The following is a 113,782-nucleotide window of genomic DNA, read 5'->3' as shown; positions in this document are numbered from 1 at the left end:
GAGGCGAGCAGCGGACGCTCGTACCGCTTGAGGGCGGAGGCGTCGAAGAGGCCGGCGAATCCGCCGAGGCCGCCGAGGACCTCGGGGCGCCGCGTCTTCTTCACCCACTCCTTCATCAGCTCTACGGCGCGGTCGCCCGCCTCGATGTCGACGCCGGCAGCCGCGTAGGAAGCACCGGATGTGCCCGTCGACGCAGCCGACTGATCAGATACAGCAGACATTGCCTGGGATCTTTCGGGTTGGTGTTACGGGGCTCTGCGGCGCTTACGGGCGACGGATGGCGTCAGCCGCGGCCGTGGCTGCGGGACCCGCGGCCAGCTCGGTCTCCAGGAGCTGCTTGCCGAGCAGCTCGGGGTCCGGAAGCTCCATCGGGTACTCGCCGTCGAAGCAGGCGCGGCACAGGTTCGGCTTGTCGATGGTCGTGGCCTCGATCATGCCGTCGATGGAGATGTACGAGAGGGAGTCGGCGCCGAGAGAGGTGCCGATCTCGTCGATGGTCATGCCGTTGGCGATCAGCTCGGCGCGGGTCGCGAAGTCGATGCCGAAGAAGCAGGGCCACTTCACGGGCGGCGAGGAGATCCGGATGTGGACCTCGGCGGCGCCCGCCTCGCGGAGCATGCGTACCAGGGCGCGCTGGGTGTTGCCGCGCACGATCGAGTCGTCGACGACGACCAGGCGCTTGCCCTTGATGACTTCCTTCAAGGGGTTGAGCTTCAGACGGATGCCGAGCTGGCGGATCGTCTGCGAGGGCTGGATGAAGGTCCGGCCGACGTACGCGTTCTTGACCAGGCCGGCGCCGAAGGGGATGCCGGAGGCCTCCGCGTAACCGATCGCGGCGGGCGTGCCGGATTCCGGGGTCGCTATGACCAGATCGGCCTCGACGGGGGCTTCCTTGGCGAGTTTGCGGCCCATCTCGACACGCGAGAGGTACACGTTCCGGCCGGCGATGTCCGTGTCGGGGCGGGCCAGATAGACGTACTCGAAGACGCAGCCCTTGGGCTTCGCTTCCGCGAATCGCGACGTACGAAGACCGTTCTCGTCGATGGCGACGAACTCGCCCGGCTCGATCTCGCGCACATAGGCGGCGCCGCAGATGTCGAGGGCGGCGGACTCGGAGGCGATGACCCAGCCGCGCTCCAGACGGCCGAGGACCAGCGGGCGGATGCCCTGCGGGTCGCGGGCCGCGTAGAGGGTGTGCTCGTCCATGAAGACGAGGGAGAAGGCACCCTTGACCTGCGGGAGGATCCTGGCGGAGGCCTCTTCTATGGTCAGCGGCTTGCCGTCGTCGTCGACCTGGGCCGCGAGGAGCGCGGTGAGCAGGTCGGTGTCGTTGGTGGCGGCCACGCGGGTGGTGCGGCCGTCCTGCTTGGGCAGGTCGGCGACCATCTCGGCGAGCTGCGCCGTGTTGACGAGGTTGCCGTTGTGGCCGAGCGCGATGGAACCGTGCGCGGTGGCGCGGAACGTCGGCTGGGCGTTCTCCCACACGGAGGCACCGGTGGTCGAGTAGCGGGCGTGACCGACCGCGATATGACCTTGGAGCGAACCGAGGGAGGTCTCGTCGAAGACCTGGGACACGAGGCCCATGTCCTTGAAGACGAGGATCTGGGAGCCGTTGCTGACCGCGATTCCCGCGGATTCCTGACCCCGATGCTGGAGGGCGTAGAGCCCGAAGTAAGTGAGCTTGGCGACCTCTTCGCCCGGAGCCCAGACACCGAAGACGCCGCAAGCGTCCTGGGGGCCTTTCTCACCGGGGAGCAGATCATGATTGAGTCGACCGTCACCACGTGGCACGGCTCCGAGTGTAGGCGAGATCGACCACTGGTCCGAATTGGGGATACGCGGCCTTAATGGATCACTCCCCCGCCACAGCACTGACGACATCGCCGTTTGCGCTGGTCAGCGTGAGGGAGCGGTGATCCAGCTCGTATACGACCGTGCCGTCGAAAAGGCCCAGCAAGGTCTTCTCGGTGTCCATGAGTGAGCCGTCGCACATCATCCGGGTGGTCTTGGCGGCGCCGAGGGTGATATGTCCATCGCGGACGGTGGCCCTGGCGGAGGCGTGGTTGCAGCCGAGGCTGCCGGAGAGGGTGCCGTGCTCCTTGTCGAACACGAAGTACGCCTTGCCCTCGACGCCCTTCGGGAGGGACCGGGACACGTTCTCGTCGCCGAGCGCCGTGACGGTCCACTTCGTGCCGTAGAGGGACGCGTCGTTCTCCTTGGTCAGGCTCACCCGATCGCCTGCGTCGGTGGTGAGCGTCAGCCCGTCGCCCTTGACCTCGGTGGTCATCGCGCCGCCGCCGAAGGTGCGGCCCAGGCTCTCCTCGAAGCTCATCGGCCCCTTCTGGCATCCCATGTCGGTCATCGCGATCTCCCCGAAGTCGACCCGGTCGCCCTTGACGGTGGCGGTCGAGCCGAATCCGTTGCAGCCGAGGTTGCCGCTGACGCGGCCGTCCTCGGTGATCCGCAGATACGCGCTGCCGGGTGCCTTCCGGGTCTTGCCGTCCACGGTGAGGCTGTCGACGGTCCAGTGGACGCCGGTGACGGGGGACGCGTGGACGCCGTTGGTGGGGGTCGAGCCCGCTCCCACGGAGCTGCTGCCGCTGCCCGGCTGTGTGCCACAGGCCACCGCGAGCGGAAGCAGGGTCAGGGCGGTGAGCGTCAGTCGCTGCTTGTCCATGCCGATGTGACGGGAGGGGTGGGGTGGTCGGTTCCCTCGTGGATTGCGCAGCTCTCCGTGCCCCTGAACAGGGGCGCGGGAACTGCGCGAACGGGGTCTGGGGCGGAGCCCCAGGTGCGATGGGGGTCCCCCCTGCTCTAGCGAAGCCGAGAGCTTGGGGGAGGGCAGGGGCGGCGGGGGCGGCGGGGGCGGCGGGGGCGAAAGAAGCCTTGCGCGGGCGGGCGGCAATGCCGGGGGCTCAGCCCATCAAGGGAAGGAGCCCCCCGAGGTCCGCGCGCTCCCCGCTCGCGCTGACGTCGGCATCCTCCAGCGCCGCCGACCAGGCCACACGCCCCGTCGCCAGCCGGATCCACGTCAGCGGATCGGTCTCGACGACATTCGGCGGTGTGCCACGGGTATGCCGCGGCCCCGCCACGCACTGCACCACGGCATACGGCGGAATCCGCACCTCCGTCGACGCCCCCGGTGCCTTCACGGCCAGCGCGTCGGCAAGCAGCCGGGTGCACGCGGCAAGGGCCTGCCGGTCGAAGGGGATCTCAGTGCCCGCGGCGCGGTTCAGGTCGTCGGTGTGCACGACGAGCTCGACGGTCCGGGTGACGAGGTAGTCGGCGAGGGTCATGGCACCGGTGCGGGCACCGAGCAGCCGGCCGTCGGGGGCATCGGCCAGGCGTTCAGTGAAGCGCCGCTCGGTGCGGGCGTAGAGCGCGTCGAGGTCGGGGTTCCGCCCGGCGAGCTCGCGGGTGCCGTCGGCGATGTCCCCGGCCCGCGCGGCGGTGGCGAACGGCCATTCCAGCAGGCCGAGCTCGGGCTTCGGCGGTTCGTCCCGGTCGAGGTTGCGGCTCACACTCTCGACGGCCGTCGTGATGTGCGCGGCCAGCTCCCGCACGCTCCAGTCCCCGAGCCGGGAAGGCCGCGCCAACTGCTCTTCGCTCAGGGTGCGCACACCGTCCCGTACATGCCCGAACTGCGTGAGCACCGCCGCGCGGATCTTGGCGGAGTCGTAGCTACGGGTGCGCTTCTTGGCGGGGGGCATGGTCGCCAGCCTAGAGCTTGACGGCGTACCCGCTGAGGCCCTTTTCGACCAGGTCGAAGGCGCGCCGGGCGCGCTCGGCGGCGCCTGCGGCCACCGCGTCCGGGCTCTCGCCCGCCTCGATACGACTGTGGTGCTCCTCTACGAGGGCATTGCGGGCGGCGCTCAGCGTGGCCGCGGCGACCGTGGCGAGCATCGTGTCGCCGGTCTCCTCGGCAAGGACGGCGGCCAGATCGCGGGTCCCCTTCTGGGAGGCGAGGAAGGCGCGCTCCATCAGGGCCGGGGTCTCCATCACGAGTCGGCGCACCGTGCGGGCGAGGGGCTCACTGTGCAGGCCGATCGAGGGGTCGCGGGCCTCGACCATGTCCAGGAACTGCCGGCGCGCGGCGTCCACCGCGGAGTCCCCCGGCTCGCGCTCGCGCACGGCGCGGGCCACGTCACCGAAGTGGTCCTCCATCGGCCGGAAGACCAAGTCCTCCTTGGTGCCGAAGTAGTTGAACACGGTCATCTTCGAGACCTCGGCCGCGTCGGCGATCTCCTGCACCGAGACGTTGCCGAAGCCCCGCTCGGTGAAGAGGGCGATCGCGGTCCGGTAGATCCGCATCGCCGTCTGGTGCTTCTTGCGCTCGCGCAGCCCCATCGCTTCAGCCATGGGACCACTGTACTCGCGCCCAATATACCTGGATGAAATTTGAGCCGAGATAAAACATTGACTGGGTACACACTTCTCGGGCAGGGTGAGGCCCATGACCGAGACCCAGCGCAAAATCGGCTTCCTCATCTGTCTCGTCACGATCGTGCTGGCCGTCCTGGACCTGCAGATCGTGTCGGCGGCGACCGTCCCGATCGTCCGGGACCTCGATCCGGTCCACGGCGTCGACAAGATCCCCTGGCTGGTCAGCGCGTTCGCACTGGCGTCGGCCGCGATGCTGCCCCTGTACGGCAAGCTCTGCGACACCCTCGGCGCCCAGCGCGTCTTCACCGGCGCGATCGCCACCTTCCTCGTCGGCTCCGCTCTCTGCGGCGCCGCCCAGTCGATGGACCAGCTCATCGCGGCCCGCGCGGTACAAGGTCTGGGCGGCGGCGGACTGATGAGCGTCACGATGGTGGTGATCGCCCACCTCAAGGGCCCGGACGAAGAGGGCACCGGCAAGGGCGGCAGCGCCGGCGGACTCGTCGCGGGCGCCGGCATGGCGATCGGCCCATGGATCGGCGGTCTGCTCGCCGATCACGCGAGCTGGCGCTGGATCTTCTACGTCAACCTGCCGGTCGGCGTCGCGGTCCTGGCCGCCTCCGCCTTCGTCCTCAAACTCCCCGACCACCCGGTGCGCCGCCCGCTCGACTATCCGGGCGCCGCGCTCGCGGCCGCGTTCTCCAGCGCCCTGCTCCTGGTCACCGACTGGGGCGGCCACCGGTACGCCTGGTCGTCCCCGGTCGTCGTCGGTCTGATCGCCACGGCCGCCGCGGCCCTCGCCCTGTTCCTGTGGCGGCAGACGCGCACGGCCGAACCGATCCTCCCGCTCTCCCTGTTCCGGGTCCGCGAACTGCGCCTCGGCTTCGCGATCCAGGCCATCCTGGGCGCAGCCATGATGTGCGCCATCTACTACGTGCTCATCTACCTGCAGATCGCCCGCGGTCTCACCAGCTCCTCCGCCGGCCTCTACCTGCTCCCGATGGCGGTCGGCATGGCGACAGCCGGCCTGCTCACCGGCAGGCTCACGGCCCGCGGCTGGTCGGCGCGGACCTTCACCCTCAGCGGCACGGCCACCACCGCGCTCGCCTTCGCCTTCCTGGCCGCCACGACCGGCCCGGCCACCTCCCTGTGGCTGGTCCGCTCCGCCCTGCTGCTGATGGGCCTCGGGCTGGGGCAACTCATGGGCCAGCTGATCCTGCTCGTGCAGTTCGCCGCCCCACGCCACCAGCTCGGCGTCGCCACCACCGGAATCCGGTTCTTCCAGACCCTCGGCGGCGCCCTCGGCGCCTCCGTGTTCGGCAGCGTCCTGGCCCGTCTCTACGCCGCCGACGGCCCCGGCGGCGACGTCGACGCGCTCGCCCGGCTGACCGGAACGGCCCACGCCGAGGGCGTGCGCGCCTTCGTCTCCGCGACGGACGTGGTGTTCTGGAGCGGCGCCGCGCTGATGACGCTGGCCGCCGTGCTGGCGCTGTGGCTGCCCAGGCCCGGGCGGCCGGAGGACACCGATCAGCCCGCGCACCGGCCCGAGCCCGTCCCGGCCTGAGGGTCGGATCCCGGTCCGGCGGTCCCCGCCTGACGGTCACACGATGATGGCCCCGCCCGTTTCCCGGGCGGGGCCATCATCGTCGTACGACTGCCGAGTGCTACGCGAGCAGCGCCGGGATCGTGCCCTCGTGGGCCGTCCGGAGCTCGTCCAGCGAGAGCGCGAACTCGCCCTGGACGTCGACCGTGTCACCGTCGACGACACCGATACGCGTGACGGGCAGGCCGCGCGCACCGCACATGTCGTTGAAACGGAGCTCCTCCGAGCGCGGGACGGCGACGACCGCGCGGCCCGCCGACTCCGAGAAGAGGAAGGTGAAGGCGTCCAGGCCGTCGGGGACGATCAGGCGCGCGCCCTTGCCGCCGAGCAGCGCCGACTCGACCACGGCCTGGACGAGACCGCCGTCGGACAGGTCGTGCGCCGCGTCGATCATGCCGTCGCGGGAGGCCGAGATGAGGATCTCGGCGAGCAGCCGCTCGCGTTCCAGGTCGACCTGCGGCGGCAGACCGCCGAGGTGGTCGTGGACGACCTGCGACCAGGCCGAACCGCCGAACTCCTCACGGGTGTCGCCGAGGAGATAGAGCAGCTGCCCCTCCTCCTGGAAGGCGACGGGCGTGCGCCGGGCGACGTCGTCGATGACGCCCAGCACGGCCACGACCGGAGTCGGGTGGATGGCGGCCTCGCCGGTCTGGTTGTAGAGCGAGACGTTGCCGCCGGTCACCGGGGTGCCCAGCTGCTGGCAGGCGTCGGCGAGACCACGGATGGCCTCGGCGAACTGCCACATGACGGCCGGGTCCTCGGGCGAGCCGAAGTTCAGGCAGTCGGAGACGGCCAGCGGCTTGGCGCCGGTCGTCGCGACATTGCGGTAGGCCTCGGCGAGCGCGAGCTGCGCACCCGTGTACGGGTCGAGCTTGGCGTAGCGGCCGTTGCCGTCCGTGGCGATGGCGACGCCGAGTCCGGTCTCCTCGTCGATGCGGATCATGCCCGAGTCCTCGGGCTGCGCCAGCACCGTGTTGCCCTGCACGAAGTGGTCGTACTGGGAGGTGATCCAGGACTTGGAGGCCTGGTTGGGGGAGCTCACCAGCTTGAGGACCTGGTCCTTGAGCTCCTCGCCGGTCGCCGGCCGCGGCAGCTTGTTCGCGTCGTCCGCCTGGAGCGCGTCCTGCCATTCCGGACGGGCGTACGGGCGCTCGTAGACCGGGCCGTCGTGCGCGACCGTGCGCGGGTCGACGTCGACGATCTTGCCGCCGTGCCAGTAGATCTCCAGGCGGTCGCCGTCGGTGACCTCACCGATGACCGTGGCGATGACATCCCACTTGTCGCAGATCTCGAGGAACCGGTCGACCTTCGCCGGCTCCACGACCGCGCACATGCGCTCCTGCGACTCGCTCATGAGGATTTCCTCGGGCGAGAGGGTCGAGTCGCGCAGGGGTACGTCGTCGAGGGTGACGCGCATGCCGCCGGAGCCGTTCGAGGCGAGCTCGGACGTCGCGCACGACAGACCGGCCGCGCCCAGGTCCTGGATGCCGACGACCAGCTTCTCGGCGAACGCCTCCAGGGTGCACTCGATGAGGAGCTTCTCCTGGAAGGGGTCACCGACCTGGACCGCGGGACGCTTCGACGGCTTGGCGTCGTCGAAGGTCTCGGAGGCCAGGATGGAGGCGCCGCCGATGCCGTCGCCGCCCGTGCGGGCCCCGTACAGGATGACCTTGTTGCCCGCGCCGGACGCCTTCGCGAGGTGGATGTCCTCGTGCCGCATGACGCCGATGGCACCGGCGTTGACGAGCGGGTTGCCCTGGTAGCAGGCGTCGAAGACGACCTCGCCGCCGATGTTGGGCAGGCCCAGGCAGTTGCCGTAGCCGCCGATGCCGGCGACGACACCCGGCAGGACCCGCTTGGTGTCCGGGTGGTCGGCCGCACCGAAGCGGAGCGGGTCGACGACCGCGACCGGGCGGGCGCCCATCGCGATGATGTCGCGCACGATGCCGCCGACGCCGGTGGCCGCGCCCTGGTAGGGCTCGACGTACGACGGGTGGTTGTGCGACTCGACCTTGAAGGTGACGGCGTAGCCCTGGCCGACGTCGACGACACCGGCGTTCTCACCGATGCCGACGAGGAGCGCGTCGGACTGCGGGGCCTTCTCGCCGAACTGGCGCAGATGGACCTTCGAGGACTTGTACGAGCAGTGCTCGGACCACATGACCGAGTACATGGCGAGTTCGGCACCCGTCGGGCGGCGGCCGAGGATCTCCACGACCCGCTCGTACTCGTCCTTCTTCAGGCCCAGCTCGGCCCAGGGCAGCTCGACGTCGGGGGTCGCGGCCGCGTTCTCGACCGTGTCCAGAGGCGTGCGGCTCATGCGTTGACCAGCTTCTTGAGGATCGAGGTGAAGAAGGGGAGGCCGTCGGTGCGGCCGGAGCCGACGAGGGGCTCGACGGCGTGCTCGGGGTGCGGCATGAGACCGACCACGTTCCCGGCCTCGTTCGTGATCCCGGCGATGTCCCGAAGGCTGCCGTTGGGATTGAAGTCCACGTACCGGAAGGCGACCCGGCCCTCCGCCTCCAGCATGTCGAGGGTGTGCTCGTCGGCGACGTACCGCCCGTCCATGTTCTTCAGCGGAATGTGGATCTCCTGGCCGGACTCGTAGTCCGTCGTCCAGGAGGTCTCCGCGTTCTCCACCCGCAGCTTCTGGTCGCGGCAGATGAAGTGGAGGTGGTTGTTGCCGAGCATCGCGCCGGGGAGGAGGTGCGCCTCGGTGAGGATCTGGAAGCCGTTGCAGATACCGAGGACCGGCATTCCGGACTTCGCCTGCCCGATGACGGACTCCATCACGGGCGAGAAGCGCGAGATGGCACCGGCCCGGAGATAGTCGCCGTACGAGAAACCGCCGGGGAGCACCACGGCGTCGACCTGCTTGAGGTCCTTGTCCTTGTGCCAGAGAGCGACGGGTTCGGCGCCGGCGAGCTTGATCGCGCGCTGCGTGTCACGGTCGTCGAGGCTGCCGGGAAAGGTGACGACTCCAATACGAGCAGTCACTTTCCTGCCTCCACCTTCTCGTCCTCCACCTTCACGGTGAAGTCTTCGATCACGGTGTTGGCGAGGAAGGATTCCGCCAGTTCATGGATGCGGGCGAGCGCGGCGTCGTCCACCGGTCCGTCCACTTCCAGTTCGAATCGCTTTCCCTGACGTACGTCGGAGACGCCTTCGAAACCGAGGCGCGGCAGTGCACGCTGCACCGCCTGGCCCTGGGGGTCGAGGATCTCCGGCTTGAGCATGACGTCGACTACGACGCGTGCCACTGGCACTCCCGGTGTGTGGTGCTGAGCAGGTCCCTTCAGACTACCCGCACAAAATTTCTACTCGCGTAGATTCGTAGAATCCTACGTGAGCCCGATCACGATCCCGCATCGACGCGGGGGCCGGCACGGAAAATCCTGGGAAAAACCGCAGAAGAGCGACGGGACCCCATTGCCTCCGGACACGCGGAAGGATTTAGTCGGGCTTCACAATGCAATGCCGGGCACTGTACAAAGGAATTGGCATTAGCCGATACTTTGCCCAATAACAGCCGGACAGTCGACATCTCCCCGACAACTCCGTGACGTCCGAGCACGTCATGACGTGATCGCAGAGGTGTCGCACGAAGGGACCGATATTCGTGGCGCAGCGTGTCGTGGTCACTCTCTTTGACGACATCGACGGCTCAGAAGCGGCGGAGACGATCGCCTTCGGACTCGACGGCAAGTCGTACGAGATCGACCTCAATCCCTCCAATGCCAAGAAACTGCGTAAGGCGCTCGCTCCCTACGTAGAGGCCGGCCGCAAGCAGTCGAAGTCCGGGAAGGCGTACACCCACACCGCGCTGACCCCCGACCCGGCCGCCGTCCGCGCCTGGGCCCGCTCCAACAAGATGGACGTGCCGCCGCGCGGGCGTATCCCCAAGAAGGTCTACGAGGCGTTCGCCGAGGCGCACTGACCCCGGGCTCCGGGCCCTCCGGTCCGCCCGGGTCCCGCCGGGTCGCCCGCGAGGGCCCGTCACCGGGCCCTGGGAACAGCCGACTTGCGCTGACCCCCAGCTGATCAGCTAGAGTCTGGAGCACGCCGAGGGGCAAGGCCGAAAGGACGAACCCCCAAGGAGTCACGCGGGTGTAGTTCAGTAGCAGAACATCCCCCTTCCAGGGGGAAGGCGCAGTGTGCAATTCCTGTCACCCGCTCTGCAACCCTTACCGACCACTCTTGTGGATCAGGTAAGGTGGTGCTCGCACCGATCGGTGAAAGCCGGTCGGCGGCAATGCGGACGTAGCTCAGTTGGTAGAGCGCAACCTTGCCAAGGTTGAGGTCGCGAGTTCGAGCCTCGTCGTCCGCTCCAGCACGGAGGCCCCGGTCATCGACCGGGGCTTTTTGTTGTTCCCCTCCCCTCCCCTCCGTACGGCTACCGCCCTGCTGACATTTGTCATGCGGAGTGATGACACCGCGCACTGCTGCCGGGTCCCGTCCGCGGGGACGCTGTTTCCATGAACGAGAACAGGCACGATGAGCACGATGACGTGATCGAGGTCACGGATCTGCGCCGTGTTTACGGGGGAGATCGCCGTGCGCACGGGGGAGACCGCGGAGCCGGGAAAGGCTTCGAGGCGGTGTGCGGGGTCACGTTCTCCGTGGGCCGCGGAGAACTCTTCGCGCTACTGGGGACGAACGGCGCGGGCAAGACGTCCACGGTCGAGCTGCTGGAGGGCCTCGCGCCTCCGGCCGGCGGACGCGTGCGGGTCCTCGGCCACGATCCGTACGAGGAGCGGGCGGCCGTCCGCCCCCGGGTCGGCGTGATGCTTCAGGAAGGCGGCTTCCCCTCCGAGCTGACGGTCGCGGAGACCATACGGATGTGGGCGGGCTGCACCAGCGGAGCGCGGCCCACGGCGGAGGCGCTGGACCTGGTGGGCCTGACGCGCCGGTCCGATGTACGGGTCAAGCAGTTGTCCGGGGGCGAGAAGCGGCGCCTGGACCTGGCACTCGCGCTCCTCGGCCGTCCCGAGGTCCTCTTCCTGGACGAGCCGACGACCGGACTCGACGCCGAAGGACGCCGCAGCACCTGGGAGTTGGTGCGCGCGCTGCGCGACGACGGTACGACGGTGCTGCTGACCACCCATTACCTGGAAGAGGCCGAGGAACTGGCCGACCGGCTCGCGATACTCCACGAGGGGCGCATCGCGGCCTCGGGCACTCCGGCCGAGGTGACCGCCTCCCAGCCGTCCCGGATCTCCTTCGAGCTGCCCGACGGCTTCTTCCTCGGAGATCTGCCCCCGCTCGCCGAACTCGGCGTGAGCGACCACCAGACGGCGGGCCGCGTCATCAAGCTGCGCACCAACGCGTTGCAGCGCACCGCCACCGCCCTCCTGCTGTGGGCCGCGAGGGAGCGGGTCGAGCTGCGGGGGCTCGATGTGCGGTCGGCCTCGCTGGAAGAGGCGTTCCTGCGGATCGCGCGGGACGCGGCGGCGGGGAACGCCGGCGGTGCGGGTGGCTCGCAGCAGAGGGAGGCGGCGGCATGAGCGGCGCGACAGCCCCGACCGACGTGCACGGGCATCCGGGTTCGGGTGCCGGTACGACCACCGCCGCGCGGCGGATGGGCGCGCTGGCCCGCGCCGAGCTGACCCTGCTGGGCCGGACCAAGGCGACGCTCGCCGCCGCGGTGTTCGTGCCGCTGACCCTGCCGTTCAGCCTGCGCGGGACGGTCGATCAGATGGACCTGAAGGGCACCGGGCTCTCGGTCGGCTCGGTCGTCCTGCCGTCCTCCGTCGGCTTCTCGCTCCTCTTCGCGGTCTACACCTCACTGGTGAGTGTGTACGCGGCCCGCCGCGAGGAGCTCGTCCTCAAGCGGCTGCGCACCGGGGAGCTGCGGGACGCCGAGATCCTCGCCGGCGCGGCGCTGCCGTCGGTCGCCATAGGGCTGGTGCAGTGCCTCGTCCTCACGGTCGCGTGCGCCGCGCTCCTGGACGTCGGAGCACCCCAGGCGCCCCATTTCGCCGTCCTGGGACTGCTGTTGGGCCTGGTGATGTGGCCCCCTCTCGCGGCGGTCACGGCGAACTTCAGCAAGAGCGTGGAGGGCGCCCAGGTCGCCGCCATGCCCCTGATGCTGCTGTCACTGCTCGGCTCGGGCACCTTCATCCCCCTTCAGACGATGCCCGACGGACTCGCCTCCGCCTGCGAACTGCTGCCGCTGACCCCGGTGATCACCCTGATACGCGGCGGCTGGACCGGCGACCTCTCCGCACACGACGCCTTGGGCGCCCTCGCTACGGCGGTGGCCTGGATCGTGCTCGCGGTGTTTGCTGTACGACGGCGGTTCCGCTGGGAGCCGCGGCGGTGACCACGGGCCCGGGGGTGGGTGTGAGCAGGCCGGCGGGATGGTGGCGGGGGAAGAGCACACCGGCGAAGGTCGAGACGTACACACGGTGGTCGTTCCACTTCTTCGCCGTGATCGAGGTCGTCTCGATGGGACTGCCCGTCTTCGGGAGCGTCTCGCGGACTATGGCCTGGTGCCTCTTCCTGCTGGTCTGTGGACACGCGGGGCTCTGCGCCGTGACCGCTTCGAGGGCGCTGGACTGGGCGCGCGGAACCCGGGAGCAGCCCGGGCGCATGCTGATGGCGCTGGCGGTGGGCACGTCCGTGATCGCCATCGTGGCAGTCATGCTGTCGGGCACCGAGTGGCGCCCGGCCAGTGAGGACGAGGTCCGCGTGGCGTCCACCCTGTTCATCGGCGTCATAACGTTCGGCACCGGCACGATCGCGCTGGGAACGCGCAACCGACGTCGGATGACGCACGTGGTGATCGGCGCGACCCTGGGCGCTGGAGCGGTGTCGTTCCCTCTGGGCTTTCCCGGCCCCGCCGCGGTGATCACCGCCGGTTTGGTCATGCTCGCCGCCGGGTTCCTCACCTTCACCGCCGCCTTCTCCGTCTGGCTGCTCAACGCCGTCTATGAACTGGACGAGGCCCGCGAGACCCGCGCCCGCCTCGCCGTCGCCGAGGAGCGGCTGCGCTTCGGGCGCGATCTGCACGACGTGATGGGCCGGAATCTGGCGGTGATCGCGCTGAAGAGCGAGCTCGCCGTGCAGCTGGCCCGACGCGGACGGCCGGAGGCCGTGGACCAGATGACCGAGGTGCAGCGGATAGCGCGGGAGTCGCAGCGGGAGGTGCGCGAGGTCGTACGCGGCTATCGGGAGGCCGACCTGGGCGTCGAACTCGCGGGTGCGCAAGGTGTGTTGACGGCCGCCGGCATCGACTGCGAGGTCAGCGGCTCGGCGACCGGGCTGCCCCCACAGGTGCAGTCGGCGCTCGGCTGGGTCGTACGGGAAGCGACGACGAACGTGCTGCGGCACGGGGACGCGGAGTGGTGTGCGGTGTCGTTGCGGGTCGCACGGGGGCGGGTGACTCTCACCGTCGAGAACGACGGGGTGCCGGACACGGGGGAGCCGGCGCCCGAGCCGGGCGGAGGCTCCGAACCGAGGAGGGGCTCCGGGCTCGCGGGACTGCGGGAGCGGCTGACGGAGGTGGACGGCGTGCTGCGGGCCGGGCCCACAGGGGACGGGGTGTTCCGTCTGACGGCAGAGGTACCGCTGCCGGCGGCAGGGGATGCGGCCGGGGTGCCGGTGCAGTCGGCAGAGTCGGCCGGAGTGCCGGTGCAGTCGGCTGGGGATGCGGCCGGGGTGCCGGTGCAGTCGGCAGGGGATGCGGCTGGAGTATCGGTGCCGGCGGCAGAGGCGTCGGCCGGGAGTTCCGTGCCGGAGGCAGAAGCGTCGGCCGGGACTTCCGTGCCGGCGGCAGAAGCGTCGGCCGGGAGTTTCGTGCCGGAGGCGGGGGCGGTTCCTTCCATCGTCCCGCAGCAAGTGAGTGAGGTCACGCCATGACGTCCGTACCGCCCGTGCGTCTGTTGCTCGCCGACGACGAGCATCTGATCCGGGGAGCGCTCGCCGCGCTGCTGGCCTTGGAGGACGACCTGGTCGTGGTGGCCGAGGCGGCGACCGGGCCCGAGGCGCTGGCGATGGCGCGGGCGCATGAGCCCGATGTCGCCGTCCTGGATCTCCAGATGCCGGGGGCGGACGGTGTGAGCGTGGCCACAGCACTGCGGGCCGAACTGCCCGGCTGTCAGGTGTTGATCGTGACGAGTCATGGGCGGCCGGGGCATCTGAAGCGGGCGCTTGCGGCGGGTGTACGCGGGTTCGTTCCGAAGACGGTCAGTGCGCAACGGCTCGCGGAGATCATTCGTACGGTGCATGCGGGAAACCGTTACGTGGATCCGGAGTTGGCCGCCGACGCGATCTCCGCCGGGAACTCGCCGCTGACCGCGCGCGAGGCCGAGCTGCTCGAATTCGCCGCCGACGGGGCGCCCGTCGCGGAGATCGCCGAGCGGGCGGCGCTGTCCCAGGGGACCGTACGGAACTATCTGTCGTCGGCCGCGTCGAAGCTCGGGGCGGAGAACCGTCATGCGGCGGTGCGGCTCGCGCGGGAGCGAGGTTGGGTATAGTTGCTTTCGCGCCACGGCGCAGTGCGGACGTAGCTCAGTTGGTAGAGCGCAACCTTGCCAAGGTTGAGGTCGCGAGTTCGAGCCTCGTCGTCCGCTCCACAGAAGAAGCCCCCGGCCTCAGGCCGGGGGCTTCTTCGTGTGCTCTTGGTCGCCTCAGCTCCAGCTGGTGCCGGTCAGGCGCTCGTACGCCTCGATGTACTTGGCGCGGGTGGCGTCCACGATGTGCTGCGGCAGGGCGGGCGGCGGCTGCTCGCTCTTGCGGTCCCAGCCGGACTCGGGGGAGGTCAGCCAGTCGCGGACGTACTGCTTGTCGAAGGAGGGCTGCGGGTGGCCCGGCTCCCATACGTCGGCGGGCCAGAAGCGGGAGGAGTCCGGGGTCAGCACCTCGTCGGCGAGAACCAGGGTCTCGCCCTCGTAGCCGAACTCGAACTTGGTGTCCGCGAGGATGATGCCCCGGTCGCGGGCGATGTCGCGGGCGCGGCTGTAGACGGCGAGGGTCGTCTGGCGCAGCTGGGCGGCGGTCTCGGCACCGACCTGGCGGGCGATCTCCTCGTACGAGACGTTCTCGTCGTGCTCGCCGACGGCGGCCTTGGTGGCGGGGGTGAAGATCGGCGCGGGGAGTTCCGAGCCGTCGACGAGACCCTCCGGGAGGGCGAGGCCGCAGACGGTGCGGGACTCGTTGTACTCGACGAGGCCGGAGCCGGCGAGGTAGCCGCGCGCGACGCACTCCACCGGGACCATCCGCAGGGACTTGCAGATCAGGGTGCGGCCCGCCCAGTCGTCGGGGGCTCCGGGCGGGAGTTCGGTGCTCAGGACGTGGTGGGGCACCAGGTCGGCGAGCTTGTCGAACCACCACAGGGAGAGCTGGGTGAGGGTGCGGCCCTTGTCGGGGATCTCGGTGGGGAGCACCCAGTCGAAGGCGGAGATACGGTCGCTGGCGACCATCACGAGGTCGCCCGCCTCGTTCTGGTACAGGTCGCGCACCTTGCCGGTGTGCAGATGCACCAAACCCGGCACCTCGCGGGGCTCGGGCTTTTCGACGAATCCGGACACGGTTCCTCCCCGTGGTTCTGTCCAATTGGCTCGATTCTCTCGTATGCGGAGAGCGGCTTTGGCCAGGGGGTGTGTGGGGCCGTCCTGCGGGGGATTTCTCAGTCGCGTTTGCAGATGCGGTCGAGGAGGTTGGCCGTGGCCCGCTGGATACGGGTGTCGACGTGGCCAGGACGATCGAGGGCCGGGGACCACGCGAACGTTCCGGATGCGAAGACCAGGGCACCGGACGGCGCTCGGTAGAGGGAGGTCTCCTGGTGGCGGACGGCGCCCTCGCTGTCCCGATAAGGGGAGTGGGCGAGCAGGATCCGGCCTTGGTGCTCCGGGAGCGGGGTGCGCGGGAAGTAGCGATCGGCCTCGCCCGCGACCATGCCCTCCAGCTCGTCGCCCTCGTGCGCGCCGGTCGCCTCCCACAGCCAGTGATCGGCGTTGCGGACGACCAGCGGGTGTGGTTCGGGGACTCGTCCCGCGTACTGAATGCCGATGAGCTGCTGCTCGGGGCGGTCGATTTCACGCCAAAGGGCCGGTTTCCCGGGGCCTTTGCGCTTGCGGCAGGTGAGCAGCCGGTCCGCGACACCGGACGGGGACGGCCCCAACTCCACCTGCCAGTACATGGTGTTGGCCGAGAGGAAGACGAGCGAGGTGCCGTGCTCGCGGGCGAGTTCCGTGGTGCGGCGCATCTGCGTCGACCAGTACTCGTCGTGGCCGGGGAAGACGAGGCCGCGGTAACGGGTGGGGTCGACGCGGCCGGCGTGCAGGTCGCGGGCGTCGGCATAGGCGATGTCGTAGCCGTAGCGCTCGGCCCAGCGGATGAAGTCGTAGGCGTGTCCCACGTGGAGAGGGAGCCCCGCGCCGGCGTACGGGCGGTCGAAGGAGACCGTCGTCGCGGCGTCAGCCTCGCCGAGCAGCCGGCCTTCCGCGTCCCACGCGTGGTAGAGGCTGGCACCGGTGTGGCCGTCCTCCGGGTACAGGTTGTACGCCTGCCACGTGATGTCCGGGAGCAGGAGGAGCAGGTCGGCGGGGTGGTTGTCCCGGATGGTGAACGGGACGTGGGAGCGGTACCCGTCGGCGGTGGTGAGGACGGCGACGTACGCGCCGATGCTCCAGAAGGCCGGGATCTGGAGCCGCCAGGAGAGCCACCAGTGGTGGCAGGAGACCGTGCGGTCGGCGGTGAGGGGCGGGGGCTGGACAATGCCGGAGAGGCGCGGACTGGTGGTGATCTTGCTGGCGCCGTCGCCGCCGTAGTGCCCGATCCGGTAGATGTCGACGCTGAATTCCTGTGGCGGGTCGACGGTGATGTGGAAGTCGATGGCTTCGCCCGGGGCGGCCGCACCGGTGGAGGTGAAGCCCTTGATCTGACGGTGGACGTCGTCGGCGGAGCGGGGTCCACCGGCCCGGGGGTGCGGGATGGCGCGCCTGGGCGGGGCCTTGGGGTCGCGGCCCTCGCGATCGTTCCGTACGAGGGTGGCGCCGCCCGGAGCCGGATCGAGGTGGTCGAGGTGGTCGATGTACCAGGGGACGACGTGGCCGGTGTCGTCGAAATAGTGCTCGTCGCCGCGGAGCCACGGGACGGGACCCTGCCCGAAGGGGTCCGACACGGCGTGCGCGAGTGCTCCCGACTCCCAGCGGCGGATCTGCTCCGACCCCATGCCTGCTCCCCTCCCTCTCGCCCCCGTCGTCCTAGTGAACCCTTGCCCTGTGCGCGATCGGTCCCAGCACATCACATTACGCACGCACTCCGTCACCGTTCGTCGCGAATTGACGTGAGTGGAACGCCGGATTCCGTCTGAACCGGAGCACACCGGCGTTCGACCCCGCGGCCAGGGTGACGGCCCCCTTCAGACCCAGACCCTTCAACTCCAGCCCTTTCAGACCCTTCAGACCCTTCAGACCAGGCGAACCGGCTTCTCCGGGCGGACGCCGAGGTGGCGAAGCCAGTCGCGGAGGGGCGCGGGGTCCCCCGTTTCGACGAGGGCGAGTACACGGGGCCCGAGATCGGCGGCACGCTCGCCGGCGACAAGGAGCGACGGCCCATCGAGCCAGTCGAGGCCCGGCACCGCCCCCGCGGTGTCCATCGCCGCGCAGCACACCATCGCCGTCACATGGTCGGCGAGCAGCTCACGACCGGTCCGGGGCGGCTGAAGGGGGAAGAGCGGCAGCATTCCGTCGTCCCAGAGGGCTCGGTCGGGCCCCTGCGGCTCCGTGCCCCCCGCCGGGGCGGACGTCACGGCCGGCGCCGCCGCCTCCTCGCGGGCCAGCTCCGCGGTGAGCCCGGCCGCGAGCGCGGCCGTCCGCTCGTTCCCCCGGGCGAGGTCCGCGTCGTCCTCGTCCTCGGCCATCGCCATCTTCTCGTACGCGCCTCTACTGGGGGCAGCGAGCGCGGCCGGCTCCGGGCCCGGGTGCGGGTGCGGCTGCGGATGCGGGTCCGGATGCGGGCCTGGAACTGGGCCTGGGTCGGGAGCCATCTGGTCCTCGTCCGGTCCCTGGCCGGGTGCCACCGGGGTCTCGTCCGGGCCCTCGCCGAGTGCCACCGCGTTCTCGTCCGGGCCCTCGCCGAGTGCCACCGGGGTCTCGTCCGGGCCCTCGCCGAGTGCCACCGCGTTCTCGTCCGGGCCCTCGCCGAGTGCCACCGCGTTCTCGTCCGGGCCCTCGCCGAGTGCCACCGCGTTCTCGTCCGGGCCCTCGCCGAGAGCCACCGGGCCCTGCTCCCCCTCCCCCTCCTCGCACTTCTCCGGGGGAGCGGAGAGGTGGTCTATCACCCGAGCCAGCGTAGGGCCGTCCGCTTCGGGCACCGCCGGGTTGGCGGGGAGCCGCACGCCCAGCGTGTCCAGCACCCGGTGGAGGCGGGCCGCGTCCGTACGCCATTTGCGGTCGACGACCTCGTCCGGGTAGTCCTGCCAGTCGACCGGGGCCCAGTGGGGCCCGGGCTCGGCGGGGCCCCCGTGGAAGAGCCGGGCGGCGAGGAGCGAGGCCGCCTCGTCCACCGTGCCGGGCTCTTCGAGCAGGTCACAGGCGGGGCGCTCGCCGAGGCGTGAGGCGAATCCCTCGGCCAGCCGGTCGCGGCGGGACAGCTCGGTCAGGGCCGCGACGACGCCCACGTCCAGCCGGGACGGCCAGCGGCCCATCCGCCAGGCGGGCAGCGCGACCCGGGTGAGCAGGCGGTCCCATCCGGCGTACGCCAGACCGACCTGCTCCTGGGCGACGATCCGCAGCCCGTAATCCACAGCCTGTGCACGCTCGGCCGCGGCGGTCGCCACGCCGCGCTCCATCTCCGCCGCGTGGCCCCGGCAGCTGCGCAGCAGGAGGCGGGTCACCCAGCCGACACCGCCCAGGACGGTGCGGGACAGCGGTCCGCGCGTCGGCTCCGAGGCTACGGCCACGGCCGCGTCCAGGCCCCGTACGAAACGGCGGGCCGCGGCTATGTCGGGGTGGGCCGACGGGCCCGTACCGGCGACGACCGGGGCGAGGACCGCGCGCAGTTCCCCGACGCGCATCCACCACAGGAAGGGCGAGCCGATGACGAGGACGGGGGCCGAGGGGGCCCGGCGGGGCCGCGACGACAGCCCTCGTATGCCCCGGGTTCCGGCTCCACCTATGCCTCGGACTCCCTCCAGGGCCTCCCTCGCGTCCCGGGCCTCTCGCTCGGGCGGGCCGTGCGCCGGGTGGGTGCGGTCCTCGAGCCAGCTGTCGCAGTCCGGAGTGAGCGCTATCGCCGAGGGGGCCGGGACGTCGAGGCGGTCGGCCAGGTCGCGGACCATGCGATAGAGATCGGGGGCCGATTCCTCGGCGATCGGGACCGTCGGACTCACGGCTGGCCGCGCGCGGGCTACGACGAGCGCGATGCCCGCGGCCACGAGCAGAACGAGGACGGCGAGGACCGACATGATCCAGCGCACGGCCCCCCAGCTGCCCCCTGCGATATGGCCGGTGGAGCCGCCGACGAGCAGCACGACGGCGACGGCCGCGGGCAGCAGGGCGACGGCCAGCGCCCTGCTGCGGATGCGCAGCACGGCGAGAGCCCGGGAGCGCGCGGCCTGCGCGCCCACCTCCACACCCATACCGGTCACGACCGGACGTCACCCCCTACGGTCCGCCCGGCACCGGCTGTCCCACAGCCGGTGTCGACGGATGTCCTGGCGTTGCTCACTCCCCCACTGTGGCACCCGCCACTGACATCGCAATGCCGGTGGGCCAAGTGCCGGAACGCTTTCGCCGCACCCTAGTTGGGGCCTCGGCCCCCGTCAGCCGGTTGGGGCATCGGTCACTCGATGGAATGGCTTTGGGGAAAGGTGGATGACGGTGGGCAATGATCAGGCCCCGGATTCCGTACGAAATCCGGGGCCTGATCATTGCCGTCGAAAGGGGTGCGCCGCCCCCTGTCGATGAATAGGAGGCCTACGCCTCCGCCGCGGCCTTCGCCGCGATGTCCGTACGGTGCTGCGAACCGTCGAGACCGAGACGGGCGAGTGCGGTGTACGCCCGTTCGCGGGCCTCGGTGAGGTCGGTGCCGGTCGCCGTGACCGAGAGCACCCGGCCGCCCGCGCTCACCACCGCGTCGCCGGCGCGCTTCGTCCCGGCGTGCAGGACGTAGGCGTACGGGGCGTCCTGGGCCGCCACCTCCTCGAGCCCGGTGATCGGGTCGCCGGTGCGCGGGGTGTCCGGGTAGTTGTGCGAGGCCACGACCACCGTGACGGCCGCGTCATCGCTCCAGCGCAGCGGCTCCAGGTGGGCGAGGGTGCCCTTCGCCGAGGCCAGCAGCACGCCCGCGAGCGGGGTCTTCAGGCGGGCGAGCACCACCTGGGTCTCCGGGTCGCCGAAGCGGGCGTTGAACTCGATGACCCGTACGCCACGGCTGGTGATCGCCAGACCCGCGTAAAGAAGGCCGGAAAACGGTGTGCCGCGGCGGCGCAGTTCGTCGACGGTCGGCTGGAGGACGGTCTCCATGACCTCCTCGACGAGCTTCGGGTCCGCCCAGGGCAGCGGTGAGTACGCGCCCATGCCGCCGGTGTTCGGGCCCTCGTCGCCGTCCAGCGCACGCTTGAAGTCCTGGGCGGGCTGGAGTGGGACGACGGTCTCGCCGTCGGTGATCGCGAAGAGCGAGACCTCGGGGCCGTCGAGGAACTCCTCGATGACGACACGGTCGCAGGCGTTGGCGTGCGCGCGGGCCTTGTCGAGGTCGTCGGTCACGACGACGCCCTTGCCGGCCGCGAGGCCGTCGTCCTTCACGACGTACGGGGCGCCGAAGGCGTCGAGCGCCTCGTCGACCTCCTCGGGTGTCGCGCAGACGTACGAGCGGGCCGTCGGGACCGCCGCACCCGCCATCACGTCCTTGGCGAAGGCCTTGGAGCCCTCCAGCTGCGCGGCCTCCTTCGAGGGGCCGAAGCAGGGGATGCCCGCCTCGCGCACCGCGTCGGCGACCCCGGCGACGAGCGGGGCCTCCGGGCCCACGATCACCAGCTCGGCGCCGAGCTCGACAGCCAGCGCGGCCACGGCGGCGCCGTCGAGGGCGTCGACCGCGTGCAGCTCGGCCACCTCCGCGATGCCTGCGTTCCCGGGGGCGCAGTGCAGGGCGGTGACGTCGGGGTCGAGGGACAGGGAACGGCACAGGGCGTGTTCGCGGGCGCCGCTACCGATGACAAGGACCTTCACGGGGTCAGCCTAACCGCCGGGGGCGGGTGCCTTTGTGGGGGCTACCGAAGCGGGGGGTGTGGCGGGTTGGTGGGATCCTCTAAGGGGCGTGGGGTTGAGGGGGCTGCTGCGGGTGCCCCGGCGGCCGCGTGGGCTTGCGCGCGGCTGCGGGTGCCCCGGCGACCGCGTGGGGGGCCGCCGCTGCGGGTGCCCCGGCGGCACCCTCTGTCCGCTGTTGGCCATCCGGTCCGCCACCGCTGCTGATGATCCGGTCCGCTACTGGCCACCCGCTACCGGCTACCCGCTATTCGACTCGGTGCGGCCGTCATTCGACTCGGTGCCGCCGTCATTCGACTCGGTGCCGCCGTCATTCGTCTCGGTGCCGCCGCCCGGACTCCTCACTCGTTGGAGAACTCCTCCACGACCGTCGCCCCCAGTTCGCGGACGATCAGGTCGTGGCCCGAGAGTGCGGACTCGTCGAGGTCCGGGTCGTCGTCCTCGGGGATGTCGTCCTCGGGGGCCACCGGGGGCGGTTCGGGAGCGGGAGGCTGGGTCGGGGGCGCGGGCCGAATGTGGCTCGCGGACGGGCCGCCCTGGGGTGCCGCGGGGCCCGAGGCCGAAGCCGGAGGCTGTTGGGGCGTGGGACGCGGGGCGGCCGGAGCCCCGCCGTATCCACCGCCCCCGCCACCGCCGCCGTAGCCGCCGCCACTGCCGTAACCACCAGCGCCACCGCCACCGCCACCGAACGCGGAGCCGCCGGGAGCCATCGGTGCCGCGCCACCCGGGCCGCCTGCGCCCGAGCCGCCCGGTGCGCCCAAGCCGCCCGAGCCGCCCGAGGTGTCGACGATCGCCTCGATCTTCCACTGGACGTTGAACTGCTCGGACAGCGCCTGCCGCAGCACCTCTTCGCTGCCGCTGCCGGCGAAGTTGTCCCGCGCGCCCGCGTTGACGAAGCCGATCTGCAGGGTCGTGCCGTCGAAACCCGTCACCTGCGCGTTCTGGCTGAGCAGGATCCAGGTGAACCGGCGGCGGTTCTTCACCGCCTCCAGGATGTTCGGCCACAGGGTGCGGGGGTCGATGCCGCCGCCGCTCGCGGGAGCCGGCGCGCCGGGCGTGGGAGTGACCGCCTGAGGAGCCGGGGCCTGAGCAGGCGCGGGTGCAGATGCGGGAGCGGCCGTACCAGGGGTCGTACGAGAAGCCTGCCCGCCGCCTGTGGGGGTGGTGGCCGTCGGCCACCCCCCGGGGCGTCGGCCACTGCCCGCGGCCGTCGCCGTGGGCCAGGCACCGGGCGCGCCCCCGGCCGGGGGCGCGGCTACAGGAGGCGCCGCGGGAGCCGCCGGAGGCGCACTCGCCGGAGGAGCCGCAGGGGCCGCGGACGCCGCAGGTGCATCAGGCGCAACAGGCGAGGCCGACTCGGGAGCCGCTCCCGAGCCCTGCACGGGAGCACCCGCCGAACCACCTGTCCCAGCGCCGGGTCCTCGAACAGCGGCCCGAGCCGCGGCCGCCGCCCCGCTCCCGGGCGAACCAGCCGGACCCCCCGGAACCGGCGCACCCGGCGCACCCGGCGCACCCGGCGGAACAGACGCACCCGACGCGACCGGCACCGCACCGTGCACCTCAGGCCCAGGCACGTACCCCATGGCGGGCGCGGCCCCGCCACCGGAGAAGTTCACCCCGCGCTCGATACGGTCCAGCCGGGCCATGACGGACCGCTCGTCCCCGTACGCGGCGGGCAGCATGACGCGCGCGCAGATGAGTTCGAGCTGGAGCCGCGGCGAGGTGGCGCCGCGCATCTCCGTCAGTCCCTCGTTGACGAGGTCGGCGGCGCGGCTCAGCTCGGCGGCGCCGAAGACGCCAGCCTGGGCCTGCATCCGCTCGACCACATCGGCGGGAGCGTCGATGAGCCCCTTCTCGGCGGCCTCGGGCACGGCGGCCAGGATCACCAGGTCCCGCAAGCGCTCCAGCAGGTCGGCGACGAACCGCCGAGGGTCGTTGCCCCCTTCGATGACCCGGTCCACGACCTCGAAGGCTGCGGCGCCGTCTCCCGCGGCGAACGCCTCGACCACCGAGTCCAGCAGCGACCCGTCCGTGTACCCGAGCAGCGAGGTCGCCATGGCATACGTCACACCGGCGTCGCCCGCCCCCGCGAGCAGCTGGTCCATGACGGACATGGAGTCACGCACGGACCCCGCGCCGGACCGCACGACCAGCGGCAGCACCCCCTCCTCGACGGGAATGCCCTCGTGTCCGCAGACCTCGCCCAGGTACCCGCGCAGGGTTCCGGGAGGCACGAGCCGGAAGGGGTAGTGGTGTGTCCGCGACCGAATCGTCCCGATGACCTTCTCGGGCTCGGTGGTGGCGAAGATGAACTTCAGATGCTCCGGCGGTTCCTCGACGACCTTCAGCAGCGCGTTGAAACCGGCCGACGTGACCATGTGGGCCTCGTCGATGATGTAGATCTTGTACCGACTGCTCGCCGGTCCGAAGAAGGCCTTTTCTCGCAGGTCACGGGCGTCGTCCACACCACCGTGGGAGGCGGCGTCGATCTCGATGACGTCGATGGACCCCGGTCCGTTCCGAGCGAGGTCCCGGCAGGACTGGCACTCCCCGCACGGCGTGGGCGTGGGTCCCTGCTCGCAGTTCAGACACCTGGCGAGGATCCGCGCGCTGGTGGTCTTGCCGCACCCGCGCGGACCGCTGAACAGGTACGCGTGATTGACCCGGTTGTTCCGCAGCGCCTGCTGCAACGGGTCGGTGACATGCTCCTGCCCGATGACCTCGGCGAACGACTCCGGGCGATAGCGGCGGTACAGCGCGAGAGACGACACGCATACGAGGTTATAGGCGCCCACTGACAACAAGGACCGCCCACGGAGGCCGACCTGCCCACCGGGCCCGTACCCCCTCGGCCCGCGACCGCCCGCGCCCCGGACATCCCGCAAACGCAAGCGCCCCCCACGCACCCGCCAGAGCCGACCTACCCTTGCTGCCTTCCGGCCCTGGGGGAGTTCAGTCAGATAGCGCCACGTGAGGGGCTCCGCACAGGGTACAGGATCTGAGCGGGGGGAACGAGTTCGCGAGCACTCCTCAACGTCTTGTATTGTTTGCGGCGGAGGATTCGCCTAGAGGCCTAGGGCGCACGCTTGGAAAGCGTGTTGGGGGCAACCCCTCACGAGTTCGAATCTCGTATCCTCCGCCAGTGCCTCACCGGGCACGATGTCGAAGGGCCCCACCGTTCGCGGTGGGGCCCTTCGACGTTGGCGGGCTCGGTTGCCGTCCGAGTCGGCCGGGCGCGCTCAGGTTCCTGCGTGGACGTAGGCCGCCCAGATGTGGGGACGGTCCGGCTTCCGGCGCCGTAGCTCTCGGACGGTGTGGTGCAGGGCGTGGGGAGAGGTGTCGGTGCCGTCGCCCACCAGGCGGCGGTAGAAATCCCGGGTGACGTGGTCCGCGTGGGTGCTGCGGGGACCGCGCCGCACCCGTATCAGCCGATCTTCACGTTCCCCGAAACCGTGACCTGGTCGATGTCAGTGGTGCGCACCGTGACCTTCATCGTCCACGTACCGGCCAGCGGAAGCGTCAGGCCGTCCGTCCCCCAGTAGCCGCCCTTGTCGGTGAGCTCCGCGTCGATCGGGCCGACCTTCTGCGCGGCCAGGGTGAAGGTGAGGCGCAGCTCGGGGACGGTCGCGATGCCCCCGTCCGGGCCCAGGATCACGGCCTGCACGGAGTTCTCGCCGACCCGGCCCGGCGTCAGCTCGATCTGCACCTTGCCGTGCCCGCCCGGCGTACCGACGTCGAACGGGACCAGCGACGTCGACGAGGTGGGCTGCCCGGGGGATGCCGCCGCGGCCGTCTCCGCGGCCGCCCGGCCCGGCTGCGTCCCGGTCAGCACGGTGGTGATCACCAGGACGACGATGCCCACGGTGACCTCGGCGAGCACCGAGCGCCGCAGAGCGGCCTGCCGACGCCGGACGGGGTCGACTGAGACGGCAGTGTCGATGGGGGCGGCAGTGTCGCTGGGGCCGGCGGGGCCGGCGGAAGGATCTGACGAATCTGACGGATCTGACGGATCGGAAGCCGGGGCGGAGGTCGTGCCATCAGGTCGTACGTCCCCGGAGGCCGCCGCATCGGAGACAGCCACGCCGGATGCCGCCGCATCGGAGACAGCCACGCCGGATGCCGCCGCGTCGGAGACAGCCCCGACGGTTATCGCCACCTCGGCGGCGACCGGACCCCCGACCGGGACCGCCACCCGTTCCGCGGGTGCGGTCGCCGGAACAGCGGCCTCGGCCGACACGAGCCGCCCCGCCCTCCCCGCCCACCGCCGCGAATACCCCGCCCCCAGCAGCAGAAGCGCCACCGCGCAGAGCTTGGCGAGCAGGATCCTGCCGTACGACGTCGAGGTCAGGGCGTCCCAGGAACCCAGGCCGCGCCAGGACTGGTAGGCGCCGGTGGCGGCGAGGGCGGCCACCGCGGTGAGGGCGAGCCGGGAGAAGCGGGTGACGACGGCTGCGGGGAGGTGTTCGGCCGGGCGGTAGAGCGCCGCGAGCAGAGCGGTCAGGCCGCCGAGCCAGACCGCCATGGCGAGCAGATGCAGTACGGCGGAGACCATCGCCAGCGGGACCTGGATCCCGGCGGACGCGTGCTCGGCGGCGGCCCAGGTGACCGCGAGCCCGAGGGCGAGCAGACCGCCGAGGACGAGAACGCCCCGCGCCCGTCCCTGTCCCCGTACCTGCACACGTACGCGTTCGAGGAGGAAGACGGCAGCCGCGAGCAGCACTAGCCTGGCGACCAGCGCCATCCCCGGCCTGCTCGTCAGCGTCTCGCGCAGGACGGTCGAATCGAGGGCCGCGGTCACGGCGGTGCCGCGTTCGTAGGGGCCGCGCAGGAGCAGCAGCGCGAGTGTGGACACCAGCAGGGTCCACCAGCCGGTCAGCAGCAGGCGCCGCACGCTGCCCGGGTATCCGCAGGCCAGGACGAACCCGGCCGCGCCGATGAGCAGGGCCAGGCCGCCGTAGGCGAGGTACCGGGCGATGTCGTAGAGGGTGGCCGAGACGGTATCGCCGGCGGGCGCGGAGGGCAGGGCGACGGTGGTCGCGGAGGGTTTGCCGATGGAGAAGGTGAAGGCGCCGGAAACGGGGTGGCTGTCCGCCGAGACGACCCGCCAGACCACCGTGAACGTGCCGGTGCCCAGCCCGCGCGGCAGGGTCACGCGGGCGGTGGAGGACCGGTCGCCCGCGTGGCCGGGCGCGCCCGTGTGGACGCGCCGGTTGTCCGGGGTGAGCACCCGGAAGGAGTCGTCGAGAAGGCCGACGGACTCACTGAACGTCAGCGTGACCTGTCGCGGCGCCGACTTCAGAATGCTGCCGTCCTGCGGATCGGTGCCCGTCAGCGCGGCATGCGCGGACGCGCCGCCCACCCCGCCGAAGAGGACGAGCGCCAGGACGCTTCCCAACAGCACCAGGCCCCGGACGACGCGCCGTCGGTCTCGCTGTCCGCTCACGCTCTGTCTCCGCATGTCCAGGGGTCGGCATTTGTCCGTATTTCCAGGTGCAGCAGTTCCGGGTGCAGCAGTTCCGGGTGCAGCAGTTCCGGGCCGCATTTTTCAGGTGCCACATTTCAGGTGCCACATTTTCAGAGTCCTGGATACGTACGGACGCGGGCGGCGCCCTGCTCATCCCCCCGACGCGGAACCCGCCTCGAAGGCCGTCCTGGTGAGGAAGGCGAGCCGGGCGCGCTTCTCGGGCAAGTAGACGTCGGGAAGGTCGATCTCGGGCAGGACGACCGCGGGTCCCGCCGCGAAGCCCTGCCGCTCGAAGCGAGCGATCGCCTTCTCGTTGCGCTCGTCGGGATCGACCACGACCCGCTGCCGGTCCAGACCGGTCAGCACGTACGAGGTGAACGCGCGCAACAGCGCGGAGGAGTGGCCCGGTCGCGCGCCGCCGGGTCCGGCCGGCCCGATCAGCACGTGGACGCCGATGTCGCCCGGCCGGACGTCGTAGCACTCGCCGACGCGGTCGGCCTCGGGCTCGTACGTCTGGAAGAGCGCGGCGGGTCGGCCGTCCGTGACGGCGAGGTAGGCGTGATGGGTGTCGAGCGAGTCCAGATGGACGTACGTCTGAAGGACCTGCTCCTTCGTGAGCCCGTTCATCCCCCAGAAGGCGGCCCGCTCCTGTGTGACCCACCCGTGGACGACGTCGAGGTCGGCGTGCGGGTCGAGGGGCAGGATGCGGACGGTGCCGAAGCCGTCGAGCAGCTGCTCGTGCACGGCCGCGCGGCCAGAGGCGTGCGCCTCACTCATCATGGGTCTCCTTGGTCAGCTGGTTCCAGTCGGTGGTCACCGGGGCGAGATCTCCCTTGAGCCACAAGGGGAGTTGATCGTGGTGGGGCGCGCCCGGGACACCGTCGGCGCCGAACGGAACCACCCAGAGGCTGTTCTCGCGGTCGGCGAGGTCCCAGACGTAACGGGCGGCCGGGCCGCGCGTGCTGAGGTCGGTGAGGCCGGGTACGGCCGAGGTGCACAGCACGCAGTCGTGGTCGCCGGAGAGCCCCGGTTCGTCGTACGACGAACCGGTGAGCGCGCGCCAGGGCGCGAGCCGGTGGGTGTCGCCCCACGTGCGGGGCGTCCACCCCTCGGCCACCTCCTCGACGGCGGCGCGCACGACGGCGTCACGGTCGATTCCGTACAACTCCTCGGCGTTCAGCAGGTTTTCGAGAGCGAAAGCGACGCGCGGGGTGAGGGCGAGCCAGGGGAGAAAGACCTCCGGGTACGCGGGCGGGTCGGCCAGGACGGCCAGCGCGGGGTGCACCACCAGCCGTCGTACGACCGCGCCGCGCACCGCCGCGTACGCCGCCGCCTCGGCGCTCTCGGCCTCCATTCGCCGGTCCCAGCCGAGGAGTTGTTCCCGGAGCGCGACCGCCTCGGGACGGAGCCCCTCGTCGAGAGCGGCCACGCGGTCGAGCAGGGCCTCGGCGGAGGCGAGATGGGTGTCCATGTGAAGGGCGGCCATGTCCTGTGCGGACCAGGTTCGCTTCCCGGCCGCCGGGCCGGGGGGCTGCCCCTCCAGCAACTGCCGGATGCGGGTGGCGCGGTGTGGTGGGGCGAACTCGATGCCGAGCGGGGCCGCCGGGCCGCGACGCTGGTTCGCCATGACGGCGATGCCGTCGTCGAGACCGGAGCGCGGCATCTCGTGCCACCCTTGCCACGCGTGCCCGGGCTCCCAGGCGGGCACGAGCCGCGTCCGGTTGTGGTGGCTCCGGACCGGGACCTTTCCGGCGACCCGGTGCAGCACCCCGCCCTCGGTGTCGGCGGCCTGTACGACGTTCACGGGCTCGGCCCAGCGGTCGAACGCCCGGTCCACGTCGGCGACTCGGCGGGCCCGGAGGAGGGGAAGCAGCGCGCTGAAGCCGAGATCCCCGGTCACGCGGGGCGGGTAGCGAAGACTGAGGGACTCCTCCGTGCCGGTTCCGCCGATGACGAGGGGCCCCCGCGCGGTCTCGATCACCTCGACCTCGACGGAGTCGGCCCCGGCCACCTCCACCTGCTCCACGTGGTGTGCCGCGGGTCGCCAGGCGCCGTCCGGGTCGAGCGCCTCGATGCCACCGGACCGCCGCAGGCGCTCCCGGTACAGGTCCTGGTAGTCGGCCATCGCGTTCGTGATCGCCCAGGCGACGGTTCCGGTGTGGCCGAAGTGGGCGATGCCCGGGACGCCGGGGACGGCGAGGCCGACCACGTCGAACTCCGGGCAGGCGAGGCGGATCTGCTGGTAGACGCCGGGGTCTTCGATGAAGCGATGAGGGTCACCGGCGATGACGGGCCGCCCGGTGACGGTACGTTCGCCGCTCACCAGCCACCCGTTGCTCCCGGACGTACCGGGCCCGTCCATGGCGAACAGCTGGACCGCCTCCGCGCCCAGCAGCCGTACGACCTCCTCGCGCCACAGCTTGGCGGGGAACCCGGCGAAGAGGATGTGCGTGCCGAGCCAGACACCGAGGGGACTCCAGGGCTCCCAGCGGCCCGGGGTGAGCCCGGTCGCCGCGAACTCCGGTGCGCGACGGGCGCCTTCGGCCAGCCCGGCGTTGACCCCGTCCACATACGCGACGACCCACTCGGCGGTCTCCGGGTCCCGTCTCTCCAGGGCCGCGAAACAGCGTCTCGCCGTGTCGTCGAGGCGGGCCTGCCGGGCGAACCGGTCCCAGGCGACGGCCTCGGCGCCGAGGAAGGCGGCCGAGGTGCCCTGCGAGCGGTGCCGTTCGGCCTCGAGTTGCCAGGCGCGGTCGATCGCGGTGGTACGGCCCTGGGCGCGGGCGAGTTCCTCCGCGCTGTCCGCGCGCAGGTGGGGAATGCCCCAGGCGTCACGGTAGATCTCGACGGTCACAAGCCATCCCCACTCTTATCAGGTTAGGCTAACCTAACTCTCCCGATTCGGGATCGTACGTGCGGGGTGCCCCGGTAGGCGCGATCATCGGTTTCATGGACGTCACTCTTCACCTCGCCCAGCAGCCCGAGGCCGATGAACTGCTGAGCCGAAGCCCGCTGGCCGCGCTGATCGGCATGCTGCTGGACCAGCAGGTACCGATGGAGTGGGCCTTCGCGGGGCCGTACACGATCGCCCAGCGGATGGGGACGGACGATCTCGACGCCCACGAGATCGCGGCGTACGACCCGGAGAAGTTCGCCGCGCTGCTGTCCGCCAAGCCGGCCGTTCATCGCTACCCCGGGTCGATGGCCAAGCGGATCCAGCAGCTGTGCCAGTACCTCGTGGAGCACTACGGGGGAGACGCGAGCGCCATCTGGAAGGACGTCTCCACCGGCGCCGAGCTCCTGCGGCGCCTCAAGGAACTCCCCGGTTTCGGCACCCAGAAGGCGCAGATCTTCCTCGCCCTCCTCGGCAAGCAGTTCGGGGTGCGGCCCAAGGGGTGGCGGGAGGCCGCGGGGGCGTACGGCGAACCGAAGTCCTTCCGCTCGGTGGCGGACATCACCGGGCCGGAGTCGCTGGCGAAGGTGCGGGCGCACAAGCAGGAGATGAAGGCCGCGGCGAAGGCCTCCGGCAAGTAGGGGGGCTTGTACCCGGGGTTCCGTGCGGCGCGCGGCCCGTACGTCCCCTGTCCCCCCTGCGTTGGCCCTGCACCCGGCGTGGGTGCACAAGCGCGAGTTTTTCGCCCCCTCCGCCCCTACCCGTCCCTTGTTCCTGGGGGCTGCCGCCCCCAGACCCCCGCGTCGGCCTGGACGGCCTCGTCCTCAAACGCCGGACGGGCTAAAGACCTCCAGCCCGGCCGGGCTGAAAGATTGCCGGCCGGGATGAGAGGTGCAGGTGCCCACCGGCGGGAGGGGGTGGGCCGGTACATCACAGCCCGTCGCGTACGTGGTCACGGGCAAGGGCCACCGTGACAGCAGGCAGAGGTGTCCATCAGGCGACGGGCTTGATGTACCGGCCCGCCCCCGACCCACGACGCACCGCCACCCGGGCGCGTCCACCGCTCGGGTCACCCCGGTGGCGAGACGCCCGCAGCCGTTCACAGCATGGGGCATGACCGAGCCACCGAACGGCTCTCCCCGGAGCCCGGAATACGACGACCGTCACGTGCATGCCGCGAGAGACCCACGCGCACCCTCGCAGGAGCCCCCCGCCGAGGGCCCCTTGCACGCCCTGTCCCGCGCGGCCTGGCAGGTCGTCCTGCTCACCGGCGTGGCGTCCCTGATCCTGGGCGTCCTGGTTCTGGTCTGGCCGGGCGCCTCCCTGCTCGCGGCCGGAATCCTGTTCGGTGTCTACCTCCTGATCAGCGGCGTGTTCCAGCTGGTCTCCGCCTTCGGCACGCACAAGGCGACCTCGCTGCGCGTCCTGGCCTTCATCAGCGGCGCCCTGTCGATCCTGCTCGGCCTGTTCTGCTTCCGTGGCCCGATGCAGTCGATCCTGCTGCTCGCCCTGTGGATCGGCATCGGCTGGCTGATCCGCGGGATCACACAGACACTGGCCGCCGTCTCCGACAAGAACGTGCCCGCGCGCGGCTGGCAGATCTTTCTCGGGATCGTCACCTTCATCGCCGGGATCGTGCTGATCGACTCGCCGTTCGAATCGGTCGCCGTCCTCACCCTGGTCGGCGGCATCTGGCTGATCGCGGTGGGGATCGTCGAGATCATCACGGCCTTCCGCATCCGCTCCGGTGCCCAGCTCGTCCCTCGGATCCTGTAACCCCCACCTTCACCACCGCCCCCACCGCCGCCCCACCCCCCCCCTCAGACGTCAACTTAGCGCCCGTCAGGTACGCCATGAGGGCGGATCTCGCGGCCATCCCGATGACCACCCACCTCCGGTGGGGACAGGACGTCATATGAGCCCCGCCCCGCGTCGCCCCCCGCACCCACTGCGCCGGTGCCCGCGACCGCGGGGAGGGGCTCCTTCGCGCGCCAGGACCAAGCCCAGAAAAACCACCTGGCTACGGATCCTCATCCTCATGGTCGTCGCGATGCTCGTCACGGGCCCGCACCCCGAGGTACTCACCGCCCCCCTCACCACCACGGCCGCCGAAACGGGCATCGCCGAACACGACGTACTCGACACGGCCCTGCGCCTGCCGTCCCGCCAGGGACACCCCGTCACCCCACTGCGGCCCGCCACGGGCCGCCCGGAGAGCGAGCCCGAGCAACCCCGCCCCCACCCCGTACCGGCACTCGCCCCGCCCGCGCCCTCCCCCGCCCTGCACGCCCTCCGCTGCGTGGTCCTGCGCTGCTGACGGACCCGGCTTCGTACCGGCCGCCCCGTCCCTCTTCAGCGAACACAAGGACACCCTCATGCCCAGTGACCCCTACGCGGTCCTGCGCGCCCTGCTGCGCGCGGAAGCCCTACGCAACGCACCGAAGCCGGATCCCCGCCCCCAGCGGGACGCCCCACAACAGAAAACACCCCCCAAGGAACCCGGCCGCGACTGATCACAGACGACCGCCCCTCCCCAGGACGGGAAGGGGCGGTCGCCCTACAAGCACAGGCCCAGCGCAAGCACGGCCACGAGCACAGGCACAGGCACCCGTACAAGCGCAGGCGCAGGCACCGGCACAGACACCGTCACCGTCGACGCCGAGCCGTCCCGAAGAGCGACCGGGTGATCTCCCGTCCGATCTGCGTACCGACCGAACGGGCCAGGGACTTGAAGAGCCCGCTGCCGACCACCTGTTCGACGACGGAGGCCTCTTCCTTGGGCCGCCCCCTCGACGGCGCCTCTTTCGGGGGTGCCTCCCTCGGGGGCGCTCCCTTCCTGGGCATGGGCGCCGCAGCCGCCACCGCCTCCGCCGCCGCCAGCTTCTCGTACGCCGACTCCCGGTCCACCGCCTCCGCGTACCGCCCGTACAACGGCGAGCTCCGCACCGCCTGGTCCAGCGAGTCCGCGTCGACCGGACCCATGAGGGACTGCGGCGCCCGCAGCCGTGTCAGCGCGACCGGCGTCGGCGCGCCCTTCTCGCTCAGCACGGTGACGACGGCCTCGCCGGTGCCGAGGCCGGTGAGGACCTCCTCCAGGTCGTACGGGGAGTTCGGGAACGTCTTCACGGTGGCCTTCAGCGCCTTCTGGTCGTCCGGGGTGAAGGCGCGCAGCGCGTGCTGGACGCGGTTGCCGAGCTGGGCGAGGACATCGCCGGGTACGTCCTTCGGGGTCTGGGTCACGAAGAAGACGCCGACCCCTTTCGAGCGAATGAGCCGGACGGTCTGCGTGAGGGAGTCGAGAAAGGCCCTGGAGGCGCCGTTGAAGAGCAGATGGGCCTCGTCGAAGAAGAAGACGAGCTTCGGTTTGTCGGCGTCGCCGACTTCCGGGAGGTCGTGGAAGAGGTCGGCGAGCAGCCACATCAGGAAGGTGGAGAAGAGCTGCGGCTTGTCCTGGACTCCGGGGAGTTCGAGGACCGACACCATGCCCCGGCCGTCCGAGGCCGTCCGCATCAGCTCGCTCGTGTCGAACTCCGGCTCTCCGAAGAAGGGGCTCATGCCCTGCGCCTCGAAGGCGGTGAGGGAACGGAGGATGACGCCCGCCGTGGCGGTGGAGAGGCCGCCGATCCCCTTCAGTTCCTGTTTGCCCTCCTCCGAGGTCAGGAAGGCGACGACCGCGCGCAGGTCCTTGAGGTCGACCAGCTCCAGGCCCTTCTGGTCGGCGTAGTGGAAGATCAGGCCGAGCGACTGCTCCTGGGTCTGGTTGAGCTGGAGCACCTTGGACAGCAGCACCGGGCCGAAGCTGGTGACCGTCGCGCGGACGGGGATGCCGTGGCCCATGCCGCCGAGCGCGTAGAACTCGGCGGGGCAGCCGCCCGGCGTCCACTCCTGGTGCACGTCGCGGGCTCGCTCCTGGACCCTCTCGTTGGGCACTCCCGGCACCGAAACGCCCGACACGTCGCCCTTGATGTCGGCGAGGAAGACGGGCACCCCCTGGGCCGACAGCTGCTCGGCGATCAGCTGGAGGGTCTTGGTCTTGCCGGTACCGGTGGCGCCCGCGACCAGCCCGTGCCGGTTGAGCATCGGCAGCGGGATGCGGATCTGTACGTCGGGCAGGCACCGCGTGTCCCAGAGCAGGGCGCCCAGATCCAGGGCCGGGCCCGTGAAGGCATACCCGGAGGCGATCTCCAGGGCCTCCTGGGGGAGGGCGGGAGCGCTCCTGGCCGTCTCCGGTGGCATCGCTGGAGCGCTCCCGGCGCTCTCGGGGACGGCGCCGGCAGCCGTTTCGGGAGCGGGGCCGGTGGTCGGCGGGGGATCGGCGGCCGGTGGCACGGTCTCGCTGTCGCTCATATCAGGCCCTAGTTTCCGATTTGCACGGCTTTACGGCGTCTTTTCCAGCGTCGCACTCCGCCGCCGCGGCTGCGCCCGGAAGGTCTTGACCGGTAGGCTTTCCGTGTGATCTTCAAGCGCATCGGAAACAGCCGGCCGTACCCCGACCACGGCCGGGAAAGCACCCGGCAGTGGGCGGACGTCGCGCCGCGCCCGGTCCGCCTCGATCAGCTCGTGACGACCAAGGGCCAGCTCGACCTGGAAACGCTGCTCGCCGAGGACTCGACGTTCTACGGCGACCTCTTCGCGCATGTCGTGAAGTGGCAGGGCGATCTGTACCTGGAGGACGGCCTGCACCGCGCCGTCCGCGCCGCGCTGCAGCAGCGCCAGGTGCTCCACGCACGCGTGCTCGAGATGGACTGACAGCCCGCGCCGGCTGCACGACGAGCCGCGTCGGCTTCACGACGAGCCACGCCGGCTGCACGACAAGCCGGGTCGGGTGCACGACGAGCCACGTCCGCCTCACGACGAGCCACGCCGGCTGCACGACGAGCCACGTCGGTCTCACGGCGAGCCCGCTGCAGTGTCGCCGTGAGCGCGCTGCGGCCTCGCCGTGAGCGTGCTTCCGCCTCGCCGCGAGCCCGCTTCGGCCTAGTTCTGAGCCCGCGTCGGCCCCGGGTCGAGTGCGCGTTGACCCTTTTGGGTTGGACTGCGCGACCGGCAATGATCATTTAGTAGTTATCGTCGCCACGGCGCACTACGCTGCGCCCATGAGCATGCTCACTCCCCCTGGCATGGGCGGCCAGTACCGGATCACGGGGGACAAGTACCCGCGGATGCGCCGACCCCGGGGGCGCCGCAGGCTCGTGTTCCTGGTCGTCGCCTCCGTCACCGCACTCGGGCTGATCGGGTGGGGGACCCTGCAGCTCATCGATGTCTTCACGGGCGGCGGCGGCAAGGCCACGGCGGCGGGCCCCAAGGCGGACTGCGCCTCGGAGGCGAGCCCCTCGGCCTCGACGGCCAGTGTCACCCTCGCCGGGACGCTGCCCAAGCCCGGCCAGATCACCGTGAACATCCTGAACGCCACGACCCGCAGTGGGCTGGCCAAGGAGACCGCGGACGAGCTGGCGAAGCGCGGCTTCAAGATCGGCGACGTGGGCAACGCGACGGCCGCGTACGACAAGAAGGTCGAGGGCGCCGGGATACTGCTCGGCGCCAAGGCCGCCGCCTCGGCCGCGCTCCCCGTCCTCAACACGCAGCTCTCCGGAGCGGAGTTGAAGACCGACGGGCGCCGGCAGGCCACCGACGTCGACCTCATCATCGGCAACGGCTTCGCGTCGCTCACGAAGAAGGAGGACGCCGACAAGGCTCTGGCCGTCCTGGCCAAGCCCCAGCCGACGCCCTCCACCGCGAAGAAGAGCTGCTGACAGCCTCGTAGAAGAGGTACTTACTCAGCGGCCCCGTACATCCGGTCCCCCGCGTCCCCGAGCCCCGGCACGATGTAGCCGTGCTCGTTGAGACGCTCGTCGACCGAGGCCGTGACGACGGTGACCGGCGTGCCCGCGAGCTCGCGCTCCATGAGCTCGACGCCCTCAGGGGCGGCGAGCAGGACCACGGCGGTGACGTCGTCGGCGCCGCGCTTGATCAGCTCCTGGATCGCCGCGACGAGCGTGCCGCCGGTGGCCAGCATCGGGTCGAGGACGTACACCTGGCGACCGGAGAGGTCGTCCGGCATGCGGGTGGCGTACGTGGAGGCCTGCAGCGTCTCCTCGTTGCGCACCATGCCGAGGAAGCCCACCTCGGCGGTCGGCAGCAGCCGCACCATGCCGTCGAGCATGCCGAGGCCCGCGCGCAGGATCGGCACGACCAGGGGGCGCGGGTAGGAGAGCTTGACGCCCGTGGTGGAGGCGACCGGGGTCACGATGTCGACCTGCTCCGTGCGCACGTCCCGCGTGGCCTCGTAGGCGAGCAGGGTGACCAGTTCGTCGGCGAGCCGCCGGAAGGTCGCGGAGTCGGTGCGCTGGTCGCGCAGGGTGGTGAGCTTATGGGCGACCAGGGGGTGGTCGACGACGTGGAGACGCATGTCCACAACAGTAACCGGGCCCGCGGCACCCGCCACTGCCCCGCCCGGCACCGCTCCGTCCGCCCTGCCCCGAGCGGCACGGCTCGGCAAGGACCCGCCCGCGCTGTCACCCGTGCGCTGGCATCAAACCGCCCATCGGAGGGAAAGTGGGAGTGACGGACCTGGGGTGGTGTGCCTATGCGAAACCGGGAAGAGGAGTCCTCCGAGCAGTTGGAGACCGACGCCGAGCGCAGGAGGCGGCGCGCCCAGTTCCTCCGCGATCTGACCGAGGCGCGCGAACTGCGCGACCGGGTCCAGCCCCGACGCGCCAAGGCCGCCCGGCTGCGCCACGCCATGCGCATGCGCACCTTCCGCTGGTAGGTCCGCCCGGCCCCGGCCGGTGCGCCACCCGCCCCGAGCCGATGGGCCGCCTGCGCCGACCGCATCCCCCGCCCGTGCCGCGCGAGCCCGTGTCTGGGCGGGGAGGTGCGTACGAGGCGCCGACAGCCGCGTACGATCCGCTGTTAGCGATCAAAAGAGGCAGACACAGCAGGCCGAAGACGTCCCCTGAACGCTCTGTTTCTGCCACGATTCCGAGTGGGTGGGGCTCGGAGCAGCACGCCCCGCCCACAGCCTCCGCCGGGGGGACCCCCAACCGGCACGCCTATGACCAGTGGGAGAGTCACGGTGTACTTCGCCGCACTGCTCGCGCGCACCGAAGACGGGTGGGAAGCGAGCGACACAGAGCTCGACGATGTGGAGACCCTGTCGGATCTGACCGACCTGGCCCGTGAAGTCTCGGAAGAGGACACGGTGCTCGTACTCATCGAGCAGGAGGACGCGTGGTTCGGCGTCGTCCGCGTGGATGGCGAGGAGGACCCTCGTATCTACGTCTCGGACGCCGCCGCCGCCGCCCGCAGCTCGTACGGCGAGATCCTGCTCACGGACGAACTACTAGGACGGGAGCCGGGCGACGACGACGCCGACCTGGACTCCCTCGACCTTGACGGCACGGAGGACGGTGAGCCCGAGGACTCCGAAGACGAAGACGAAGAGGACGAGGAGACCGTGTCCGGCGAGGCCGTGTCGCACAGCCCCGTCGGGGACCGCGACATCCTCGCCGACCTCGGTGTGAGCGAGAAGGAACTGCTCGCCCTGGACGAAGGCGACGCGCTCAGCACGATCGCCGAAGCCCTGGGAGCGGCGGAGGTCCTGGAGACCGTCCGCTAGCTTCTCGAAACGTTCCGCTAGGTTCCCCGGGTGAGCAGCACCGAGGACACTCCACAGCCCGATCCCGTCGATCCGGTACGCGACCGCTGGCGGGCCGCGATGCGGCTCGCCCTGGACGAGGCCCACCGGGCCGTCCGGGGCGGGGATGTTCCCGTCGGCGCCGTCGTACTGTCCGTGGACGGTACGACGGTGCTCGCGACCGGGCACAACGAGCGCGAGGCGACCGGCGATCCGACGGCGCACGCCGAGGTTCTCGCGCTGCGCAGGGCCGCCGCCGAGCTCGGTGAATGGCGGCTGTCCGGCTGCACGCTCGTCGTCACCCTGGAGCCCTGCACGATGTGCGCGGGCGCGCTGGTGCAGTCCCGGGTGGACCGGGTCGTGTACGGCGCACGCGACGAGAAGGCGGGCGCGGCCGGCTCCCTCTGGGACCTCGTACGCGACCGGCGGCTCAACCACCGGCCCGAGGTGATCGAGGGCGTCCTCGCCGACGAGTGCGCGCGCCTGCTCACCGACTTCTTCCGCGACCGCTGACCGGTGACCGGCGACCGGTAGTCGGTGGTCGGTGGTCACCGGACGACGGTTGATTGGTGATCATCACGGTCGCCGAAACGGATTTCAGACCACGGCCCCCCTTGGGGTAGGGTCTCCCTCGGTAGCGTGTCCGAGCGGCCGAAGGAGCTCGCCTCGAAAGCGAGTGTGGCGCAAGTCACCGAGGGTTCAAATCCCTCCGCTACCGCACGTAGACGAAGGGTCCGGCTCATTGAGCCGGACCCTTCGCGCATGTCCGTCTCAGTCGGCCGGTCGAGCGCATAAACCTCACCGCCCTGGATGCTTCGCCCTCGGCAGGAACGGCGCGGCCAGGTCGGGAACGCGGGCACAACCCTCCGCACACCTCAGGTGTCCAGTACATGACCGGGTGGCCAACATTCCGGTGGCCGTGCTTCCTGTTCCGACGAGGAGATCCACCGTGCGCCAGCACACGCGCTCGCCCATCCGCCGATCGGCCGCCGTCGTGGCCGCTGCCGCGATCGCCGCCGCCGTGCCCGCGGTCGTGGCTCCCGCGGCGTATGCCGAGGAGGCCGGGGCCGACCTGGTGATCTCGGAGCTGCCGAGTACCTCGCCGAAGCCCGGTGAGGTGTACGACGAGAACGTCGTCATCACCAACAAGGGCACCGCGGCAGCCGACGGCGTCAGCTTCCGGATCCGGCTGACGAGGGGTCTCGACTTCCCCGCGCCCGTCGAGGGCTGCACCTACTCGACGATCGAGAACCAGGTCAGGCAGGCCCTGTGCCAGCTCGACAAGGTCATCGAACCCGGCGCCTCCATCGAGACTCCCGTACGGTTCAAGGCCCTGCCGCAGGCGCTGATGGAAGCCGTCGAGTACGGCACCGGAAAGAGCGGCGAGACCCCGGGCGAGGGGTTCGGCGACAGCAACAGGCGTCTGACCCTGACCGCCGACAGCACAGCCGACCTCGTCGCCATCGGTGACGACACCGAGGCCCTCGCCGGCGGCAATCAGTCGATCAACGTGAGTCTGCGCAACGACGGTCCCGGCTGGATCCAGAACCAGGAGAGCGACGACCTGACGGCGCTCATGGTGAACATCCCGGCAGGCACCGTCGCCACCGAAGTGCCCAAGGAGTGCGTGCCGTTCGGGATCGACGGGCCCGCCGGATCCGCCGGGCAGCCGGGCAAGTCCCGCTATGTCTGCCGGCCCGCCGACGACACCTTCGACGTCGGTGAGACGGCCACCTTCACTTTCATGCTGAAGATCAAGAAGGGCACCAAGACCACCACCAGCGAGGTGAAGGCGACCTCGGTCTACGACATCCACCCGGCCTTCGACAAGAACCCCGCCAACGACAAGGCGCAGATCCACATCGCCATCCCCACCGACAACGAGGACGGCCCCAGCACCTCGGGCGGCTCCAGCACCGGCGGCTCCGGGGACGGCGGCTCCGACACGGGCGGCAACGACCCGCAGGGGCAGGCCGCCGGCGGTACGGGCACCTCGGGCTCCTCGACCGGCGGCGCGTCGACGAGCGGCTCCACGAACGGGTCCGCCGACGGCTCCGCGACCGGCAACCTGGCGAGCACCGGCTCCGACGGCACCCCGCTGATCGCCGGCACCGCAGCCGCGGCCGCAGCGCTCGGCGGCCTTCTGGTCCTCGCCGTACGGCGGCGCCGCGCGGGTGCGAAGACCTCCTGACCGTCCCTTCCCGTCCCGGTCGGCCGTCCGGCACCGCTGCCGCGTGCCGATGAGAACTGCCCGGACCTTGGAGTCGCAGAGGGAAGTCACAGAGGGAAGTCACAGCGGGGATCCGCAGCGGGAAGCCGTAGCAGGAAGTCGCATACGGAAGAACCGAGTTATTCAAGTCGGCCTGTTCCACGCCGAGTCCGTGCTCGATTTGCGATCAACAGTGGTGAAGCGTACAGATGAATAGAGGGCTGTTGCTCACGCAATGGGGAGGTTCCCCATGCCCGTTGTCGGCCCATGGCAGTGGACGCTCGTCTCCGTGCTGGTCATCCTCGGTTCCACATTCGCCGTAGAGGCCTGGCGAATGGCCGTGAAAATGCGGGAACGCGAGCCGCGTATCGGCGTTCTCTCTGCCATCGGCGGAGGACTTGTCACCGGTCTTGCCGTCGGCTTGGCCATCATGTTCTTTCAGAAGTCATGGGAAAAGGCGCAGCAGTACGCGGCATGGAAAGCCGGCGTCGAAGTCGCCCAGGCCATTCCCGGCTTCACCCCCGGCAACCGCGACATCAAAGGGATCAACTTCAGCGGCAAAGATCTCCGGGACGCCGACCTCCGGAACGCCGACCTCCGGGGAGCCGAGCTCCGCGACACCGTTCTGCGCGGAGCCGTCCTGGACGGGGCCCACCTGGAGAACGCGAATCTCATCGGAGCCGACCTGACGCATACGAGCCTAAAAGGCGCTCATCTTGAGGGAGCGAGTCTCCACAGCGCGGATCTCACTCATGCCGACATCAAATCCACCACGTTTCACGACGTGAAGGTGAACCCGCTCACCTGCTGGCCGACGGACGTGAGTGCGTACGTTCTGCACCAGGTGGAGGTGCAGCCGTTCAAGGACGAAAACGGGGTATGGCTGACCGAGGAATTCGATGGGAAGGACCACGTCACAGGGGGACAGCTGGCCCCCAAATGCGAGGGCTTGCCGCCTAAGCACTAGCGCTGCGGCGCCCTTCCTTTGTGTGACGCTCCCACAGGTGTTATTGCAACACACGCGGACACCTCTCGGTACGACAGGCACGTACGGCAGGCACGCCCGGCAAGCGCGCGCGGCAGACGCGTACGGCAGACGCGTACGGCAGGCACGTACGGGCACACGAAAACCCCGGCGCCGCTCGTCGCCGGGGCTTTCCCGCACCCGGAGGACGGATGAGGACGGGGGAAGCGGCATCGAGGGGACAAGCCGCTCCCCCCGGTGGAGGGGGACCCACAGGTCCGCGCCGCTGTCTCGGGGGGAAGCCTGCGGCGGGGACCCCGCAGTGGGGTCCGTCCCAGCCCCGCGGGCTACTGCCAGCTCCCGCCGGGCTCACCCTCCATCCTGGGCCCCGGAGCGGCCCGGCAAAAGGCCTCGGCCAGCGGGCCGTTGGTCCCTAAAAGCGGCGTGAAGGTTACACTCACCGCCGGCAACAGGCGGCCCACCGGGCGCATCAGTCACAGGGAGGCCGCGATGGCGGTGAATTCGAAGAAGATCGCCGTCTATGTGCTCGTGGTCTTCGCGCTCTACGTGATCATCACGGATCCGGCCAAGGCCGCCGATTACGTGCAGATAGGGTTCGAGGGCATATCGAGTGCCGCTCGGTCCATCGGAGACTTCATGACGTGGGTCGCCGGCGGGGCCAAGAACTGAGCCGAAACCGGGCCGGCGAGGCAGCGAAGAGCACAGCGCCCGAGCCCACGAGGCGGCGCGGAGCTCAGCGAGCCGAGCCGCCGAGGCAGCGCAGAGCACGCAGAGCACGCAGAGCACAACGAACAGAGAGCCGCCGGGGCAGCCCCGAGCGAGGCGAACCGAGCGAGGCGAACCGAGCGGCGGCCGCCGCCCCGCACCACCAAGGAGTTGCCCGTGATCCGCCATCTGGTCCTCTTCAAGCTCAACGAGGGCGTCGAGCGCGACGACCCGCGTGTGGTCGAGGGCGTCGCCGCCTTCCGCGCGCTCGGCGACCAGATCCCCGAGCTGCGGTTCTGGGAGTGCGACTGGAACATCACCGACCGGCCCATCGCGTACGACTTCGCGATCAACTCCGCCGTCGACGACACCGACGCCCTGAAGCGGTACTTGGAGCACCCGGCGCACCAGGCGGGCGTCGCGCTCTGGCGGGAATTCGCCACCTGGGTGATCGCCGACTACCCGTTCTGATCATTCTGAGCCGTACGGCTCGCCAGCCCCTCGCCGGAACCGGTGGGGGGCATTTTCATGTCTTATGCCCCAACTCGCCATGACCATCCCTCAACACGGCATTATGCGGTGCTTGCACACAGTGCACATGTCTTGTGATGCTATGACCGCTTTTGACGGATGAGTTGATCACGGATGAGTTTGACGGATCACAGAGGTGGAGTTGACCGTGCCGGCCAGTACTGCGCCTCAAGCACCGCCCGCGGAAGTCGAAGTCGAAGTCGCGCCCGAGCGGCGCCGCGGCGCCGACACCCGGGCTCTCACGCAGGTGCTCTTCGGCCAGCTCAAGACCCTGGAGCCGGGCACTCCCGAGCACACCCGCGTCCGCGGGGCACTCATCGAGGCGAACCTCCCGCTCGTCCGGTACGCGGCCGCGCGCTTCCGCTCCCGCAACGAGCCCATGGAGGACGTCGTCCAGGTCGGGACCATCGGGCTGATCAACGCCATCGACCGTTTCGACCCGGACCGCGGCGTGCAGTTCCCGACCTTCGCGATGCCGACGGTCGTCGGCGAGATCAAACGATACTTCCGCGACAACGTCCGCACCGTCCACGTACCGCGCCGCCTGCACGAGCTGTGGGTGCAGGTGAACAGCGCTCAGGAGGACCTGACCACCGCCTTCGGACGCTCGCCTTCGACCGCCGAGATCGCCGAGCGGCTGCGCATCACCGAGGAGGAGGTGCTGTCCTGCATCGAGGCGGGCCGCTCCTACCACGCCACCTCCCTGGAAGCGGCCCAGGAGGGTGACGGGCTGCCCGGACTGCTCGACCGGCTCGGCTACGAGGACCCCGCGCTCGACGGGGTCGAACACCGCGACCTCGTACGGCATCTGCTCGTACAACTGCCCGAGCGCGAGCAGCGGATCCTTCTCCTGCGCTACTACAGCAATCTGACGCAGTCACAGATCAGCGCCGAACTGGGAGTCTCCCAGATGCATGTGTCAAGGCTGCTCGCCCGTAGTTTCGCGCGTCTTCGATCCGCAAACAGGATCGAGGCGTAACCGACAAGAGCGAATCGCTCAACGGCGCATTTTCCGACAGTTCAGCGCTGAAAAACCGTCAGACCCCCTCTTTCCAGGGCCGATTCGCCTCCTCCATGTCGACATGTCACTACAGCGTGTTGCCGACATGTGACATTCTGCCGGAAGCGCGTTTGCCGCGGCCCCGCCTCCGGTATTCAGGTGGAGGCTGCGTTCCTCCGACGGGAGCGACTGCCGCGACCGTCCGCGACCCAAAGGGGGTGGCATGTCCGCAGATCAGGGCAGCTCGAAGGTGCTCACGCTCACGAAGAGCGAGTCCGCGCCCGACGCGCTTCACGATGTCCCGGCCGCTCCGGCCCCCGAAGCCGTCCCGGTGCCCGAGGCCTCGGGCGCCATCGACACCCGCACCCTGTCCCGCTCCCTGTTCCTGCGGCTCGCCGCACTCGGCGAGAACAGCCCCGAGCGCGCCTACGTCCGGGACACGCTCATCGAGCTCAACCTCCCGCTCGTCCGGTACGCGGCCGCGCGCTTCCGCTCCCGCAACGAGCCGATGGAGGACATCGTCCAGGTCGGCACGATCGGCCTGATCAAGGCGATCGACCGCTTCGACTGCGAGCGCGGCGTGGAGTTCCCGACCTTCGCGATGCCGACGGTCGTCGGCGAGATCAAGCGCTTCTTCCGCGACACATCGTGGTCCGTCCGGGTCCCGCGCCGGCTCCAGGAGCTGCGCCTGGCCCTCACCAAGGCCAGCGACGAGCTCTCGCAGAAGCTCGACCGCTCCCCGACGGTCACCGAACTCGCGGCGGTCCTCGGCGTCTCCGAGGAGGACGTGGTCGACGGCCTCGCCGTCGGCAACGCGTACACGGCGTCGTCCCTGGACTCCCCCGCCCCCGAGGACGACGGCGGCGAGGGCTCCCTCGCGGACCGCCTCGGCTACGAGGACACCGCCCTGGAGGGCGTCGAGTACCGCGAGTCGCTGAAGCCGCTGCTCGCCAAGCTCCCGCCCCGTGAGCGCCGGATCATCATGCTCCGTTTCTTCGCGAACATGACCCAGTCACAGATCGGCGAGGAGGTCGGCATCTCGCAGATGCACGTCTCCCGACTGCTGACCCGGACCCTGGCACAGCTGCGGGAGGGGCTCATCTCCGACTGAGCCGGCTGAGCCGACCGAGTCTCCGGGGTCGGCTGAGGGTCCCAGGGCTCCGTGCTCCCGAGGGTTCATATTTGACGGTCCGTCAGCCACACTGGCGCGATGCGTCGAGAGTCGATACGTGGTCGCCGAGGTGCCCTTGTGGGCGCCTCGGCGGCTGTGCTGTGTCTGGGTGGCGTGCTCGCCGCGTGCGGGAGCGGCGGGAGCGGGGGCGGCTACGTCGCGGTCGGAGCGGCCGGAGGTTCGCCAGGGGCGCCGGGAGCGGTGGTGGCCCCTTCGGGAGACGTGTCGCTGCTGCCGCTCGACGGAGACGGAAGCGGAGACGGGAGCTCTCCGTCCAAGTCGGCGGACGGATCCGAGTCGGCTGACGGATCCAAGTCGGCTTCCGGGGGCGGCAGTTCCGGCACGGAGACGGACTCGAACCCGGGAGCAGCCCCGGCGTCCGCGGGCGCCACGCGGGGCGGTTCGACGTCACCCTCGTCCGGGAGCGGCGGCACTTCCTCCGACGGGAGTGGTGGCAACTCCGGCGGAACAGGCGGCAGTTCGGGCGGTTCGCATGGCGGCTCAGGCGGCGGCGGTACGTCGTCGTCGCCCGCCCCGACTCAGTCCAAGCCCGGCACCGGTGCCGGGCCCGCCGTGCTCGGCGTGGGCACTCCCTCGCGCGAGGCCACCGATCAGCGGTGGTGCGAGAAGGTGACGGTCTCGTTCCGCAACACCGGTGGTACGGCGGTGCGTTCGGGCACGGTGACCTTCGGTACGCACATCATCGGGGCGCTCGGGATCGACTGGGCGACGATCGAGTCCACCGAGGACCTTCCCGCGCCGATCGCCGCCGGCGCGAAGAAGGACAAGACCTGGACGGTGTGCGTCGACGCCTGGCGCGTGCCGCTGGGCATGCACATCGAGACGCGGGACGTGTCCGTCCAGTGGAAGTGACGGCGCCGACGGCTCGGCGGTCCGGGCGCCGCCGCTCGGACTACTTGAGCGCGAGCCAGGCCACCGCGGCGACGATCACCACGGCGACGACGACGCCGATGATCAGGCCGATGCGGGGGCCGGCCGGCGCGGCCGCCTGCTGCTGCCGGCCCTGAGGGGCCTCGTCGACGAACGCACGGAACATCTGGGTGCTGCCCGCGGGGTCGTAGTTGCCCTCGGGGCCCTGGGTGTTTGCCATGGGCCAGGACACTAGCGAATACGAGTGGACTCCCCAAGTGCGGGGGCCACCGGGGTTCCGCGGCCCCGGCCGGCGTCGCACAGGCCACTCCCAGCGAAGTCACCGCCGATCCACCCTCCCCACCTGCAAGTTTACGTTCGTCAATGCTTGCCTTTGCCAAGTTTTTAGGCCCGCCCCCGAGGATTTAGTTTGCCTGCGGCAACCAACTTCTTTATGGTTGCCCAAAGCAACGAATACGGGAGGTGCGATGGCCGAGCAGACGCAGTACGAGGAATTGGCTCGTCAGCTGAGTGCCATCGGGGCCGTCAAGAGGGACCTGGGGCGGATCCTGCCGCCCGAATGCCCCACGGGCTCCGCCACCGTGCTGACCCTGCTCGGCCGGTACGGCGAGATGCGGATGAGCAGGCTCGCCGAGCTGCTCTCCGTGGACATGTCGGTCACCAGCCGCCATGTCGCGCACGTCGCCGACCGGGGCTGGATCGAACGGTCCCCCGACCCGGCCGACAAGCGCTCACGCATCCTGCGTCTCACCGCCACGGGCCAGGAACAGCTCGACGAGCTCTCCCGGCGCACGTCGCGGCTGCTCGCCGACCGGCTGAGCGACTGGTCCGACCACGAGGTCGGGCTGCTGATCGCGCTCATGGACCGGCTGCGCGAGAGCTTCGGCGACTGCCGCCCCACACCGCGGCCGCCCCACCCGCCCCCGTATGCGACAGCGCAACCAGAACTGACCACCCGTACACCCGCATAAGTACGTAAGAAAAGGAAGCCCATGGCAACGACCACACCAGCCGGTGTGCGGGGCTCTCACGCCAAGCACGGAGGCGCCGCCGACGGCGCTCCGATGACGCACCGGCAGATCATGGAGGCGCTCTCCGGTCTGCTGCTCGGCATGTTCGTCGCGATCCTGTCGTCGACGATCGTCACCAACGCCCTGCCGGAGATCATCGGCGACCTGGGCGGCGGCCAGTCCGCCTACACCTGGGTCGTCACGGCCTCGCTGCTGGCCATGACCGCGACCACGCCCCTGTGGGGCAAGCTCTCCGACCTGTACAGCAAGAAGGCCCTCGTCCAGATAGCCCTGATCATCTATGTTCTGGGCTCCGTGGTCGCCGGCCTCTCGCAGAACCCGGGCATGCTGATCACCGTCCGTGTCGTCCAGGGCATCGGCGTCGGCGGACTGTCCGCCCTCGCGCAGATCGTGATGGCCGCGATGATCTCCCCGCGTGAGCGCGGCCGTTACTCCGGCTACCTCGGCGCGACGTTCGCCGTCGCAACCGTCGGCGGTCCGCTGCTCGGCGGTGTCATCACCGACACCTCGTGGCTCGGCTGGCGCTGGTGCTTCTACGTCGGCGTGCCGTTCGCGATCATCGCGCTCATCGTGCTGCAGAAGACCCTGCACCTGCCCGTGGTGAAGCGGGACGTGAAGGTCGACTGGGGCGGCGCGTTCTTCATCTCCGCCGCGGTCTCCCTGCTGCTGGTCTGGGTCACCTTCGCGGGTGACAAGTACGACTGGCTGTCGTGGCAGACGTACGCGATGGTCGGCGGTTCGGTCGTCCTCGGACTGCTGTTCATCCTGGTCGAGACCAAGGCACGCGAGCCGATCATCCCGCTGCGGCTGTTCCGCAACCGGACCATCACCCTGTCGTCGCTCGCCTCGCTCTTCGTGGGCGTCTCGATGTTCACCGGCACGGTCTTCTTCAGCCAGTACTTCCAGCTGGCCCGCGACAAGTCCCCGACGATGTCGGGCGTGATGACGATCCCGATGATCGGCGGTCTGTTCATCTCGTCGACGGTCTCCGGCCAGGTCATCACCAAGACGGGCAAGTGGAAGGCGTGGCTGGTCACCGGCGGCGTCCTGCTGACCGCGGGTCTCGGTCTGCTGGGCACGATCCGTTACGACACGCCGTACTGGCGCATCGCGATCTTCATGGCGCTCATGGGCCTCGGTATCGGCATGATGATGCAGAACCTGGTGCTGTCCACGCAGAACCAGGTGGCGCCGGCCGACCTCGGTTCGGCCAGCTCCACGGTGACGTTCTTCCGGTCACTCGGCGGTGCGGTCGGTGTCTCGGCGCTGGGCGCCGTCATGGCCAACCGGATCACTCACTACGCCACGGACGGCCTCGCTCACCTCGGCCCCAAGTACGCGTCCGCCGCCGCGAGTTCGAGCTCCAGCGGCAGCATTCCGAACATGGACAGCCTGCCCGGTCCGCTGCGCACCGTGATGGAGAGCGCGTACGGCCACGGCATCGCGGACGTCTTCCTGATCGCCGCGCCGCTGGCGCTGCTCGCCTTCCTCATCACGATCTTCATCAAGGAGGTCCCGCTGCGGACCTCGGGCGCGCTGGCCCAGGCCGCGGAGGCGAAGGCAGCGGCTCCGGCCGCCGCCGGGACCCCGGCCGCCTTCGAGGCTCCCGCCGTCGAGGCTCCCGCCGTCGAGGAGAAGGTGCCGAGCTGGGCCGTCGCCGAGACGGGCACGGAAGCCGGTCCCGAGGGAACGCAGCGACTGGCCGCCGTCGCCACCGCAACGAAGGAGAGCGCCCCGATGCCCCCGTCCGGCGGAATTCCGGTGAGCGGCTTCGTCCGCGGCGCCGAGAGCACCCCCGTGCCGCAGGCCGCGGTCACGCTGATCTCGCTCGCGGGACGGCAGCTGGGCCGCTCGGTCGCGCAGGCCGACGGCTCCTACGCGGTGGACGCGCCCGGCGTCGGCAGCTACGTCCTGATCGCCTCCGCCGACGGCTTCCAGCCGCAGGCCTCGACGGTCGTCGTCAACGACGGGCCGGTGGCGTACGACATCCTGCTGAGCGGCACGAGCGGCCTCAGCGGTGTCGTCCGGGCCGCCGACGGCGGCACCCCGGTCAAGGACGCCATGGTCATCGTGACCGACGTCCGCGGTGACGTGCTGGCCACCGGAACCACCGGCGAGCAGGGCGAGTTCACCTTCGCCGAGCTGGTCCCGGGCCCGGTGACCATCGCGGTGAACGCGCCGGGCCACCGCCCGCAGGCCCTCCCCGTCGAGGTCGGCGGCGCCGGGGTCACCCGGGTCGAGGTCGAGCTCAGCTCGGGCGCGCAGGTCCAGGGTGTCGTACGGGCACCGGGCGGTCCGCTCGGCGACGCGCGGGTCACGCTGGTCGACGCGGCCGGCAACGTGGTCGGCACCGCCCGCACCGGCTCGGACGGCGCGTACGCCTTCACCGACCTGGACGGCGGCGAGTACACCGTCATCGCGACGGGCTACCCGCCGGTGGCGACGGCACTGACGGTGTTCGGCCGCGGCGTCGACGACCACCACATCGAACTCGCCCACCCCGGCGAGTAGTTCGAGCCCCGGCCCGTGGGGACGCGCACTCTGAGCGGAGGTGCGCCCCCACGGGCCGGTTTCATTGCGACCAATTTTTCATGCATTGCAGGGAGAAAACGGGATGGGACTGACCGCACGAATCCGTACACGCGACGGGTGGGCCGTGTCGCACGCGGTCGTCACGGTGACCGACATGACGGGTACCCAGGTGGTGCGCGCCGAGGCCGACGCGGAGGGCGTCGTACGGGACGCGACCGCGCTCGCCCCCGGCGCGTACACCGTGATCGTCACCGCGGTCGGCTACGCGCCCGCGGCGTCCAGCGCGATCGTCACGGCGAGCGGCCGGGCCGAGGCCGGGAACATCGTCCTCGCCCGGCAGGGTGGCACCGAGCTGCCGCCGCCCGGCCCCTGGACCATCGACCCGGCGCACTCCTCCGTGGGCGCCGTCGCCCAGCACCTGGGCATCTCCAGCGTCCACGGCCGCTTCACCGACTTCTCCGGCTCGATCGAGATCGCTCCGGACGAGGTGGCCAAGTCCCGTGTGGAGGCGGTGATTCAAGCTGCCTCCATCGACACCGGCAACAGCATGCGCGACGGCCATCTGAAGTCCCCGGACTTCCTCGACGTCCACACCTACCCGCAGATCACCTACCGCTCGACGGGCCTGACCCCGGCCGGTTCCGACCGCTGGACCGTGCACGGCGAGCTGACCATGCACGGCGTCGTACGCCCGGCCGACCTGGACCTCGCCTACCTCGGCACCGGCGCGGACCCCTGGGGCGGCACGCGTGCGGCCTTCCGGGCCACGACGGAACTCCACCGCGAGGACTTCGCGATGTCGTACAACCAGGTGGTCCAGGCGGGTATCGCGGCGATCGGTACGACGTTGCGGGTGGAGCTGGACATCCAGGCGGTGCAGGGGGCCGTGCTGCCGCAGGCGTAGACGTGGACGTAGGCCTGGGTGTGGGCGTAGGCACGGCAGGGTCAGGCTCAGCGGGCTGCCGTGCCCCTAGGCTGCACCCATGGCACCGAACATCGCGACGAACACCGCCGTCTCCCGCGACGACCTGCTGGACTTCGTACGTCCCCGGCACCGCGCCATCCTGCTCACCCGCCGGGCCGACGGCAGCCCTCAGGGGTCGCCCCTGACCTGCGGAGTCGACGACGCGGGGCGCATCGTCGTCTCGACCTATCCCGAGCGCGCCAAGACCCGCAACGCCAAGCGGGACGAGCGCGTCAGCCTGATCGTACTGAGCGACGAGTGGGACGGGCCCTGGGTCCAGATCGACGGCACGGCGGAGGTGATCGACTCCCCGGAGTCCGTCGAGCCGCTCGTCGAGTACTACAGGAACATCGCGGGCGAGCACCCCGACTGGGACGAGTACCGCGAGGCGATGCTCAAGCAGGGCAAGTCGATCATCCGGGTCACGCCGGAGCGGTGGGGGCCGGTGGCGACCGGGGGCTTCCCGGCGCGGCTTGCTCCGCAGGAGTAGGAGGGGCTGGGGATCAGCCCTTCCCGCTTTTGACGAGCGGGGCCTGGGGCGGAGCCCCGGGTAAGGGAGGGGAGGGACGGGTAGGGGCGGCGGGGCCGAAACACCCCCACTCCCCAGCCTCCCCAGCCCCCCTCCGCAACCGCACTCAGCCGCAGTAGGCCGCGCTCAGCCGCGCTCCACCATCGTCTCGATCCCCGCGATCAGCGTCTCCAGCGCGAAGGCGAAGTCGCGCTCGCGCATCTCCTCCACCGTGTCGCCGCCCCGCGCCTCCATCAGATCCGCCGTGCTCTCGAGGTTCACCGCGAACTGCGGCTGCTCGCTGATCGTGCTCATGGCCTGCCGGAAGTACTCGTCCTGGGACATGCCGGCCGAGGCGCAGCGCTGCACGAAGTGGCCCTCGATCGTGCCGAAGCCGTACACGAACTGGAAGACCGCCGACAGCGCGCCCATCTGGCCGTGCGGCGGCAGCCCCGTGTTGCGGACCACCTGTTGCACGCGGAGCGAGAAGGCCATGGAGTGCGGGCCGATGTTGAGGAAGTTGCCGATGAGCGGCGACACCCAGGGGTGGCGCACCAGCAGCGCCCGGTAGCCGACGGCCAGCGAGCGCAGCTGGTGCCGCCAGTCCTCGCCCGACTCCGGATCCGGCAGCTCCAGTTCCCCGAAGACCGCGTCGAGGGCGAGTTCGAGCAGGTCGTCCTTGGTGTCGACGTACCAGTAAACGGACATCGCGGTGACGTTCAGCTCGGCCGCGAGCCGGCGCATGGAGAACTTCGCCAGCCCCTCCGCGTCCAGCAGTCGCACCGTGACCTCGGTGATCCGCTCCCGGTCGAGCCCCGACGGCTGTCCGCCACCGCGGGCCGCACCGCCCCGGGGGGCCTTGCCCTCCAGCCAGACACTCGTCCGCGCCGGACGCTCGGCCCGGTCGGCTGCCCTCACCATGGCGCCCCTTCCTCGGAACTCGGACTACGGGCGGCCCGGAATTCTCCGGTCCGCCCTCCTTGATGATGCTAAGCGGGCACTACGCGGAAACCGCCACCGCGGAGTCTGCCCGCTCCGCCCGGCGCAGCAACGCCGCCGCCAGGAGTCCGCCGAGAAGCACCGCCACCGCGCCCACCAGCTGGCTGGTCTCCAGGCCCGACGAGAACGCGTCCGTGATCCGGCCGCGCTCCTCGTCGGACCCCGCCGAGGCGAGCGCAGCCGGAAGCGAGCTCGCCGCCATCGGAAGCAGCGCGGCGAAGCGGGAGTTGAGGACCGCGCCGAGCACCGCCACGCCAAGTCCGTTGCCGAACTCGGCGAGGGTGCCGTTGATGCCCGCGCCCACGCCCGCCTTCTCGCGCGGGATCGCGCTCATGATGGCGTGTGCCATGGCGGGGTTGGCCACGGCACATCCCGCGCCGATGAGCAACAGTCCGAGCAGCGTGCCGCCGTACCCGTGTGCGGCGAGCGTCGCGATCGACACCAGCCCCGCCGACATCAGCACCATGCCGAGCGCGATCGACACCGGCGCCCCGAGCCGACGGTCCACTTCGCCGACAGACCGGAGAAGTTCAGGGCGACGACCGACAGGGCGAGCGGCGCCGTCCGCAGTCCGGCCTCCAGCGGGCCGTATCCCAGCACGAACTGGAGGTGTTGGGTCAGCAGGAAGAGCGCGCCGCCCATGCCGAAGGTGATGAGCACCGCCCCCGCGACCGCGCCCGTGAACCGCCGGTCCCGGAAGAAGTGCAGGTCCAGCATCGGGTACGGGATCCGGCTCTCCCAGTAGGCGAAGGCGGCCAGCACCAGCACCGCCACGCCGGCGGTCAGCACGACCCGTCCCGACGTCCACCCGTGCTCGGGGCCCGAGATGATCGCGTACACGAGTGCGGTCATGCCGACGGTCGAGAGCAGTGCGCCGAGCAGATCCGGACGGTCGCCTCGCGGATTCTTCGACTCCGGCACGAGGGCCACCACCGCGGCCAGTCCCATCGCCGCCACCGGCAGGTTCAGCAGGAAGATCGCGCCCCACCAGAAGTGGTTGAGCATGAAGCCGCCGAGGAGGGGACCGGCCGCGAAACCGAGCGCGTTCACCGCGCTCCAGATACCGATCGCCTTCGGGTGCTCGTCGGGCGTGAAGATCTGCATCGCGACGGCGAGGGTGGTGGTCAGCAGAAGCGCGCCCCCGATGCCCATGCCCGCGCGTGCGGCGATCAACTGGCCCGTGGAGTCGGCGAGTCCGGCCACCAGCGACCCGATCCCGAAGAGCACGAGTCCGGCGATCAGCATCTTCTTGCGGCCGTAGCGGTCGGCGGCGCTGCCCGCGGTGAGCAGCAACCCGGACTGCACCAGCGAGTACGCGTTGATCATCCACTGGATGTCGGAGGTCGCCGCGCCCAGCTCCCGGGTGAGGGAGGGGATCGCGACGTTCAGCACGGTGTTGTCGAGCAGCACGGTGAGCTGCGCGAGGCAGATGACGCCGAGGATCAGCCAGCGCTGGGGGTGTCCCGCGTCAGCGGGCCGTTCGACGGGCCGGTCAGCGGGCCGGTCGACGGGCCGGTCAGCGGCTCGGGGGGTTGTCAACGCGGGTCCCTTCTACGGTGTACGAGAGACGATCGTCGTACACCGTAGAACAAGTCCTCTACGCCGTACAAGGCGATATCCGGCGTCGCACGCGCCGGGCGATACCCGGCGTCGTACGCCTCAGGCGATATCCGGCGCCGCACGCGCGACACGCAAACGTGTACGCACGACACCCGAAGACGTACTCGCACCCGCAGAGGTACGCGCGACACCCGAAGACGTACGCAAAGGGCGGTGGCCCGGAGCGAGATCGCTCCGGGCCACCGCCCTGCCCGGCACCGCCCGGCAGACCCCGGTCAGCTCGTCGGCTGCGTCAGGTCGTAGAACGTCGCCGACCCGACCGTCACCTTCTTGAAGTGGGACTCGACCCACGAAGTGATCTGGGACGAGGTGCCGCTGCTGCTGCCGCCCATGCCGCCACCGCCCGTTCCGCCGGAGATGAAGTAGTGGATCTTGCCGTCCGTCACGTACTTCTGGAACTGGGCCAGCGTCGGAGACGGGTCGCTGCCGTTGAAGCCACCGATCGCCATCACCGGCTCACCGGTGGAGAGCTGGTAGCTCGCGGCGTTCTGGGCACCGATGGCCGCGGCGGCCCAGGTGTAGTCGCCCGCGTTCTTCTCCAGGAGCGCCTTGGCCTCGGAGCTGACGCTCGCGCCGTTGAGCAGGCCACCGAAGCCGCCGCCCCTGCCGCCTTCGCCCATCCGGCCGCCCATGCCGCCCTGCCGCTGGCTCTGGCCGTTGCCCTGCTGGTTCTGGCCCGCGCCGGGGAAGCCGCCGCCGTTGCCGCCGGTCGGGGGCTGACCCATTCCGCCGCCCTGCTGGGGGTTGCCCTGGCCGTTCTGGGTGTTGCCGCCGCCCGGGAAGCCGCCGCCACCGCCGCGCATACCGCCACCGCCGCCCCGGCCGCCCATCATGCTGGCGCCCGCAGGACCGGCCGTCACGATGGAGCCGGTGTGCCCGGTGTCGACCGTGGACAGCGTGTACGCGGTCGGACCCGCGATCGCGGCCACGAAGCTCACCCCCACTGCGGCGAGGGCCAGTTGGCGCCCCAGCCTGGCCGCGAAGATCAGGCCGAGCGCGCCGACCAGACCGCCGATGAGGACGAGCCACTTCAGCCAGGGCAGATAGGTGGGGGTGCGGTTGAGGAGGACGTAACCCCAGGCCGCTGTCGCGGTGACCGAGGCGGCGAGGGTCAGCGAGGCCCAGATCCTGGACCGCTCCTCCCACAGCACCGTCGCGCCCATGCCGACCAGGGCCGCGATGTAGGGGGCCAGGGCGATTGTGTAGTACTGGTGGAAGATGCCCGCCATGTAGCTGAAGATGACCGTGGTCGTCAGCAGCGCGCCACCCCAGGCGAGGAACGAGCTGCGGGTCAGGTCCGTCCGCTTGGCCTTGCGGGTGAGGACGATCCCCGCGACGAACAGGATCAGCGCGGCGGGCAGCAGCCAGGAGATCTGGCTGCCGATCTCGGAGTTGAACATCCGGTTCCAGCCGGTCTCACCCCACTGGCCGGTGCCACCGCCGCCACCACCGCCGCCGACGCTGCCGGTCTCGTCGCCGTTGATGCGGCCGAGTCCGTTGTAGCCGAAGGTCAGCTCCAGGAAGGAGTTGTTCTGCGAGCCGCCGATGTACGGGCGGGAGGACGCGGGCCACAGCTCCACGATCGCCACCCACCAGCCGCCGGCGACGACCATCGCGACCGCCGACAGGGCCAGCTGCCCGAACCGCTTCTTCAGCTTCACCGGCGCACAGACCGCGTAGAGCACGGCGAGCGGCGGCAGGATCAGGAAGGCCTGCAGGGTCTTGGCGAGGAAGGCGAAGCCGACCGCGACACCCGCCCACACCAGCCACTTCGTCCGGCCGTCCTCCAGGCCGCGGATCACGCAGTAGACCGTGACGGTCATCAGCAGGGCGAGCATCGCGTCCGGGTTGTTGAACCGGAACATCAGCGCGGCGACGGGAGTGAGCGCGAGCACGGCGCCCGCGATCAGACCTGCCGCTGGGCTGAAGCGACGCCGGACCGCCGCGTACAGGACGCCGACCGTGGCCACGCCCATGAGCACCTCGGGGACGAGGATCGCCCACGAGTTGAGGCCGAAGATCCGCACCGACAGGGCCATCGGCCACAGCGACGCCGGAGGCTTGTCGACGGTGATGGCGTTCGCCGAGTCGAGCGAGCCGAAGAACATCGCCTTCCAGCTCTGGCTGCCGGCCTGCACGGCTGCGGAGTAGAAGGAGTTGGCGTATCCGGAGGCACTCAGGTTGTACAGGTAGAGCACCGCCGTGGCGAGCAGCAGGCCGAGGAAGGCGGGGCGCACCCAGCGCGGGTCCTCGGGCCGGCCACGCCAGGCGCGGTGGAAGAACGGCTGCTCGGGCTCACCGGAGCCGGGAGCCGGCACCGGGGCCGCGGCGGGCACGACCGGCTCGTGCACGGCGGTCCCGCCCTGCGTGTCCGGCGGCCCCCAGAAGGGGCCCGTGCCCCCCTGATGGCTCGTATCGGGCTGAGTCGTCATCGTGCGTTCCTCGGGTCGTGGTCGTGCGGGCGCACCGCCTGCAACTGCATGGTCGAGTCCCCCCAGGTGCGGTCCGCGGCTTCACCGGCGCGGAACTGGGCTGTGTCGTAGGAAGAGGTGTCGTAGGAAGGGGTGTCGTACGAGCGTGTGTCGTACGGGGGTGTGTCGTACGAGGTCGTGGGCGCCGTGGGGCGCTGGGGCAGCGGCGGGTGCGGGCTGTGGCCCTGGGCCGCTGTCGAGTAGGTGGGCGAGGCCACCTGGTGCGAGGCCACGACCTGCGACGGCGTGCCGCCGTCGCTCTGCCGGTCCGGGAAGACCCAGGCACGGAAGAGCAGGAACCGCAGCACCGTCGCCGCGAGGTTGGCGGCGACGAGGACCGCCAGCTCGGTGGAGTGCGAGGGGTTGGCCGTCGCCGCGTTCAGGGCGGCGAGCGAGCCACTGGTGAGGGCGAGACCGATGCCGAAGACCACCAGGCCCTGGGCCTGGTGCCGGACGGCGCCGCCCCGGCCGCGTACGCCGAAGGTGAGCCGCCGGTTGGCCGCCGTGTTGGCGACCGCCGACACCAGCAGGGCGAGCGCGTTGGCGATCTGCGATCCCGAGATCGAGCGGAAGCCGCTGTAGAGCAGCAGGTAGAAGAGCGTCGACAGAGCGCCCACCACACAGAAGCCGACCAGCTGACGGGCCAGGCCCTTGGGTACGTCGGTCAGGTCGCGGTCGCGCGGGTCGTCCCCGAAGGGCCGGGCGAGCCGGTCGAGCGGCAGCGAACCGGTGGCGAGCGCGCGGCCGACCCGCCACACACCCTTGAGGTCGTCGGTGGCGGTCTTCACGATGTGCACCGTCGAGTTCGGGTCGTCGACCCAGTCGACCGGCACTTCGTGGATACGCAGTCCGGCGCGCTCGGCGAGCACCAGCATCTCGGTGTCGAAGAACCAGCCGGTGTCCTCGACGAGCGGCAGCAGCAGCTGGGCGACATCACGGCGGATCGCCTTGAAGCCGCACTGGGCGTCCGAGAAGCGGGCCTGCAGCGAACCGCGCAGGATCAGGTTGTACGTACGGCTGATGAACTCCCGCTTGGCGCCGCGCACGACACGCGAGGAGCGGGACAGCCGGGAGCCGATCGCGAGGTCCGAGTGGCCGGAGATCAGCGGCGCCACCAGCGGCAGCAGCGCGTTGAGGTCGGTGGACAGATCCACGTCCATGTACGCGAGGATCGGCGCGTCCGAGGCCGACCACACGGTCCGCAGCGCCCGGCCGCGGCCCTTCTGCTCGAGCCGGAAGGAGGTGACCTCCGGGATCTCCGCCGCCAGCCGCGCGGCCACCTGAGGGGTGGTGTCCGTGGACGCGTTGTCCGCGACGGTGATGCGGAACGCGTACGGGAAGGTGCGCTTGAGGTGCTCGTGCAGTCTGAGCACACATGGCTGGAGGTCCTTCTCCTCGTTGTAGACGGGGATCACTACGTCCAGGACAGGCGTACCGGCGTTTCCGGCCGGGAGGTGCTCCCGCGCCGGCAGGTTGCCGGGAGAAGAGTCGGTTCGCATGCGAACGACTCTCGTCAAGCGCCCTGTTGCACCCATGTGGTGGCGCTGTGGTGTGCCTGTGAGTGCGGTTGCCAGTTTGTTTCCGGCGTGAGCGCGGGCAGATGCAGCGTGAACACGGTCCTGCCGGGGATGCTGTCGACGGTCACCGCGCCGCCGTGCGCGGCCGCGACGGCCTGCACGATGGCGAGCCCCAGCCCGGTCGAACCGGAGGCACGGGAGCGCGAGGAGTCGCCGCGCGCGAAGCGTTCGAAGACGCGCGGGAGCAGGTCGGCCGGAATGCCGGGACCGTCGTCCTGGACGTCCACGCACAGCCACGGCCCGTGCCGGTGCACGCGCGCCGTGACGGTCGTACCCGGTGGGGTGTGGGTGCGTGCGTTCGCGAACAGATTGACCATGACCTGTTGCAGGCGCGCGGCGTCCGCGGACACCAGGGCGGGCTCGTCCGGCAGCTCCAGCCGCCAGTTGTGGTCCCGCCCGGCGGCCCGGGCGTCGCTCACCGCATCGATCACCAGGGGTACGAGGTCGGTCTGCTCGTACTGCAGCGGCCGGCCCGCGTCGAGCCGGGCGAGCAGCAGCAGGTCCTCGACGAGCAGGGTCATGCGGCCGGCCTCGGACTCGATCCGCCCGAGCGCGTGCCGGGTGTCGGGCCCGGTCTCCTCGCGTCCCCGTCTGGTGAGCTCGGCGTACCCGCGGATGGACGCCAGCGGCGTCCGCAGCTCGTGACTGGCGTCCGCGACGAACTGCCGTACGCGCGTCTCGCTCTGCTGGCGTGCGTGCAGGGCGCCGTGGATGTGGTCGAGCATGCGGTTGAGCGCCGCGCCGACCTGCCCGACCTCGGTGTGCGGATCGGACTCGGGCTCGGAGACCCTCTCGTAGAGGGTGACCTCGCCGGTGTGGAGGGGGAGTTCGGAGACACGGGTGGCGGTGGCGGCGACCTTGCGGAGGGGGCGCAGGGCGACGCCGACGAGCACACTGCCCGCGATCGCGGCGGCGACCAGACCGGCACCGGTGACGCTCACCTCGACGATGATGAGCGTGCTGATGGTGTTGGTGACGGACTTGGTGGGCAGGGCGACGTAGTACGTGCCCCTGGCGCCATGCACGTACGTGACCCGGTACTCGCCCCTGCCCGGGATGTCCACGGTGTGGATGCCGGTCTTGGACACCGATCCGAGCACGGCGGCCTGCGCCTCGGACAGCTCGACGGCCTTCATACGATCGAAGAAACCGCTGGTGGTGGACTCCTCGGCGACGACCGCCCGGGTGACTCCACCGCTGGAGTCGACCTCGGCGGCGATGGTGTCCCGCTGGGTCGGACCCTGGGTGACGAAGGCGCTGAGCCTGTCCTGGGCCGAAGAGCCGTTGGAGGAGTTCGTCGAGGAGCCGCCGTTCGGGCCGGCGTCGGGGAGATGGCCGCCGCCGTTCTCCAGATTCCTCGGGGGACCCCCGAGCCGCTTGGCGGCCTCGGTGACCTGGCCGTTCAGTTGCTGATACAGATGCTGGCCCAGGGCTATGGTCGTCACCGTGCCGATCACGGCGCAGACCACGGCGATCAGCGCGACCGCCGAGACGACGAGCCGCGTCCGCAGGGTGCGCGGCTGTCGTCCTCGCCTCTTCTGCGTACGCGGCCGTCGTCGCCGGCTCATGACGCCGCGGGCTTGATCAGATAACCGGCCCCACGACGGGTGTGGATCATCGGCTCCCGCCCGGCGTCGATCTTCCGCCGCAGATACGAGATGTAGAGCTCGACCACATTGGCCTGGCCACCGAAGTCGTACGACCACACGCGGTCGAGTATCTGCGCCTTGCTGAGCACCCGGCGCGGATTGCGCATCAGGAAGCGCAGCAGCTCGAACTCGGTCGCGGTGAGGTGGATGTTCTCGCCGGCCCGCGACACCTCGTGGCTGTCCTCGTCGAGGGTGAGGTCCCCGACGACGAGCACGGAGTCGGAACGCCGGTCGGCGGCACCGGAACGGCGGATCAGTCCGCGCAGCCGGGCCACGACCTCTTCCAGACTGAACGGCTTGGTCACATAGTCGTCGCCACCGGCGGTGAGGCCCGCGATGCGGTCCTCGACGGCGTCCTTCGCGGTCAGGAACAGCACCGGCACGTCGGGCAGTTCGCGGCGCAGCCGGCCGAGGACGGTCAGCCCGTCCATGTCGGGCAGCATCATGTCGAGAACGACGGCGTCGGGCCGGAACTCGCGGGCGGTCTGCACCGCACCCTGTCCATCACCCGCGCTGCGGATCTGCCAGCCTTCGTAGCGAAGGGCCATGGACAGCAGCTCGGTGATCGACAGCTCGTCGTCCACCACAAGCACTCGGACGGGGCTCCCGTCCGGCCTCAGCAGTTCGGTGCGCCCCTGGGGCGAGGTCGTGGTCATAGCGGACACCTTGATGGGCGCCGCTGAGAGCATCCTTTCCACAACCTGTGATTTCCCTGAGAAACACACAGGTGCCTCTCAGGGAACTCCTGGGAAGATCATCGAGTGCGTGGCACCGACCCGGCCCACTGTTTGATCTTGAACAGCCGTGCGCCGTTCTCGAAGCAGACCGCCCGGAGCCACGCGTCCCCCAGGCCGAGGCCTTCCAGGGAACGCAGCTGGTGGACGTAGAGGTACGGGATGTTCGGGAAGTCGGTGCCGAGCAGGATCCGGTCGCCGAGGGCGGCCAGCCGGGGGAGCGCGCGGCGCGGGAACGGCGCGATGCGCTCGCTGAAGTCCGTGAACGCCATCGTCGTGTCGAGCCGCACCTCCCCGTACCGCTCGGCGAGGTCCAGGAAGTCCTCGTACTCGGGCATGCCCATGTGGGCGACGACGAGCCGCAGCCGGGGGTGCCGGGCGAGCACCCGCGCGACCGGTCCGGGCCCGGTGTGCTTGCCTGGCGAGGGTCCGGACCCGCAGTGCGTCACGACGGGAATCCCGGCGTCGGCGAGCAGCCCCCACACCGGGTCGAGAAGCGGGTCCCCCGGGTCGTACGCCCCCACCTGCACATGTGCCTTGAAGACCCGCGCCCCCGCCTCCACGGCTCCCCGTACGTACGTCTCGACGCCGGGCTCGGGGAAGAGGGTCGCCGTGTGCAGACAGTCGGGGGTCCGGCGGGCGAAGTCGACGGCCCAGGAGTTGAGCCACTCGGCCATGCCGGCCTTGTGCGGGTAGAGCATCGCCGTGAAGGCGCGCACCCCGAACTCCCGGATCACCGCGAGCCGTTCGTCCTCGTCGGCGCGATAGGTGATCGGCCACTCGACGCCGCCCGTCAGCGGCCCGAGCCCGTCGAAGTAGTCCCACACCTTGCGCAGGACGCGCTCGGGCATGAAGTGGGTGTGCACGTCGATGAGCCCGGGGAGCCCGAGCCGCTCCCAGAACCTCCGGACCTCCTCGGCCTCCGCCACGTCCACCCCCTCAGCCGCGTTCACTCACGCCCCCGTGGCTGCGCCGGGCTGCGGCCGGCTGGGCTGCGGCCGGCTGGCCTCCGGCCGCGCCGGGCTGCGCTCGAAGCCGTGGCTCCGCTCGACCTTGGCGATGTGGAGGGTGTAGCGCTCGTACCACTCGGCGCGGCCGCGCCTCTGCGCCGCCCGGTGCTCGGCATGGGCGCTCCACTCCCTGATCGCTTCCTCGTCCCTGAAGTACCCGACGGTGATGGACAGCCCGCCCGGCGTGCGCGCGTGGTCCATGCCCAGGTAGCCCCGGATGTCCTTCACCAACTCCTCCATCCGCTCGGCGGTCTCACCGTACCCACCGTCGTCCTCGGTCCGTACGGACGTGAACACGGCGGCGTAGTAGGGCGGTTCATGGGCGGGGACAGGTGCGACGGGCGCGACAGGCGCAATGGGGTGATCGCTCATGTCGGCCACTCTCGGCTCGGGGGCACGCTCCCGTCCAGCACCTTTCCGAACGGGATCCAAAAGGGATCGAAGTCTTGACCCTCCTGCAGGCGATTCCCTCGGTCGCGGCAGAGCTCTCCAGAAGAGCTCTCAAGAAGTACTCATCAGAAGCGCTCATCAGAAGAGCCCGTCCTGCACGGTGCTGTCTCTCAACTCCCTTACCGGAACGCTGAGTCCAGCTGCCCCGTCCCCCGCCGCGGTCAGCTCCCACCCGGTCATCAGTCGCGTGTCGAGCACGACGACTCCACGCCCGGTGCGGAGATGCAGGTCGGGCCCGGCGGCGGCGCACAGCTCGCCGCTCACCACGCCACCGGGGACGAGCTCGCTCACGACGCCCACCGCGGGCGCGAGTCCAGCCAGCCCGAACACCTCGGTGTGGTCGACGGGTTCGAACGGCGCGCGCTGGAGGGACTCGGGCCAGGCGTCGAGCCGCCCGACGCGCTCGTGCAGCTCCCGTATCTCGGCCACCCGCTCGCCGGGCCCCGGAAGACCGGCCCGCACGACCCGCTTGTCGGCGTACGGAATCCGGTCCGGCACCTTGAGCGCGGCCCGCAACAACTCCTCGGCCCGCCGAGCGGCCATCAAGGGCCCCTGCCCCAGCCAGCTGAAGACGACGGCCCCCTGCTCCAGCAGCCGCGCCGACCCCCGCTCGACCCGGGTGATCCCCACCTTCACCATCCCGAGGCCGAACCACGCCAGATACACGCGGTACGGCCGCGGATCGTCGGCCATCGTGTCGGCGGCCACGGAGTGCGTCCGGTCCAGGCGCGCGCACTCCTCGCACCGCACGCCCGTACTCCGCCCCGACACCACCGCCGCCACGGGGCACGCATGCCCCCGAGCCCCCACACATGTCCGCACACCCCCCTCCGCAACCCCGAAGGCCACCCGCTTCCCCCAGCCCAGCGAGCTACCGCGCCCGTCTCCCCACATCAACACGGGCCCGTCCACCGACCACCGCAGCCCCGCACATCTCCACACCCGCCGCACACCAATGACCCTACGGGCCGGCACTGACAGTGGGCCTGACCAGCGATCTTGCGGGTCGGCGGCGGGGTCCTCGGCGACGTGGTCCCCGACGACGTGGTCCTCGGCGACGTGGTCAGCCGGCGGACCCGGTCACCGGCTCACCCCTGCCCGTCTCGGCGGTCACGCGGGCGGGAAGCTCCGCAGGCCGGCCCCGCCCGGCCAGCCGGCACCCTAGGCACCGGGGATGCCCCTCCCGCGCCGTACGGTCCTTGGCCCGCATCGCCCAGTCCCCGACGGGCCGGCGCCCGGGCGGCTTGCCCCAGCCGGCGAGGTGCAGCACCCAGGTGACGAGCAAGCTGATCACCACGACGGCCAGCCCGCCCCACACCCCCAGGGTGTTCCCGGCGCAGATCCCGAACCCGATCCCCGTCACGCCCACGGTGGCGATCCCGAACCCGGTCCACCCGGCAACGGTGTGCCCTTCGTCGTACTGGCTCATCTACGGCCTCTCCCCAAGGTGACGACTAGGCTCACAACCCCTCACTACCTAAGAAATTAAGCATCAAAACCTCTTACGCACTAAGGGAATTCCTCGATGCCCCAGGGCAAGCCGCACCCGAACCCACACCCGGGCCCTCACCCGAACCCACGCCCGGACGCACCCCCACATCCGGATGCACCCCCTCACCCGGACGCACCTCCTCACCCGGACGCGCCCGCGCGCCCGCCCGCGACACCGGCCCGGGCGCTCTCCGCCATGGACCACCTCATCGCGACCCACCTGCTCAGCCAGCAGGAGATGGCCCGGCGGCTGGGCCTGAACGTCACCGATTTCCTGTGCTTCACCTGCGTCCTGAAGGCCGGCGAGAACCTGCTCACCGCGGGCGACCTCGCGGAACACGCCCACGTGACGACGGGCGCGGCGACCGGGATCGTCAATCGTCTGGAACGCGCGGGCTTCGTCACCCGCCGCCCCGACCCCACGGACCGCCGCCGCGTCCGTATCGCCGCGCAACCGGCCGCCGTCGCCCGCGTCCTGGCCCTCCACGAGCCGTACCAGACCCGCCTGACCGCCCTCCTCTCCGACTACACGTCCGCCGAAACCGCCGTCCTGCACGACTGGTTCACCCGCACGGGCACGCTGACGAGCGATTACCTGGACGAGCTGCGCGCTGGAGGCGAGATCCATCTGCCCTGACCGTGCGTGACATGCCGCGTCTGGCGTAACGGGCTGTTCGGGGTGGTCGGCCGCGTCGCCCTGTGCGTGTGTACAGATCACGTGAGCGGGTCGAAGGTCCCCGGATCAGCCGGCAGATGCTGCACCGCGGCGACCGAACCTGAGCCCCCTCACCCCCGAGCCGCGACGTCAGTGATCTCCACGGACACTTTCGTGCCCGCCGAAGCCGTGCTGATCAGAGACGGCGTGAAATTCAGGCTCGTCCGGTCCGACAGCTCGGCCGTCTCAATGACCGGGCCGGCCTCGTCGCCGTGGATCTCATAGGTGATCTCGTACATCGCATCCGGGTCGATGCCCTCGGTGTCGCCCAGGTAGGTCAGGTCCGGTTCGACCGTCACGTTGCAGCCCGCCGATCCGAAGCACTGCCGCTTGGTGGTGCGCAGTTCGATCGTGAAGCTGTTGGCGTCGATGTCGGTGTACGTCGGCTCCGGGTCGGCGGCGTCGGCCACGGCGTCTGTGCCCGGGGTGCTCGACTCGGCGGCGGTGCCTGGTTTGCTGGTGTCGTCTCTGGACTGCACGACGACGACTCCGGTGGCGACGACCGCGGCGATGAGTGCGGCCGCCGAACCGACGATGATCGCGTTGGTGTGGTTCTTCTTCACCACCGGCCGCGGTGACGGCGGGAAGTCGGGCATGGGTGGTGGCGTGCTGTCGGGCATGGGTGGTGGCGTGCTGTCGGGCATGGTCCCCCCAAAGGACGTGATGTGCCGGAGGGCATCATGCGTCCCCATGTGCGCCGCGTGGAGAGGGTATGCCCGTGTTGTGACCACAGATGAGTGAATATCCCCGGATGCTGCTCACCAACGCGCGGCGGACTGCCCCAACCTCTCAGCCACACTTCCCTACTTCATCAAGGCGCCGCGCGCGCAAGCGCGGCGCGCACCGCAGCCTCCGGCGCGACACCAGCCCGAGAGAGAAGCAGAGAAGCCTCCGGCGGTGGCCCTCAGACACCGGGATGGATCCGACTCACCGTGTACAAGAATGGCTCATCGCGGGATTTCGAGGTAATGACTCTCGAATCCCCCAAGGGGGCGCTGCTTGAATTCCCCGGTAAGTTCGGAGTGTCGAGTCTCGCTGACATCAAGGGGATGGCCAGGGATTCCAACGGTGAGCCGGCCGGTATGGCGAAGCCGCTAAAACACTGGCTCGTCTTCGAGGCCGGCGGCCAGGACAGGCGCTCGGCGCTTGCTCGCGATCTCTGCTGCCTTCACGCATTTCTTCCTGTCGAGATTCGTGCTCCAAGTAGCTGTGACGGGCGGCCACGTTCATGATCGAAACCTTGCTATTGCGCCTCAGCGTGTCCGTCCCAGAGGCCGGCTCCGGCACTGCTTGAATCGTCGTATGACCAAGCGCGACGACGCGGCCCTGTTCGGCAACCGATTTTTGACCGAGCCCGCTCCCTCGGAGACTTTCCCCGAGGAAGGCATGGCCGCGACGGACGCAATGAGGCTCGTGGATGTGGATCTCGCCATGGAGGGCGACCCGCAACGCAACCTGGCCACGTTTGTCACTACTTGGATGGAGCCGGAGGCGCAACGGCTCATTGCCGAGAACCTCCACCGCAATTTTATCGACCACGCCGAGTACCCCATTTCCGCCGAGATCGAGCAGCGTTGCGTGCGCATGCTCGCCGACCTCTTCCACGCCCCTGGCAGGACGGCCGGATGTCGGACCCAGGGCTCGTCCGAGGCGATCATGCTCGGCGCGCTGTCGCTGAAGTGGAAGTGGCGCGAGCGCCGCCAGGCGGCCAACCTGTCGATCGATCGGCCCAACCTGATTTTCGGCGGGGACGTCCACGTCGTGTGGGAGAAGTTCTGCCGCTACTTCGACGTCGAACCGCGGATCGTGCCGCTTGCAGAGGGCAAGTACACGATCGGCCCGGAGGACGTGGAGCCCCATCTCGACGAGAACACGATCGGCGTCGTCGCCGTCCTCGGCACCACGTTCACCGGCCACAAGGACGACGTCGTCGGGATCGACAAGCTCCTGCGAGACGTCCGTAAAGAGCGCGATCTCGACATCCCGATCCACGTCGACGGCGCCAGCGGCGCGTTCGTATGGCCCTTCCTCTACCCGGACTCGAAATGGGACTTCCGGCTCGAGCAGGTCCGTTCGATCAATGTCTCGGGACACAAGTACGGCCTGGTTTACCCCGGCATCGGCTGGCTGGTCTTCCGTGAGGAGTCCGACCTGGCCAAGAGCCTCGTGTTCTACGAGAACTATTTGGGCAAGACCGACGCGACGTTCACGCTGAACTTCTCCACCGGCGCATCGATGGTGCTCGCGCAGTACTACAACTTCGTGCGGCTCGGTCGCCAGGGCTACACCTACGTCATGAAGGTGATGCAGGAGAACGCCCGTGCGTTGGCGGAAAACCTGCGTAGCAGCGGCCGCTTCGAAGTGATCGGCAGCGACCTCGAGCAGTTGCCCCTGGTCGCTTTCCGTCTCGCCGGCAAGCACCCCTACGACGAGTCCGACGTCGCCTGGCAGCTCTCGGCCGAGCGCGGCTGGATGGTGCCGGCGTACACCCTCCCGCCCAACGCGGAGCGGGTGAAGATCATGCGTGCCCTGGTCAAGGAGACCCTGAGCCGCGAGCAGATCGAACGCCTGAGCCAGGACATCGTCGACGCGTGTCGCACTTTGGACGACAAGGGTGCGACTCACGGGGTCGAGCGGGCCCAGGTCAAGCGCGGTACCGGCTACTGACGCCCCGCCGCCGTGCCTCAGACGTGCCCGATCGAGCGGACCCCGGGAACGTCGGGCACCCGCTGACAGCGCGCAAGACGACGTCCTCTGACCGACTCACCCGATCTGAGGCCCTCAACCTGCTTGGTGGGTGGGGGATTTGAAGTCAGGAGGTGAGGATGCCGATGCCGTCGCCGAGCAGTTTCAACCCGAGAACGAAGAACAGGACCGCCATCACGGCGACGTTGTGCTGCGCGGCCCAGTCTTTCCAATTGCCGAGCGTGGTTTTGGCTCGCTCTCCTCCGAGGAGGAAGACTCCCAGTGGGGCCAGAAGGCCGAGGGTGGCGATCAGGACGAAGATTGCCAGCGATGCGATCTGCTGCCCGACTGGCAGTCCGGCTGAGCCGATGGACGCGGCCGCGGCGATGGTCAGCGGGGCGTTCTTGGCGTTGAGTGCGGCCAGGGCCAGTCCGAGTCCCAAGACCTTGACCGGCGTGAGGCGGTCGATCGCGCCCATCCACTTGGGCAGTTGGGCTTGCGAGGGATCCCTCGGGCGCCGGTGCCATTGCCGGGCGCCGAAGAGGACGAGGAGCACGCCCAGAGCGAGCTTGAGGGCTCCCACCCAGGTGGCAGGCTGATTGTGGGCGGAGGCACCTGCGGGGGAAGCGACTGCCAGCATCACCGCGCCCAGTGCCGAGAGTCCCAGGATCCAGCCGACGGTGAAGAGGGGGCCGTTGAGACGTCCCCTAGGCGTGGCGAGTATGAGAATGATGGCGATGATCGGGAGCGGGCTGATCGCGACGGCGGCCGCAAGGCCCAGCACGTCACCGAGAACTTTGCCCATGGTTGCCTCCAGACGGGGATCAGGGCGGCGATCCGGTTGAGCATCCGGTTGAGCAATGCTTGGTGGGTGCCCCGACGCCCTGTGCGGGCAGCCGTGGGACGGTCGGCGACGGGCACAGGGTCTGCAGAGGGACCCTGGGCCGTGGGTCACGGCCTGTCCGGAAGCGGCCGATGTGGACGGCGAACTCCGCCTGAGCGCTTCGTCGCTCCACCCCGCACGGTGCATTGCGGCGGGGCCAGCACCCGGGCGGAGCGACGGGTCGCTGCGTGGTCGGTTGCGTCCCTGTCTTCACGGCCATGCGGAGGCGGCTGCCCGAGGACGTGACGGTGACGCCACGTCCCAGATACATCTTCCTGCGCCTTTCCGGATCTGTCCTCGGGAGTCCCTCAGGACGCGGGGATCCTGGGTAATCACCTGGCCCATGGCCGGGGGTGCGAGGCGGTACGTGTGGAGTAAGGATTGGAGGTGAGGGCGATGGCGCCTCATGTTCGAGCGCTTGGCGACCCTCGAACCGATCCGTGGCAGGAGTGACTCACGATGGCTGCGACGACAGATGCGACCCAGTCAGCTCAGCCCGAGCGGCCGGGTATGACGGATGGGGTGTGTAGCGAATTCACCGTCTTTACCAAGATCAAGCCGGGCCACGCCGATGCGATGCGGGAGGATCTCGCCACGCTCGCCGCCGGGTCGGCTGATGTGCAGGCGCGTGGGGCACTGCACGAGATCGGCACCCTGCACGACGCACGCCATGTGTTGTTCGACAACGACACCCGGCACATGTTCGCCAGCGTCTTCGACGGCTCCTGGGACACCTACATCGACGACTTCGGCAAGACGGTGGTCGGGGCCCGCTTCGACAAGGTCTTCTCGCACACCGAAGGGTTTCCTGGCGTCAGCGATCCAGGGGTGAAGGACTGGTTCGTCGCCCACCAGGGGCCTGCCGGTGTCTTCGTCAGCTCGTATCCCGATCTGACCGTTCAGCAGATCTGGAAGGACCAACGCGTGAACGAGGCGTTCCAGGCGGTGCTGGACACCCCTGAGTTCCGGGCGGCGCTGGACAACCCGGCCAACGCGGAGTTGCTGGCCACGCCGGCCTTCCAGAAGCTGATGGAGGAAGCCGCGGCCTAGAACCCGGACACAACCAACCCTCAGAGCCGACCCACCATCGGTGGACCGCGTCGGCGGGCTCGGGTCGGCCGCTGGAGTGCTGACCAGGCAGAGGCCGATGTGGAGGCACAAGCGAGCATGAACACGACGGCAAGCAGCAGCGCGGCCAATGTGCGCGTCGAGATCGACGACGTCCAAAGTGGGGCATTGCGTCCACGGCCGGTGCCGTACGAGGGAAGGTTCATCTTCCTGCGGGTCGATGACCGCCACGCCGGGCGGGCCCTGCTGCGGCGGCTGCTCCCGGTGACCGCGGGTGGTCTGCCCAGCGTGGACCGGAGCCAGGACGCCTGGGTGGCTGTGGCGTTCACCTACCAGGGACTGAGGGCCCTGGGTGTGCCCGAGGAGTCGCTGGACAGCTTTCCGCGGGCGTTTCGTGAGGGCATGGCCGCGCGGGCGGAGCGGATCGGTGACGTGGGCGAGAGTGCCGCGGCCCACTGGGAGGCACCCTTCGGAACGGGCGATGTCCATATCGCGTTGAGCGCCCTCTCCTCCGATGCGGCGCAGCTGGACAAGGAGCTGGAACGGGCCCGTGTCGCCTACGAGGCCACGCCCGGTGTCCAGGTGATCTGGCAGCAGGAGGTGCACCAACTCCCGACCGGGCGCACCACCTTCGGATTCCGTGACGGCATCAGCCATCCGAACATCGAGGGCGTCGGCCTGCCCGGCTCCAACCCGCAGGAAGTTCCCATCAAGGCCGGCGAGTTCATCCTCGGCTACCCCGACGAGACCGGCAGCCTGCCGCCCATGCCCAGCCCCGATGTACTGGGGCGCAACGGGACCTTCGTGGCCGTGCGCAAGCTCCACACCAATGTGGCGGCCTGGCGCCGATACCTGCGCGCGAACAGTTCCAGCGCCGAGGAGGAGGCGCTCCTGGCGGCGAAGATGGTCGGGCGCTGGCCCAGTGGGGCGCCGTTGGCGCTGTCGCCGGAGCACGATGATCCAGAGCTGGCGGCCGATCCGCACCGCGTCAACGACTTCCTCTACCGGGAGAACGACGATCGGGGCTTCCGGTGCCCCGCCGGCGCACACATCCGGCGTAACAACCCGCGCGATGCCACCATCATCGGCGAGGCGCGGATGCACCGCCTCATCCGCCGCGGCACCACCTACGGCCCACCTCTGCCGGAGGGCGTACTGGAGGACGACGGCGCCGACCGGGGCCTGGTCGGAGTCTTCATCGGAGCCCACCTTGAACGACAGTTCGAATTCATCAAGGCTGAGTGGGTCAATGACGGCAACTTCATCGGCTACCCCGGCGAGAAGGATCCGGTAGCCGGACACCACGACGGAACCGGCAGCGCCACCATCCCGGAGAAGCCGGTCCGGCGGCGCCTGCAGAACCTGCCCAGCTTCGTGGTCACCCGGGGCGGTGAGTACTGCTTCCTGCCGGGTCTGCGCGCCCTGCGCTGGCTCGCGGAGCTGGAGGACTGAGGGCAATTCCTGCGCCCTGAGGCCCCACCACGGTCTCTGAGGAGAGGTCGAAGTCATGGCAGCACAGTTCGTCCCCTACACGCCCGACGTCGAAGACGAGGACCCGCACTTCGACCAGAACGTGCAGACGGTGATCGAAAAGACCGAGGCCTACATCACCGACTCCGTCAAGGCCGGTGGCACCGGACGAGCCCTGCGCGACGCCCATGCCAAGGGCTACGGGCTGGTCCGAGGGGAAGTGGAGATCCTGGACGGGCTTCCCCCCGAGTACGCCCAAGGCATCTACGCGACTCCGGGAACCCACGATGCGCTCATCCGTTTCTCCAACGGCTCGCCTCACGCCGGAGCCGACGCGCGACTGGGCGCCGCCACCGGACTGGCGCTGAAGATCTTCGACATCCCCGGCCCGACCCTGCTGGAAGACGAACCGGACACAGGCACCTTCGACTACGCCAACATCAACGGACCGATCTTCTTCTGCAACACAGTCGAGCACTACCTGTTCATCCAGGAGTTGTTCCTGAACGCGCCGGCCTACTTCTCCCAGGGCCGACCCGGCGCGCATCGCTTCTTCACCGAGTTCGTGACCGGAAAGGGAACGCTGGACCAGGACAGCTGGGCGTGGGACGAGTTCCTGGCCTTCCTGCGCCTGTCAAAGATCCCTCCGGCCAATCTGCTGCTGTCGAGCTACTGGACGATGGGCGCGGTCCGGCACGGGGACTACATAGCCAAGGTGCGCATCACCCCCGACCCGTCCTTCGCCGCCGCGGTGGTCCGGCGCGACATCGACCCGACCTCCGCGCAGGAGGTCTTCCGACCGGCCCTGCAAGCCGAGTTGCAGGAGCGCCCCTACGCCTTCGACATCCAGGTACAGCTCTGCACCGACCTGGAGCGGATGCCGGTGGAGAACACCACCGTGGAGTGGCCCGAGCAGCTCTCGCCGTCCGTCACCGTGGCCAGGCTGCGGCTGCCGCAGCAGGACATCTCCGGCCCGGAAAACCTGGAGAAGATGGACTCGCTGTCCTTCACACCCTGGCGGGTCACTGCCGAACACGCGCCCCTCGGCAACATCATGCGATCCCGCAAGGAGGTCTACCGGCGATCCTCCATCGAACGCCACAAGCTCAACCAGCAGTCGCGCGCGGAGCCCCGCAGCGCCGATGAGGTACTTGGCCCGGCCTGATCAAGCCGACCAACGGGACGGCAAGCGCCCACCCGGGCCACAACCCCTCTGTACGGCAGGGGAGTACGGCCACCTTCGATCCAATCCATTCCCGTGATTGGCGTGTTGCAGGGGGCGGTCATGGAGGACCGTCCCCTCTTGACGAATCCACTGGCTTCCCCGCTACGCTGACTCCCTGGCCGTGCAGCGGCCTTGGCCTAGTTGACCGGCCCGTGACCGGTGACCGCGATGACGGCCCGAAGCACTTCGGGGCGTGACCGGTGACAGCGATGACGGCCTGAAGGTGCTTCGCATCCTGTGACTTCGACCGCCCCTGTAGGCGCGCGGAGTCACGGGACCGCCACGCCGGAATCAGGACGACCACGTGGTCAAGCACCGACGCCGCAAGCTCGATGCCAGGAGACGCCAGAAGTGGACCGGCGAGAGCTACCAGACCGCCGTGCGGGCCGTCAGCGGAGCACCGCAGGTCTCGACTGCCGAGAGCCAGTCGGCCTTGGCTTCCCACTACAGCGTCAATTTTCGCGATGCATTGAGTGAGGCCCGTAAGGCGGCCATGACGGGCGACATCGACACAGTCGAGTCCTTCGCCCGCACGCGACTCCATCACAGCCCCGGAACCGGCATCGAAGTAGCCACAAGTCTCCTGCTTTTCGGCACCGAGTTGGACCGTGCCGCCGAGTCCGCATTGCCTGGACTGGTACGCAGGATTCTGAGGGACGACGCACTCGGGCACCCGCTGTGGAGACGCCAGGTCGACGGCAAGAGCGTCCTCACGTACGACGGGCTCTTCCCCGCGGGGGTCCATGAGGTGTCCCGCTTCGAACCTGCCGCAGAGCTCGACTCCCGGCTGCAAGACCCTCGCGTTCGATCACTCCTGGACGCCCTCACCACGGAGGAACACGCGACACTGCGCGCATGGTGCAGGCCCGGAGTAAGCACGTGGAGCGACGCCGCCGCGATCGCCGGCTCCACCGACCCGGACCGCTCCGGAGATCAGATGCGCCGCAAGATCCGACGTCTCGTCGCGAAGCTCTGGGGGACGGCAGCATGAGCATCCTCGACCAGGCGCTGCCCAACCTCCTCGGAGAGTTGGGAGCCGCTCTTCTGATCATTCTCGGTACGTGGTTCGTCGGACGGCGAAGGGCCAGATATCGCCGGTACACCCTGCTCGGCACGGTGGGCACGGACGGGCACCCGATGCAGCACGCTACGACACGCCCTCCAGGCACGGTGATCAGAGTGATGGTGGATGGTCACCGCGAGCGGTTCGAGCTGACCAACGTCAAGGTGCCCGATGGTACGTACGCCGCTGAGCCTATGGATCTCTACGTGTAGCCCGCTGCACTCGTGTCGATTCCTTCGCCGTCAAACGCTGCCGTCAGCGCAAAAGACCAGAGGCCCTGTGGATCACTCCACAGGGCCTCTGGTTCGGTGTGCACTCGGCAGGATTCGAACCTGCAACCTTCTGATCCGTAGTCAGATGCTCTATCCGTTAAGCTACGAGTGCTTGTTTTGTTTTTGTCCTGCTGTCCCGCTTCCCGGGCTTTCGGCCCGCTCGCGGCGACAGGAAGAACATTACATGACTGCCGCCGCCATGTGAAATCCGTTTGCCGCACCCCTTGTGAGCTGGGAAAACGCGCTTCAGGGCCGGGTAACGCCGAAGCCCCGGTCCACCTGGACCGGGGCTTCGGATCTTGGCGCGGAGGCGGAGGGATTTGAACCCTCGATGGGATTGAAGTCCCAAACCGCATTAGCAGTGCGGCGCCATAGACCGGACTAGGCGACGCCTCCCGCACAGCCGCCCGCGCGAGCGCGAGTGGTGCGTGCAGATGATGACACAGTCGAGCGTGGTGTCACCAATCGCCCCCTACGGTACTAGGCAGGCGGCCCGCAGAGCAAAGTCCATTGCCGCGTCGCAACCGGGCGGTGCCCCTGACGTTAGTCAGGTCATGTTGAGCCGTCTCGTTCTCACCACCGCCGCGACCGCCACCGCCGCGCTGTCCACCGCCGTACCCGCCGCGTCCGCCGCCCCGGCCGCGCCCGTCGCCCCCTTGTCCTCCCTGGCCATGTCCTCCCCTTCCGGCCCTTCCGGCCCTTCCGGAGCCACCTCGGCCGCCCGGCCCGCCACCACCTCGTACGGCGAACCGGTTCTCCAGGGGCTCGCCCGGACGATGCCTCCGCCTGCCGGCGGTGAGGAATCCGGGGACCGGCTGACCGTGACCGTCCACGACGCGGGAGGTGGTGCGGACGGGACGTACGAACTGCGGTGTCATCCCGGTGGCGGCACCCACCCCGATGTGAGCGGGGCCTGCGACAAACTGGACCGGAGCACCACCTGGGGCAAGGACATCTTCGCTCCGGTGCCGCCGGGCGCCATGTGCACGATGCTCTACGGCGGTCCGGCCACCGCGCATGTCACCGGGACCTGGGCGGGGCGCCCTGTCGACGCGCGGTTCGATCGCACGAACGGGTGCGAGATCGGGCGGTGGGACGCGCTGGTGCCGCTGCTCCCGGACACCCGCGCTTAGCCGAGGAACGGCGGCCTCAGCAGGGTGAAGGGTTCCGAGGGGTTCCGAACGGTTTCGAGGGGCGAAATGCACGGTCACAGGTTCTACGTCTCTTCTGCGTCACTTCCGCGTGCGACCTCCCTCTCATCCGGCGTCGCGAGCGCAACCTCTGCCCGTAGACTCCCTCGCGTGACACGCTGCGGGCCGGTTGGCAAGATGGCATCCGCGGTCGGCAAGGTGCGGTAACAGGGAGGAAGCGTCTCGTGAGCAGCAGGCCATCCCGAGGCGCTGCTCGCCTCGCAGCCATACTGGACGCGCTGCCCGATGCGTTGGTGCTGGTCAACGCCAATGGGACCGTCGTCAACGCCAACACCATCGCCCTGGAGGCCTTCGAGGCCCCGGGCACGGCTCTGGTGGGCCGGGGACTGCTCGATCTGCTGCCGCAGTTCGACTCCCGGCTGATTCCGGGATCCATGCGGCGGCCCGACACCATCGACCAGCGCGGACGGACCAAGCCGACCAGGATGATCGCGCGGCGGACCGACGGGACCGAGTTCCCGGTCGAGGTCACCAGTGCGAATCTGGAGAACGGCCAGCAGGCCTACGACAGCTACGGCCCCACCCCTGACGAGCTGCTCATGCTCGTCGTACGCGATCTGTCGGGCACCGTCGACACCGAGGCCGAACTCGCGCGTTCGCAACGGCAGACCGAGATGATCCTGCGCGCGGCGGCCGAGGGGGTCGTCGGGACCGACACGGAGGGGCGGGTCGTACTCGTCAATCCCGCCGCCGCTCAGATACTGGGTTACCGGGCCAGCGATCTCGGCGGCCAGGACCTGCACGCCCTCATCCTCCACTCGCGCGCGGACGGCGATCCCTTCCCCTACGAGGAGTCGCCGCTCGCCGACACCCTCCGCTCCGGGCGCAAGCACCGGGTGCGCGGGCAGGTGCTGTGGTCCAAGTCCGGGGACAAGGTGCCGGTCGACCTCACGACCGCGCCGGTGCGGGACGGGGACCAGCTCGTCGGCGCCGTGATGACCTTCACCGACCGGCGGCCGTACGACACCCTCGCCGAGAAGAAGGACGCCGAGGCCGCCCGGCACGCCGAGGAGCTCGCCCGGATCGCCGGCGAGCACGCCGCGGAGCTCGCGGCGCTGCGCGAGGCCCACGCGGCCGAGCTCGCCGAGCTGAGCGAGCAGCACGAGGAGGAACTCGCCGCCGGCGACGAGCGGTACGCCGCGCTCGGCGAGCGCGAGAAGGACCGGTACGAGGCGCTGACCGCGCGGCACGAGCAGCTGCTCGCCGTGCTCGACCAGTCCCTGCGCGGCCCGCTCGACCAACTCCGCGGCGAACTCTCCAAGCTCGCCGCCGACGACGCCGGACAGCTGTGGCCCGAGGCCAACCAGGTCCTCCACCACCTCGCGGCCGGCTACTCGCGGATCACGACGCTCGTCGACAACGTCCTCGGCTACCAGCGGCTGGACGCAGGCGCCGAGGAGATCGTCCGTACGAACGTCATGCTCGACGCGGTCGTCGCGGCCGGTGTGGAGGGTGCCGTCGAACTGATCGGGCCCGGGCGTGTGCAGTTCGCCGTGCACGCGCCGCCCATCGAGGCCGAGGTCGACCCGCAGCGGCTCGCGAAGGCCCTCGCGCATCTCATCGCGGACGTCGCCGGCGTCGACTCGACCGGCAACGCGCCGGTGTCCGCGGGCGGTTACATGGACAACACCGTGGTCGTGGCGGCGGCGCAGCGCGGTGAGGGCGTACGCATCGAGGTGCGCGGCCCGTACGCCGGGGGAGACCCGGTGCACGAGCCGATCGTGCGCGGGATCGTGCGCGCGCACGGTGGCGTGCTGCAGACGCACGAGGTGCCGGGGATGAGCGGCAGCGCGTTCGTGCTGGAGGTGCCGATCGGGGGCGGCGCCGGGACGGTTGCGGCTCCCCAGAACACTCCCGGTACCGAGATCGCCCTTGCCGAGCAGGCCTCGGGGACCTCGCACCACGGCGGCAGGCGGCGGGCCCGGCGGTCCTCCGTGGACTCCTTCCTGGACAGCGAGGTGACGGGGGAGCCCGAGACCCCGGGCGACGGTGGCGCTCCCACGGGGCGGCGTCGGCGGCGTGCGGGGGACGGCGAGGTGTCGGTTCCGGCGCAGGGGTCTGGACCGGGATCAGCCGGTACGGCCGTACCGGCAGGACCGGCAGGACCGGCCGTCGAGGGTCTCGGTGACGGTGGGGCCTCCGGTTCCGAATCCGGGTCCGGGTCCGGGTCCGAGTCCGGGTCCGGGTCCGGTTCTGGGTCCGGTGGTACCGGGCGGCGACGTGGGCGGCCGAGTCCGGCCGAGGGCGCGGGCGACGGTACGACGGCGGGCGATGTGGGCGGTGGTGTGTCCGAGGGCGCCGTCGTCATGGCGTCCGAACACGCGGCGGGCACCGCCGCCGCGGGTACGGGTCTGGGCGGGACGGTGCCTCCGCAGGGGGTGCCGGTGCCCTCCGGGCGGCGTGCGCGGCGGGACGGCGAACAGCACGCGCTGCCGCCGGCCTTGCCCGCGGCGCCCACCGCCCCTGTCGCCCCGGGTGGGCAGGGTGTGCCGGACGGCGGTGCCTCCGCGGAGGCGGGGCAGCCGACCGGGCGGCGTCGGCGTGCGCTGGCCGCCGCGGCGGAGCGTGCCGCCGCGCAGGAGGCGGGCGGGCGTACGGTGTTCGCGCTGCCGCCCGCGGAGGCGGACCGCTCACCCGAGTACGTCCAGGCGCAGGCCGCGCAGGCACAGGCCCGGACCGCCCAGGCCGCGGCTCAGGCTCAGGCTCAGATGCCGCAGGGCGACGGTTCCGTCGTCGCGCCCCATCCGGCCGACGACGGCCGTCATGACGCGATGCTGCACGACCCTGCCGACGATCACACTCCGCCGCAGCCGCACCCCGTCTCCGCTCCGACGGGACGGCGGCGCGCCCGCCGGGCTCCGGGGCAGCCGGACGCGGCGGGGACGGCGGTGCAAGGGGTTCCCGCCCAAGGGGGTCCGGCGCAGGGGGTGCCGGCAACGGGGGTTCCCGTTCCCGGTCAGACCGTTCCCGGTCAGACCGTTCCCGCGCAAGGCGTCCCTGCGCAGGCCCAGGGAGTTCCCACGCAAGGAGTTCCCGCACAGGGCGTTCCGGGTGCGGCCCCCGCCGGCCGACCGGTTTCCGGACAGGCACCGCAGGCGCCTTCCCAGGTACCGCAGACCGCTTCCGCCGCTCCGCCCACCCCGGCCGCGGGCGTCCCGACGCCGAGTCCACAGCCGTGGCCGAACGCGAACGCCGGTGCCGGTGCCGGTGCCGGTGCCGGTGCCGGTGCCGGTGTCAACGACACCTCAGGCACAGGCACTCCGACCCCCGTACCCCCGGGAGCGGCGGCCCCCGTACAGCCCGGCGCCCCGGTGCAGACCGCGCGCCCCGCGCCGAACGCACCCACCCCGGCCCCGGGCACCCCCCTCCCGCCCGAACTCCCGGCGCAGCCGCGCGTCGCTCAGCCGCTGCCCGCCGAGGCCGCGGCCCCGGTCGACCCCAACTCGACGCAGGGACGCGCGATCAGCGTGCGGACACTCGGCCAGGGCGTCCCGTTCGCCCGGCAGCCCGCGCCGAACGCACCCGCAGCACCCACCGCGCCGAACCAGCCGGGTGGCGGGCCCCAGGCCGCCACGCCTCCGCCGCACCAGACGAACGGCTCGGGCCGCCGCCGCAAGCTCGGTACGCGCCCCGAGCCCGCCGCCGAGCGCCCGGAGGCGGGGGCCCGTCCGCACCCGCAGGCCGGGCAGACCGCCCCGGCCTCCGGACCCCGGCTGCCCGGAGCCACCGAGGGCGTCGGACGCTCGTACGCCATAGGGGCACCGGACGAGAACGCCGACGAGGGCCCCGAGCCGCTCGACGGTCCCGGCGGTGCGGTCGAGGTCGCCGACCAGCCGCAGCCGCGGCCCCTGGACGATGAGCTTCCCCCGGAGCCGCTGGACAACCCGCGGCGCCTGCTCGTGTGGCCCGCGCCCGACGTCAGCACCCAGCAGGCGCTGAGCGACCGCGGCTACCGGCCCGTCATCGTGCACTCGCGCGAGGAGGTCGACGCGCAGATCGCCGCGTTCCCGGCCGCGCTCTTCGTCGACCCGCTGACCGGGCCGATCACCCGCACGGCGTTGCAGTCGCTGCGCCAGGCCGCCGTCGCCGCCGAGGTCCCCGTCCTGGTGACGGCGGGACTCGGGCAGGCGACGCGCGAGGCGGCGTACGGCGCCGATCCCGCCGTACTCCTGAAGGCCCTGGCGCCCCGGGACTCCGAGCAGCACCCGCCGCGCGTGCTGCTCATCGAGGAGCACGCGGAGATCGCGCTCGCGCTGACCGCGACGCTGGAGCGGCGCGGGATGCAGGTGGCGCGGGCGTCGACCGACGAGGACGCCGTGACACTGGCCGCGCAGATGCGGCCGAACCTCGTCGTGATGGACCTGATGCAGGTCGTGCGCCGGCGCGCCGGAATCGTCGACTGGCTGCGCGCGAACGGCCAGTTGAACCGCACGCCGCTCGTCGTCTACACCGCCGCTGTCGACCGGGCCGAACTGCCCCGCCTGGCCGCGGGGGAGACGGTCCTCTTCCTCGCCGAGCGTTCGACGAGCGCCGCGGTGCAGGACCGGATCGTGGACCTGCTGGCGCGCATCGGCACCAACTAGGGCAGCGGCCCGCGGCCCGCAAGCTGCGGGCTGCGGGCTGCGGGCTGCGGGTACGTCGAGTGCTACGCCGGGTGGAGAACCCCATGGTTCTCCACCCGGCGTAGCACTTCGCGTACGTGTGTCGGAGCTGCTGCTCCACGAGCCGCTGTCAGAGGTTGGTCACGTCCAGCTCACCCTCCGCGTACTGCCTGCGGAGCACCTTCTTGTCGAACTTCCCGACGCTCGTCTTCGGAACCGACTCGATGATCGTCCAGCGCTCGGGTAGCTGCCACTTCGCGATCTTCCCCTCGGCGGCGAGGAAGGCGCGCAGCGCCTCGAAGTCGGCGGTGGAGCCGGCCCTCAGGACGACGGTGGCCAGGGGCCGCTCGCCCCACTTGTCGTCGGGCACCGCGACGACGGCGGCCTCTGTCACGTCCGGGTGGGACATGAGGGCGTTCTCCAGGTCGACGGACGAGATCCACTCGCCGCCCGACTTGATGACGTCCTTGGCGCGGTCGGTCAGCGTCAGGAAGCCGTCGGCGCTGATCGTGCCGACGTCACCCGTCTTGAGCCAGCCGTCCTCGCTGAACTTGTCGGCGGGGCGCAGCGGCTCGGCGCCCTGGCCGCCGTAGTAGGCGCCCGCGATCCAGGGGCCCCGCACCTCCAGCTCGCCCGCGGACTCGCCGTCCCAGGGCAGCCGTTCGCCGCCGGGGCCGGTGAGGCGGGCCTCGACGCCGGCCGGGAAACGGCCCTGCGTCAGCCGGTACGCGAACTCCTCCTCCGTGCCCACGGCGTGGGCCGGCGGCCGGGCGACCGTGCCGAGCGGCGAGGTCTCGGTCATGCCCCAGGCGTGGCAGACCCGCATGCCCAGCTCGTCGAAGGCCGCCATGAGCGAGGGCGGGCAGGCCGATCCGCCGATGGTGACCTGGGTGAGCGAGGAGACGTCACGGGGCTTGGCGTGCAGCTCGGCGAGCAGGCCCTGCCAGATGGTGGGGACGGCCGCGGCGTGCGTCGGCCGCTCGCTCTCGATCATCTCGGCGAGCGGCGCGGGCTGCAGGAAACGGTCCGGCATGAGCATGTTGATGCCGGTCATGAAGGTCGCGTGCGGCAGGCCCCAGGCGTTGACGTGGAACTGCGGGACCACGACGAGGGAGGTGTCGCGGTCCGTGAGCCCCATCGACTGAGCCATGTTGACCTGCATGGAGTGCAGGTAGATCGAGCGGTGCGAGTACACCACGCCCTTGGGGTCTCCGGTGGTGCCGGAGGTGTAACACATGGCCGCGGCCTGACGCTCGTCGATCTCCGGCCAGTCGTACGTCGTGGGCTTCCCGGCGATCAGCTCCTCGTACTCGTGCACCTGGACGGACGCTCCGGCGAGCAGCGAACGGTCACCGGGCCCCGAGACCACCACATGCTCCACCGTGGGCAGATGGGGGAGGAGCGGCGCGAGCAGCGGAAGCAGCGAGCCGTTGGCGATGACCACGCGGTCGGCGGCGTGGTTCACGATGAAGATGAGCTGCTCCGCCGGGAGGCGGAGGTTCAGCGTGTGCAGGACGGCGCCCATGGAGGGGATCGCGAAGTACGCCTCCACGTGCTCCGCGTTGTTCCACATCAGCGTCGCGACCCGCTCGTCCCCGGTCACTCCGAGGTCCTCGCGCAAGGCGTGGGCGAGCTGGACGGCGCGCACCGCCGCCTCGCGGAAACTGCGGCGCTGCGGCTCGCCCTCCCCGGTCCAGGTCGTGATCTGCGACGACCCGTGCACAAGCGCTCCGTGCACGAGAATGCGGGTCACAGTCAGCGGTACGTCCTGCATCGTGCTCAGCACGGCGTCCTCCCGGGGCGACATTGCCCTACGCGGTGGTCAAGGGTTCCGCTGATTCTGCTCACATACCGCGTGGTATGTCACTAGGGGGCGGGATGATCGATCAGGTCAGGCCGCCCATTCGGACGCCGCCGGGGGGAGGCCGTTGGCCGAGCGGGAGCAGGGTGCCCCACGGCGGGTGCCCATGGCGGGTGCCTCAGGGCGGCTGCTCATGGCGGGTTCCAAGGCGGGTGCCCATGGCGGTGCCGCACCGCGTCTACCTGGCAGGGGCCAGCTCAGGGTCCTCGCGGAGCTTGCCCAGCGCACGCGACACCGCCGACTTGACCGTGCCGACGGAGACCCCGAGCACCTCCGCCGTCTGAGCCTCGCTCAGGTCCTCGTAATACCGCAGGACGACCATCGCCCGCTGCCGCGCGGGCAACTTCATGATCGCCCGCCACATCGCGTCGTGCAGCGCCTGCTGCTCGGCGGGGTCCGTGGTGGGCAGCCCCTCCGGTTCCGGCAGTTCGTCGCACGCGAACTCGTCGACCTTGCGCTTGCGCCACTGCGACGTCCGCGTGTTCAGCAGCGCCCGGCGCACATAGCCGTCCAGCGCCCGGTGGTCCTCGATACGGTCCCAGGCGACGTACGTCTTCGTCAGCGCCGTCTGCAGCAGGTCCTCGGCATCGCACGGGTTCGCGGTGAGCGACCGCGCGGTACGCAGCAGCACCGGCTGGCGGGCCTTCACATAGGACGCGAACGATGAGTACGGCGCGTACGGAAGGGTCCGCGTCGCGGCGTCCGAAGCGCTGGTGCAGACGGGTGTGGTCATGGATCCACGCTAGGTTCGCCCCCTACTCTCGCGGATCGGCCGCAGGTCCCGAAGCGATGTCCCCCTCAGGTTGTAGGAGTGGGGTTGGCCCCACCTCCTGAGGGTGGACGAGTAGCGCCTGCACCCTGAGGGTTCGCCCCTGAGGGACGGCTCCTGGGGCAGTACGGGACGGCAGTACGGGACGGCAGTACGAGGCGACAGCAGGCAGGGCGGGGCGACGGTGCGGCCACCACTCCGGCCCTGCTCATCCCTCCTCCCTCCCGAGAATCAGCCCCGACGTGGGAACGCCCGTACCCGCGGTGACGAGGACGCGGCCGGCTCCCGGTATCTGGTTCACGGACGTGCCCCGCAGCTGTCGTACCGCCTCCGCTATCCCGTTCATCCCGTGCAGATACGCCTCCCCCAGCTGTCCTCCGTGTGTGTTCAGCGGCAACCGCTCCTCGGCGACGAAGTCCGCGGCCTCTCCCGGTTTGCAGAACCCGAACTCCTCGAGCTGCATCAGTACGAACGGTGTGAAGTGGTCGTACAGGATCCCCACGTCGATGTCCGCCGGGCTCAGCCCTGCTGTCCGCCACAGCTGCCGTGCCACCACGCCCATCTCCCGCAGGCCCGTCAGGTCGTCCCGGTAGAAGCTGGTCATCTGTTCCTGCGCCCGGCCCGCACCCTGAGCGGCGGCCGTGATCACCGCGGGGCGATGCGGCAGATCGCGGGCCCGCTCCACCGAGGTGACCACCAATGCCTGACCGCCGTCCGTCTCCTGGCAGCAGTCCAGCAACCGCAGCGGCTCGACGATCCATCGCGAAGCCGCGTGCTCGGCGAGCGTGATCGGTCTGCCGTGGAAGTACGCCGCCGGGTTCGTCGCCGCGTACTTCCGGTCCACCACGGCGACATGGCCGAACGCCTCAGGCGTCAGCCCGTACGTGTGCAGATACCGCTGGGCCGTCATCGCCACCCAGGAGGCGGGTGTGAGCAGCCCGAACGGCAGGGACCAGCCCAGTGCCGCACCCTCCGCCGACGGCTCCCGCCGCTGCACCCCCGAACCGAATCTCCTGCCCGACCGCTCGTTGAACGCCCGGTAGCAGACCACGACCTCGGCCACCCCCGTCGCCACCGCGAGCGCCGCCTGCTGGACGGTCGCGCAGGCTGCCCCGCCGCCGTAGTGGATCCGGGAGAAGAAGGACAGCTCCCCCATCCCCGCCGCCTGAGCGACGGTGATCTCCGGGCTCGTGTCCATGGTGAACGTGACCATCCCGTCCACGTCCCCCGGCGTCAGCCCGGCGTCGTCGAGCGCGGCCCGCACCGCCTCCACCGCCAGCCGCAGCTCACTGCGCCCGGAGTCCTTGGAGAACTCGGTGGCTCCGATCCCGACGATCGCCGCGCTCCCGCCGAGGCTGTCCCTCGTCCGCACGCTCACGAGGTGCCTCCCTCGGCGTTGGTGACGGCGGCGGCGGGGAGGGAGGAGGCGGGGAGGGAGGAGGTGCCGAGGGCTGAGGATGCGGGGACGCCGAGGGCCGAGGCGGGGGCAGCGCTCGGGACGGTCACCGTCACCGTGCCGGTGACGTGCTTGCCGATGCCGTTGGCCCCGGTGATCCTCACCGTGGCCGTGTCACCGTCGACTTCCTCCACGGTTCCGGTCAACACCATGCTGTCCCCGGGGTAGTTCGGCGCACCGAGCCGTATGGCCACCCTGCGCAGGACGGCGGCCGGGCCGAAGTGATCGGTGACGTACCGTCCGACCAGCCCGTTGGTCGTCAGGATGTTCATGAAGATGTCCGGCGAGCCCTTCGCTCTCGCCAGCTCCGCGTCGTGGTGCACGTCCTGGTAGTCCCGGGACGCGATCGCCCCGGCCACGATCAGCGTCCGCGTGACCTCGATCTCCAGCGGTGGCAGCACTTCGCCGACCCTCATGTCTCCACCTCCCCGCTCACGATCAACTCCCCCAGCTCCTGCAACACTTCGCTCCCGCATCCCAGATACGCGTCCAGCTGCCGTCCCCACAGAAAGTGCCGGTGCACGGGGTGCTCCAGGTCGGCCCCCGTCCCGCCGTGCAGATGCTGGCCCGCGTGCACCACCCGCTGTCCTGCCTCCGACGCCCACCAGGCGGCGGTCAGCGCGTGCGACGCGTACGGCAGCCCCTCGTCGCGGCGCCAAGCCGCTTCGTACGCCGTCACCCGTATCGCTTCGGTGTCCATGTAGGCGTCGGCGGCCCGGAGTTGGACCCCCTGTTTGGCCGCGAGCGGTCGCCCGAACTGCTCGCGCGCGTTGGTGTGCTCCACGGCCCGCGCCAGCGAGCCCGCGCAGACGCCGGCCTGCAGTCCGGCGAACGCGATACGGGCGGTGGCGAGGACATCGTCGTACGCGCTCACGGGAGGATCCGCGTGTCCGGCTGTCTCGGCAGCATCCGCGCCTCCGGCTGCCTCGGAACCATCCGCGCGCCCCGCCGACGCACCGTCGGAAACGTCCGCGCGTCCCGTCGGCGCACCAAGCCGCTCGCCCGGTGTCCCGTCGAGCGTGAGACGTCCTGCCGACCAGGGGGCCGTCAGCTCCACCGGCTCGCACACCGCCTCGGCGGTCCGCACCAGCCACAGCCGACGCCGGTCGTCCGCGACGAGCACATGGGTGGCGTCCCGAAGCCACGGCACCACGGGGAGGACGCCGCTCAGCCGCCCCGAAGCGCTCTCCCGCACGGCGCCCGGCCCGGAGACCGCCCCGCTCACCACCACCGTGCCGTCCCCGATGCCGGGCAGCAGCCGCTCCCGCTGCTCCCCCGAACCATGCGCCGTCACCGCCAGCAGCCCGTACACACAGCTCACCGCGAACGGCACCTGGGCGGTAGTGCGCCCCTGCTCCTCCAGGAGGAGCACCAGTCCGAGCAGACCTATGTCCGCCACCGCCGCCACCAGCCCGGCCGCGCACAGCTCCTTCCACAGTTCGGCGTCGCTGCCGGTCCCGGCCGCGGCGAGCCGCTCGTGCGTGGAGAGGTCGCCGAAGATCCGCGCGGCCAGATCACGGGCTGCCGTCTGCTCCTCGGTCGGCGTGAAGTCCATCTCAGCTCCCCCCGCCATCCACCTCAACGGCCCGGAACACCGGCAGCTCCAACTCCTCGTCGTAGCACTGGAATTCGAGTCGTACGGGCATCCCGATCCGCACCTTGTCGTACGGCACCCCCACCACATTGCTCACGATCCGCACGCCCTCGGCCAGTTCGACCAGCCCGACCGCATAGGGCGGTTCGAAGGCCGGGAAGGGCGGGTGATGCATGACCACGTACGAGTAGACGGTGCCCTCGCCGCTCGACTCGACCGTGTCCCACTCCGGGCAGCCGCACGCGTGGCACCCCGGCAGCCAGGGAAACCGGAGCGTCCCGCACCCGCCGCACCGCTGGATGAGCAGCCGGTGCTGCCCTACTCCCTCCCAGAACCCGGCGTTGTCCCGGTTGACGACGGGGCGCGGCCGCCGGGCCGTGGGGGGCTTCCTCCGTGCCGGCGCGTACTTGAGGATCCGGAAGCGATGCGTCCCGGCCGGCTCTCCTCCCGCGCGCACATCCATCCGCGTCGTGACGAAGTGCCCTGTGCCCAGCTTCGTCGTCTTGCGCTCGGAGACCGACTCGATCACCGCGTCGAAGGTGATCTCGTCCCCCGGGCGCAGCGGACGCAGATACTCCTGCTCGCAGTCGGTGGCGACCACCGAGGCGTACCCGGCGTCGTCGAGCAGCCCGAGCAACTCGTCGTAGGCGTCCGAGCGGCCCGCGTGGCCGGAGAGCCCGCCCATGGTCCACACCTGGAGCATGGTGGGCGGCGCTATGGCGTCGGGCCCCGCATACGCCGGATTGCTGTCGCCCATCGCCTCGCACCAGTGCCGGATCATCGGCTCGTTGACCGGGTCCTTGCCCACGCCCGCGACGGCGGCGGGCCGCCCCTCGTACGCCTTCAGCCGCACCGCCAGGTCGTCGCCCACGGCCGCGCCGTCGCCCGCCACCGCGCCCCCACTCGCCGCCGCACCCCCATTCGGCCTCGCGTCCCCGCTCACCGCCGCGTCCCGGTTCGTCTCCGCGTCCCCGCTCACCGCCGCACCCGCACTCACCTCCGCACGGTCACTCACCGCCGCCCCCTCTTCATCCCGAGCCGCATCGTCGCCACGATCTCCCGCTGCACCTCGCTCACCCCGCCCCCGAACGTGTTGATCTGCGCCGCCCTGTTCATCCGCTCCAGCTCGCCGTCCCCGAACACTCCCGGTGAACCGGAGCGGACCAGTGCGTCCGCTCCCACAATGTGCTGACACATTCGGTACACCGCGACCGCGGATTCGGTTCCCGCGACTTTCACTCCGCTCGCGTCGCCCGGGGCCAGCCGACCGGCCCCCACATCCCCCACCAAACGCCAGTTGAGCAGGCGTGATGCCGCCAATCGGGCATGCACTTCGGCCAGCTGGAATCGCACCCACGGCTCGTCAATCCGGCGTCGACCCGTCACTGGATCGGGTGTACGCGCCGCCTCCAGCGCGGCCGCGTAGAAGTCCTGGGCCTGCATCCCGATCGCGGCGAGCGCGACCCGTTCGTGATTGAGCTGGTTGGTGATGAGTCCCCAGCCGCCGTTCTTCTCGCCGACGAGGTTCCCGGCCGGGACGCGGGTCCCGTCGTAATAGGTGGCCGTGGTCGTCTGCCCGCCCACCGTCTCGATCGGCGTCCACGAGAAGCCCGGCGCGTCCGTGGGCACGAGGAGGATCGAGATGCCCTGGTGCTTCGGCGCGTCCGGGTCGGTACGGCAGGCGAGCCAGATCCAGTCGGCGTTCTGCGCGTTGGAGGTGAAGATCTTCTGCCCGTCGATGAGCCAATCGCCCTCGCCGCCATAGCCCGCGCCCTCACCACCGTCGCCGCCGTAGCCCGCGCCCTCCCGGCCGTAGCCATCGCCGCCGTCGCCGTCGCCGTCGCCATCGCCCGCGCCCTCGCCGCCGTAGCCCGCGCCCTCGCGGCGACAGCCATCGCCGCCGTCGCCATCGGCGTCGCCACCCCCGCCGCGCTCACCATCGCCCTTTCCGCCGCCTTTCCCTCCGCCCTCGCCCTCGCCCTCGCCCTCCCGCAGGGCGCGTGCCCGCACAGCGCCCGTCCGGGCGCCCGCCCGTGCACCCGTCCGTACGGCGCGCGTCCGCAGCGAGGCGAGGTCCGTACCGGCGGAGGGCTCCGAGTACCCGATGGCGAAGACGAGATCCCCGCTGAGGATGCGCGGCAGGAAGAAGTCCTTCTGCTCCTCGCTCCCGTACTTCATGAGCGTCGGCCCGACGGTGTTCAGGGTGACCATGGACACCGGCGCGCCGGCCCGGTAGGCCTCGTCGAAGAACACGAACTGCTCGTCCGCGCCGCGCCCCTGGCCCCCGTACGCCACGGGCCAGCCGAGACCGAGCAGTCCGTCCGCGCCGATACGGCGCAACACGGCGCGCTGCCCTGCCGGGTCGTCGGCGGGCGGCGGTCCGTCGGGCATCAGGCTCCGGAAGTACGTACGGAGCTCGGCGCGCAGCCGCTGCTGGCGCTCGGTGGGGGCGAGGTGCACGGTGCCGGCCTCCCGGACCTCGTACGAGCAAGGGTTTCTGACTGTCCGTCAGATACCCTTGGCTGTCAAGGTCGTGGAAGCCGCCCCCTCGGACCGCCGGAGACGAACTCCGACGGGCTCCTACGAGTCCGCCCCGTCCCCCGAACACGTCTGCGCGGCGGCACCGAAGTACCGCCGCGCAGACGCGTTACGACCCCACAGAACACAACCCCGCACGGGAGCTTCCAGGCCGATGTGAGCGCATCGGCCCCCGGCTCACCAGAGGTTGGTGAAGTTGACGACGGCGTTGGACTGGTCGATGGCCGTGAACGCGGAACCGTTCACCTGGGCCGTGTTGCTCTGGTTCGAGGCGCCGGAGCCGACGGCCTGCTGCTGAGTGGTGGAGGAGTTGCCGTAGTTGTCGTGGCCGACCCCGCTCTTGCTGATGGTCGCCACTCCCGCGTTCGATCCGTCGTCCGCGAAGGCGCCGTTGTCTGCTGTCGCGACACCCGTGAAGAGGGCGGCCGCGAGGGGCAGGGCGGCGACGGCGGCGAGGACGCGGGCGGTACGGATGCTTGCCATGTGAATTCCTCCAGAACCGGTTGTACGCACCGGCGTGAACCGGGATGTACGTGAAATACGGCTTGTTCCAAGGCAGTTGGCCGACCGCCTCGTTGTTGTGCACGACGTCGCGACTCCAGAGTTGCCCACCGAATCCCCGGCGAACCACCCCGGAAGCCGTGATTCGCCCTCAAGCGTGAGGACATGTCGATAAACCCCTTTCGCGACCACTTCGCCCCCACAAACCCCTGCTCAGCTCCCGGCGGGCGGCTCAACCCAGGCGCCGCAAGGGCTGAAGCGTTCCGGCACGTTTTCGGCCAATCCCACCCGGCGACCACCCCGCGCTCGCGCGTGTCCGGTGAGCCCTTCCCTTTTTCGAACACTCGTACGAACATGGATGCATGGCCACCATCGACCGGCAGGCCACGACCCTGGCCCTGGCCCACGCCCTGTCCGCAGCCGAGCGCGGACTGGCGGTGATCCCGCTGTCCCGAACGAAGCTCCCGGCCTTGCGCTCCCCCCATCGCGACGACCCCGATCCCTCCCCCTGTCACGGCGAATGCGGCCGCTTCGGACACGGCGTGTACGACGCCTCGACCGACCCCCGGCGCATCCGCGAACTCTTCGCCGCCGCCCCCTGGGCCACCGGCTACGGCATCGCCTGCGGCCTCGACCCGCACCGCCTCATCGGCATCGACCTCGACACCAAATCCGACACCGACTCCTCGGCCGCCCTCCGCGAACTGGCCCTGCGCCACCTCTTCACGATCCCGGAGACGGTGGTCGTCCTGACCCCCAGCGGCGGCCGCCACCTCTGGCTGAGCGGACCGCCGGACGTGGTCGTCCCCAATTCGGCGGGCCGCCTGGCCCCCGGCATCGACATCCGTGGCGCCGGCGGCTACCTCGTCGGCCCCGGCTCACGCACCGAGCACGGCGTGTACGGCACGGCTCCGGGCACCGCCCAGCTCGCGCCCGCGCCCTGCCCGCGCGAACTGCTGCGCCTGCTCACGCCTCCGCCCCGTACGCACCACCCCGCGCCCTCCGCGACCGGCCGGCACGGGCAGGGCCTGGTCCAGTTCGTGCTCGCCGCCCATGAGGGCCAGCGCAACACCCGCCTCTTCTGGGCCGCCTGCCGCGCCTACGAGAACGGCATCGGCCCCGAACTGACCGACCCCCTCGTGGAGGCCGCCGTCCGCACGGGCCTCACCGAACGCGAGGCCCGCTCGACGATCGCGTCGGCGGCCCGGATGACGGCCCCGTCACCGCACCGGCACGGGTGAAAGGCTCCGACGCCTCGGGTCCGCGGACGACCGCCCTACGGCAGAGGCCGGCGCGGCTCAGTGCCACGCCGGCCTCGCCGGAACCGTACGACCGCCTATGGGGTCAGCCTGCGAAGCGGTGGCCGAAGTTGCCGCCGCCGCTCGGGCCGCCGAGGGTGCCCAAGTGGAAGCTGGTGGCGCCGGTGCCGGTGACTCCGGCAGCGCCGGTCCCGAGCTTCCAGACCCGGCCCTTGTAGTGGTCTTCGCCATTGCCGCCGACGTAGACCTCGGGACCGCCGCTCCTGTCGGCGTCGAGCACGGCCACCGCCACACCGAAGTGGTCCTCGTTCTCCGAGGTGCTGGGTATGCCCTTGGCGTTCTGGGTGAACGACAAGGCGCCCTTGGTGGTGAGCCCGGACGCGCTGCCGCGCAGCACCGTGATCGCACCCGCGTGGATGGTGTGCCCCGTGGCGGAACCCGTCTCGTGGGACACGCCGATGACCACGTCCGGGTAGCCGTCCCGGTCGGTGTCGCCGATGGCGACCGCCGAGCCGAACTTGTCGCCCGCCTCGTCCGCGCCCGGGACGCCACTGCCGGCCTGGGAGTAGAAGCCGGGCTCCACGGTGCGGCTGACGCCGTCCGGACCGCCGTACGCCACGTAGATCCTGCTCTGGCCGGGATAGCCGGTGACCAGGTCCTGGTAGCCGTCCTTGTTCAGGTCTCCGAAGGCCGCGGGATATTCGTTGACGCTGAAGTCGAGGTAGGCGTACGGACCTTCGTACGCGCTGCCGGGGACCAGGCCGGCGGCGGAACCCTTGAGCACCACGCCTCTCCTGGCGCCGCTCCCGGACGGGACGTCTCCGCTCACCACGACGTCCGCCGTTCCGTCCCCCGTCATGTCACCCACATAGAGGGTGGAGGTGTTGACGCCGTCCAGGTTCGGAGTGTCGCGGTGCCACACACCGGCCGGCTTGCCCGTGGTCCGGTCGAGCGGGCCGAGCAGCACGGAGACGCCGTACGAACGGCCGTCGTGGCCGCGGCTGACGAAGTCGTCGATCCCGTCGCCGTTGACGTCGCCCACACCGATGCCGCCGCCGAGCAGCTTCGGGTCGGTGGCGGTGTAGTTGCCGGTCGGCAGGGTGGTGGCCGCGCCGGTGATCCCCTGTGAGCCGCCCCAGAGGATCATGTTCTTCTCGAGCCAGTGGACCACGAGGTCGTCGTACCCGTCACCGTCCAGGTCGCCGTACTCGCCGGCCTCTCGGAACTTGCCGTTCCGCTCGGGATCGCCGGGGACGCCTTCCGTGGCCTTGCTGATGATCGATGCGGTGTCGTATCTCAGGCCCGTGGCGGAGCCGTAGGCGATGGTGACCACACCGGCTCCCTGGACATCGCCCACCGTCGCGGTGTGGGCCCCGATGGCGAGGTCCGCGTAGCCGTCGCCATTGAAGTCGGCGGTCCTGGCCGTCGCCGGCTGCGGCGCGGCGACCGCGGCCGGGGCCGGAGCCAGGCCGGTGACGCCCAGAATGGTGGCCGCACAGACGGCAGCCGTGATCAGCGCTTTCTCGCGCATGGAGAACCCCCCCGGGTTCACAGGCGGCCCCAGGGCCGCGTGAAGATCATGTTCCCCTGGAGGATACGGGCCAGCAGTGACAGAAGGGGTTCACCCTCGGGCGAAACGGCCGCGGGGTCCACACCCCCGGGGCGAAACAGCCGCGGAGTCCATCCCCCCGGGGGGCGAAACGGCTGCGCCCCGCCACCACCCGACGAAAGAGCCGCGCCCCACACCGCCACCTGAGAAACGCCGAGAGCCCCCGACCGGTCTCGCCGGACGGAGGCTCTCAGTCACGACGCGTCAGGTCGCCCTTCAGGCACCCGCGTTCATCACATGCGCCTGGCGCTCCTGCGCGCCAGGAATTCGGCGGCGGCCCCGGCCAGCAGAGCAAGGCTCAAGCCCAAGACCCCTGCGTTGATGACCGAGGGACCTTGAGACCAGGCCCAAGCGCAGCCGACCGCGAAGGCCACGGCTACGGCGATACGCCCGGGAGTTCCGCTGACCGCAAGCAGTGGAGTCCGCCCAGCGCCGCGCCGACGGTACTTGAGTACGACGATCACCGCGGCGACCAGCACCAGGATTCCCCCAGTGTTTTGGTCTGAGCCGACCTCGTCGGCCGGGGGATCTTCACACAGTTGATCTGGGGGCCACAAGATCAACATTTCTTGGCTGCCGCGCTCGCGTCGGCGGCATACATGACTCATTACCTGCATATGACCCACCCATGGTGAACCTCGGATGATTTGCCCTACTTTGACGAGCGCCCTCGCACAGAACCAACGAGCTTGTGAAGTCGGCCACTTGACCGAAATCATGCGCACGGAGTCGGTGAGTGCACGGCCGGCCGCGCCCCGGCCGCTTCGGGGAGACCGTTTGTGTGCGGACCTGCTCTTCCCAGGTGATCGCTCCGGTCGGCATTCCCATGGGAGTAGCACGGTCGGTGGTGGTGCAGGTGGTTGCCGGGCAGCGGGGCTGTGATCACTCGCCCCATGGCAGCTCCCGCCCTGAGCCGCTCCGCCGACCGCGCTGTAATCTCAGCGCCCCGGATCACCCGCTTCGAAACGCGAGTCTGCCGTGTCCATGCGTAGGACCTTCACCGACCTGTTCAAGCGCACCACGAAGACTGCTGAGGGTGCGTCATTCGCAGTGGAGCAGCTCTGCCAGTGCTCTCCCGCGTGGCCTGGTCTGGAGACGACGGCGAACGGCTACATGCTCCCCGCCGAGGCATCCAGCCACTACAGCGTTCTGACCAACCCCGACATAGGTCCGTTTGTCGCACGCTGCACCGGCTGTCAGGCCCGGTACCCCCATCCGTGGGTGATCCCGCAAGGCGCCCCCATGCCCTTCGACTGGGCCCAGGAGTGAGAAGCGACGCATGCCCCTCGCGTGCCCGATCGCCCGGGACCTCACGGGGAATCGCAGTGCTCCGCGATACTCGGACATGAACAAGCCCCCGACCTCAATCCCAGGTCAGGGGCCGTTCATCTGCGGTGGGTGTGGGATTTGAACCCACGGTGACTGGCGCCACGACGGTTTTCAAGACCGACCACCTTTCAGCGCCAACTATGCCTCTGACCTGGTCGTTCTTCGTTGCCGTGCGTCTCGCGAGCGGCACCTTGGCCAGAGGATGGCCAATGACATCGCCGCATGCCCTGCCCTCCTGCTGCGCAGCGCCACGTTTCAGGCCCTGTCCAGGCGGGAGTGCGCTATCCGCAGACCATCCAAGTCTGGCCTGAATGGACGAAACGGTCATGTCGGTTCATGAATGCACACCTCGGGACAGTAGATTTCCCGGCAGTTCAAATCCATGTGCTGCTACGGAAAAGAGAATGCCAAATGAGGAAGACCGGTCGGATTATCGGGATGCTGACCGCAGCCATGGCCATGAGCACCTTTGGCGCAGGACAAGCCCAGGCCCAGGACGGCCCCCTGTTGGGGCTCTTGTCGCCACTGGTGTGCAACGTACAAAACAACGTGTCCGGCAACAACAACCAGGTCAATCAGACCGCTTCCTGCCAGCAGGCCGCGACGACACCACCTCCCGCAAGCGGCGGGGTGACCGGCGTAGAGACTGTCAGACTCCCCCCCGAGACCGTGCCCAATTTCAACCAGCGCACGGTGTTGTGTCCGGCAGGCAAGCGAGTGATCGGCGGCGGGGCCACGGCCACTTCCCAACTATTCCAGGCCAACCTGGCGGGATCCTTCCCCACTGACGACAACGACGGGTGGGTCGCCTACGGCTGGTCACCTAACAGCGATGAGGTCAGCATCTCCGTCTACGCCATCTGCGCCACCGCCTCCTGAGCGCCTAGTAGAACCTGCCTGGTGGCTTATCTCCGCTTCGGCTTCGGGCGTGATTGTGCCAGCCCTGCGGGCCGCAAGCAGTGACCTTAGGTGGTCTTCGAGCACGTTCGCGAGGGTGTCCTCCCTCACCGTCATGGCGTCACCTCCGATTCCGTGCGCCATGTTCGGCCGGGGCCCCCGAGGTCCACGCCGTATTCCACGATGTTCCCCTCGCTATCCACGAACTTTGCCGTCATCACGACGACTGGTTCGGTCGGCGGGTGTTCGGGGTCCAGCTCCAAGAGCTGTGCGTACTCCTGCGTCAGCGGGCGGGCCGAGGCCGTGTCGATGCGGTGACTGATCGGGTGACCGGTTGCTTGGGCGATGAGTCGTTCTGGCTCCGTTCCGGGGTGAGTCTCGCCGAGACGGCCCGCCGCGCAGGACAAAGCGTCGCCGTGCTCCAGCGGTACTACGCCAAGGTGTTGGACGGCGAGGAAGCCAAGATGAACGCGCTGATCGAGCAGGGGTTGGCGGACATGAGGGCGGGGCCGAGGGCTCCTGATTCTTGGCCGCAGGTTGGCCGCACGCGCTGGTCATCGGTGGGATACCGGCGGGCCAGGGTGAGACAACTCCACGCGGAAGGGGTGCCGCTCCGGAGAGTGGCACCCCTTCTGACCTGCAAGCTTCTGACCTGCGTGGCGGTGGGTGTGGGATTTGAACCCACGGTGACATCGCTGCCACGACGGTTTTCAAGACCGTTCCCTTAGGCCGCTCGGGCAACCCACCTCCGCCCCTGCCACCAGGGGCGGAGCAGATACAGCGTACCGGCCCCGGATACTTGGCGGTGGCCATGGCCCACACGGGGTCCACCGGCTGTGCTCCGCCCTCCTCAGGAACGCCGCTCCGATCAGCGTCGGATCCGCTGATCAGGTGCCGACTAGTGTCCTCGCGTCCGTCTGCGCTCCCACGAGCAGCTTGGCCCGCGCGAGATCCCTGTTCGCGATGACCCGTTGGCGATGCTCTTCGGGCAACTTCCCACCGTCCAACAGCTTCTCGCAGGATTCCAACGATTCCCGGTACTCGCCCATCCAGTACGACGACACCGCCAGCTCGTCCAGCGCCCGCCACTCGTACCAGCTGTGCTCCACGAACAGGATGTCCTTCGGTGGCGGGAGCTCCACCGCGCGCCGCGCGAACAGGTACGCGAGTGGCCAGCGCTCCCCGTTCACACGGTACAGACGCGCGAGCTCGCCGAGCGGTTCGACCCGTGTGGGCCGGTACTCGTGCGCGTCCAGGAAACGGGCCGTGACCTCGGGAATCCGGCTCTTGACCTCCAGCGCCAGTCGGGCCGCGTAGAGCCGGGCGCAGAACGCCTCCTCGGCGAAGCCGCCCATGCCCGCACGCCGGTCATACGCGGCGAGCGCCTTTCCGGGTTCACCGGCGTCGCGCCAGCTTTGGGCGAGGTAGAAGACGTAACGGGCGTTGTCCGGATCCTTGGCGAGCCCGTCCTTGAGGATCGCGGCATCGCGGAGGTACTTCTTCCGCTGACTGCCCTGGAGGCGCCCACCACCGCCCATGATGACCATGCGGGCGCCTTCGAGGGTCGCCCGGCTGAAGCTCGTGTCGCACTCCAGGTACTCGTGCAGCACTCCGACGTACCGCCAAGGCAGACGGGTCGACACCATCGTCGGGCGCCAGTGGACGACGGGGCCGTGGCGCACCTCGAAGTCGTAGCAGTCATGGGTCAGTTCCGGCACCGTGAAGCCGGGAACGGTCTCCATCACGTCGTCGGCATCGATGAACAGCAGGTAGTCCGCGCTACCCCGGGCCAGCTCGATCGCCTCGCTGCGGCTCAGGTCGAAGCCCTTCCAAGGGCTCTCGTACAGCGCCCCGGGCAGGTCGGCGAGAGTTTCACGGATGACGTCCTGAGTGCCGTCGGTCGAGCCCGTATCAAGGATCACCCATGTGTCGACAAGAGGGCGCACAGATTCGAGGCAGCGTCGGATCACATGCGCCTCGTCCTTGACGATCATATTAAGGCAGACCGTTTTCATGACTTCTTCTTTTCTGTAACGAAGAGGATCGGTGGGTGAATTTACTGAGCCATGGAACCCCGCACAAGGACCGCCACCACGGACTTAACGTCCATACAGGTGATGGCCTGACCGGATTGCCGTCCCAGCTGCCCGGACCTGTGTATAAGTGAGCAGTTCCTGCTGCAGGGCATGGGAGATTTTCATGGTAGTCACCGCGCCACTTCCCCTTCCGCGCGAAGAAATCCAGAGCGCTGAGGCGATCAAGCACAGAAGACATCGGACGGGGCTGTGGCTGTGGCCGTTCGTCCTCACATTGGGCCTGACCAGCCACGGGCTGACCGACTCCCTGCTGGGTCGCGACGAACTGGTCACCTGGGACATGGTGAACCGAAGCACCGGTCAGATCCTCGCCACTCTCCAGAACGTCGACGCCGTACACGGCACGTATTACCTGCTGATGCATCTGTGGGTGGGACTCTTCGGTGATTCCGTCATTTCCCTGCGACTCCCCACTGCATTGGCCGTGGCCGGATCGGCGTCCGTCCTGAGTCTCATCGGGTACCGGCTCTTCGGATATCGTGCCGGAATTCTCGCCGGAATTATCTTCGCGGTCGTGCCGGCGGTGAGCCGCTATGGCCAGGAAGCCCGCAGCTATGCTCTGGTGATTTTCGCCGTCGCCCTCGCGACACTTCTGTTGCTTCGGGCGCTGGATGCCCCGCGAAGCTCCCGGCGATGGGCCGCCTACTCACTCACGCTGGCCGTCGTCGGACTCCTCCACCTGATCGCACTGTCCGTCGTACTCGCCCATGCCTGCGTGCTCGCGGCCCATGCGCGAGAGAACCGCTCCCTGTGGTGGAGGTCCGGACTCGCCCTTCTGGCCGTCGCCGCCTGCGTCACCCCGGTCGCCTTGCTCGGCCGGTCCCAGGTCCGCCGCCAGCTGTACTGGGTCCCGGAGCCCGACGCCTGGGCACTTCTCTCCATCGTCCGTGACGTCTTCGCCTCCGCCCTGTGCGCCGGAGCTCTGATCGCCCTCGCCCTCATGGCCCGCTCGCCACGCAAGGCCCCCCTGTTCCTGTGCGGCACCTGGGCCCTTCTACCCCCTGTCCTCGTCTGGCTCGCCTCCCACGGCGAGGTCTCCTACTTCCGCCACGTCTATGTCCTCTTCACCCTCCCGGCCTGGGCACTTCTAGCCGGCGCCGGTCTCGCCGCCGCATCCCGCTCCCGGAAAGCCGCCGCGGCCCTCCTGGCGGCGCTGGCCGTCCTCACGCTCCCCGACCAGCGTCAAATGCGACAGCCTTTTGAGCACGACGCTCCCGTGCCCCTCGACTACGCGGCGGCGGCCGACGTGATCAAGCAGCGCCACCAGCCTGGAGACGCCGTCGTCTACGACCGCGAGAACACATGGAAGCTCGACAGCGGGGTTCAGTACTATTTGCCCCGCGACCTGAAGTTGCGCGATGTCTTCCGGGCCGAGGACCCCAGCGCGATCAACGACCTTTACGCGGTCCAGTGCGCCCTTCCGATCCTGTGCCTCAAAGGCGAGCAGCGCATCTGGCTGCTGACCCAGGGCGCCGACTTCCCCTTCGCCGCCATCAACCCAGGGCAGGCGAACGCCCTGCAGAGCCAGTACGAGTTGTCCAGTAGCCAATCGGTGACGGGGATGACCGTGAGCCTGCTCGTACGCAAGTCGAAGAGCTAGGCCCTGAGTGCGAGCCGGGCAGCGTACGGAGGAGCCGGAAACTCGGGCTTCGTCCCCGGCCCGGCGCCTGCGGCTACGGCTACGGCTACGGCTGCCACCGCGTGATCAAGGAGCCCAGCAAGGGTGAGGGGTGCCCGGCGATCGGCCGGACACCCCTTCAACGCCTTACATGCGCTGCCTACGCAGATTGCCCGTAAACCCGCGCTAGCTGTTGACGGCACCCGGGCTCGGGGAATTCTGCAGGACCCAGGAGTTCGTGCAGGAGAGGATGGGGTGGATCGGCGGCGGAGGCGGCGAGTTGGTCTCGGAGCAGGTCGTCTCGAAGACCTGGCCGCCCGTGGTCAGGACATCGATCTTGACGCTGTTGGCCGTGTTGCTGTGCTCAGTGATGGCTACGGCGCAGGCGGTGCTGGGGTAGTTGTCCAGGTCACTGAGGTCGGTCCACAGGAAGCCGGGGACGGCTCCACTGATGTCCCTGATGCCGGCGTAGGTGTTGCCGCCGGTCAGGGCAGCTCTCAGTTCGTAGTTGTTGTTGAACTGGACCGCGTCGATGTCGGAGCAGGGCCCGGCTGATCCTGTCGCCCCGGTGGCGCCCGTCGCGCCGGTGGCACCCGTGGCGCCGGTGGCTCCCGTCGCCCCTCGTGGGCCGGTCGCCCCCGTGGCGCCCTTGCACCCGTTCTTGCCGTCGCCCTTGTCGTCGCCCTTGACGTCCTGTTGGCCGTAGGCGAGAACACTGGACAACGACTTGTGCTGGCCGTTTTCTTCCTTGCAGTTGTCGCCGCCGCGGCGGCTCATCATGGCCGCGTCGTCGGTCACACCGCGTGCCGCCGCAACGGCGGGGCTGACCATGCCGGTCGCCACGACCAGCGCCAGGGAGGCCACCATTCCGGCCTTCTTGAACCGCTCTCGCGCCAGTGGCCCGAGTAGCGAAGTCGTCCTGTACTCAGGACTCATCTGCGTGCTCCTTGAGTCAACAAGTTCGGGTAATCACCCGAATCCGAGTGCGAGCTTGACTCCTCCGCAGCTGGTCGACAGGCTTATTTGAGCGAAACACGCCTATTTATGAACATATTGGACTAATCGCTACATTCGGATGGGTCATTTATCGTTCTGCGACACCCAGTTGGGCTCGATAGCGGCCGACCAGGCACAGTTACGGGCCGCCTCGCATACGGATGAACCGCCACGAGTCCGATATCTGTCATATTGATCAAGATTCTTCAGCTGGCTTGGGCACCGAACACCTCGACGGTTCGCCGAAGCTGAAGCTGAAGGCAGGACGGTACGACCGCAGCCGAGACACGGTGAACCGCAAGCGGACGGTCTTCGGCGACTGTCTCCGGTACGCGGTAGAGCGGGAGTTGCCGACAAACCTGACCCTCGACAGAGTCGACTGTCTCTTGTTCCGCCTCTGTGCCAAGGCGATTCACCGCAACCCAGCGCGGGCCGACCAGCGGAGCCGACCAGCGGAGCCGACAAGCTCTCGATGCGACCAACGAGCACGACGACAGGCAGGCGGAAAACCGGCTCGTAGGGGCACCCCTGCGGACAGGAGTGCCCGGTCACCGCCCGCCGTCGTGGCTCAGCTGTCGCCCTCGCGCTGCCCCAGGGTGACGTCCGCGGTGTGGGTCTTGCCGTCGCGCGTGTAGGTCAGCTTGACGGTGTCGCCGGGCTGGTGGGTCCAGATCTCGCCGATGAGGGTCGGGCCGCTGTCGATCACCTGGTCGTCGAGCTTGGTGATGACGTCGCCGGGCTTGAGGCCGGCCTTGTCGGCGGGGCCGCCGGAGCTGACCGCGTCAGAGCCACTCGCGCCCTGCTCGGTGATCTTCGCGCCGCCGGTGCCCTCCTCGAGGGAGACGGACGCGCCGATCACGGGGTAGACCGGCTTGCCGGTCTTGATGAGCTGCTGGGCCACGTGCTTCGCCTGGTTGATCGGGATCGCGAAGCCGAGGCCGATGGAACCGGACTGGCTGGTCCCGCCGAGGCCGCCGCTGCTCGACGACTGAATCGCCGAGTTGATGCCGATGACCGCGCCCTGCGCGTCCAGGAGAGGGCCACCGGAGTTGCCCGGGTTGATCGAGGCGTCCGTCTGCAGGGCGCTCATGTACGAGGCCTTGCTGCTGGCGCTGCCGTCGCTGGAGGCCACCGGGCGGTTCTTGGCGCTGATGATGCCCGTGGTCACCGTGTTGGACAGGCCGAAGGGCGCGCCGATCGCGATCGTGGAGTCGCCGACGGCCACCTTGTCGGAGTCGCCGAGGGCGAGCGGCTTCAGGTCCGAGGGCGCGTTCTTGAGCTTGATGACCGCGACGTCGTAACCCTGCGCGTGGCCGACCACCTCGGCGTTGTACTTCTTGCCGTCGGGGAAGGTCGCGGTGAGCTTGCCGCCGTCGACCGCGTCCGCCACGACGTGGTTGTTGGTGAGGATGTGGCCCTGGGTGTCGAAGACGAACCCGGTGCCGGTGCCGCCCGTGCCGCTGGTGCTCTCGGCCTCGATGGTGACGGTGCTCGGCAGCGCCCTGGCCGCCACGTTCGCGACCGTGCCCGAGGCGCGCTTCACGTCGCCGCTGTTGCTCGGGGCGGAGACCGTCGTGGAGTCGGTCGGACTGTCGTTGTTCTTGGCCAGCGAGTAGCCGATACCGCCGCCGACGCCGCCCGCGACCAGCGCGGCCACCAGGATCGCGGCGACCAGGCCGCCGCGCCCGTTCTTCGGCTTCGGCGCGGGCTCGTGGTACGACGAACCCCAGCCGCCCGCTCCCGAGCCGCCCCCGTCGGCGTACGACGGAGTGGCGGGCGGCGGAGGCGGCCAGCCCGCCTCCGCGGCGGAGTGCTGCGCTCCGGGCAGCCCGGAGCCGTGTCCCTGCGCCTCAGGGGCTCCTGCGCCCACCGATGCGTACGCCGGCGCCTGCCCCGGCGCGCCGGGGGCGCTCGGAGGCACCGCCGGGATCGGGGCGGTCGGTGCGCCCCCCTCGGGCGCAGCGTTCTGCGCGGGAGCAGCGGGAGTTTCCACCGGCACGGGAGGCGCGGACGGGGCCGGGGGTACCACGGTGCCCTCGTTCTCGGTGCTCACAGCTCTTCTCCTCGATCCACGGCTGTTGTTCTCGGTCGCACTCGGTTCACGCTCACTCACGCTTGTCGCCGGTCCGGCGCGATTCAGCTGTGCATGTGCTTTTGTACGCCGTTAGCTTTTCCCACCGGACGTCAGGGCACCATAAGCGGTGCCTGTGCGTCCGGGGCCATCCTTTATAACGGACCTTTCCGACTAATTATCCAAATTCATTACGTCTTAGGCCTCACGCCCGCCCCCCGACGGTGGCACCATGACGCGGTGACCCTCGCACGACAGCATCCGATTCAGGTCGTCGCCCACCGCGGAGCCTCCGAAGAGGCCCCGGAGCACACCCTGGCCGCGTACAAGAAGGCGATCGAGGACGGGGCGGACGCCCTCGAGTGCGACGTACGACTGACCGCGGACGGCCATCTCGTCTGTGTCCACGACCGCCGTGTCAACCGTACGTCCAACGGCCGCGGAGCGGTCTCGGCCCTGGAGCTCGCCGATCTCGCCGCGCTGGACTTCGGCGCCTGGAAGAACCGCGACGAGTCGCCCGACTGGGAGTACGGCCCCGGGGACCGGGAGGACACCTCCGTCCTCACCCTGGAGCGGCTGCTGGAACTCGTCGCCGACGCGGGCCGCCGCGTGGAGCTGGCGATCGAGACGAAGCATCCGACCCGTTGGGCGGGCCAGGTGGAGGAGCGAATGCTGCTTCTGCTGAAGCGTTTCGGCCTTGATGCCCCGGAGACCGCCGCCGAGTCGCCCGTACGCGTCATGAGCTTCTCGGCGCGCTCGCTGCACCGCGTCCGGGCGGCGTCCCCGACCTTGCCCACGGTCTATTTGCTGCAGTTCGTCTCACCCCGGCTGCGCGACGGCAGGCTGCCCGCGGGTGTCCGGATCGCGGGCCCCTCGATGCGGATCGTACGCAGTCACCCCGGATACATCGAACGGCTGAAACGAGCCGGACACCAGGTGCACGTCTGGACCGTGAACGAGCCCGAGGACGTCGATCTCTGCGTTGAGCTGGGCGTCGACGCCATCATCACCAACCGCCCGCGCGCGGTACTGCGCCGGCTGGGGCGCTGATTTCGCGCCACCTCTTGAGAAACCACCTTCGGAACCCCAGAATCCAGCAGGAATCCACCGGCGAATTCCAGCCATGCGATTACGGGGAGTGCACCGGCGCGTTCGCTCCGTATTCGATCGTTACGAGTGCGTCAGCAGACGTGGGTTGGCCGGTTTCCGGTCCAGTCCAAAGGGGCATCCACTCCGTGGCGTGGGGCAAAGGAGGTCTCGGGGGTGGCGTTGGTGGTGGCACAGGAGGTGCCCACGTCGTCGAGCATGGCCGTACCCCATGGCCCTGCGGGCGTGGGGAAAGCAAGACACCGGATGCGTGATCAGCTGCGTTCCGGTGGCGTGCCGGAAGCGGTCGTCGACGATGCCGTACTGATCCTTTCCGAACTGCTGAGCAACGCGTGCCGGCACGGCAGACCACTGGGCGACGCCCTGGCCGGGGACGGCGACGTCCGTGCCGCGTGGCGCGTCGATCCGTCCGGAAGGCTCACGGTCGAGGTGACGGACGGCGGTGGTCCGACCCGCCCGGTTCCGGCCACGCCCTCGGTCACCGCGCACGGCGGCCGCGGGCTGAACATCATCACGGCACTGGCCAAGGACTGGGGCGTCAGGGACAACGCGCGCGGCGAGGTCACGGTGTGGGTCGTCATCCAGGACGACGTGGACGACACGACAACGCCGCGTCGGCGCGACGACTTCGCTACGCGCGTCGCGTCACCGACCGTGTCCTCCATACCCGACCTCGACTTCGCGGACGCCTTCGACGACGTCGACTGAGACCGTTGCCGGCCGGCATCGAAACCGCTCGCCGACCTGGACCGAGACCGACCGGGCAGCATCGAAACCGCTCGCCGACTTGGACCGAGACGACCCGGGCAGAAGCCGGGCGGGACAGAAAGCCGCACGGACCGGGACCGACACAGGCGGAGCCCAGCCGGACACAAGCCGAACGGGCCGAAGCCGCACGGACTGACACCGGGCCGGGCAGAAGCCCAGCCGGACAGAAGCCGAACGGGCTGAAGCCGCACGGACTGACACCGGGCCGAAGCCCAGCCCGACATAACCCACACGGGCCGAAGCCGCACGCCGGCCCGGCCTGAAGCCGGCCCGGCCTGAAGCGGGCCCGGCCTGAAGCGGGCCCCGGCCCAAAGACCGCCCCCGGACCGAGACCGAGCGAGAAGCGGGAGCGGCTCCGAGCCGGACCGAGACCGCCCCGGATGACCGAGCGGGACCGGGACCGAGGCGTCGCCGGAGCGGAGCGCATGTTCCGGTCGGACCCAGGACGACTCGGTGCGTTGTCCACAGGGTCCCGTCACTCCTCGTACGAACGGCTAGGCTCGCGCCCGTACGAGACGAGCCGTGATCGGGAGACACCCACGATGGCCAAGAAGCGACCCCAGACGAAGGCCAAGCAGCCTCAGCTCAGCGACGGGGAGATCCCGGTTGTCGGCGCTCGCGAGCCCTGCCCCTGCGGCAGTGGCCGCCGCTACAAGGCCTGCCACGGCCGAGCGGCCGCGCACGCCGTGACCGAGCTGGTGCACCGCCCCTTCGAGGGCCTGCCGGGCGAGGGCGACTGGGTCGCGCTGCGCGAGCTGGTTCCCGCCGCGACGGTCGAGCTGAAGCTCAAGGAGAGCCTCCCCGAGGGCGTCCCCTCGGTGACGCTCGCCACCGTCCTGCCGATGGCGTGGCCCGCGCTGCGCCGCGACGACGGCACGGTCCTGCTCGGCCTGCAGAACGACACGGCGTCCGGTGACATCAGCCGCGACCTGGCCGAGACCCTCCAGCGCGCGCTCACCGCGCAGCCCGGCACACCGGTCGAGAGCCGGCGCGCCCCGGCCGGCGGACCGCGGCTGCAGGACCTGCTGGACCCCGAAGGCGCCTTCGAGCCAGTCGTGCACTCGGGCTTCGAGTTCTGGGTGCCGGACGCGGAGAACGCGACGCCGGAGGTGACCGCCTCCCTGGAGCGCGCCAACGCCGCCGCCATCCCGACCGTGAAGCTCTCCGGGGTCGACGCCGCCTACTGGTGCGAGACCCCCGACAAGAACCACCTGCGGTGGGTCATGCCGTACGCGGAGGAGCAGCTTCTGGACGCGCTGGCGCGGCTGCACGCGGCCGGTCGGTCGAGTCTCGGCGAGGGCACCCGACTGGTCGGCTCCTTCCGTGCGCACGGGCTCACGGTGCCGGTCTGGGACCTGCCGACGGGCGTCACGGCGGACGACATCGAGAAGCCGGCGGCCGAGTTCGCCGAGCGTCTCACCACCGCTCTGGCCACGGACGCACCGCTGACCGCGGACGAGCGCCGCGCGCGCGGCGGCCTCACCAACCGACAGGTGACTCTCAGCTGACCCTCAGCCGGGACACAGCCGGGGAAACTGACCGACTGATCAGCTGGTCAGGTCCTCACCAGCGGGTGACTCCTGTCACAACTCCCCGTTGTGACAGGTAAATCCGTGTCCGAATAGCCGAGATCGAATTTGCGAACCGCCGATCTCTTGTTACCGTTCGAGTAGCCCGGTTGCTGGTGCATCCCCCGTCGCCAGCAACCGGGTCTTTTCATGTGCGGAATCCCTTGTGCCGTCAACGGCCTTGCTACTGGCCCGAGTTGCTCCCCGAGCGCAGCAACAGCGGCCCGCGGTCCCCGGTGCCTTTCGCGAACTCCGCGACCGCCGTGTACGCGCCCACGTCGCCCGTCGTGCGCTCCCTGGGCGTCTCGCACACCCCCGGATCGTCCTCCGCGCCCACCGCACAGTTCATCTGCACCGTGCGGCCGCCGGGGCCCATGAGGCTCAGTACGGAGTCCAGCTCGTCGCCGGTCGCGTTGCGGTAGTAGGTGCGTGCCCAGGTGTCCTCACCCTGCTTGAGGACACAGGTCTGCGCCTCGATGCCGTCGGGCGAGGAGAGTTCGGGGCCGCACCGGACGGCGGTGGCGAGACCCAGACCCAGCAGGAGGGGGGAGCGCGCGGGTTCGGGAGCGTGCGCCCTGTTGTCGGCGCGCGCCTTCCCGCGTACGGCTCCGGGGGTCTCGTCGCCCACCGGGCCCGCGGACGCCACGGCCAGCGGCAGGGCGACGATGAACGCCGCGACGCCTGCCAGCGCCCACAGGCGGACTCCTCGGGGGTCCGGGCCGCCGCGCAGCGGCGATGAGGCGCGGTGGCCCCCAGAATGACGCAGCATAGGCGGACGATAACGAGCGGGGGCGGGCGCGCGGCTCAGCGCGCGCCGGGCGCCCCTACAACTCGGGTGCGCTCACACCCGTACGAGTGAGCGCCTCCACCACGGCGTCCACCACGGCCTCCACATCGGGCACCCAGGGGGCGGCCGAGCCGGGCAGCGGGGCGCGTTCCCAGCGGATCTCGCCCTGGCCGGTCTCGGACGGCGGCAGCGCGACGTAGCCGCCCTCGCCGTGGAAGCGGAGGGAGCCGGGGACGTAGTCCTTGGTGTAGAGCAACTCGCCGAGCTGCTCCATGGAGTACGGCGCGACGAGGATCGCCCAGCGCGTGGGGGACGCGACGACCGGGCCGAGACGCATGCCCTTGCGGTCGAGGGCGTCGAGGGCGCGGGCCGCCGCGAGGGCGGGCAGGCTCACCGCGCAGGGGGCCTTGCCTCCGGTGGCCAGCACGATGGGCGCCGACGGCCGGTTGGTCCACCACCAGCGGACCATGCGCTCGTCGGTGGTGGCCGCGAGGAGGCCGGGGTCGAAGGGATGAGCGCCGGGCACCGTGCACTCCGGGTCGGGGCATCCGCAGCGGGCTCGCCCCTGGGGGTCCGCCGCCACACCCGGGAGCACGGGCCACTGCCATTCGGTCGCGAAGGTCAGGGCCGCGCTGAGCATCTCAGGCCTCCCGTTGTTCCGCCTGGACAGGAGCCTGCGTCGCCTTCCGAGGATCTCGCGCATGAGCGCTCGTTCCTTTCCGTTGCACGCCTGGCAACACCGAGGACCACATCACACCATGTGTCGATCACTTCACTGTGCGTACCTGCTGGCGCATCACACCCTTGCTGGAGGCAAGGGGAACCCCTCTGGGCCGAGCATTTGGCTGCGTCCGCGTCCATACTGCGTCTGTCTGAAGCATGGGCATGGCGTGGGGTGGCGGCGCCTGGCGTTTTGCCGTCCCGCGTATTTCTTGCCGCCTCCGCCACGGGAGGATGGGGCACGGTCGTCGGTGGTTAAGACGCCCGGGTCCGTCGCCAGGTTCCGGGCGGATACCAACCACCCCTGGCCTTCACCGAGTACGTACCCATCACGACCGCTGTGACGCTCCGTGGAACGAGGCCAGTCGACCTCAATAACCCGTTACCCGAGTCAGTTTTAAGCCAACTTTGTTTTCCCGCAAGGGTTACCGACGGTCTCATGGACACCAGGAATCCCAGCAGGACAATGCTGGACATCCCCTCACGAGTGCGTGTACATGTGGAGGCACTGCTAGCGGCGCAGAACGACATGGGGGTTTGCGATGCTATTGAGCAATACGCACCGGTCGGAAAGCCGGACGCCATGAACTCCCCTCACCTTCCGAAAGTGGCTGGAATCGATTCAACGGTTCCCTCGCCCGCACACACTGTCGCGCCGACGTCTGCCGCCACGGGTGCCTCTTCGGCCACATCTCCCACCGGCCCCGGAGCAGTTCTCCAAGACCGCCTCGCGGGCTGGGTCTCGGACCTCACCACCCTTCACGAACTCACCGAGCGTCTCGCGCGCACCGCGACACTGGGCGACGCCCTGGAGGAGCTGCTGCACGCCGGAGCCGCCCTCGTGGGCGCCCGGCGCGGCCTCGTCGTCATGGAACCGGGCGACGGACTCGGCCCCGACACCACGATCGGCCTGGGCCTCGGCCGCGCCGACCTCGGTCACATCGAGACCGTGCCGCGCAGCTCCCTGTCGTACGGAAAGATCCTGGACGGACTGCCGGGCGGCGAGGGCGAGATCGCCCAGCCGGATCTCTTCTCCGAGGACGGGCTCGACCCCCGCCACCGCGAGGTGGCCGCCCGGCTCGGTTACGCCGCGAGCTACGCGCTTCCCCTGGCCACCGAGGCGGCGGGCCGACTGGGCGCCGCCGTATGGCTCTACGACGAACCCGCCGAACCGGTGGAGCGTCAGCGCCATCTCATCGGCCTCTACGTCCGGTACGCGACCGAGCACCTGGCACGGCTGGTGGAACTGGACCGCACGCGCGCGTGCATGACGACGATCTCCGAGGAGCTGCTTCCGCCACGGCTGCCCCGGGTCTCCGGAGTCCAGCTCGCCGCCCGGCACCGCACCGGTCCGCGCGGCGGCGGCGACTGGTACGACGCGCTGCCGCTGCCCGACGCCGCGCTCGGTCTCGCGGTCGGCTCCGTCACCGGGTCAGGGCCCAGCGCGGTCGCCGCGATGGGCCGTCTGAGGGCGTCCCTGAGGGCGTACGCGGTCATGGAGGGCGAGGACCCGGTCGCCGTCCTGTCCGACCTCGAACTGCTGCTGCGGCTCACCGAACCCGCCCGCTCGGCGACCGCACTCTTCGCGTACTGCGAGCCCGCGCTGCGCAAGCTCACGCTGGCCGGCGCCGGACACAGCCCGCCTCTGGTGATCGGCCCGCGGCGCACGGACTTCGTGGAGACCTCCCTGTCGGCACCGCTCGGGATGCTCGCCTGCTGGGAGGCGCCGAGCGTCGAGCTGACCGCCGAGCCGGGCGAGACCGTGCTGCTCTACACGGACGGCCTGCTGCACCGCACCGGCGACCCGATGGACCGCGCCTTCGCCCGGCTGCACGCGGCGGCGGCGAGCGTTCCCAGGGCGATCCGCGACGACCCCGGCGCGACCGCCGATCACGTTCTACGGAGTGTGCTGCCGGACGGGCTCGACGAGGCGGACTCCGAGGAGGACGTGGTGTTGCTGGCGGCGCGCTTCGAGTGAGGCGCGGGTAGCCGTACGTAACAGGCCCTTCGGCCCTGGGCCCCCTTCAGTACGACCGTACGATGGGGGTCCAGAGTCGTATCTAGGAGGCAGACCGTGTCGGAGGCGCTCAACCCGGAGACCCCGGAAGCCGTACTCGACGACGCCGCTGACGAAGCGGGCGAAGAGGAGCCGATCAAGCAGCGCAAGAACGGCCTGTACCCGGGCGTGTCCGACGAGCTGGCCGAGAGCATGAAGTCCGGCTGGGCCGACACCGAGCTGCGCGGCCTGGAGCCGATCGCGCAGGCCGAGTACACCGCCGCCCGCCGTGCCGCGCTCTCCGCGCGCTTCCCGGGCGAGCGCCTGGTGATCCCCGCGGGCAACCTGAAGACCCGCTCGAACGACACGGAGTACCCCTTCCGCGCCTCGGTCGAGTACGCGTACCTCACCGGCAACCTGACCGAGGACGGCGTCCTGGTCCTGGAACCGGCCACCGGTCCGGACGGGAACGGCGGCCACAAGGCGACGATCTACCTGCTGCCGCGCTCCGACCGCGAGAACGGCGAGTTCTGGCTCTCCGGCCAGGGCGAGCTGTGGGTCGGCCGCCGCCACTCCCTCACCGAGGCCGAGCAGCTGTACGGCATCCCGGCCTCGGACGTCCGCGAGCTCGCCGACAAGCTGCGCGAGGCCACCGGCCCGGTCCGTGTCGTCCGCGGCTACGACGCCGGCATCGAGTCGGCGCTGACCGACAAGGTGACCGCCGAGCGCGACGAGGAGCTGCGGGTCTTCCTGTCCGAGGCGCGGCTCGTCAAGGACGAGTTCGAGGCCGGCGAGCTGCAGAAGGCCGTCGACTCGACCGTGCGCGGCTTCGAGGACGTCGTACGGGTCCTGGACAAGGCCGAGGCGACCAGCGAGCGCTACATCGAGGGCACCTTCTTCCTGCGCGCGCGGGTCGAGGGCAACGACATCGGCTACGGCTCGATCTGCGCGTCCGGTGCGCACGCCTGCACGCTGCACTGGGTGCGCAACGACGGTCCCGTGCGCTCCGGGGACCTGCTCCTGCTGGACGCGGGCGTGGAGACGCACACGCTCTACACCGCCGACGTCACGCGCACGCTGCCGGTCAACGGCACGTACACGGAGATCCAGAAGAAGATCTACGACGCCGTGTACGAGGCCCAGGAGGCCGGCATCGCGGCCGTGCAGCCGGGCGCCAAGTACCGGGACTTCCACGACGCCGCGCAGCGTGTGCTCGCCGAGAAGCTCGTCGCGTGGGGTCTGGTCGAGGGCCCGGTCGAGCGTGTCCTGGAGCTGGGCCTGCAGCGCCGCTGGACCCTGCACGGCACCGGCCACATGCTCGGCCTGGACGTCCACGACTGCGCGGCCGCGCGGACCGAGACGTACGTCGAGGGCACGCTGGAGCCGGGCATGTGCCTGACCGTCGAGCCGGGCCTGTACTTCCAGGCGGACGACCTGACCGTGCCGGAGGAGTACCGCGGCATCGGCGTCCGCATCGAGGACGACATCCTCGTCACGGAGAACGGCAACCGGAACCTGTCGGCGGGCCTCCCGCGCCGCTCCGACGAGGTCGAGGCCTGGATGGCGTCCCTGAAGGGCTGACACAGTGCCCCACGAGGGCTGACACACTGCCTCCGCGGGGGCTGATACGAGACTGATGGCCGGGTGCCCTGCTGGGTACCCGGCCATCAGTGTGCCCAGGGGGCTTCCGGTGGCTCTCGGGGTTTTGGTGTGCCCAGGGGGCTTTCGGTGGCTCCCGGGGTCTCGGTGTGCCTAGGGGCTTCGAGTGGCTCCCAGGCTTCGGCGTGCCTAGGGGGCGGCTTTCCGTGGACGGCTTGGACGGCTTGCACGACTTGGACGACTTCTGGTCCGGCGTCGGGGTGGACCTGCATCTCGAACCCGACGCCACGGCGGGGCGCAGGGCCGGGCTCGAGCGGGCCCTGCGGGACGCCGTGCGCGACGGACGGCTCACTCCGGGCACGCGGCTGCCCGCGACCCGGCGGCTCGCGGCCGAGCTGGGCGTCTCGCGCGGGACGGCGAAGGGGGCGTACGACCAGCTGATCGCCGAGGGGTACCTGACGGCGCGCCAAGGGTCGGGCACCGAGGTCGCCCGCTTGCCGGCCGCTTCCTTGGAGGCGCCGCTCGGGCGGGCACGCGCGCGTGCACCCCGTTTCGATCTACGCCCCGGCAGCCCGGACGTCGGTACGTTCCCGGCGGCGGCCTGGCTGCGCGCCCTGCGCCGGGCGATCGCGACGGCGCCCTCCCTGGCGTACGACTACGGGGACCCGCGCGGTCGGATCGAACTGCGCACAGCGCTGTCGGGCTACCTGGGGCGGGCACGAGGAGTGATCGCGCCGCCCGAACGGATCGTCATCACTTCGGGCTATGTACAGGGGCTCGCGCTCCTCACGCGCGTGCTGGACGGCGGGACCGTCGCCATGGAGGATCCCGGGCTGCCCTTCCACCGGGATGTGGTGCGCAAGGGCGGCGGAAGCGTGGTGCCGCTGCCGGTCGACGAACGCGGAGCCCGCGCGGACGGGTGGGACACCGTCGGGGCGGACGCGGTCGTCGTCACGCCCGCGCACCAGTACCCGACCGGCGTGACCCTGCACCCCGAGCGGCGACGGGCGCTCACCGACTGGGCACGCGCGCGCGGCGGGCTGCTCGTCGAGGACGACTACGACGGGGAGTTCCGGTACGACCGGCAGCCGGTCGGCGCCCTCCAGGGGATGGCACCAGGCCATGTCGTCTACCTGGGCACGGCCTCCAAGACACTCGGGCCCGCGCTGCGCCTCGGCTGGATGGTGCTGCCGCCGCACCTGGTCGACGCGGTGGCCGACGTCAAGCTGCACAGCGACCACCACACCGAGTCCATCGGCCAGTTGGCGCTCGCCGAGATGATCGACAGCCACGCCTACGACCGCCATGTGCGCGCGTGCCGGCTGCGCTACCGGCGCCGCAGGGACCAGCTCCTCGACCGGCTGGGGGCGCGCAGGAGCGTACGGGGGATCGCCGCGGGCCTGCACGCGTTGGTGGAGGTGGCGGACGAGGCGGAGACGCTGGCCCGGGCGGAGGAGGAAGGGCTCGCGGTCGGGAACCTGGGGGACCACTGGCACGCACCCGGCGAGGACCGGCCACAGGGGTTGGTCGTGGGGTACGGGACGCCGCGGGAGCGGGTGTATCCCGAGGCGCTGGAGGTGTTGGGGCGGGTGCTGGACGGAGGGTGAGGCCGGGGGGAGCTGGGCGCCGCGTGCAGCCGGTGGGAGCTGGACGGGCTGAGGGCCTGCGCGTTCTGACAGATGTCATGGGTGATCGTGAAGTGGGTCATGAAAAGGCATGAGGAATGGGCCTGTTGAGCGGTCCATCCGGCCCGTAGCGTCGAAGACATGACGCATCCGGCAGCACCACTCAGGTCGAGCCGCCTTGTGCCGCCCGCCGGCCCGCAGCGCGACCTCGCTCTCGCCCAGCTGGGCAACTCCGTGGGGGACGGCGCCTATTACGTGACCTCCGCGCTGTACTTCACGCATGTGGTGGGGCTCGCCCCCGCGCGCGTGGGGCTCGGACTGACCGTCGCGTGGGCGATCGGCTCGCTGCTGGGTGTGCCGCTCGGCCGGCTCGCCGACCGACGCGGACCGCGTGGCACGGCGGTGCTGCTGGCGCTGGCGACGGCGACAGCGGTGGCATCCTTCCTGGTCGTCCGCGGCTTCGTCCCCTTCGTCCTCGCGGCGTGCGCGTACGCGTCCGCGCAGTCCGGGCTCGCGGCGGCCCGGCAGGCGCTGCTCGCGGGGCTGGTGCCGGCCGAGGAGCGGACCGGGCTGCTCGCCCATCTCCAGTCGACGCTCAACGCCGGTCTGGCGGTGGGCGCGGGGCTCGGCGGGCTCGCCCTGCATGCCGGGACGCGGGCCGCCTATCTCGGAGTGTTCGCCCTGGACGCGGTGAGCTTCCTGCTGTGCGCGGCGCTGCTGCTGCGGCTGCCGCCGGTGCCACCGATGTCGCCGGTGCCACCGCCGTCGCCGGTGCCACCGACGTCCCCACCGTCGGGGGTCGCCTTGCGGCGCGGGCGTGGAGTCGCGCTCCAGAGACATGGGCGGCAAGGAGACGGAGTCGCGGTCCAGGATCCTGCCCGACCCGGCGTCCTGCGTGACCGCCCGTATGTGCTGGTCACGTTCCTCAACACCGTGCTGCTGCTCAGGATGCCGCTGCTCAGCCTCGGCATCCCGCTGTGGATCACCGAACGCACCGAGGCGCCCGCCTGGCTGGTCTCGGCGCTGTTCGTGCTCAACACCGGTGCGGTGATGGTCTTCCAGGTACGGATGGCCCGCGGTGTCACGGGCCTCACGACCGCCACGCGCGCGATACGCCGCTCCGGGCTCGTCATGCTGGCGTCCTGCGCGGTCTTCGCCCTGTCCTCCGGCGCCTCCCCGTGGGTCGCGGCCGGGATCCTCGTGGCGGGCGCGGTCCTCCAAGTCGTCGCCGAGATGCAGCAGTCCGCGGGTTCCTGGCAATTGGCCTTCGACCTCGTCCCGGCCGACCGCATGGGCGAGTACCAGGGCTTCTTCGGCACAGGCGTCACGGTGGCCCGCACGATGGGCCCACTGGTCCTGACGGCTCTGCTGGTGAGCTGGGGGACGCCGGGCTGGCTGCTGCTCGGCGGACTGATGGCGGGGGCCTCGTACGGGATGGGTCCGGCGGTGAGGTGGGCCGAGGCGGCTGGGGGCATGCGCGCCGCTGCGGGCATACGTGCCGCTGCGGGCATACGTGCCGCTGGAGGCATACGTGCCGCTGGGGGCGGCGCCCTTCCCCAGGAATGGGGCACCCTGCAAGCTCCGGTCAGCGGCTCCACCTCGAGTCCAGCTCCGACGCCGGGCACGTGACCTCGCGGGCGCTAGGAGGCCCGCGCCGGTGAACTGACCACCACCGGCAACGAATCCACGAACAGCGCCCCCGCCAGCAGCGCTCCGCTCCCCCGCGGGCTCCACGCACGCGCGTGGAGGTCGTCGTCGAGGGCGGACAGGGCCTCGCGCCCCGCCTCCGTGAAGGTGCCGCCCGCCTCCAGCACCCCACGGGCGCCCGCCTGGACATGGCGGAGCCCGAGGGGGCCGGCGGTGTACAGCAACTCCGTGTCCTGGAGGGTGGACATGACGGTGAGCAGGGCGTCGAGCCGGGCGTACGGTTCGGGCTCGCCGACCGTACGGGCGGCGGCGAGGGCGTTCAACGCCCGCCGTACATGCGGGAATCCGGCGCGCGCCTCACCCCGCGCCCCGGCGGCGCCGTACTTCGCGGAGACGGACGACCCGCGTGAGGGGCGCCGCGGTGCCCGCCGGTCGGCGTGCGCCGCGATCCGCTTGGCGGTGGTGGCGACGTCGTTCCCGGTGGCACGGGGTTCCAGGGCCGCGGCCGCGACCAGCAGCCCGAGGGCCCACAGGGCGCCGCGGTGGCCGCCGCCCGCCAGGGCAACCGAGTGCTCGGTGGACCGGCCGATCGCGCCCAGCTCCGAGCGGAGTTCGGGCGTGGGCCGACCGATGCGGCGGGCGGCGGCCGCCATCGCCGCGAGGCCGGGCGCCAGCGCCTTGGCCGACCAGCGCAGGGCGCGGTGGTCCTGGTGAGGGGCCGGGGCGCCGAGATCGCGCGGGTCCGGCAGGCCGGGCTTGGGGGCCAGCTCCAGCTGCCCGGTCAGCGCGGCCACGGCGGCCTGCGCCAGCGTCTCGTCCTCGCGGCTGCTCATCGGCGTACCTTACGAGGAGGCCGAGGCGGACGAGGCGGACGGGGAGGCGCTGTCGCTCGGGGCGCCGCTCGGCGGCGTACCGGTCGGGACGTCGCTCGGGGCGCCGCTCGGGGGAGTGCCGCCTGCGCCGCTTCCGGCACCGTCGTTCGAGGCGTCCGGGTCGATGCCCAGGGTGATGAGCCCCTTGTAGCCCTTGGACGGGTCCTTCTTGTGCACGGGCTTGAGGGTGAGCAGACCGCTGGCGGCGCCTCCGCCGTCGTACACCATGTCGTCGGCGAGCTCGGTGTAGCTGCCGGTGTGCTGGGAGTAGGGCTCCAGGGCGAAGATCTCCGCGGCGACGTCGTCGTCGAAGAAGAGCTGGCCGGTGTAGTTGACCGTGCCCCCCTCGTAGGTGCCGTCCTCCTTCTCGCCGCCGGTGTGCACCTTGACGTGGATGTGGCAGGTGCGCGGCGTGTACCAACCGGGGAAGATCGTCTCGAACTTGACGACTCCGTTGGCGTTGGCGATCTGGTAACCGCGCAGGTAGGTCTGGTCGTTGGCGGTGGAGCCGTCCTCGCTCTCGGCGGGTGCGGAGCCGCCGGGGTTGGCGGTGGTGTAGCCGGAGTAGTAGCCCCAGGCGTCGCAGTGCCAGATCTCCACGGCGGCGCCGGAGACCGGGTCGCAGGAGTCGGTGGTGTCCTGAACGGTGATGCGCAGCGTCAGTGGAACGCCGCTCTTGCCCTCGGTGATGTCCTTCCGCACCAGGGCGCCGTCCAGGTAGTACGGACCCTCGGTGACGCTGGACATCAGCACGCACGTGCCGCCGCTGGAACTCGCCGAGGCGGTGGCCTGCGCGTCCGTGCCGGTCGTTTCGTCGGCGAACGCCGCCTGGTATCCGGCGGCCGCGAGGCCTCCGGCGGCGACCGTGCCTCCGGTCACCGCGAGGGCGCGGCGGCGGGTGATCGACTTGTCTTTGTGGCTTCCCGTCATGCTGGGAAAATTAGGAACGTCAGCCCTCAAGGACATGGGGGTGCACTGTGATTGACCTATGGGACCTGAGAAAGCCGGAGTCCCCGAGACCGGCCCCGCACATCGCCGGGCGGACCGCCCGGCGCCGGTCCGATAGAACGGCAAGCCGCGTAACAGCAGCGGCAGTCTGCCGCTTCTAGCGCTCCCGCAGACCGAGGGGCGCGGCCGAGGTCGCCGGCGACGCGGTCGAAGACCTCGCCGCTGTTCAGCGGACCAGGCCGTCAGCAACGAGCTCAGCGGGCTAGGCCGTCAGCAACGAGCTCAGCGGGCTAGGCCATCAGCAACGAAGGGTCCTTCTTCCACTTGAGGATCTTGTCGAAGCTGACCACCGTCCCGCCCCGCCCCGGCTTGTTGTCGATCCGGACGTGGTCGGCGAGCTCCTGGATCAGACAGAGCCCGCGGCCGTGCTCGGCATCAACGCGCGACGGACGGATCGGGGCGCGGGCACGGCTCACCGGGAAACCGGGGCCGGAATCGGCGACTTCGATACGGCACGTCTCGCCGTCGAGGTAGGCGGTCACCCGGTAGGCCTCGGAGGAGGCGCCGTGTGCCGCGTCCCCGCCGCCGTGTTCGACGGCGTTGGCACAGGCCTCGCTGAGGGCCACGGAGAGGTCGTACGAGACGTCCGGGTCGACGCCCGCGCTCTCCATGGTGCCGAGCAGCAGGCGACGGGCGAGCGGAACGCTCGCAGCCTCGCGCCGCAAATGGAGTGACCACCAGATGCTCATGCTCCAGCCTCCCGGCCGCGGCTCGACATACCGTTACGTATTGCCGCAAGCACCCGCGCGCAATCGCGCAGTTGTCGTGATGCCGCCCATACGGCGGATGCGCGTGCCACCGGGATCGGTGTATGCGCGGGCGGCTCTCCCTCCATGAGGTGATCTTCAGGGGTGTACGTCTTCTCGCGGGTCACACGTCGTTTGCCGGCCGCACATCACCTTGCGGCGCCCGTCGCTTCGCCGGTCGTACGGCATCTGGCGGGCATCCACCGCCTTGCCGGCCGTACGGCATCTGGCGGGCATCCACCGCCTTGCCGGCCGTACGGCATCTGGCGGCCATCCGCCACTTCTCCGGCCGTACGGCATCTGGCGGACATCCGCCACTTCGCCGGTCGTACGGCATCTGGCGGGCGCCCGTCGCTTCCGCGGTCGTACGGCCTCCGGCCGGCGCCCGTCGCTTGGCCGGCCATACGGCAGCTGGCAGGGCATCCGTCGCTTCGTCGGCCAGAAAGGCACTCGCGGGGTGTACGGCACCATGCGATCGCCACGGCTTCTTGTGCACCTGCTGTAGGGGGCGGGTAAGGCCAGTGCGATGATAAGGCCGCCATGACTGCCCCCCACCAGCGTTCGGCACGCTCCGGATTCGACCTCCGGATTCTGCGGGCCGCGGTGTTCGCCGCGGTCTGCGTCGTGCTGGCCGCGGCCGGTCATGCGCTCGCCTCCTGCGCCACGATCCCACTGTGGACGCTGGGCGCCGGCTTCCTCGCGGTCTTTGCCGTCGCCGCCCCGCTGGCGGGACGCGAGCGTTCGCTGCCGGGCATCGCGGCGGTTCTCGCGGTCGGCCAGACGGTGCTGCACACGCTCTTCGGTCTCGGCCGGCCCGGCAGTATGCCGATGTCGGGCAGCATGTCCATGGCATCGGATGTCTCGCTCGTCGAGCGGGCCGCGCGCCTCGTGTGCGGCACGACCGCGGCGGCGATCAGCCCCGCGCAGGCCCAGAAGATCCTCGCCGAGGCGCGGATCGACACCGGCATGACGGGCGACATGACCAGCGGCATGACGTCGGGCATGGCGTCGGGCATGACCCAGTCCATGCACCACCCCGCGGACGCCCTGTCCACCACGGTGGGCTCCTCGATGTCGGTACTGCCCTCCCTGCCGATGCTGCTCGGCCACGTCCTCGCGGCCGTCGCCGCCGGATGGGTGCTGCGCCGCGGGGACATGGCGCTGCTGCGTCTCATGCGGCTGTCCGCGCAGGGGGTCACGGAAGGGGCGCTCGTACGGTCGTTGCGCGCCGCGCTCGCACTCGTACGCGCCCTGCGGACCGGACTTCCGGGGGCGCCCGAGGTGGCGCGCACGCTGTGCACCGCGCCGCTCGCGCCCCCGAAGCCGCGTACGACCGCGCTCCAGCACACCGTCATCCGGCGCGGACCGCCTGCCTCCACCGCATTCGTCCTCGCTGCCTGACACGACGCGCCACTCCACGAAGGGGACGCCGTCGTGCGGCACGCGCGCGTGCATGCCATGCCGCCCCAGGGGGCGCCACGTCGCACGCGCATCCCCTGTCACCGGACTGAAAGTGGAGTGTTCCCTTCCATGAAGGCTTCCCGTATCGCCGCCGCCGGCACCCTCGCCGCCTCGGCCGTCCTCGCCCTGTCCGCCCCCGCCTTCGCGCACGTGAGCGTGCAGCCCGAGGGCACGGCCGCCAAGGGCGACTACGCCGTCGTGAACTTCAAAGTCCCGAACGAGCACGACGACGCCTCGACCACCAAGCTCGAGGTGAACTTCCCGATCGACCACCCGCTCGCCTCCGTCATGCCGGAGCCGATCGACGGATGGACCGTGAAGGTCACCAAGTCCAAGCTCGCCAAGCCGCTCACCATGCACGGCGAGAAGATCGAC

The 113,782-nt window shown here is 70.3% G+C and carries 94 protein-coding genes, 9 tRNA genes, 1 other RNA gene and 4 pseudogenes (2 of these 108 running past the window's edge); 53 read left to right on the top strand and 55 right to left on the bottom strand.

Annotated elements, in window-relative coordinates:
* The 5 genes from purM to ACFVXA_RS16695 form a co-directional block, all read right to left on the bottom strand.
* On the bottom strand, nucleotides 1-221 hold the 5' portion of the coding sequence (purM, locus tag ACFVXA_RS16715; RefSeq protein WP_362029767.1) for a phosphoribosylformylglycinamidine cyclo-ligase. The gene continues 877 nt to the left of window position 1, outside the view; the window shows 221 of its 1,098 coding nt (coding positions 1-221); it begins with the start codon at nucleotides 219-221; the stop codon falls past the left edge of the window.
* Between the two features lie 43 nt (nucleotides 222-264).
* The gene (purF, locus tag ACFVXA_RS16710) at nucleotides 265-1,791 is read right to left on the bottom strand and encodes an amidophosphoribosyltransferase (RefSeq protein WP_362029765.1); all 1,527 of its coding nucleotides are present in this window, start codon (nucleotides 1,789-1,791) and stop codon (nucleotides 265-267) included.
* A gap of 61 nt (nucleotides 1,792-1,852) precedes the next feature.
* Nucleotides 1,853-2,677, bottom strand: coding sequence for an META domain-containing protein (locus ACFVXA_RS16705; protein WP_362029762.1), 825 nt, complete (start codon nucleotides 2,675-2,677; stop codon nucleotides 1,853-1,855).
* A 238-nt stretch (nucleotides 2,678-2,915) separates the two neighbouring features.
* Nucleotides 2,916-3,710, bottom strand: coding sequence for a sterol carrier family protein (locus ACFVXA_RS16700; RefSeq protein WP_390025371.1), 795 nt, complete (start codon nucleotides 3,708-3,710; stop codon nucleotides 2,916-2,918).
* 10 nt (nucleotides 3,711-3,720) lie between these two features.
* On the bottom strand, nucleotides 3,721-4,359 hold the full coding sequence (locus tag ACFVXA_RS16695; RefSeq protein ID WP_362029756.1) for a helix-turn-helix domain-containing protein: 639 nt from the start codon (nucleotides 4,357-4,359) through the stop codon (nucleotides 3,721-3,723).
* 94 nt (nucleotides 4,360-4,453) lie between these two features.
* Between ACFVXA_RS16695 and ACFVXA_RS16690 the strand changes: the two genes are divergently transcribed.
* On the top strand, nucleotides 4,454-5,944 hold the full coding sequence (locus ACFVXA_RS16690) for an MFS transporter (RefSeq protein WP_389465159.1): 1,491 nt from the start codon (nucleotides 4,454-4,456) through the stop codon (nucleotides 5,942-5,944).
* Nucleotides 5,945-6,044: 100 nt separating this feature from the next.
* Here the strand turns inward: ACFVXA_RS16690 and purL are convergent, their stop codons facing one another.
* Genes purL through purS form a run of 3 tightly spaced genes read right to left on the bottom strand, consistent with a single transcriptional unit; the run spans nucleotide 6,045 to nucleotide 9,243 of the window.
* The gene (gene purL, locus ACFVXA_RS16685; protein ID WP_362029753.1) at nucleotides 6,045-8,303 is read right to left on the bottom strand and encodes a phosphoribosylformylglycinamidine synthase subunit PurL; all 2,259 of its coding nucleotides are present in this window, start codon (nucleotides 8,301-8,303) and stop codon (nucleotides 6,045-6,047) included.
* The gene (purQ, locus tag ACFVXA_RS16680; RefSeq protein ID WP_362029750.1) at nucleotides 8,300-8,980 is read right to left on the bottom strand and encodes a phosphoribosylformylglycinamidine synthase subunit PurQ; all 681 of its coding nucleotides are present in this window, start codon (nucleotides 8,978-8,980) and stop codon (nucleotides 8,300-8,302) included. The genes purL and purQ overlap by 4 nt, the downstream gene beginning before the upstream one ends.
* A complete protein-coding gene (gene purS / locus ACFVXA_RS16675; RefSeq protein ID WP_153289764.1) occupies nucleotides 8,977-9,243 on the bottom strand; it encodes a phosphoribosylformylglycinamidine synthase subunit PurS in 267 nt (88 codons plus the stop codon). The genes purQ and purS overlap by 4 nt, the downstream gene beginning before the upstream one ends.
* A gap of 359 nt (nucleotides 9,244-9,602) precedes the next feature.
* Here purS and ACFVXA_RS16670 point away from each other — a divergent pair, with 359 nt between their 5' ends.
* From ACFVXA_RS16670 to ACFVXA_RS16635, 8 genes and pseudogenes are all read left to right on the top strand, one after another.
* A complete protein-coding gene (locus ACFVXA_RS16670) occupies nucleotides 9,603-9,920 on the top strand; it encodes an Lsr2 family protein (protein ID WP_362029746.1) in 318 nt (105 codons plus the stop codon).
* Between the two features lie 166 nt (nucleotides 9,921-10,086).
* Nucleotides 10,087-10,158: transfer RNA gene (locus ACFVXA_RS16665), tRNA-Gly, on the top strand.
* A 79-nt stretch (nucleotides 10,159-10,237) separates the two neighbouring features.
* A tRNA-Gly gene (locus ACFVXA_RS16660) sits at nucleotides 10,238-10,313 on the top strand.
* 145 nt (nucleotides 10,314-10,458) lie between these two features.
* Entirely contained in the window at nucleotides 10,459-11,487 is a 1,029-nt protein-coding gene (locus ACFVXA_RS16655; protein ID WP_362029743.1) for an ABC transporter ATP-binding protein, read from the top strand.
* Nucleotides 11,484-12,305 (top strand): ABC transporter permease, encoded by an 822-nt coding sequence (locus ACFVXA_RS16650; protein WP_390025368.1) that lies wholly within the window; start codon nucleotides 11,484-11,486, stop codon nucleotides 12,303-12,305. Before ACFVXA_RS16655 ends, ACFVXA_RS16650 begins: the two co-directional genes overlap by 4 nt.
* A 20-nt stretch (nucleotides 12,306-12,325) precedes the next feature.
* Nucleotides 12,326-13,600, top strand: a pseudogene (locus tag ACFVXA_RS16645) (sensor histidine kinase); the annotation flags it as partial.
* 239 nt (nucleotides 13,601-13,839) lie between these two features.
* Entirely contained in the window at nucleotides 13,840-14,460 is a 621-nt protein-coding gene (locus tag ACFVXA_RS16640; RefSeq protein WP_390025366.1) for a response regulator, read from the top strand.
* A 23-nt stretch (nucleotides 14,461-14,483) separates the two neighbouring features.
* A tRNA-Gly gene (locus ACFVXA_RS16635) sits at nucleotides 14,484-14,559 on the top strand.
* A 54-nt stretch (nucleotides 14,560-14,613) separates the two neighbouring features.
* Here ACFVXA_RS16635 and ACFVXA_RS16630 read toward each other — a convergent pair.
* The 6 genes from ACFVXA_RS16630 to ffs all read right to left on the bottom strand — a co-directional run bounded on the left by ACFVXA_RS16630 (nucleotide 14,614) and on the right by ffs (nucleotide 24,178).
* Nucleotides 14,614-15,513 (bottom strand): phosphoribosylaminoimidazolesuccinocarboxamide synthase, encoded by a 900-nt coding sequence (locus tag ACFVXA_RS16630; protein ID WP_383745819.1) that lies wholly within the window; start codon nucleotides 15,511-15,513, stop codon nucleotides 14,614-14,616.
* 98 nt (nucleotides 15,514-15,611) lie between these two features.
* Nucleotides 15,612-17,159, bottom strand: coding sequence for a N,N-dimethylformamidase beta subunit family domain-containing protein (locus ACFVXA_RS16625; RefSeq protein WP_384397181.1), 1,548 nt, complete (start codon nucleotides 17,157-17,159; stop codon nucleotides 15,612-15,614).
* Between the two features lie 237 nt (nucleotides 17,160-17,396).
* Nucleotides 17,397-19,577: a hypothetical protein gene (locus tag ACFVXA_RS16620; RefSeq protein WP_390025364.1), complete on the bottom strand. Its 2,181-nt coding sequence runs from the start codon at nucleotides 19,575-19,577 to the stop codon at nucleotides 17,397-17,399.
* 328 nt (nucleotides 19,578-19,905) lie between these two features.
* Nucleotides 19,906-21,159, bottom strand: coding sequence for a phosphoribosylamine--glycine ligase (gene purD, locus ACFVXA_RS16615; protein ID WP_362029728.1), 1,254 nt, complete (start codon nucleotides 21,157-21,159; stop codon nucleotides 19,906-19,908).
* Nucleotides 21,160-21,536: 377 nt separating this feature from the next.
* Nucleotides 21,537-23,966: a DNA polymerase III subunit gamma and tau gene (locus ACFVXA_RS16610; protein WP_390025362.1), complete on the bottom strand. Its 2,430-nt coding sequence runs from the start codon at nucleotides 23,964-23,966 to the stop codon at nucleotides 21,537-21,539.
* A gap of 113 nt (nucleotides 23,967-24,079) precedes the next feature.
* An RNA gene (ffs, locus tag ACFVXA_RS16605) (signal recognition particle sRNA small type) lies at nucleotides 24,080-24,178 on the bottom strand.
* Between the two features lie 71 nt (nucleotides 24,179-24,249).
* On the opposite strand from ffs, the gene ACFVXA_RS16600 reads away from it, so the two are divergent.
* Nucleotides 24,250-24,337, top strand: a tRNA-Ser gene (locus tag ACFVXA_RS16600).
* Nucleotides 24,338-24,434: 97 nt separating this feature from the next.
* Here the strand turns inward: ACFVXA_RS16600 and ACFVXA_RS16595 are convergent.
* The 4 genes from ACFVXA_RS16595 to ACFVXA_RS16580 form a co-directional block, all read right to left on the bottom strand.
* A complete protein-coding gene (locus tag ACFVXA_RS16595) occupies nucleotides 24,435-24,614 on the bottom strand; it encodes a hypothetical protein (protein WP_390025360.1) in 180 nt (59 codons plus the stop codon).
* A 5-nt stretch (nucleotides 24,615-24,619) separates the two neighbouring features.
* On the bottom strand, nucleotides 24,620-26,596 hold the full coding sequence (locus tag ACFVXA_RS16590) for a copper resistance CopC/CopD family protein (protein WP_390025401.1): 1,977 nt from the start codon (nucleotides 26,594-26,596) through the stop codon (nucleotides 24,620-24,622).
* Between the two features lie 213 nt (nucleotides 26,597-26,809).
* On the bottom strand, nucleotides 26,810-27,436 hold the full coding sequence (locus ACFVXA_RS16585; protein WP_389748897.1) for a GNAT family N-acetyltransferase: 627 nt from the start codon (nucleotides 27,434-27,436) through the stop codon (nucleotides 26,810-26,812).
* The gene (locus ACFVXA_RS16580) at nucleotides 27,429-29,513 is read right to left on the bottom strand and encodes a penicillin acylase family protein (RefSeq protein WP_390025358.1); all 2,085 of its coding nucleotides are present in this window, start codon (nucleotides 29,511-29,513) and stop codon (nucleotides 27,429-27,431) included. The genes ACFVXA_RS16585 and ACFVXA_RS16580 overlap by 8 nt, the downstream gene beginning before the upstream one ends.
* Before the next feature lie 95 nt (nucleotides 29,514-29,608).
* Here ACFVXA_RS16580 and ACFVXA_RS16575 point away from each other — a divergent pair, with 95 nt between their 5' ends.
* The 4 genes from ACFVXA_RS16575 (at nucleotide 29,609) to ACFVXA_RS16560 (ending at nucleotide 32,065) form a co-directional block, all read left to right on the top strand.
* Nucleotides 29,609-30,193, top strand: coding sequence for an HhH-GPD-type base excision DNA repair protein (locus ACFVXA_RS16575; protein ID WP_362029716.1), 585 nt, complete (start codon nucleotides 29,609-29,611; stop codon nucleotides 30,191-30,193).
* A 472-nt stretch (nucleotides 30,194-30,665) separates the two neighbouring features.
* Nucleotides 30,666-31,328: an HdeD family acid-resistance protein gene (locus ACFVXA_RS16570; protein WP_362031108.1), complete on the top strand. Its 663-nt coding sequence runs from the start codon at nucleotides 30,666-30,668 to the stop codon at nucleotides 31,326-31,328.
* Nucleotides 31,329-31,590: 262 nt separating this feature from the next.
* Entirely contained in the window at nucleotides 31,591-31,869 is a 279-nt protein-coding gene (locus ACFVXA_RS16565) for a hypothetical protein (protein WP_362031110.1), read from the top strand.
* A gap of 58 nt (nucleotides 31,870-31,927) precedes the next feature.
* Nucleotides 31,928-32,065 (top strand): hypothetical protein, encoded by a 138-nt coding sequence (locus tag ACFVXA_RS16560; RefSeq protein ID WP_383738096.1) that lies wholly within the window; start codon nucleotides 31,928-31,930, stop codon nucleotides 32,063-32,065.
* 133 nt (nucleotides 32,066-32,198) lie between these two features.
* Here ACFVXA_RS16560 and ACFVXA_RS16555 read toward each other — a convergent pair whose 3' ends face one another.
* Nucleotides 32,199-33,788 (bottom strand): helicase HerA-like domain-containing protein, encoded by a 1,590-nt coding sequence (locus ACFVXA_RS16555; protein WP_383903009.1) that lies wholly within the window; start codon nucleotides 33,786-33,788, stop codon nucleotides 32,199-32,201.
* A gap of 216 nt (nucleotides 33,789-34,004) precedes the next feature.
* Between ACFVXA_RS16555 and ACFVXA_RS16550 the strand changes: the two genes are divergently transcribed.
* A complete protein-coding gene (locus ACFVXA_RS16550) occupies nucleotides 34,005-34,301 on the top strand; it encodes a type II toxin-antitoxin system VapB family antitoxin (protein ID WP_362031114.1) in 297 nt (98 codons plus the stop codon).
* A 347-nt stretch (nucleotides 34,302-34,648) separates the two neighbouring features.
* On the top strand, nucleotides 34,649-35,305 hold the full coding sequence (locus tag ACFVXA_RS16545; protein ID WP_383738089.1) for a LytR C-terminal domain-containing protein: 657 nt from the start codon (nucleotides 34,649-34,651) through the stop codon (nucleotides 35,303-35,305).
* Between the two features lie 20 nt (nucleotides 35,306-35,325).
* On the opposite strand, the gene upp is transcribed toward ACFVXA_RS16545, so the two are convergent.
* On the bottom strand, nucleotides 35,326-35,961 hold the full coding sequence (gene upp, locus ACFVXA_RS16540; protein WP_362031116.1) for a uracil phosphoribosyltransferase: 636 nt from the start codon (nucleotides 35,959-35,961) through the stop codon (nucleotides 35,326-35,328).
* A 177-nt stretch (nucleotides 35,962-36,138) separates the two neighbouring features.
* Here upp and ACFVXA_RS16535 point away from each other — a divergent pair, with 177 nt between their 5' ends.
* From ACFVXA_RS16535 to ACFVXA_RS16485, 11 genes are all read left to right on the top strand, one after another.
* Nucleotides 36,139-36,321, top strand: a complete 183-nt coding sequence (locus ACFVXA_RS16535; RefSeq protein ID WP_362031118.1) for a hypothetical protein — start codon at nucleotides 36,139-36,141, stop codon at nucleotides 36,319-36,321.
* A 306-nt stretch (nucleotides 36,322-36,627) separates the two neighbouring features.
* Nucleotides 36,628-37,170 carry a hypothetical protein gene (locus ACFVXA_RS16530; protein ID WP_362031211.1) on the top strand — a complete coding sequence of 181 codons (543 nt, stop codon included), beginning with the start codon at nucleotides 36,628-36,630 and terminating at the stop codon, nucleotides 37,168-37,170.
* A gap of 99 nt (nucleotides 37,171-37,269) precedes the next feature.
* A complete protein-coding gene (gene tadA / locus ACFVXA_RS16525) occupies nucleotides 37,270-37,701 on the top strand; it encodes a tRNA adenosine(34) deaminase TadA (RefSeq protein WP_384397231.1) in 432 nt (143 codons plus the stop codon).
* Nucleotides 37,702-37,821: 120 nt separating this feature from the next.
* Nucleotides 37,822-37,906, top strand: a tRNA-Ser gene (locus tag ACFVXA_RS16520).
* 231 nt (nucleotides 37,907-38,137) lie between these two features.
* A complete protein-coding gene (locus tag ACFVXA_RS16515; RefSeq protein ID WP_389749701.1) occupies nucleotides 38,138-39,379 on the top strand; it encodes a hypothetical protein in 1,242 nt (413 codons plus the stop codon).
* A gap of 268 nt (nucleotides 39,380-39,647) precedes the next feature.
* Nucleotides 39,648-40,364 (top strand): pentapeptide repeat-containing protein, encoded by a 717-nt coding sequence (locus tag ACFVXA_RS16510; protein ID WP_383902807.1) that lies wholly within the window; start codon nucleotides 39,648-39,650, stop codon nucleotides 40,362-40,364.
* Between the two features lie 507 nt (nucleotides 40,365-40,871).
* Nucleotides 40,872-41,051, top strand: a complete 180-nt coding sequence (locus ACFVXA_RS16505) for a hypothetical protein (protein ID WP_362031124.1) — start codon at nucleotides 40,872-40,874, stop codon at nucleotides 41,049-41,051.
* A gap of 213 nt (nucleotides 41,052-41,264) precedes the next feature.
* Nucleotides 41,265-41,558, top strand: coding sequence for a Dabb family protein (locus tag ACFVXA_RS16500; RefSeq protein ID WP_189187256.1), 294 nt, complete (start codon nucleotides 41,265-41,267; stop codon nucleotides 41,556-41,558).
* A 208-nt stretch (nucleotides 41,559-41,766) separates the two neighbouring features.
* The gene (locus ACFVXA_RS16495; protein ID WP_362031127.1) at nucleotides 41,767-42,597 is read left to right on the top strand and encodes an RNA polymerase sigma factor SigF; all 831 of its coding nucleotides are present in this window, start codon (nucleotides 41,767-41,769) and stop codon (nucleotides 42,595-42,597) included.
* Between the two features lie 244 nt (nucleotides 42,598-42,841).
* A complete protein-coding gene (locus ACFVXA_RS16490; protein WP_362031129.1) occupies nucleotides 42,842-43,729 on the top strand; it encodes an RNA polymerase sigma factor SigF in 888 nt (295 codons plus the stop codon).
* Nucleotides 43,730-43,993: 264 nt separating this feature from the next.
* A complete protein-coding gene (locus tag ACFVXA_RS16485; protein WP_389472750.1) occupies nucleotides 43,994-44,662 on the top strand; it encodes a hypothetical protein in 669 nt (222 codons plus the stop codon).
* Between the two features lie 40 nt (nucleotides 44,663-44,702).
* Here ACFVXA_RS16485 and ACFVXA_RS16480 read toward each other — a convergent pair whose 3' ends face one another.
* Nucleotides 44,703-44,900, bottom strand: coding sequence for a hypothetical protein (locus ACFVXA_RS16480; protein WP_362031133.1), 198 nt, complete (start codon nucleotides 44,898-44,900; stop codon nucleotides 44,703-44,705).
* Nucleotides 44,901-45,147: 247 nt separating this feature from the next.
* On the opposite strand from ACFVXA_RS16480, the gene ACFVXA_RS16475 reads away from it, so the two are divergent.
* The 4 genes from ACFVXA_RS16475 (at nucleotide 45,148) to ACFVXA_RS16460 (ending at nucleotide 49,697) form a co-directional block, all read left to right on the top strand.
* Nucleotides 45,148-45,651 carry a MarR family winged helix-turn-helix transcriptional regulator gene (locus ACFVXA_RS16475; protein WP_383738063.1) on the top strand — a complete coding sequence of 168 codons (504 nt, stop codon included), beginning with the start codon at nucleotides 45,148-45,150 and terminating at the stop codon, nucleotides 45,649-45,651.
* A gap of 21 nt (nucleotides 45,652-45,672) precedes the next feature.
* Nucleotides 45,673-48,222, top strand: coding sequence for an MFS transporter (locus ACFVXA_RS16470; RefSeq protein WP_390025356.1), 2,550 nt, complete (start codon nucleotides 45,673-45,675; stop codon nucleotides 48,220-48,222).
* Between the two features lie 103 nt (nucleotides 48,223-48,325).
* On the top strand, nucleotides 48,326-49,147 hold the full coding sequence (locus ACFVXA_RS16465) for a YceI family protein (RefSeq protein ID WP_383738057.1): 822 nt from the start codon (nucleotides 48,326-48,328) through the stop codon (nucleotides 49,145-49,147).
* 79 nt (nucleotides 49,148-49,226) lie between these two features.
* Nucleotides 49,227-49,697, top strand: a complete 471-nt coding sequence (locus ACFVXA_RS16460) for a PPOX class F420-dependent oxidoreductase (protein ID WP_362031141.1) — start codon at nucleotides 49,227-49,229, stop codon at nucleotides 49,695-49,697.
* 165 nt (nucleotides 49,698-49,862) lie between these two features.
* On the opposite strand, the gene ACFVXA_RS16455 is transcribed toward ACFVXA_RS16460, so the two are convergent.
* The 10 genes and pseudogenes from ACFVXA_RS16455 to ACFVXA_RS16410 form a co-directional block, all read right to left on the bottom strand.
* Complete coding sequence (locus tag ACFVXA_RS16455; protein ID WP_362031143.1) at nucleotides 49,863-50,636, bottom strand: TetR/AcrR family transcriptional regulator; 774 nt, start codon at nucleotides 50,634-50,636, stop codon at nucleotides 49,863-49,865.
* 79 nt (nucleotides 50,637-50,715) lie between these two features.
* A pseudogene (locus ACFVXA_RS16450) lies at nucleotides 50,716-52,160 on the bottom strand (MFS transporter).
* A 389-nt stretch (nucleotides 52,161-52,549) separates the two neighbouring features.
* Nucleotides 52,550-54,766 (bottom strand): ArnT family glycosyltransferase, encoded by a 2,217-nt coding sequence (locus ACFVXA_RS16445; RefSeq protein WP_390025354.1) that lies wholly within the window; start codon nucleotides 54,764-54,766, stop codon nucleotides 52,550-52,552.
* Complete coding sequence (locus ACFVXA_RS16440; RefSeq protein ID WP_389746159.1) at nucleotides 54,763-56,304, bottom strand: glycosyltransferase; 1,542 nt, start codon at nucleotides 56,302-56,304, stop codon at nucleotides 54,763-54,765. The genes ACFVXA_RS16445 and ACFVXA_RS16440 overlap by 4 nt, the downstream gene beginning before the upstream one ends.
* A gap of 14 nt (nucleotides 56,305-56,318) precedes the next feature.
* A complete protein-coding gene (locus tag ACFVXA_RS16435) occupies nucleotides 56,319-57,950 on the bottom strand; it encodes an ATP-binding protein (RefSeq protein ID WP_383738044.1) in 1,632 nt (543 codons plus the stop codon).
* A complete protein-coding gene (locus tag ACFVXA_RS16430; RefSeq protein ID WP_362031151.1) occupies nucleotides 57,947-58,687 on the bottom strand; it encodes a response regulator transcription factor in 741 nt (246 codons plus the stop codon). The genes ACFVXA_RS16435 and ACFVXA_RS16430 overlap by 4 nt, the downstream gene beginning before the upstream one ends.
* 98 nt (nucleotides 58,688-58,785) lie before the next feature.
* A complete protein-coding gene (locus ACFVXA_RS16425; protein WP_390025352.1) occupies nucleotides 58,786-59,718 on the bottom strand; it encodes an amidohydrolase family protein in 933 nt (310 codons plus the stop codon).
* Nucleotides 59,719-60,147, bottom strand: coding sequence for an antibiotic biosynthesis monooxygenase family protein (locus tag ACFVXA_RS16420; RefSeq protein WP_390025350.1), 429 nt, complete (start codon nucleotides 60,145-60,147; stop codon nucleotides 59,719-59,721).
* A gap of 156 nt (nucleotides 60,148-60,303) precedes the next feature.
* Nucleotides 60,304-61,176, bottom strand: a complete 873-nt coding sequence (locus ACFVXA_RS16415) for a DUF2797 domain-containing protein (RefSeq protein WP_390025348.1) — start codon at nucleotides 61,174-61,176, stop codon at nucleotides 60,304-60,306.
* 112 nt (nucleotides 61,177-61,288) lie between these two features.
* Entirely contained in the window at nucleotides 61,289-61,654 is a 366-nt protein-coding gene (locus ACFVXA_RS16410; protein WP_390025346.1) for an HGxxPAAW family protein, read from the bottom strand.
* A 258-nt stretch (nucleotides 61,655-61,912) separates the two neighbouring features.
* Between ACFVXA_RS16410 and ACFVXA_RS16405 the strand changes: the two genes are divergently transcribed.
* Complete coding sequence (locus ACFVXA_RS16405) at nucleotides 61,913-62,353, top strand: MarR family winged helix-turn-helix transcriptional regulator (RefSeq protein WP_383738036.1); 441 nt, start codon at nucleotides 61,913-61,915, stop codon at nucleotides 62,351-62,353.
* 149 nt (nucleotides 62,354-62,502) lie between these two features.
* On the opposite strand, the gene ACFVXA_RS16400 is transcribed toward ACFVXA_RS16405, so the two are convergent.
* Nucleotides 62,503-63,051 (bottom strand): hypothetical protein, encoded by a 549-nt coding sequence (locus ACFVXA_RS16400; protein ID WP_390025344.1) that lies wholly within the window; start codon nucleotides 63,049-63,051, stop codon nucleotides 62,503-62,505.
* A 682-nt stretch (nucleotides 63,052-63,733) separates the two neighbouring features.
* Here ACFVXA_RS16400 and ACFVXA_RS16395 point away from each other — a divergent pair.
* Nucleotides 63,734-65,098: a glutamate decarboxylase gene (locus ACFVXA_RS16395; RefSeq protein ID WP_362031165.1), complete on the top strand. Its 1,365-nt coding sequence runs from the start codon at nucleotides 63,734-63,736 to the stop codon at nucleotides 65,096-65,098.
* Between the two features lie 145 nt (nucleotides 65,099-65,243).
* Here the strand turns inward: ACFVXA_RS16395 and ACFVXA_RS16390 are convergent, their stop codons facing one another.
* Complete coding sequence (locus tag ACFVXA_RS16390; protein WP_362031167.1) at nucleotides 65,244-65,921, bottom strand: GAP family protein; 678 nt, start codon at nucleotides 65,919-65,921, stop codon at nucleotides 65,244-65,246.
* A gap of 537 nt (nucleotides 65,922-66,458) precedes the next feature.
* Between ACFVXA_RS16390 and ACFVXA_RS16385 the strand changes: the two genes are divergently transcribed.
* From ACFVXA_RS16385 to ACFVXA_RS16365, 5 genes are all read left to right on the top strand, one after another.
* The gene (locus ACFVXA_RS16385; RefSeq protein ID WP_362031169.1) at nucleotides 66,459-67,049 is read left to right on the top strand and encodes a hypothetical protein; all 591 of its coding nucleotides are present in this window, start codon (nucleotides 66,459-66,461) and stop codon (nucleotides 67,047-67,049) included.
* A 117-nt stretch (nucleotides 67,050-67,166) separates the two neighbouring features.
* Nucleotides 67,167-68,519: a Dyp-type peroxidase gene (locus tag ACFVXA_RS16380; RefSeq protein ID WP_383902846.1), complete on the top strand. Its 1,353-nt coding sequence runs from the start codon at nucleotides 67,167-67,169 to the stop codon at nucleotides 68,517-68,519.
* Between the two features lie 55 nt (nucleotides 68,520-68,574).
* Entirely contained in the window at nucleotides 68,575-69,702 is a 1,128-nt protein-coding gene (locus tag ACFVXA_RS16375; RefSeq protein WP_383738024.1) for a catalase family protein, read from the top strand.
* A gap of 364 nt (nucleotides 69,703-70,066) precedes the next feature.
* Complete coding sequence (locus ACFVXA_RS16370) at nucleotides 70,067-70,753, top strand: hypothetical protein (protein WP_390025342.1); 687 nt, start codon at nucleotides 70,067-70,069, stop codon at nucleotides 70,751-70,753.
* Nucleotides 70,750-71,037 (top strand): hypothetical protein, encoded by a 288-nt coding sequence (locus tag ACFVXA_RS16365; RefSeq protein ID WP_362031177.1) that lies wholly within the window; start codon nucleotides 70,750-70,752, stop codon nucleotides 71,035-71,037. The genes ACFVXA_RS16370 and ACFVXA_RS16365 overlap by 4 nt, the downstream gene beginning before the upstream one ends.
* Before the next feature lie 99 nt (nucleotides 71,038-71,136).
* Here the strand turns inward: ACFVXA_RS16365 and ACFVXA_RS16360 are convergent.
* Nucleotides 71,137-71,209 (bottom strand) — tRNA-Arg (locus ACFVXA_RS16360).
* A gap of 193 nt (nucleotides 71,210-71,402) precedes the next feature.
* Nucleotides 71,403-71,493, bottom strand: a tRNA-Ser gene (locus ACFVXA_RS16355).
* 158 nt (nucleotides 71,494-71,651) lie between these two features.
* Here ACFVXA_RS16355 and ACFVXA_RS16350 point away from each other — a divergent pair.
* Nucleotides 71,652-72,230, top strand: a complete 579-nt coding sequence (locus ACFVXA_RS16350) for an SSI family serine proteinase inhibitor (protein WP_383902851.1) — start codon at nucleotides 71,652-71,654, stop codon at nucleotides 72,228-72,230.
* A gap of 242 nt (nucleotides 72,231-72,472) precedes the next feature.
* Nucleotides 72,473-76,891 (top strand): PAS domain-containing protein, encoded by a 4,419-nt coding sequence (locus ACFVXA_RS16345; protein WP_390025340.1) that lies wholly within the window; start codon nucleotides 72,473-72,475, stop codon nucleotides 76,889-76,891.
* A gap of 148 nt (nucleotides 76,892-77,039) precedes the next feature.
* Here ACFVXA_RS16345 and ACFVXA_RS16340 read toward each other — a convergent pair whose 3' ends face one another.
* The 8 genes and pseudogenes from ACFVXA_RS16340 to ACFVXA_RS16305 form a co-directional block, all read right to left on the bottom strand.
* On the bottom strand, nucleotides 77,040-78,716 hold the full coding sequence (locus tag ACFVXA_RS16340; RefSeq protein WP_362031184.1) for a long-chain fatty acid--CoA ligase: 1,677 nt from the start codon (nucleotides 78,714-78,716) through the stop codon (nucleotides 77,040-77,042).
* A 232-nt stretch (nucleotides 78,717-78,948) separates the two neighbouring features.
* Entirely contained in the window at nucleotides 78,949-79,503 is a 555-nt protein-coding gene (locus ACFVXA_RS16335; RefSeq protein WP_362031186.1) for a SigE family RNA polymerase sigma factor, read from the bottom strand.
* 244 nt (nucleotides 79,504-79,747) lie between these two features.
* Nucleotides 79,748-80,917, bottom strand: a complete 1,170-nt coding sequence (locus tag ACFVXA_RS16330) for a lipid-transfer protein (protein WP_390025338.1) — start codon at nucleotides 80,915-80,917, stop codon at nucleotides 79,748-79,750.
* A gap of 107 nt (nucleotides 80,918-81,024) precedes the next feature.
* A pseudogene (locus tag ACFVXA_RS16325) lies at nucleotides 81,025-81,411 on the bottom strand (MaoC/PaaZ C-terminal domain-containing protein); the annotation flags it as partial.
* Nucleotides 81,408-82,550 carry an acyl-CoA dehydrogenase family protein gene (locus tag ACFVXA_RS16320; protein WP_390025336.1) on the bottom strand — a complete coding sequence of 381 codons (1,143 nt, stop codon included), beginning with the start codon at nucleotides 82,548-82,550 and terminating at the stop codon, nucleotides 81,408-81,410. The gene ACFVXA_RS16320 and the pseudogene ACFVXA_RS16325, both read right to left, overlap by 4 nt.
* 1 nt (nucleotide 82,551) lies before the next feature.
* Nucleotides 82,552-83,481, bottom strand: coding sequence for a bifunctional MaoC family dehydratase N-terminal/OB-fold nucleic acid binding domain-containing protein (locus ACFVXA_RS16315; RefSeq protein WP_389466046.1), 930 nt, complete (start codon nucleotides 83,479-83,481; stop codon nucleotides 82,552-82,554).
* A 119-nt stretch (nucleotides 83,482-83,600) separates the two neighbouring features.
* The gene (locus tag ACFVXA_RS16310; RefSeq protein WP_390025334.1) at nucleotides 83,601-85,049 is read right to left on the bottom strand and encodes an acyl-CoA dehydrogenase family protein; all 1,449 of its coding nucleotides are present in this window, start codon (nucleotides 85,047-85,049) and stop codon (nucleotides 83,601-83,603) included.
* Nucleotides 85,050-85,304: 255 nt separating this feature from the next.
* Nucleotides 85,305-85,610, bottom strand: a complete 306-nt coding sequence (locus ACFVXA_RS16305) for a hypothetical protein (protein WP_362031197.1) — start codon at nucleotides 85,608-85,610, stop codon at nucleotides 85,305-85,307.
* Between the two features lie 380 nt (nucleotides 85,611-85,990).
* Here ACFVXA_RS16305 and ACFVXA_RS16300 point away from each other — a divergent pair, with 380 nt between their 5' ends.
* Nucleotides 85,991-86,869, top strand: a complete 879-nt coding sequence (locus ACFVXA_RS16300) for a bifunctional DNA primase/polymerase (protein ID WP_390025332.1) — start codon at nucleotides 85,991-85,993, stop codon at nucleotides 86,867-86,869.
* A gap of 103 nt (nucleotides 86,870-86,972) precedes the next feature.
* Here the strand turns inward: ACFVXA_RS16300 and ACFVXA_RS16295 are convergent, their stop codons facing one another.
* On the bottom strand, nucleotides 86,973-88,418 hold the full coding sequence (locus tag ACFVXA_RS16295) for an FG-GAP repeat domain-containing protein (protein WP_384021739.1): 1,446 nt from the start codon (nucleotides 88,416-88,418) through the stop codon (nucleotides 86,973-86,975).
* Nucleotides 88,419-89,474: 1,056 nt separating this feature from the next.
* Here ACFVXA_RS16295 and ACFVXA_RS16290 point away from each other — a divergent pair.
* A complete protein-coding gene (locus ACFVXA_RS16290) occupies nucleotides 89,475-89,765 on the top strand; it encodes a hypothetical protein (protein ID WP_389512649.1) in 291 nt (96 codons plus the stop codon).
* Nucleotides 89,766-89,891: 126 nt separating this feature from the next.
* On the opposite strand, the gene ACFVXA_RS16285 is transcribed toward ACFVXA_RS16290, so the two are convergent.
* A tRNA-Ser gene (locus tag ACFVXA_RS16285) sits at nucleotides 89,892-89,969 on the bottom strand.
* A 267-nt stretch (nucleotides 89,970-90,236) separates the two neighbouring features.
* Here ACFVXA_RS16285 and ACFVXA_RS16280 point away from each other — a divergent pair.
* Nucleotides 90,237-90,704, top strand: coding sequence for a hypothetical protein (locus tag ACFVXA_RS16280; RefSeq protein WP_390025330.1), 468 nt, complete (start codon nucleotides 90,237-90,239; stop codon nucleotides 90,702-90,704).
* 131 nt (nucleotides 90,705-90,835) lie between these two features.
* On the opposite strand, the pseudogene ACFVXA_RS16275 reads toward ACFVXA_RS16280, so the two are convergent.
* The 3 genes and pseudogenes from ACFVXA_RS16275 to ACFVXA_RS16265 all read right to left on the bottom strand — a co-directional run.
* Nucleotides 90,836-91,075: pseudogene (locus ACFVXA_RS16275) on the bottom strand (UTRA domain-containing protein); the annotation flags it as partial.
* A 304-nt stretch (nucleotides 91,076-91,379) separates the two neighbouring features.
* Nucleotides 91,380-91,469 (bottom strand) — tRNA-Ser (locus tag ACFVXA_RS16270).
* Between the two features lie 140 nt (nucleotides 91,470-91,609).
* A complete protein-coding gene (locus ACFVXA_RS16265) occupies nucleotides 91,610-92,737 on the bottom strand; it encodes a glycosyltransferase (RefSeq protein WP_389465987.1) in 1,128 nt (375 codons plus the stop codon).
* A gap of 184 nt (nucleotides 92,738-92,921) precedes the next feature.
* On the opposite strand from ACFVXA_RS16265, the gene ACFVXA_RS16260 reads away from it, so the two are divergent.
* A complete protein-coding gene (locus tag ACFVXA_RS16260) occupies nucleotides 92,922-94,418 on the top strand; it encodes a glycosyltransferase family 39 protein (protein ID WP_390025328.1) in 1,497 nt (498 codons plus the stop codon).
* Nucleotides 94,419-94,622: 204 nt separating this feature from the next.
* Here the strand turns inward: ACFVXA_RS16260 and ACFVXA_RS16255 are convergent, their stop codons facing one another.
* Both ACFVXA_RS16255 and ACFVXA_RS16250 read right to left on the bottom strand, forming a co-directional pair.
* On the bottom strand, nucleotides 94,623-95,372 hold the full coding sequence (locus tag ACFVXA_RS16255; RefSeq protein WP_389512644.1) for a hypothetical protein: 750 nt from the start codon (nucleotides 95,370-95,372) through the stop codon (nucleotides 94,623-94,625).
* A gap of 628 nt (nucleotides 95,373-96,000) precedes the next feature.
* Nucleotides 96,001-97,485, bottom strand: a complete 1,485-nt coding sequence (locus tag ACFVXA_RS16250; RefSeq protein ID WP_383737993.1) for a S1C family serine protease — start codon at nucleotides 97,483-97,485, stop codon at nucleotides 96,001-96,003.
* 258 nt (nucleotides 97,486-97,743) lie between these two features.
* Between ACFVXA_RS16250 and ACFVXA_RS16245 the strand changes: the two genes are divergently transcribed.
* From ACFVXA_RS16245 to ACFVXA_RS16235, 3 genes are all read left to right on the top strand, one after another.
* Nucleotides 97,744-98,553, top strand: a complete 810-nt coding sequence (locus ACFVXA_RS16245) for a glycerophosphodiester phosphodiesterase (RefSeq protein WP_362023352.1) — start codon at nucleotides 97,744-97,746, stop codon at nucleotides 98,551-98,553.
* Nucleotides 98,554-98,679: 126 nt separating this feature from the next.
* Nucleotides 98,680-99,318 (top strand): ATP-binding protein, encoded by a 639-nt coding sequence (locus ACFVXA_RS16240; protein ID WP_362023355.1) that lies wholly within the window; start codon nucleotides 98,680-98,682, stop codon nucleotides 99,316-99,318.
* A 602-nt stretch (nucleotides 99,319-99,920) separates the two neighbouring features.
* On the top strand, nucleotides 99,921-100,886 hold the full coding sequence (locus ACFVXA_RS16235; RefSeq protein ID WP_390025326.1) for a DUF5926 family protein: 966 nt from the start codon (nucleotides 99,921-99,923) through the stop codon (nucleotides 100,884-100,886).
* A 244-nt stretch (nucleotides 100,887-101,130) separates the two neighbouring features.
* Here ACFVXA_RS16235 and ACFVXA_RS16230 read toward each other — a convergent pair whose 3' ends face one another.
* Nucleotides 101,131-101,715 carry a hypothetical protein gene (locus tag ACFVXA_RS16230; protein WP_390025324.1) on the bottom strand — a complete coding sequence of 195 codons (585 nt, stop codon included), beginning with the start codon at nucleotides 101,713-101,715 and terminating at the stop codon, nucleotides 101,131-101,133.
* A 55-nt stretch (nucleotides 101,716-101,770) separates the two neighbouring features.
* Entirely contained in the window at nucleotides 101,771-102,436 is a 666-nt protein-coding gene (locus tag ACFVXA_RS16225; protein WP_383737985.1) for a bifunctional DNA primase/polymerase, read from the bottom strand.
* A 483-nt stretch (nucleotides 102,437-102,919) separates the two neighbouring features.
* On the opposite strand from ACFVXA_RS16225, the gene ACFVXA_RS16220 reads away from it, so the two are divergent.
* The 4 genes from ACFVXA_RS16220 (at nucleotide 102,920) to ACFVXA_RS16205 (ending at nucleotide 109,302) form a co-directional block, all read left to right on the top strand.
* Entirely contained in the window at nucleotides 102,920-104,431 is a 1,512-nt protein-coding gene (locus ACFVXA_RS16220; RefSeq protein ID WP_362023690.1) for a PP2C family protein-serine/threonine phosphatase, read from the top strand.
* A gap of 96 nt (nucleotides 104,432-104,527) precedes the next feature.
* Nucleotides 104,528-106,030: an aminopeptidase P family protein gene (locus tag ACFVXA_RS16215; protein ID WP_383737983.1), complete on the top strand. Its 1,503-nt coding sequence runs from the start codon at nucleotides 104,528-104,530 to the stop codon at nucleotides 106,028-106,030.
* A gap of 251 nt (nucleotides 106,031-106,281) precedes the next feature.
* Nucleotides 106,282-107,655: a PLP-dependent aminotransferase family protein gene (locus ACFVXA_RS16210; RefSeq protein ID WP_390025398.1), complete on the top strand. Its 1,374-nt coding sequence runs from the start codon at nucleotides 106,282-106,284 to the stop codon at nucleotides 107,653-107,655.
* 159 nt (nucleotides 107,656-107,814) lie between these two features.
* A complete protein-coding gene (locus ACFVXA_RS16205; protein ID WP_390025322.1) occupies nucleotides 107,815-109,302 on the top strand; it encodes an MFS transporter in 1,488 nt (495 codons plus the stop codon).
* Between the two features lie 11 nt (nucleotides 109,303-109,313).
* Here the strand turns inward: ACFVXA_RS16205 and ACFVXA_RS16200 are convergent, their stop codons facing one another.
* The 3 genes from ACFVXA_RS16200 to ACFVXA_RS16190 form a co-directional block, all read right to left on the bottom strand.
* Nucleotides 109,314-110,153 carry a triphosphoribosyl-dephospho-CoA synthase gene (locus tag ACFVXA_RS16200; protein ID WP_390025320.1) on the bottom strand — a complete coding sequence of 280 codons (840 nt, stop codon included), beginning with the start codon at nucleotides 110,151-110,153 and terminating at the stop codon, nucleotides 109,314-109,316.
* A 9-nt stretch (nucleotides 110,154-110,162) separates the two neighbouring features.
* Nucleotides 110,163-111,122 carry an intradiol ring-cleavage dioxygenase gene (locus ACFVXA_RS16195; RefSeq protein ID WP_390025319.1) on the bottom strand — a complete coding sequence of 320 codons (960 nt, stop codon included), beginning with the start codon at nucleotides 111,120-111,122 and terminating at the stop codon, nucleotides 110,163-110,165.
* A gap of 308 nt (nucleotides 111,123-111,430) precedes the next feature.
* Nucleotides 111,431-111,889 carry an ATP-binding protein gene (locus tag ACFVXA_RS16190; RefSeq protein ID WP_383902884.1) on the bottom strand — a complete coding sequence of 153 codons (459 nt, stop codon included), beginning with the start codon at nucleotides 111,887-111,889 and terminating at the stop codon, nucleotides 111,431-111,433.
* A gap of 597 nt (nucleotides 111,890-112,486) precedes the next feature.
* Between ACFVXA_RS16190 and ACFVXA_RS16185 the strand changes: the two genes are divergently transcribed.
* Both ACFVXA_RS16185 and ACFVXA_RS16180 read left to right on the top strand, forming a co-directional pair.
* Nucleotides 112,487-113,347 carry a hypothetical protein gene (locus ACFVXA_RS16185; protein WP_390025317.1) on the top strand — a complete coding sequence of 287 codons (861 nt, stop codon included), beginning with the start codon at nucleotides 112,487-112,489 and terminating at the stop codon, nucleotides 113,345-113,347.
* A gap of 129 nt (nucleotides 113,348-113,476) precedes the next feature.
* Nucleotides 113,477-113,782 carry the 5' end (the start) of a YcnI family protein gene (locus tag ACFVXA_RS16180; protein ID WP_390025315.1) on the top strand. The gene runs 429 nt beyond the window's last position, so 306 of the gene's 735 nt are visible here — the first part of the coding sequence; it begins with the start codon at nucleotides 113,477-113,479; the stop codon falls past the right edge of the window.

It is taken from the genome of Streptomyces sp. NPDC058246, from assembly GCF_042881985.1.
Classification (GTDB): domain Bacteria; phylum Actinomycetota; class Actinomycetes; order Streptomycetales; family Streptomycetaceae; genus Streptomyces.
The sequence above is the reverse complement of the archived record's forward strand: the minus strand, read 5'-3'. Positions and strand labels throughout refer to the sequence as shown.

What these genes read in the sequence shown, in the direction of transcription:
- ACFVXA_RS16705 (WP_362029762.1), bottom strand. Translation starts at nt 2,677, where the DNA reads ATGGACAAGCAGCGACTGACGCTCACCGCCCTGACCCTGCTTCCGCTC.
- ACFVXA_RS16700 (WP_390025371.1), bottom strand. Translation starts at nt 3,710, where the DNA reads ATGCCCCCCGCCAAGAAGCGCACCCGTAGCTACGACTCCGCCAAGATC.
- ACFVXA_RS16695 (WP_362029756.1), bottom strand. Translation starts at nt 4,359, where the DNA reads ATGGCTGAAGCGATGGGGCTGCGCGAGCGCAAGAAGCACCAGACGGCG.
- ACFVXA_RS16690 (WP_389465159.1), top strand. Translation starts at nt 4,454, where the DNA reads ATGACCGAGACCCAGCGCAAAATCGGCTTCCTCATCTGTCTCGTCACG.
- purL (WP_362029753.1), bottom strand. Translation starts at nt 8,303, where the DNA reads ATGAGCCGCACGCCTCTGGACACGGTCGAGAACGCGGCCGCGACCCCC.
- ACFVXA_RS16655 (WP_362029743.1), top strand. Translation starts at nt 10,459, where the DNA reads ATGAACGAGAACAGGCACGATGAGCACGATGACGTGATCGAGGTCACG.
- ACFVXA_RS16650 (WP_390025368.1), top strand. Translation starts at nt 11,484, where the DNA reads ATGAGCGGCGCGACAGCCCCGACCGACGTGCACGGGCATCCGGGTTCG.
- ACFVXA_RS16640 (WP_390025366.1), top strand. Translation starts at nt 13,840, where the DNA reads ATGACGTCCGTACCGCCCGTGCGTCTGTTGCTCGCCGACGACGAGCAT.
- ACFVXA_RS16625 (WP_384397181.1), bottom strand. Translation starts at nt 17,159, where the DNA reads ATGGGGTCGGAGCAGATCCGCCGCTGGGAGTCGGGAGCACTCGCGCAC.
- ACFVXA_RS16585 (WP_389748897.1), bottom strand. Translation starts at nt 27,436, where the DNA reads ATGAGTGAGGCGCACGCCTCTGGCCGCGCGGCCGTGCACGAGCAGCTG.
- ACFVXA_RS16575 (WP_362029716.1), top strand. Translation starts at nt 29,609, where the DNA reads ATGGACGTCACTCTTCACCTCGCCCAGCAGCCCGAGGCCGATGAACTG.
- ACFVXA_RS16570 (WP_362031108.1), top strand. Translation starts at nt 30,666, where the DNA reads ATGACCGAGCCACCGAACGGCTCTCCCCGGAGCCCGGAATACGACGAC.
- ACFVXA_RS16565 (WP_362031110.1), top strand. Translation starts at nt 31,591, where the DNA reads ATGGTCGTCGCGATGCTCGTCACGGGCCCGCACCCCGAGGTACTCACC.
- ACFVXA_RS16560 (WP_383738096.1), top strand. Translation starts at nt 31,928, where the DNA reads ATGCCCAGTGACCCCTACGCGGTCCTGCGCGCCCTGCTGCGCGCGGAA.
- ACFVXA_RS16555 (WP_383903009.1), bottom strand. Translation starts at nt 33,788, where the DNA reads ATGCCACCGGAGACGGCCAGGAGCGCTCCCGCCCTCCCCCAGGAGGCC.
- ACFVXA_RS16545 (WP_383738089.1), top strand. Translation starts at nt 34,649, where the DNA reads ATGAGCATGCTCACTCCCCCTGGCATGGGCGGCCAGTACCGGATCACG.
- upp (WP_362031116.1), bottom strand. Translation starts at nt 35,961, where the DNA reads ATGCGTCTCCACGTCGTCGACCACCCCCTGGTCGCCCATAAGCTCACC.
- ACFVXA_RS16535 (WP_362031118.1), top strand. Translation starts at nt 36,139, where the DNA reads ATGCGAAACCGGGAAGAGGAGTCCTCCGAGCAGTTGGAGACCGACGCC.
- tadA (WP_384397231.1), top strand. Translation starts at nt 37,270, where the DNA reads ATGCGGCTCGCCCTGGACGAGGCCCACCGGGCCGTCCGGGGCGGGGAT.
- ACFVXA_RS16510 (WP_383902807.1), top strand. Translation starts at nt 39,648, where the DNA reads ATGCCCGTTGTCGGCCCATGGCAGTGGACGCTCGTCTCCGTGCTGGTC.
- ACFVXA_RS16505 (WP_362031124.1), top strand. Translation starts at nt 40,872, where the DNA reads ATGGCGGTGAATTCGAAGAAGATCGCCGTCTATGTGCTCGTGGTCTTC.
- ACFVXA_RS16490 (WP_362031129.1), top strand. Translation starts at nt 42,842, where the DNA reads ATGTCCGCAGATCAGGGCAGCTCGAAGGTGCTCACGCTCACGAAGAGC.
- ACFVXA_RS16480 (WP_362031133.1), bottom strand. Translation starts at nt 44,900, where the DNA reads ATGGCAAACACCCAGGGCCCCGAGGGCAACTACGACCCCGCGGGCAGC.
- ACFVXA_RS16475 (WP_383738063.1), top strand. Translation starts at nt 45,148, where the DNA reads ATGGCCGAGCAGACGCAGTACGAGGAATTGGCTCGTCAGCTGAGTGCC.
- ACFVXA_RS16470 (WP_390025356.1), top strand. Translation starts at nt 45,673, where the DNA reads ATGGCAACGACCACACCAGCCGGTGTGCGGGGCTCTCACGCCAAGCAC.
- ACFVXA_RS16465 (WP_383738057.1), top strand. Translation starts at nt 48,326, where the DNA reads ATGGGACTGACCGCACGAATCCGTACACGCGACGGGTGGGCCGTGTCG.
- ACFVXA_RS16460 (WP_362031141.1), top strand. Translation starts at nt 49,227, where the DNA reads ATGGCACCGAACATCGCGACGAACACCGCCGTCTCCCGCGACGACCTG.
- ACFVXA_RS16455 (WP_362031143.1), bottom strand. Translation starts at nt 50,636, where the DNA reads ATGGTGAGGGCAGCCGACCGGGCCGAGCGTCCGGCGCGGACGAGTGTC.
- ACFVXA_RS16445 (WP_390025354.1), bottom strand. Translation starts at nt 54,766, where the DNA reads ATGACGACTCAGCCCGATACGAGCCATCAGGGGGGCACGGGCCCCTTC.
- ACFVXA_RS16440 (WP_389746159.1), bottom strand. Translation starts at nt 56,304, where the DNA reads ATGCGAACCGACTCTTCTCCCGGCAACCTGCCGGCGCGGGAGCACCTC.
- ACFVXA_RS16435 (WP_383738044.1), bottom strand. Translation starts at nt 57,950, where the DNA reads ATGAGCCGGCGACGACGGCCGCGTACGCAGAAGAGGCGAGGACGACAG.
- ACFVXA_RS16430 (WP_362031151.1), bottom strand. Translation starts at nt 58,687, where the DNA reads ATGACCACGACCTCGCCCCAGGGGCGCACCGAACTGCTGAGGCCGGAC.
- ACFVXA_RS16420 (WP_390025350.1), bottom strand. Translation starts at nt 60,147, where the DNA reads ATGAGCGATCACCCCATTGCGCCTGTCGCGCCCGTCGCACCTGTCCCC.
- ACFVXA_RS16410 (WP_390025346.1), bottom strand. Translation starts at nt 61,654, where the DNA reads ATGAGCCAGTACGACGAAGGGCACACCGTTGCCGGGTGGACCGGGTTC.
- ACFVXA_RS16405 (WP_383738036.1), top strand. Translation starts at nt 61,913, where the DNA reads ATGGACCACCTCATCGCGACCCACCTGCTCAGCCAGCAGGAGATGGCC.
- ACFVXA_RS16400 (WP_390025344.1), bottom strand. Translation starts at nt 63,051, where the DNA reads ATGCCCGACAGCACGCCACCACCCATGCCCGACTTCCCGCCGTCACCG.
- ACFVXA_RS16395 (WP_362031165.1), top strand. Translation starts at nt 63,734, where the DNA reads ATGACCAAGCGCGACGACGCGGCCCTGTTCGGCAACCGATTTTTGACC.
- ACFVXA_RS16390 (WP_362031167.1), bottom strand. Translation starts at nt 65,921, where the DNA reads ATGGGCAAAGTTCTCGGTGACGTGCTGGGCCTTGCGGCCGCCGTCGCG.
- ACFVXA_RS16385 (WP_362031169.1), top strand. Translation starts at nt 66,459, where the DNA reads ATGGCTGCGACGACAGATGCGACCCAGTCAGCTCAGCCCGAGCGGCCG.
- ACFVXA_RS16380 (WP_383902846.1), top strand. Translation starts at nt 67,167, where the DNA reads ATGAACACGACGGCAAGCAGCAGCGCGGCCAATGTGCGCGTCGAGATC.
- ACFVXA_RS16375 (WP_383738024.1), top strand. Translation starts at nt 68,575, where the DNA reads ATGGCAGCACAGTTCGTCCCCTACACGCCCGACGTCGAAGACGAGGAC.
- ACFVXA_RS16365 (WP_362031177.1), top strand. Translation starts at nt 70,750, where the DNA reads ATGAGCATCCTCGACCAGGCGCTGCCCAACCTCCTCGGAGAGTTGGGA.
- ACFVXA_RS16350 (WP_383902851.1), top strand. Translation starts at nt 71,652, where the DNA reads ATGTTGAGCCGTCTCGTTCTCACCACCGCCGCGACCGCCACCGCCGCG.
- ACFVXA_RS16340 (WP_362031184.1), bottom strand. Translation starts at nt 78,716, where the DNA reads ATGTCGCCCCGGGAGGACGCCGTGCTGAGCACGATGCAGGACGTACCG.
- ACFVXA_RS16335 (WP_362031186.1), bottom strand. Translation starts at nt 79,503, where the DNA reads ATGACCACACCCGTCTGCACCAGCGCTTCGGACGCCGCGACGCGGACC.
- ACFVXA_RS16320 (WP_390025336.1), bottom strand. Translation starts at nt 82,550, where the DNA reads ATGGACTTCACGCCGACCGAGGAGCAGACGGCAGCCCGTGATCTGGCC.
- ACFVXA_RS16305 (WP_362031197.1), bottom strand. Translation starts at nt 85,610, where the DNA reads ATGGCAAGCATCCGTACCGCCCGCGTCCTCGCCGCCGTCGCCGCCCTG.
- ACFVXA_RS16300 (WP_390025332.1), top strand. Translation starts at nt 85,991, where the DNA reads ATGGCCACCATCGACCGGCAGGCCACGACCCTGGCCCTGGCCCACGCC.
- ACFVXA_RS16295 (WP_384021739.1), bottom strand. Translation starts at nt 88,418, where the DNA reads ATGCGCGAGAAAGCGCTGATCACGGCTGCCGTCTGTGCGGCCACCATT.
- ACFVXA_RS16280 (WP_390025330.1), top strand. Translation starts at nt 90,237, where the DNA reads ATGAGGAAGACCGGTCGGATTATCGGGATGCTGACCGCAGCCATGGCC.
- ACFVXA_RS16265 (WP_389465987.1), bottom strand. Translation starts at nt 92,737, where the DNA reads ATGAAAACGGTCTGCCTTAATATGATCGTCAAGGACGAGGCGCATGTG.
- ACFVXA_RS16260 (WP_390025328.1), top strand. Translation starts at nt 92,922, where the DNA reads ATGGTAGTCACCGCGCCACTTCCCCTTCCGCGCGAAGAAATCCAGAGC.
- ACFVXA_RS16255 (WP_389512644.1), bottom strand. Translation starts at nt 95,372, where the DNA reads ATGAGTCCTGAGTACAGGACGACTTCGCTACTCGGGCCACTGGCGCGA.
- ACFVXA_RS16235 (WP_390025326.1), top strand. Translation starts at nt 99,921, where the DNA reads ATGGCCAAGAAGCGACCCCAGACGAAGGCCAAGCAGCCTCAGCTCAGC.
- ACFVXA_RS16230 (WP_390025324.1), bottom strand. Translation starts at nt 101,715, where the DNA reads ATGCTGCGTCATTCTGGGGGCCACCGCGCCTCATCGCCGCTGCGCGGC.
- ACFVXA_RS16225 (WP_383737985.1), bottom strand. Translation starts at nt 102,436, where the DNA reads ATGCGCGAGATCCTCGGAAGGCGACGCAGGCTCCTGTCCAGGCGGAAC.
- ACFVXA_RS16220 (WP_362023690.1), top strand. Translation starts at nt 102,920, where the DNA reads ATGCTGGACATCCCCTCACGAGTGCGTGTACATGTGGAGGCACTGCTA.
- ACFVXA_RS16205 (WP_390025322.1), top strand. Translation starts at nt 107,815, where the DNA reads ATGACGCATCCGGCAGCACCACTCAGGTCGAGCCGCCTTGTGCCGCCC.
- ACFVXA_RS16200 (WP_390025320.1), bottom strand. Translation starts at nt 110,153, where the DNA reads ATGAGCAGCCGCGAGGACGAGACGCTGGCGCAGGCCGCCGTGGCCGCG.
- ACFVXA_RS16195 (WP_390025319.1), bottom strand. Translation starts at nt 111,122, where the DNA reads ATGACGGGAAGCCACAAAGACAAGTCGATCACCCGCCGCCGCGCCCTC.
- ACFVXA_RS16190 (WP_383902884.1), bottom strand. Translation starts at nt 111,889, where the DNA reads ATGAGCATCTGGTGGTCACTCCATTTGCGGCGCGAGGCTGCGAGCGTT.
- ACFVXA_RS16185 (WP_390025317.1), top strand. Translation starts at nt 112,487, where the DNA reads ATGACTGCCCCCCACCAGCGTTCGGCACGCTCCGGATTCGACCTCCGG.